The following is a 115,343-nucleotide window of genomic DNA, read 5'->3' on the forward strand; positions in this document are numbered from 1 at the left end:
TTGAGCTCACCGAAACGGTTTTATTGTCGCAAAGTGGCCGCGAACAGATGGTTCTGAACTCACTTCGTTATCTCGGATTTAAAGTTGCACTGGATGATTTCGGTACCGGTTATTCTAGTTTGAACTACATCCATAACTACCCTATCGACAGCATTAAAATTGATGCCACCTTTGTGAGAAATATGTTGGCGAACACTACGTCAGAACAAGTGGTACTGCTCATTGCCCAATTAGCACAGTTGTTAGAAGTCGATTTGATTGCGGAAGGGGTTGAAGACGACAGAGCCTTACAGAAACTGATAGAGATGGGTTGTCATCACATTCAAGGCTACTTCTATTCGAGGCCACAAAACGTCAATGAACTGATAAGTATCATCAACGAAAAACAAATGAAAAGCGCATAAAAAAGACCAAACAATGTTTGGTCTTTTTTGTATTCTATAAAACTGCTTTTTCTTTTTCTTTCAGCAGCTTGTCCATCTCGTCTCGGTTAGCAATAAAGCTCGCCATTTCCTTCTTCGGCACTGAACTCGCCATAGGAATATTGGCACGCATTGCGTTCACCGGACGACCGTATTCGATCAACTCGTAGTGAAGGTGCGGACCTGTCACACGCCCTGTCTTACCAGATAGACCAATACGCTGACCACGAGAAACCTTTTGGCCTTTCTTCACAAGGATTTTGCTAAGGTGCAGGTAACGTGTTTTGTACTTACTGCCGTGCTCAATCACCACGTAGTTGCCCGCATATGGGTGTTTACGCGTCATGATAACAGTACCGTCACCGGTCGCTTCTACTGGTGTACCAATAGGCACAGCCCAGTCTGTACCGTTGTGCGGTGCAACACGACCAGTTACAGGGTGAAGACGTGTCGGATTAAAGCCAGAGCTGATACGCCAGCTACGACTGACAGGATAACGTTGGAAGGCACGCTGTAGGCTCTCGCCTTTCGCGTTATAGAATTGACCATCGGTATGAAGGTAAGCGGTAACTTCACGACCACGGTTATAAATTTTGATTGCTTCTATTTCGTTCTTGCCAGTGGGTACGCCATCAATGCTTTGAGATCGGCGAACCACTTCAAATCGGTCACCAGCACGTAAATCTTTACCAAAGTTCACTTGCTCTTTTAGCAGGTTAACCACTTGGCTGATTTCAGCTGAGCTCAAGCCTAAGCGATTTGCGGATGACGAGAAACTGCCTCGAATCACACCAACCAATGGCTCTTGCTGCCACACACCTGGGATTGAGATGTCTGAGAAATCGTAGCTGCCATCGTCATTACGGTGGTAAACCACTTTATCGGCAATGGAGAACTGAAGCTCCATCTTTTGTAGCTCGCCTGTCGATTCATCACGCCAGAAACGCAATGTATTGCCAGGTTTCAGGGTATCAAGAGCAAGGAAGTTCAAATCCGTTTCCATCACTTTCATCAACGAGCTGTAGCCGAAGCCCAGTTGGCTGAAAATGGTACTCAGGTTATCGCCTGCTTGGATTTGGTATTCAAAATTGGGTGGAGTGACAACTTCTGCTATTGTCGCATCAAGAATATTTTCGACAACCTGCGATTCTGGCAGGTTCAATGCGATGGTTTTGGTAAGGGAAGACTCTTTGAGAGAGTTGGAAACACCAATCGCAACTAATACTGGCAAGGAGTACAACAGTAGCGCTTTACGACTTGTCAGATTCGGCAACCGTCTTGTTGTAATTTCATTTGTAGACACGGGAATTACTATCTCCTTTATAATAAGGCTCATAGCTTAAGCATTCTCGCTTAAGAAATCATTAGCAAATAGCGAGATCTAGCGCAGAAAATGCTTAATTTTTACAGAAGACAAAAAAAGTCATTACTGTTGCATATGTAGGTTATTACCTACACGTTTAAGCGTCGTTGAATTCAATTGATTTGGTTGTTCTGCCATCGCTTGATCTTCGCCATGTTGAAGATAAGAAAGCGAAATTTGCGTATCACTCTCCCACTTCAAAGAAGACATCTGAATTCGGTCACCAATGAAAACACTGTTCAATAGCACAACTCGGCTTGGCACTGCATCAAATTTAAACAAACCGATGTAATAAAACGCCCCTGAGCCTTGTGTGGTAACAATCACTGGCGCGACAATCCAAGGGGTTTCATTGATGTCGCGTTGAGCAATAAACTCGGTAGGAACCAGCACTTCACCTCTGGTGCCACCAGCGTCATATTGACCTTTTAGGAAGCCGTTCTCTTTATCCCAATCTTCTAGAAACGTTACCGCACCTTGCTCAGGAACTTGAACCGTCCACGGATTTCGTGACTGAATCCCCAGAACTTCGGCCACGATAGGATTAGATTGTGCCTGCGCTTGAGGAAACTTCGCCATAATTTCTTCATCGGACAGACTAAATCGATAAATGCCCGCAATGATCACCACGGCTAACAGGACGATTGGGATCAGTAGAATGAGAGGGATTGGTAGGATTCTCTTACGAGCCATGAAGACTTCCTTGTGTTCTTGTTCTCTTAATTATGTTCGGAGTATATACCAATTCACCCGTGAAGACCTCAACGCCTACTCGTTGGATTTAACTCAAGTGTTTCAAAATTAAACTAAACTGTTTGGTGGGCAACCAATAGGTAATAACGATGACAAAAATCACCCACACATGCGAGTGTGCCTGTGGCTTAGTCCAACTGCGTTGCACGGCGGAGCCCATTCGCACTTCTATCTGTCACTGCTTCGAATGCCAAAAGCGAACTGGCAGCGTGTTCGGCGTTCAAGCTCGATTCAACAAAGACCAAGTCATCCTCGATGGTGAGGTCACCAGTTACATTCGAATTGCTGATTCAGGCAATCAAGTTCAATACGAGTTTTGCCCTGCGTGCGGCACGACCATGCGCTTACTCTTGTCGGACGCACCAGATTACGCCGTGATTCCGATGGGTTTGTTTAACAATAAAGAATTTGCAGAACCAACGGTCTCTATTTACGAACAACGAAAACACGGCTGGGTGAGCTTTGATTGCACCATGGAACACATTGGTTAAGCACAAACAGCCCCAATCAGAACAATGACACAGTACTCGTCTATTTACTTTCGATACGCTTATTAACTCTCGATACGGACAGGTCATTCAACAAAAGTTGAGACTTTATTGAGAATGATCAACCGGGTAATAGCAGAAGTACTTTCGTTCCGCGCCATGAGCGCTATAATCTGCTCCTAACATTTGGTGAGGTTTTATTGTGATTTCCAGACTTCCTCGTTGGGTGGAATATGGCGCGTTTTTGCTTGCTCTTCTCGCAGGCTGCGTCAATGCCGTGGGTCTTCTCGGCTTTCAACATCAAGCGATAACGCATCTTTCCGGAACCGTAACTCAGCTAGGGAACAGCTTATTAACAGGTGTGGACTCAACCATCCACCTGCTCTTTATTGTATTCAGCTTTTTAATAGGCTCTGCGTTTAGCGGATTCTTTATTGAAAGTAGTGCCCTCAAACTTGGCCGCCGTTACGGTGTTGCACTTTGTATTGAAGGCAGCTTGCTACTGCTGAGCTTAGGCTTTTTGGTACAAGGCAATGTATATGGTCAGTACCTCGCCTCTGCTGCATGTGGTTTGCAGAACGCGATGATCACGACCTTCAGTGGCGCTGTGGTACGAACAACACACATGACCGGCATCATTACCGACCTAGGTATTATGATTGGAGAGAGCTTACGTGGCCGTCAATTTGACCGACGTAAAGCCAAACTGTTCATCTTTATCTTTTTAGGTTTCTTGTTAGGTGGTACTGCTGGCGCGGCATTGTTTAACGTTTATGAACTGTATGCGTTGGCCTTCCCTGCGCTTCTGGCATTTGTTATTGCCATCGCATATTGGTGCTACTTGTACCTACTCAATCGTAATCAAACTGCCTAAATGTAATATGACGGTTTAAGCATTCGACTTAAGCCGTCACTCTTTTACTCTCTCACCTATCTCTTTCTGCTTTAAACGAATCTCTTCGATTGCTCTGATTCAGCTATTTGTTCTTTAATCCCTTAAAAGTTGTGCCACTACTGGGAGAAAACACCGCTTTCGCCTTGAGATCCGAATCACATTTGCTAGGCTTTTTATTGCTTTGGTCACACTGTGCCGTTTAACAAGCTGCTCAGAGGGGCTTGCGTGCTACAATTTTCTAACACGAGCAACAAATTCATATACAAGATTCTGGTTTTGATTCAATTGACCGAAAAAACGGCTGAATAACTAGATGTATTTAATGAATAGTATTGCAAAGGATACAGTTTGCGGGTAATCTCCGCACACTGTGATTAAATACGGATGTTTAGTGAATATTTATGTCATGGAATATGGCGAGTATTGACTAGTAGTAACACGAGACAAAAAATGCATAACAACACCAATGCTGCTGAAGCGCCTAAGGGCAACTTTTGGATGTTCTTCATCCCATCCCTGATCGGTCTTCTACTTTTCATGGCTCCAATCTCTTACGATGGCGGCCTGACAATCCCTGTTGCGGTAATGGCAAAAGTCATTCCTGCGGTTCTTGGCGATACTTTAATTGCGATCGTTACCGCTATTGTTGCTTTCATGGCTATAGCTTCTGTTCTGTGCAAAATTTTCAAGCCAGCAGCAATCCTACGTAATGGTTTCTTGAACGGCCTATTTAATCCTTCTCCACTTTGGCTAATGGTTCGCCTAATTGGTGGCGCAGCTGTACTGATGACTTTCTTCCAAGTGGGTCCAAAAGCGATTTGGGAAGAAAACACTGGTGGCCTTGTGCTTACTGGTCTTCTACCAACCCTGTTTGCGGTATTCATTTTTGCAGGTCTATTACTGCCTCTACTGCTTAACTTCGGTCTACTAGAACTGTTCGGTGCACTTCTAAGTAAAGTAATGCGCCCTGTATTCAACCTTCCTGGCCGTAGTGCTATCGACTGTATGGCTTCTTGGTTGGGCGATGGTAGTGTCGGTATCCTGCTAACCAGTAAACAGTACGAAAACAACTTCTACACCCAGCGTGAAGCAGCGGTTGTAGGCACGACGTTCTCTGCGGTATCTATTACGTTCAGCTTGGTGGTACTTGCTCAGGTTCAATTAGAGCACCTATTCCTGCCTTTCTACGGCGCAATCTGTTTGGCAGGTGTTATCGCAGCGATCATTATTCCTCGCCTTCCACCATTGAGCTTAAAGAAAGACCGCTACATGGACGGCAGTGAACCTAAGAAAGACGCAGACGCCGTACCTGCAGGTCACACAACTTTCTCTTGGGGTATGGATCTCGCACTAAAACGTGCTGGTCAAGTCACTTCAGTACGCTCAGTATTTAAAGAAGGCGTACACAACGCAATCGACATGGTCTTTGGCGTACTGCCAGTGGTTATGGGTCTTGGTACTGTTGCGCTGGTCATTGCTGAATACACATCGGTATTCGAAATCCTAGGTCAGCCATTTATCCCTTACCTAGAATTGCTACAAATCCCTGAAGCAGCGGCAGCATCTCAAACTATCGTAGTTGGCTTTGCGGACATGTTCATCCCAGCGATCCTAGCGGCATCAATCGACAACGAGATGACTCGCTTCGTGATTGCAGCTATGTCAGTTACTCAGCTTATCTACATGTCAGAAGTGGGCGCACTGCTTCTAGGTAGTAAGATTCCAGTTAACATCGTAGAACTGTTCGTTATCTTCATTCTACGTACGCTGATTACGCTACCAGTTATTGCCGGTATAGCTCATTTGATTTTCTAAAATCATGCATCTTACAAAGGCTCCGCTCTGTCGGGCAATGTAGTTCACTTAAGCGGAGTTGCTTTGCGATTAACAGGATATCGGGTCTTTGATATTTTTACCGCCCTAGGCCGATTAGGCTTAGGGCGTTTGTCTATAAAGAGGATGGATAAATCTCCCCTGAGACTCTTTAAACGCTTAGGTGTATTGCCTGGCGATATCGCTTTACTCATCACCTTCAGTTGGCTCGCTATAAACTGACAAGCATATTTAAAGCTAATTTCATTCGGCATTCTTCCATGCTCAACCGCGGCCTGACTCGCTTCACGTCTTACTAAGTTATAACCAAGCAACAGCCCCCAGAGTTCTTGATAAACAAGGTCTACTGTTTTGCTGCGTAATACTAAGGTATTGTGTTGCATTGAGCTTTTGATATCACGATAACCCAATTCGATTTCCCAACGCTCGTGGTAGAGTTTGGCTACTGCCTTCGCGTCGTAGTTTGTTCTAGGAAGGGAGGTAAAAACGGTTTTCTGCTTACCTTGTACTTCGTAGGTCACCGCTCTGACTTGCCATTTCTCAGGTAAGCTAGGGTTCTTTTTGCGAGCTTGCGGAGAGACTTTCATTTCTATGAGCATGTCATTACTTTCTTCTTCATCTAGAAGTGTGTATTTCAGCCCCTTCCTTGCTGGTATCAACCAATGCCTATTGATACCGCTATTTTGAAGAGAGAGAAGTAAGTCTGCACCGTAAAACCCTTTATCCAGTAACGTCACAGAGTTATCTGGCAAGGAGTCGATGAAGGGCATAGCAAGCGGGATTTCACCACGCCGATAGGGGCTTATAGCGGCGTCAACGATGACATGAGAGCGGACATTCATGATAGTCACAACTCTTAGCACTGGATGCGGTGTCTGTCTGTTGCTGGAGGTATTACCCGAGCCAAAGTGCTCTCTAAGTTCGGGGGTATCTGCGGTTCGAAAAAGAGCACCGTCTACAGCAAAAACTTGTAATCCTTGCCACGTATCATCACGGTATCGTTCAAGACCCCACGTCCGCCCACATTGTTTAAACAAACACTCTGGTGCAGCTCTACCTAAACGTTGTCTTGCCTGAGTTAAAGCACTTTTTGCTAATAACTCTTCATCGACTAAGCCATCCGCACAGACATTCATTCTTCGTGCAACTTCGGCAATAGGTTCATTACGGAAGAAGGCCATGCCGACAATTAACCACAAGACCATGTCACTTGGTAGCCGACGTCGGCGAATAGTCGCCTTATCAGAAAGACTAGCTGCCTTAACAACCCATTCATCTGGGATATGTTCAGAGAAAGTGGTGAGTTGAGCTACATCAACAGGATTTTCTTCGAGGAAATCGGCAAAACAGTTTTGGATAGACATAAAAAATCGGAAGCCTAGAAACAGGCTTCCGATTATCTCTCAGCAGAAGGATCGGTCAACCGATCCTTATCTGATCTACATTGCGCTCTGTCGGGGCCTTTTTTGTATCTGCTGACTCGTTTTGCAATTTCCCGCCTGTTTTGTCACATCTCCCCTTATTTATTCAGCTTTCGAACAGCCTCACTTTAAACACATAAGTTATAAATATAACTTTAAATTCATTGATTTAAATTGCAGAAAACCAACAACTCAGACTTGTTTCTATAAGGCTCAATGATACTATTCTTATGTTTTTAACAGTTTGATGACGAAGTTCAACAAATTAGATCAATCTCACAACTTTATAAAACAAGCGGCTTTTTGTTCTCGTTTCGCCAACAAAAGTCGTAATTAGCCTTCAGGTTTCTGATAAATCTGTCGATAACAAAAATAACAAACACAATAATGTGTTCACTTCTGCCGAATGTGCCCGACAAATAAGAGGCGCAAGCAGAGTAAACCAGCCGGGAGACTCGAGAGGGAAAAGTATGAAATTCAGACATAAGGTTGTCACCGCCTCTTCTATTTTATTGCTTGTGACTGTGGCATTGCTGTCGACACAACAAGTGATGACCATTCGTTCACAGATCGAAGAAAACATCGACACCAGCGTGAGTGAGATCCTATCCAGTGTGGGGAACACGGTAGAATCCGAAATGAACGCTAAAAAAGAACTCGCTCAATCCATGACCGAGATTCTGGAAATTAACCCAAGCGACCACGATTACGTGAAAGAAGTGCTAGAGAAGCCAATGCCAAAATCAAGCTTCTTGGCCATCGGTTATGCTTACGACAGCAACGGATTCGTGATTGAAAACGATGACGGTTGGGAAGCGGGCCCTGATTACGATCCTCGTGTTCGCCCTTGGTTTGTATCAGCAAAAGCAGAAAACAAACTTGTTGTCACCGATCCTTACGTGGATGTTTCTTCTAAGAAAGTGATCATCTCTATCGGTACACCAGTGCGTGAAGCTGGCCAGTTTTTGGCTGCCATGTTCTACGATATGGAGCTAACCACCCTTTCTGACTTGGTCAACCAAGTAAACCTATTTGATGCTGGCTACTTGTTCCTAGTGACTGCGGATGGCACAACCATTGCGCACCCAGAAGCAAAATACAACGGCGAGAAGCTATCAAGCTACCTACCGCAAGTATCACTAACGTCTGGTGCTCAGCACATCGAGATGAATGGCGACAAATATATGGTCAGCTTGACGCACATCGCGAGCGAGAACTGGTATGTGGGCGCGGTTGTGGACGAGAGCATTGCCTATGCTGCAGTAGGTAAGCTGCGTAATAGCGCAATCATCTACTCATTGATTGCTGTTATTGCCTCTATCATCGCGCTGACTATCCTTATCCGTACCTTGATGCGCCCTCTTGATGAGCTAAACACAGCGATCCAAGCTGTAGCATCAGGCAAAGGCGATTTGACGCAGCGTTTGGACACCAATACCGATCAAGAATTCTCTGAGCTAGCAAAAGGTTTCAATACCTTTATGGAGAACTTGCAGCATCAAATCATCGAATCGAAGAGCATTTCTGATCAGATCCTAAGTGGTACGCAAATCACCGCTGAAGGCGCTCGTGATTCGGCTTCTGCGATTCAAACTCAGCTGCAAGAACTTGAACAACTCGCAACCGCAATGCACGAGATGTCAGTGACTGCGACAGAAGTTGCGAACAACGCACAAGGCGCAGCAAGTGCAGCGAAAGAAGCAGACGATGCAACGGTGCAAGGTTCTTCTATCGTGAATGAGTCTACAGAGACGATTAACCTGCTTTCAGACAGCATCGATCAAGCAGTTGAGGAAGTGCAAGGTCTTGAGTCAGCGACGGCAAATATCGAAACGATTCTAAAAGTAATCAACGACATCGCAGACCAAACCAACCTACTGGCGTTGAACGCAGCAATAGAGGCAGCACGTGCTGGTGAGTCTGGTCGCGGCTTTGCAGTCGTAGCGGATGAAGTTCGTACTCTGGCGCAACGTACTCAAGAATCCACGACCGAAATCCGTAGCATGATTGAACAGCTTCAATCTGGTGCCTCTTCTGTGGCTAGCGCTATGCACCAAAGCAAAGGCAGTGCAGTAGAAGCAGTAGAGAAAGCAGAACACGCCAATGACGCGCTACAACGTATTCGCGATGCGATCCAACGTATCTCTGACATGAACTTGCAGATTGCGTCAGCAGCAGAAGAACAAAGCTTGGTAGCGGAAGAAATCAACAACAACACGGTTAACATTAAAGATCTGTCGACCCAAGTTGCTGATTCAGCGAACCGCACCAATGATGCAATGCAAGCACAGCATGAAGACGTTCGTAAGCAAGACGAGATCCTAAACCGCTTTACGGTCTAACTTCTCCTCTTTAACCCAGAACAAACTTCATCAACCAACAAGCAAAACAGCGAGCCAAAGTGCTCGCTGTTTTTTTGTTTGCTTACAAGACCACATGTATATAGCGATCTTTTGAGCGCTTGTAATAAAAGTCATCCACTTTTAGGTAGGTAAAATTGCCAATCTGAATATAGGTGCTACGTGGTGGAATGTGTTTGTAATGGTAGTAGTGATGCTTCGGTCGCTTGTGCTTCACCACCACAACCTTTTTGTGTTTATGCTTATGTTTGTGTTTGTGCTTATGATGATGGTGGTGATGCCCATGATGATGTCCGTGTTTGTGGTGATGTTTAGGGTGTGCCATTGCTTCAGCACTGAACATCCCCAAAGAAAGCATCATTCCAACGACTGTGAAAGAAAATCGCTTCGACACTCGGTTCCCCTTTACTTTATAACTTGTTAGTCATCATAAAGAGAGTGGTCGCAAGCCATGTCAGCCTGTGGCGAGACAGTTTCACCTCAAGGTCAAATATCATCACGATTTATCAGGCAACGGTCAGGCCATACACGCCGCTGATGCAGTCCTCACAATTCTGCACAAAAAAGCCGCTTGCCCAGTTTTGGACAAGCGGCTCTCTAGATTCAATTTGTGTGTTCGTAGAGTCGATTTATACCGCTTGAGCGAACAGCAAGAAACAACCGAATAGGAAGATCATGCTCATACCCATCGCACCACCACCAGCTTCGTACACACTGTTGTCTTCTACAGGTACACGACGCACTTTCATGGTCATCGATAGTGGAACAAACACCGCTAGGAATACAAGGATGATACCTGCGTAGCTAAGGATCGCTAAGAAGTGCTCTGGAGCAAATACCGCGCCAAGCAACGGCAGAATAAACGTCGTCACGAATACCACTGGCTTACTTGCTTTTAGAAGGTCTGCATTTTGGTCGTAAAGCGCCATTGCCACACCCAAGAAAGACGTCAGCAGTGCCAAACCAGTAAACATAGACAGAATGAACTCGAGACCTGTGTACTGTTGACCAAGAACAGAGATCAACTCAGACACGTTTGAGAACTGGATAAGTTCGTGTGGTGGCAAGTTACCCACGACTGCAAACAACCACAGTAGGTAACATACAAGAGGAATCGTCGAGCCAACAATGATCATGTTGCGCAGTTGGGTTTTGCTCGCTTCTTTGTTATAAGTCACCAAAGAAGGAATCACGACCATGAAGCCAAAGCTTGTGAACAGAACTGAGCTTTGTTTTATCAGTGCCATTTTGTCTGCGTTTACGACTTCACTTAGACCTTCAAACGACACGTTTGGCGCAAGAGAGAATAGCGTAAGAACAAGTGCGACAATCATACCGATGAATAAACCACGGTTTAGCTTATCAACCACACCGGTACCCGCCGATACGATTAGACCAACCAAAACGGTAAAGCCAACTTGGCTAGAAATAGTAGAAAGTGGTAGGCCCATTGACGCCGTCACTTTTTGTACCAAGTCACCAGCACCGATGATGTACGCCATCAAAAGACAAACAAGCAGCGCGTACAAAAGACCGTTAGTAACAAACTGACCGCCTTTGCCAAGAGTTTCACGAGCAATCGCGTTCATGCTAACGCCACCACCTACTTTACAGCTTGCTTCCAATAGAAGAAGTGCAGCGTAAGTTGTACCCGCCCAGATGAACAGCATAAGAAGAGTGCCCCAAAGGAGGCCGAATTGAGCAAGCACCATTGGTATAGCAAGCATACCAGCGCCAAGAGCAGTACCTGCAACGATCAGGGAGCTGCCGACAAGTTTTAGGTTCACGGTTAATACCTCTAAATTTAATCCGTTTTGTTTTGACTTATCGTGCTTTTGGTTCGAAGCACGATCTACGGAAACGCCCTACTTTGCAGCCAATGAATTCGATGCTAAACAGCAATTCAGGATGCAAGAAGCCTAGACTCAAGACGGATCTATCCTGTCTGAGTACATTGGGGATGTAGGGAATCATTTCCGGGCAGAGTTCGATTAACGGAATGTCTCACTTTGGGTTCGAAGCAAAATCAGCGCATCCATTTTCGTCAATCCCATTCTCTGCTGAATGGATTTGGTTCGAAAGGATTGTAAGGCATAAATAGGACGATTGAAAAGCAAAAGCTCCATCTTATAGCCATATATTTTAACAACTATCAGTTGATGCAACAGATATGTTGTAAAACCGCCGATTATTTAGCCTTTTGTTGTTATAAAGCTTAAGAAGTGAGCTTTGGCGCTCAATTTTTGAGGTGTACATGAAAATGTACACTTTGTTGAGAGGTGTTAGAAACCCGGAACATAGCCTAGATTCAGCAATATCGTTATTATTCGCTCCGTACCGACACGTTTCGGTTCACATACCTCTAAACACTGATTTACGGTTCGAAAATATAGGTAAATGAGTGTTCCGAATGCTGGGTTTGGTTCCCCAGCATTTGCATCCTTTCTTTAAATTCTTTCAGTGCTTTTATTTGACACAATTGGCTTTGTGGGATTTCGCTCGTTCCTGTTTTTACAGTTGTCCATGCTTTACAACGAGCATCGCTTTCAACCAATTACATTTCCTTGTCTAGTGCGTCAATGATATAAGTGAGTGCTGCAACACCCATATCTGCCACTGCTCGCTCTATCAGGCTCAAATTCTCATAGGTTTGATTCAGCTCAGTCTGGTCAAGATCGCATCGATGCAAAAACAGCTCTTTATACTTCATCAACCTTTTCTGTGATTCTCTGGTTAACCATGTCATATCCAAGCGACTATCACGGCTGCGATTGCGAATTTCATCAAGCAATTGTTCTAAAACGCGTTGCATTTTGCGAATACTTACTTCACCAGAAATTGATTTATAAAGCTGATATTTTTCCATTTTCTGAAACTGACTGAAATTTAGTAATTTTTTTGTGGAACGTCATTCTTATCGCTATATCAACTTGGGTAAATACGAGGTGGTTAAACTGGTCCGGATATTGCGTGCTTCAGGACAAAACTGTCCTTTAAGGAGCGCCTATGCATGTAGACCCACTGATTGAAGTACTGATTGCTCGACGCAAAGAGAGAGGTATGTCGCGTGAGCAAATGGCAAAAGTCGCAGGGATGAGCGAAAAGACTTATCAAAGAATTGAGAGAGGCGAATCGGATTTAAAGCTCTCCCAATATCGCTCCATTCTGCGGGCTCTCAACCTAACAGATTTGGATGTCGCCCTCGATGCTAGAGGGGTCGGTAACATCTCTGCAAGCGATGTAGCCTCAGCAGCGAGATTACTGTCACCAGAGGCACAATCCATGCTGACTAAGCTGATCTTCTTGGTGTTAGAACAGACAGCCAACGAAAGCAAAAGCTCAACGAGAACATAAAGTCGTGCCCTAGACTCCTCAGTCAAACAAAGTTATGGTGAGCTAAACTTAAAGATTAGAGCTTCGGTACTCCAACCATGGGGGAATGCATTATGAGAAGCATCTGGGTCATGATCACCGCCATTCTCTGCTTGCTAGGGGCAACAAGCCTGTCTGCACAGCCGCAAGTGAAGCCCGCGGTAAAGCCGATCACGCAACCGGGTAACAAACACGATTTGCGCCCTGTGAATCGCCCTCATAGGCCAATCAAGCCGCCCCACTATAATCGGCCACCTTATTACCGTCCGCCCTACTACAGACCACCCTATTACCATCGACCGCCATATGTCGTTAGGCCACCGCGTTACCATTCCTCGTTTATCTATGTGAGACCGGGTTATTGGTATCCACCCTATCGTGGACGTTATTACTATTATCATAGCGATCTCGTTGGCATAGCGACTTTCGCCATTTTTGCAGGCATCACCTATGCCATCGTTCAAGACTCGTATTACCGTAGGAATGGAGACCGCTATGATTACGTCCGTTACCCACCAAGCGGTAACTACACGATTGTGAATGGAAACACCATCACGACGTCTTCTTCAACGTCGTCAAACTATGCGCCATCGTCGTCAGGGCAAGTAGTATCTTCTTCGCCAAGTTCGAACACGCCGCGAGTCACCCACGTTGTTCCGGCGACAAAACCTCAACCTAGCCCTTACAAACTCGGAGAGATCGTAGATTCACTGCCTCACACGAAAGAAACAGTCGTCGTCGACGGACAGAGCTATTTCAAATACAAGAATACTTGGTTTGCGCCACTCAGAGCCGAACGTAAGTTTGTTGTGGTGGAATCCCCGTTGTAGCGCTTTATGTATCACCCTAAACGAACTAAACCCGCACGCTGCGGGTTTATGTTTGTTTGTAGATAGCCGTTTGAGTTACTCGCTTTTCAATAGAGTGCTTCGAACTCTGGAATCCTCGCTTTACCTCTCAGTAATAAGAAGTTCAAGAATCTGCTTGTCGACGTAGTGAGTATCTTCTCTTCATCCACATTGTGTTTCTCCAGCAAAGCAATTGCCAAGTCTAACTTGGAGATCTCTTCACAGAAGTGAGCATCCGACCCTGTACTGAAGTAAACGCCAATCTCTTTGCCGAGCTCGACAATGCGATCACAACGGGAATCACTGCCCTTGCGGCTTTTGCCTGTCAAAGATGTATTGTTAACTTCAATTGCGACATTGTGTTCTTTGGCACAGCGCAACACTTGCTCCATATCAAATGAGTAATTTGGGTTACCTAAGTGACCAAGAACATCCACTCTGCCGCTTTTAATCGCATTTATCAGGGCAGCGGTATGTTCAGCTTCAGTCGCGGGTTTGAATACGGGTTCATGGAAACTCGCAATCACCCAGTCAAGATGTTGGTCAGAGGACGCTGGTAAGTCTATCTCCCCTTTAACATTCAGCGTGTTGGCTTCTACGCCACGGAGAATACCTACATCGTGTAAAAAGCGGGGCAAAATTCTTTGATTGTTGAAATACCAGTAGTGAGGGGCTCCTGGCATCTCGGGAGCATGATCGGTGGTACAAAGAAGTTTTAGCCCCTTATTCTTAGCAGACAATGCGTTCTCTAAAATGGTGCTGTAAGCGTGTCCACTGGCAATAGTATGGGTGTGGCTATCAATCACGATATCCATGGTGACCTCCTGAGATTGTGGACGAACTATCGAATTTCGAACGAACCGTTTTGATTGAGGAACAACGATAAGTCTGCAGGAATTGAGTGGTTCAACACTTTATCAACGTTAACCGCATCAGAACGTAAGTAGAACTCTAAGGCGGCTTCTGGGTCTGTGCCACCACGAATCTTACGATTGACTAAACGCTCTTGTAGAAACTCCGCTTGAGTATCAATAAACACCGTAAAATCGGCCAAGCGATGCAGCTCTTTCCATACTGGTTCATCTAGCAACAACCAGTTGCCCTCGACGACGACAATATTGCGGTTAACCTGAATGGCATCATCAACCGGATCATGCAGGTTACGGTCGTAGTAAGGCCATTTGCTGTCTTTCACTTTAAGCTGTTTCAGCTTGTCGATAAGCTCGGTGAGATTGAACGTCTCGTAAGAGCCTTTAATGCTGCGCAGAGGGACAATTTCACCATTACGCTCAATGGTGTTGCTGTCTAGGATTTCGTTCGGGTAGTGAAAACCATCAAAAGGCAGAACCTGAAGTGGCTCTTGGTTTTCATCTTGTACAGAAAGGTATTCCCAAAACGCAGCAAGGGTCGACTTACCGCTGCCCGGAGGGGCACATAAGAACACGACAATGCGCTCCTGCTTCTCATGATATAAACGGGTAAATTTTTCGATAAGAGGTTGATGGATTCGCTTTACGTCGGCATCGGGAAAGGTAGCTTCGGTTTCAAAACCACTGACGTTTAAATTCACTTTCATGGTGAACCCTTATTGATTGATCTCCCCTTCGATTCTTTCTATCAACATTTCACACGACAGCTTCAACACTGTTTTGATGAGAGATTCGTATCTCATTTGCGAAAAGGACTCAAACGAAGAGAACTTAAGCTGATTGATCGACTCAAGATAAAAGCTGTCTTGCTGAGAAGAGAGTACCGCTTGGTTTTTGATGAAGTCGTAAATCACGTCATCCGCAAATTCGACTTTCTCCGGTTGGCTAACCACGTACTCCAAGACCTGATCGTACAATCCGATATCGGCGTAAGTTTCCAAAGAGATTTTGCCCATCGCAAACATCAGCTTCGATACCACATCGGTCGTCACCAACGGACCGTCTTCTTTCAATAAAGGATCCACAGCATACTCCTTCACGAGATCGTCTTGGACGAACACACTCGGAAGTAATGCTTTTAACTTGAGGTTAATTATTTTGTTAGAAACCTGAAGAAACGCAGTCGCATTTTCGCACTCGTCCAGTTTCTCCAGTAATTCGTCTTCACGTGACAACGTATTATGACCTCTCCATTATGTGGCAGCGCAAAGGCTACCACACAAATTCGTTGCAACTAAACCGTTAAGCTCACGTCATAAAACTCAAGTAACGCTTTTTCTGCATGTGCGTTCCACACATAGTTATTCGCGTTCAAAATTGCGTCTAATTCGGCGAAGAACGGGTCTTGGTCTGCCAACGATAAGAAATCATCAATCGCGGTCAACGGCAGGTCAATGTGTGGGTAAATCAACTTCTTACCACCCGGGATATCCAGCTGATTCAGAATCGTATGTGGCGCAGCTTGCAGACCACCAACGTGGGTGATCATGAACGATGGATTGATCTTACCTTGTGAAGACAAGTCGATAGATTCCACCATGTCACCGGTCGAGCCACCAGATGTGCCAACAATGTGCGTTGATTCGTAATGCACGTTGTAGAAGTTAAACGGTACCTTAAATTTTTTATCGGTAGGGCCTGCGAAGAAGTTCAAGCAGCCATCGTTACCCAACAACTCATCGGCTTGTTCTAGCACTTGCGATACCGCTGCATACACCATCACGTCGTCGTAGCCTTTGCCATCGTTCAGCGCTTTCAGATAAGTCACAGGATCATCAACTTGAGCGGTGTTCACGTAATGCAGTTCAACGCCTTGTTCTTTTGCTTTTTCAACCGGGATTAAGCACTCTGCTCGGTCTAAGCGTGCAGCGTCGATGTCTGTCACCACAATTAGTTTTGGCTTCACAGGTCCGTTAATCGCGTAGTCAATCGCGCCAATCCCCATAGGGCCAGCACACGCTAATAGCGCTAACGCTCCCCCCTCTTTGATGCCCATATCATGCTCATACACGTATTGCGTAGTGTGGTAACTCGCATGGTAAGCACCGATGATGCATGACATTGGCTCAGCCAAAGACGCATCTGCAAAGTAGTCACCGTGGTAAGGCAGTACACAGCCTAAGTCGATAGCGATTTTAGGAATGATGGAATACGTTGCGTTGCCACCAAAGGTTTCGTAGCTGTAACCCGCAGAGTAACCAGTAGGCAAACCCATTGCTGGTTGTAGAACAAAGTAATCGCCTGCTTTGTATTGATCTTTTAGGTTCTCACCGACTTCAACAATCACACCTGCGTATTCATGACCCGTCATCACTGGCACTTCATCGATGTTCTCAGGTACGCGTTTGTGTTTGCTACCCAACAATGCTGCTTTGTAAGTGGACAGGCAAATGCTGTTTGAAATGTTTTTAACCAGAAGTTCATCGGCTGAAATGCTTGGCAAATCAAAGGTTCTTAGTTGAACGTCTTTCTCGCCACAGATAACCGCTGCCGTTGTTTGTACCATGATTTCTCTCCTAAATGGGGTGGTAGGTGCCACCCCATACTGCATTGTTAGGCTGGTTGCTCAGTCGCGACCGCTTGTTGCTTAATCGTATCCATCAGCTCATTGAGCGCTGGGTCGTTGAGGAAGTTCTTAATCGTTACCACTGGCAAGCCTGTTGCTTTGATGGCTCGACTTTCTAAGCTTTCGTGTGTCACGACGATGTCGGCTTCACTTGGGACTTTTTCGATGGCGAAGTTCTTCACTTCAATATCAATCCCGGCTTGAACTAACTTGCGTTTGAAGGTTGAAGCGCCCATCGCACTTGAGCCCATACCCGCATCACAAGCAAATGCGACAAATGAAATTGGTTTGTTTACTTCTTGTGTTGCTGCAGCAACTGGTTTGATTGCGCCTTCCGCTTTCATGTCTTTCATATCAGAGACAGACTGTTCAAACTCGTCTTCCTTGTCTTCTGCTTTGCTCATCTTCAGAATCGCACTTGCAACAAGGAACGAAACAATCGTTGCAGTTGTGACACCTGCGATGGTCGCTAGGAAGCTGCCTTTCGGAGTCAATGCTAGGTAAGAGAAGATTGAACCTGGACTTGGACCTGCTACCAAACCTGCATCAAGTAGGTTGAAGGTTGCGATACCTGTCGCTGCACCCGCAATCATCGCCAAGATCATGATTGGCTTCATTAGCACGTACGGGAAGTAGAGCTCATGAATACCGCCGAAGAAGTGAATGATGATGGCACTTGGCGCAGAACGTTTAGACAGACCTTGACCAAACTTCGCGTAAGCCAGCAGCATACCAAGACCTGGACCTGGGTTAGATGCCACCATAAAGAAGATAGATTTACCTGTTTCAGCGGCCGCCTGCAGACCTAGTGGGTAGTAAATACCTTGGTCGATAGCGTTGTTTAGGAACAGCACTTTCGCAGGCTCGTTGATGATAGCGAGCAGAGGAAGGAATCCCGTTGCCACCAAGGCTTCGATGCCTGATTTTACAAACAAGTTTGCCGCTGTTACTGCAGGGCCAACAATCTCGTAGGCGAACAGGCACAGGATCATGCCCACAATACCTAATGAGAAGTTGTTCACCACCATCTCAAAGCCAGAAGGAATACGGTGTTGGATTCGCTTATCCATTTGTACCACAACCCAAGCACTGAGTGGGCCCATGATCATCGCGCCAACGAACATTGGGATGTCCGCACCAACGATAACACCCATGGTACCAATGGCACCGGCTACCGCGCCGCGTTTATCACCAACAATCTGACCGCCAGTATAACCGATCAACAGTGGTAATAAGTAAGTTATCATTGGACCAACGAGTTCCCCAAACGCTTCGTTTGGCATCCAACCTGTTGGGATAAAGAGTGCAGTAATAAAGCCCCAAGCGATGAAGGCTCCGATATTTGGCAGCACCATGGCGGTCAAATGACCCCCGAAGGCTTGCACATTGGCTCGCATGTTTGCTTTCACGTTATGTTCCTTTTAGTATGCTTTTATTATGTCTAGCACTTGTTCCTTAGATGAAGCTTGTGCCAGTTTTGCAATGTTCTCTTCGTCCACAAACATCTCGCTCAGCGCTTGAATCACCTCAATGTGGGTATCAGAGTCTTTTGCAGCTAGGGTAATAAGAATGTTGGCAGGACCAAGGTCCGAACCAAAATCAACTGGTGAAGGGAAAATATGAATGCCCAAGCCCGTTTTTAGGACACCGGTTTCTGGGCGAGCATGTGGCATCGCCAGTCCAGGGCACAACACATAGTAAGGACCATTTTCTTCGGTCGATTGGATGATGGCATCCGCGTATTGCTGAGAAACGTAACCTTTGTCTTCTAGGTATTGCGTTGTCTTTTTAACTGCGTCTTGCCATTGGTAAGCGCGGTCATTAATAACATCTACTAGTTCGTGGTCGATTAATTCATACAGCATTTTTAAACCCTATCAACAGTTCGGTATCGATGGGTTAATTATCAATAAGAGTAGTAGAACCGCGCAAGCACGCCTCTTTTGTGCAACAAATCACAATTAAATGGCTGTCAATTTGTTTTAATGAACGTAGCTCAAAAATAGACAAAGAAAGTTAGCAACAAATTTTCTTTCAGCAACATGTCAATAGGCATAATTTGAACCTCCGCACCTATCCAAACATTTCTAGAAATTCGCAATAATTTATATCGATCACATTACAACTCTTGACTCGCTATTTATCGTGATTAAATTCAAACTTCATTTTCCACTAATTCGGCGCTAGTGAGTTTCAAACAGGGATAATCATCACACTTGTTTGCTAAGAGAAATCGAAACGTTGCTTAGTTTCAGCATAGAGCGAACAGAAGGTCGGAAGAGAAAAGGCACAAAAAACCCGCCGAGTGGCTGTCTCTTGATCACAAGTCTAGTGATCAAGAGACATTGCGAGTTCGTAGCCTTCAAGGATGGTTTGTAGTTTAAACCATCCTTCCCAAAGTGCCTTTATTGAAGCTCTGCCCGTCCTCTTGGTATCTTTCCAACCGCCTAATTTAGCGAGATTCTTGTACGCCCAGCCCATATCCGGCGTTTCTTTAGGTAACGTCTTACTTTCTAGTTTCAACCACAGCAGCTTCCAAGCTTTTTTGCCCAAGACCTTTTCACAACTTTCTGTTGATAGCTCATCAACCTCTTTAATGAAGCGTAACGCCAATAAACGTGTCGCAACAAAGGCATAGATGACACTTAACCTCTCTAAGTTACCTTTACTTTGGAGTCTTAGTGACTCCACATCCGTACCTTCACTTTTCCAGACTTTATGGAAGTCTTCAATCAGCCATCGACGCTCGTAATAACCGATAATTCTCATGGCGTCTTCAGCGTTGTTTACTGGCTCCGACGTCAAGAGGTGCCATGCTAACTTGTCTTTTGATGTCCCTTGCTCAAGGCAACCAACATAATAAACAGGTATGCCTGCGTGCTCCTTTTTGTTTGCTGGAGCCTTTAATGTCACCTGACCATATTTAACATCAAGATTTACATCTCTCGCTTTTCTTCCTCCTTTTTGGGGGATGGTAAGCTCTTTTGTCTGGACGCTTGGTAACGCTTGCGCATAGTCGTAAAGCTTTTGAGCGTGCTCTTCTAGACAGCGGCTTTGCATTGAACGAACGACAAAACGCTGCTGATGTTGACGTTTATAAGTTAAGTATTCGAATAGGTCAGCTTCTCGGTCACAGACCGAGATAACATCTAACATCTTATCCCCTAGGCGCTCAACGACACGGCGAGAAGCTTGCTCCCATTTGTAACTCTCTTTCTCCTCGTAAGGACGAGTCGCGTGTTGGTGCTTTTGCCCACGCTTAGTAATATCTCGGCTCCATCGTTGTTGCTCTATAAGACCAACAATGGTCTGACTTTGTGGTGCAAAAAGTAACGTCGAATGTACATGGAGAGCTCGAATTCTGTCGCCTTGATTCGTGTGCCCGAGTTCATCTTTTATACTTCGATGAGGAAAACAGAGCGTTGTTGTATCTTCAAGCGCGAGTAATTCCTCATGCTCGTTAGCTCGAGATACCGTTGATTGAAAACCTGCTTCAGCGATGTCTTTTGCATCGATGTTTTCATTGCGGATAAAGCGATATGCCCCTTCCATATCGGCGGGAGAAAAAGGAAGTTTAGCCACGGAGACTCCTGGTTGATTAGCAATGGAAGTCGCTAAACTGATGAGGCGTTGTGTTCTTCGAGGGTCTTTAAGTTGTGCTTGTCCAAATTGTTCTTGTGCCCAAAGTTTAGCGTCTGAGTGTGTCATCTTAGTGTTTCAGTAAGGATTCTTAAGTGATCAGAGCGCACACATGTTAAAGAGTTCAAAAAAAATCCCCAAGCTATAAGCTTGGGGATTTGTGTATAAGAGACAGCCCACTGGGAGGTTTTTTATTGCCGGTGAAAAGCAGAGCTACATAAGATCACTCATCAATGTCTCATACTCTTCGTTCGCCTCATCAACTAAATGCGACAGTTCTAATGCGTCGGTTTTCGCTAGATTGAACTGCCACGGAACGGTGTCTTCTTTCCCGCAAATACGCGTTTGAGAGCCACTACTTTCAAAAGAAAGATCATCAAACTCGGTGATGTGGTGTTCATGAAGCTCGATAATTTCAACTTCCAATTTACCGACGGGATTGACTTCAACATGGGCGTGTAAATCTGGGCTATTCGATAAACAATACTCTCGATGAACTGCAATCATGGCTGCCTCCTTGGTCTGCCAACTGACAACTCATCAAACAGTGTAGACGAGACATTTTGAACGTGGGGTGAAATAATAATGAAGATTGATCCTGAATAAAAATTCATCAACTTTAATTCTAAACCGACTCTGAATGTTCGCCCCGATAACCGTCAGTTTTTACATAAAATGACTTCATCAATGCGCGATTCAATCGCCTTTATTGCTATTGTCACTGCCATCGGCACATGAGCTTGGTAGGGATGCAATACATAAATAGGGTTCACCTTTGACGCTTTCACACCGGGAACCGGTTCAAGAAGTAAGTTCGACTCCAGCATAAAATCAGGCAAAATCCCAACGCCTAACCCCATTTCTAACAGACTAGCCACATCAAAGACGGTATTCGCTCGGTGCTTCACTGGATATTGAATTTGATGTTCCGGCTCCTTGGAGGCAAACACATGGACCACAGGTTCAAGCTGCCAATGTTGAGCAATATAAGGCGCACTTTCAAAATCAGTATGCGCGCCTTGCGCACGACACAAGACGTCACAAAACTGCCCTACTTTGCGCTGCTTAATGTTTGAATCGCCAGAAGCCCCTACTCGTATGGCAAGATCGATATCCTGTTGAACGATATCCACATGCTTATCATCACTGATCAAATTTAACTGCACATCAGAGTAATCAGCAAAAGCACTCGTTAAAGCAGGCAACACTATCGAGCGCATTAGTGCCTGTGGCGCAGTGACGGTAAGCCTTCCCGTTGGCACTTGCTTTAACTCTGTGGCTTCTAACCACGCGGCTTCTGCTTGTTTTGTCATTTGCGCGCACTGCTCGTAAAAGCGCTCACCTGTCGAGGTCAGAGTTTGCTTTCTGGTCGTACGTTTGAGTAAGCAAGTATCCAGCTCTTGCTCTAGTTGCTTCAAAGCAGAGCTCAACACTGACTTAGAAAGCTCTAACTTATCGGCAGCTTTGGAGATTGAACCACACTCGACAATATGAACGAACAGAGACATCAAACGCAGCTTATTCATCGCTCTTCCTTATTGTTCTTTTTTACAGAACATTCAATTCTTATTACTTTGTTTTTCTATCTCAATTCTAACCCTATGATTGCTACATAAACAAACACCAATCACAGGATATTCAGGATGACTCAATCAGTTTTAGAACGCGCTCAAGCAGGCATCTCAGCATGGCAAATCGCTTTCAACAATCAAGACGCTGCGGGCTGTGCAGCGCAATACGCTGAAGATGCAATTATGATTGCAAAACCATTTGGCACCTTTGAGGGACGTGAAGCGATCCAAGCATTCTGGCAAAACATCATGGACCAAGGTTTTAACAGCGTGGACTACACCAACACTAAGTGGGAAAAAGACAGTGAAAATGGCTACATTCTTACTTCAGATTGGACGATGAACAAGGCGTTTGGTGTCGTGCACAAAGAGTTATGGGAAATTCAAGAAGATGGTTTGTCTCGCCTAACTTACGATGAGTTTGAAGTGCTTGGTGAGCGTTAAGCTTTAAGTCTTTCAGAATAAAAAAATCCCCAAGCCGAAACTTGGGGATTTTTGTTTTTCAGTTTACTTAACTAAATTAAGCAAAGATGAAGGTGTATAGGTAACCTGCGCCCATTGCCATCGTTAAGATAACGAATAGGAAGGCTGCAATCATTTGGTTCTTAAAGATTGATTTCAACAAAATCACTTCTGTAAGACTTGCGCCTGCGCTACCAATGATAAGTGCCATTACTGAACCCAGTGCCATACCTTTTTGTACTAGCGCCGCACTTAGTGGAATAACTGCCTCTGCACGGATGTACAATGGAATACCAATAATTGCTGCTACTGGAATCGCGTACCACTTCGCTTCACCTGCGTACTCCGCAATAAGATCCGTTGGGATGAAGCCGTAGATGAATGAACCAATCGCAATACCCATCATTAGGTAAGGGAACACTTGTTTAAAGTCTTTCCAAGTTGAATGCCAAATACGTACCCAGCGGCTAGGCTCTTTTTCTTCCACGATTGTCGCTGTTGCACTACCGTCTGATGAACAGCAAGACACTTCTACTTTAGGTTCTGCTTTTGGTGCGCTATCACCACAACAAGATGTTTTCGCTACCACAGGCGCTGGCTCACTACAGCATGATGTTTTTGCTGCAACTGGTGCAGGTTCACCACAAGTGCTAGTACCACAGCTTGATGCTGGTTTTGCTTGTTCTTTTTTCTTGCTTGAATCACCGCAAGATGTACCACATGAAGAGGTGCCTGCTGCTTCGTACGCTTCTGGTTTTACGTAACGTTCAAAGCCTAGCTTTTCAAGTACATAGCCTGCAACCACAGACACTGTCATCGCAATAGCAAAGTAGAATACCGCTACTTTCCAACCAAAGGTCACTACAAACAAACCAATGATCACTGGGTTAAGCAGTGGACTAGCAAATAGGAACACCATCATAGGTCCAAAACCTGCTCTTGCACGCAATAGACCTTTCAAGAAAGGAATGGTCGAACACGAACAGAAAGGCGTAATCGAACCTAATAGCGCAGCAATGAAGTAACCTTTACCCTTTTTTGAACTCAGGATAGATTGAATTTTTTCTGGCGTTAGAAAATCTTGCAACACACCCACGATGTAGCTAATCGCTAGGAATAGGATGATAAGTTCGGTTGCTAGAAACGCAAACATATCAAGCGCTTCCTTAGCCATGGTCATGATTTCTGGATTCATATTGATTCTCCTACTGATGTCACATCAGTAACTGTAAATTTCCTAATGAAGCTGAACTCTTCATTTCTATTTTTCTCGAATTATAGAATTAAAAATCGACGCGTCAACTATTATATTTCGATAAATATCGAAATATAATTTAAAGTCTTAATAATCAATTGATTAACTAGGTAATTTTTCTTGTTTGCTATTCACCCACACTTTCACTATCATCGAAATGTATTTATCGTCTGTCATTCCAAGAGGTCAGTATGGAACTCGAAGCTGTAGCAAAAGCGCTCAAAGAGCTAGGACACCCTACCCGTTTATGTATCTATAAAGAGGTGGTCAAAGCAGGCTATGAAGGAATCGCGGTTGGTGGCGTACAAGATAAACTTGGTATTCCAGCCTCTACCCTTTCTCATCACATTTCGAGCCTAGCCTCAGCCGGCTTAATCAGTCAGCGTCGTGAAGGTCGTACTTTATATTGTGTTGCTGAGTATGAATGCTTGGATACGGTTATTGGTTTCTTGCGTGACGAGTGTTGCATCAATGAAAACTGCTAATCTCGAATCAATTTGGAGCGAATACGAACACGCTATTCATGCGTTCTTGCGCTCTAAAGTCAGCAATGAAGATGATGTAGACGACTTAAAACAAGAGATTTTACTTAAGACTTATCAAAACCTTGCGGATATTCGTGATGTATCAAGCGTCAAATCTTGGCTCTTCCAAATAGCGAATAACGCCATCATCGATTTCTACCGTAAACGCGCTCGAAATCAGCGTGATAATGACCTCGTTGCTGACGATCTTTGGTTTGAAGAGCAAGAATCAAACCTGAAACAAGAACTGTCAAAGTGCATTGCGCCGTTTGTGCAAGCATTACCAGATGAGCAATCGCAACTGCTCTCTTCTATTGAGCTTGAAGGTATGAGCCAGAAGAAGTTGGCCGAAGAGCAAGGCATCAGCTACTCAACCCTCAAGTCGCGCGTACAGAAAGGACGTGTCGAATTGAAAAAGCTATTTGAAGAATGTTGCAGTTTCTCGTTCGACAAACAAGGTCGTATGACAGATTGCAACCAAAACGGTGCTTCTTGCGATAAATGTTAATCCCTCGCTGAATGCACACCTCACAATGAATACCGATAGCTTGGCGGCTCGTCATCGAGTCGCCTATCCATGACCTCAATCACAGCTTTATCTCTTCGTCAGCTCTCTCATTTGCTATCTTGCTGAATAGTAAGCTTTACTTCTTCCACTTTAAGGAAGAAGGAAACTCATTTTTATGATCTCACTAAGAGAGCTCACCAAAGAAAACTATCTAGATTGTATTCGTCTCAATCTTCACCCAGAACAAGAAGAAAACCTTGCCTCCAACGCGATTACGATTGCTCAGTCACGGTTTGAAACCGACTACCGATTGAAAGTGATTTATGAACAAGAGACGATGATCGGTTTGCTTGCGTTTTGTCATGAAGACGAGCCGCTTGATTACTCCATTTACTGGCTGTTCCGCTTTATGATCGACAAAGATCACCAGAACAAAGGGTATGGAAAGCAAGTACTTAGCTTGCTCGTTGAAGAAGTGAAACAACTCGGCGGGAAAACCTTATTCACGATGCATAAACCCTCCAATCAGCAGGCAGGTAAGCTTTATCGTGCGTTCGGATTTCAAGAGGATGGCATCCTCGATGATGGTGATATATCACTACGATTAGAGCTTTCTTAATCCAGTACAAATCCAAAGCGGGAAGTTTTGGCTTTTACACCTGTTTATCAAACCATTCGGTCACCAGCGCCACCAGCTTTTGATGAACAGGGCTTAACGTATTGCCTCGCTTTAGTAACACATAGCCTGCACGACCTTCGTTCGCCATGAAATCGATGTTTAACGGGACAAATTCGCCTTTCTCATCATGAGCCTGCACTAAATGATGAGGAAGCAAAGCAAAGCCATCATTTTTCAATAATCGCATCAACACATCGATGTTACTGATTCGAGAAATGTTTGGTGACATCACCTGTTGATTACCAAGTGCGCTGGTGCTGAAATTCTCTGCAATGTATTGATGATGTGACGCGAGATCCTGCAGAGTCACCACAGGTTTCTGCGCTATAGGACTTTTCTGATGTGCATAGAAGGTAAACCTTGGGTAGCCCAAGTTGATGAACGACATCCCTTCGGTTGGGAACGCTTTGCCGCTGTTAAGTACCACCGCAAAATCCGCTTGTTTCGCCATGAGCATTTCTAACGCTTCATCTCGGCTGCGATGTAACCAATGAATCGCGGTACTCTTGTATTGCTTACGCAAAGAAAGATCGATGTCCGCTATGGCATCACACGGTACCGACATGTCGTGGCAAATCGTTATCTCCGGAACATCCCCTTGAGAGTAGCTATCACAAGAAAGCTCTAAAGACTGCATTTGGTAAAGGATGTGCTTGGCTTGAGTAAGTAACGTCACCCCTACTTCCGTCAAGGCTGGTGTTCTTCCTTTGCGTTCAAACAAGGTCACATCCCAATCAATTTCTAGATCGCTGACTTGGTGGTGTAGCGTCGCTCTGTCTTTCCCGATTACCCTTGCGGCTTGGCTAAACGATCCATGCTCCGCGACAGCAACAAATGCAGTAAGTTGATCAAAACTGGCTCTGGGCATTGGAAGATCCTCAAACAATAAACCCGTTTATCTTAGCTCAATCCAAACCACCTTGTTGCAAAATCTGCAACATAACTGAGATTACATGGTGAATACGAAACGTAATAATGACCTCGTATTGAAACGTTACGAGGGCAATTCAATGAAAGGTTTTAGCAAAAAAGTTCTTCTAGCAGCATCTGTTGCAATGGCAGTTGGCAGCATCTCTACAGCAGCAAATGCGTGTTCACGCTTGGTTTGGGAGACTCAAGACCACGGTGTATTTGTCTCTCGTACCATGGATTGGATGGAAGCCAATCAGCCAACCATTGATGTTCGTCACGCAGGCCAAACCTACCGCGGCTACGATAAAGACGATGCGCTTACGTGGACATCGAGATACGCTTCTATCGGTGTAAGTATTTACGGCGTAGGCATTATTGATGGCTTTAACGAGAAAGGCTTTGCGGCGAATGCCCTGTTCTTGGATGAAGAAAACCCAGGGGCACCACAAGCTGGCAAACAACAAATCGAAAACTCGCGCTTTGTCGCCTATTTGATTGATAGCTTTGCATCTGTTGATGAAGCATTGAAGAATCTAGATTCAATCCAAATCCAACAGTTCAGCCACAATGGCATCGAAATGAAGGGACATTATTCATTAGAAGACGCAAGTGGTGACTCTGCTGTGTTGGAATACATCGACGGCGCTTGGCAAGTTCATCATGGAAAACAATATGACGTGATGACTAACAGCCCAGAGTACGCGCAACACTTGAAAAACTGGCAAGAAGCACAACCAAAAGCGAAGAGTGATGTGAATGGTGAGTTCCCTATCCCGGGTAACATTAATTCTGCTCAACGCTTTATCTGGAACAGCTACATGAAGGACCAACTTAAAGAGCCGAGCAGCTACACCAATGGCATTGCGAAGCTGGATAGTGTGACCTACAAAATCCCATTGGATGCGGCAAACCGCCCAGTGAATGGCGAAATGCGTGGCTACGCAACCATCTATGGTTTGGTGTACAACCTAGACCAAAAAGTGATGAACGTGCGTTACCAGTATGACGACAGTTACACTCAGTACTCAGTGGACTTTAACAAGTTGAATGACGGTCATAACTACACCATCAAAGCCGATTTACCAGATCTGTTTGGTGACATTTCATCTCGCTTACAAAAAGGCGATGGCGTCATGGGTCAACACTTAGTGAAATAACTCAAATTACGTAAAAAACAGAACTTGAAAGGTGTGTGGACAAAAGCACCATTCAAAAAAAGCGCCGACATGTTCGGCGCTTTTCCTTTCTATTCGTGTTGTGCTTAATGACACTGGTCTCGATAATGCCCGGGAGATATTCCCTTCCAAGCGCTGTAAGCTCGAATAAATGAGTTCGCTTCTTGAAATCCCAGTAGGAAGGAGATTTCACCCAGTGACATTTGAGACTTCTCTAAATAGTGATCGGCAAGCTCCGCCCGTACCATTTGCAGCACGGATTGATAACTTTCAGCTTCTGCGGTGAGCTTGCGCTGCAATGTACGTTTACTCATTGCCAGTTTGTCCGCGACCATTTCAATCGCACTGTTCCCCGCGGGTAATGACTCGACCAAGACTGCTCGAACACGTTCTACTGTTGAGGCACTGGCATCAAGATCTTTTAGCTTTTGGTTCAGCCCTTGTTCGAAAAAGCCCCACATTTGCGCATTTGAAGTCACGAACGGATGCACTGCATCTTCCGCTTTAAATCGCACCTCTACGCCATCACCTTTGACCAACGGGCAACCAAAGTAAGCTTGGTATTCCTCAAGGTTGTTGGGAAGCTCAGGTAAAGTAACTTGTAGCGGTTGAATCCGCTTTCTCGTCGCTAAACGTGCTAACTGGGTAAAGAACACCACTTCTGTCAAAGCCAAAGATTTAGGTAAAGCTTGTCGTTGGCCATAGCAACTGATGCTGAGTTTTGTTTCTTTTCCGGAAACGTCTAACGTCATTACCATAGGCCCAATCAGCGGCTTATATTGCTGAATCCGTTTGAGTGCGGTGTTCAAGTTCGGACTGCAAATAGCGGCAAAAATTGGGGCGTCAAACCCCTCAACCGACATATGTTCAGCAAGGAGCAACGGCATCTCGCGCTCACCAGACGCTTGTTCAACTCCGACCCAAAGCTGAAAGTACTCATTTGGGCTAAGCGTTGCCTTTTCTCGATTGAACAGATCCGCAGGTAACTTGGCGTATGCCAGCACCAATTGCGGATCGATATCCATATCGTTAAGCAGCACTTTCCAACTCTGAGGCACCGTGAATTGACTCGCTCACTTGATCATATTTGATTCCTAAGCACTTTTTTCCATAGTTTGACGCGATATTTTTAGCACCAATTTTCTTGGTAGGAAAGGCACAATCCATTCAAGCATGAACTTCAAACCACCTTCGTTGAATGCCACCAACTTACCCTGTTCCATCGCATTGTAACCACACTCTGCAACAGAACGAGGAGACTTGGCATTTTTAAACACTTCCACACCTTGCAAATCCCCGGCAGCAACAAAACCCGTCGCTACGGCACCCGGACACAACGCTGTCGCCGTTACATTGGTGTCTCTAAGCTCTTCCGCTATCGCTTGAGTAAACGAAGTAACATAAGCCTTGGTTGCGTAGTACACCGCCTGTAATGGACCCGGCATAAACGACGCCGTTGATGACACATTTAAAATCTTACCGCGATTGCGTGCCACCATGCCTTGCAGGTACAAGTGCGTCAGATTGGTTAACGTCACCATATTAAGTTGCATCATGGCTTGGTCCGCCACCAGTTCGCGTTCATGGAACTTTCCGTGTCCACCAAAGCCTGCATTGTTAATCAGCACATCAATTTGCAAGCCTTGCGCTTCAGTTTGCTCAAACACACGTGCAGCAGAATCAGCCTGAGTCAAATCCTCTGTAATCACAGCAACCTGAACCTTGTGTTTATCGCGAAGCTCTGATGCCAGTGCTTCTAGCTTGTCTTTAGAGCGGGCAACAAGCACTAAGTCTCCCCCCTTTTCGGCGTGTATACGCGCTAATTCTTCACCGATACCACCTGATGCGCCTGTAATTAATGCTGTATTTGTCATGTGCTTGTCCTCTTAGTATGAGCTAACGTCGTTGTTGGTATGGATAAAGTTTATGCAATCCAATCGCGCCACACACTGGCAAAAGATGACATCTTACTTGCCGATCGTGCCACCCTGATTAAAGACCGTTGATTACATAAATTTATTACAATGAGAACAAATGATAATTTTTGGATAAAGATTGAACTAGCTAATATGCTTTGAACAGGATGAACACACAGAAGAGGCAAAGGTTATGTCTATCCCATATCCAAGAACGTTTTCTCACATTGGTATTTCCGTACCCGATTTAGAAGCAGCCGTAAAATTCTATACCGAAGTTCTGGGTTGGTACCTGATTATGGAACCAACTGAAATCGTCGAAGACGACAGTGCGATCGGTGAAATGTGTACTGATGTCTTTGGCGCAGGCTGGGAGCGTTTTCGTATCGCTCACTTATCTACAGGGGATCGAATTGGTGTTGAACTGTTCCAATTCAAGAACCAAGAAAATCCTGAAGATAACTTTGAATACTGGAAAACTGGGATTTTCCATTTCTGCGTCCAAGATCCTGATGTCGAAGGTCTAGCTGAAAAGATCGTTGCGGCAGGTGGTAAGAAGCGCATGAAAGAACCCCGTTACTACTACCCAGGCGAAAAACCTTATCGCATGATCTACATGGAAGACCCGTTCGGCAACATCCTAGAAATCTACAGCCACAGCTACGAGTTAACATACTCGGCAGGCGCATACCAATAAATCATCAAAACTATCCAACGGTGATTGCGCCGTTGGATTTTTATTTTTCGGGCAAGTGCCCTTTGGGGAAAAGAATGAAAGCGATCACTTACCAAAAAGATCTAGATACCTTCACCTATACCGACATCGACACGCCAGCGATTGCGAGTGGGTTAGATGTGTTAGTAAAAGTTCATGCCGTTGGGCTCAACCCTGTCGATGCGAAAGTGAACCTTTGGCACGAGATGGTCGATGGTATGGACGATACTTTCGTTGGTGGCCTCGATGTTTCGGGGGAAATCGTTGCCATCGGTGACAAGGTATCGGGTTGGCAGGTAGGTGATCGCATTCTCTATCATGGTAACATGCGTCGAATGAGCGGTGGTTTCGCCGAATACGCAATTCAAGACTCACGTACGTTAGTTGCACACCCTGATGTCGCTCCAGAAGTCGCAGCCGCTTCACCTTGTGCGGGCTGGACCGCCTATCGAGCGCTCTTGATAAACTGAACATTTCTACACGTAAGAGCATTTTTATTGCTGGTGGTTCTGGTGGCGTGGGTAGTTTTGCCATTCAGCTCGCTCGCTTCTTCTGTGTAGAAACCATCATCACTACAAGCTCTGCAGCAAACCACGAGTTTGTACGTTCGTTGGGTGCAACACACGTCATTGACTACAAACAAGAAGATATACGTGAACAAATCATGGCTATCACTGAAGGCTTAGGCGTAGAGGTGTCTTTGGACTGCGTTGGCGGCGACAACGACATTCTGTGTGCTTCTGTGCTTGGTTTTGAAGGTGAAATGGTGGAGCTAGTAAGAACAACACGTGCAACCGAATACCCAGGAGCCTTTTTGCAAGGGCTCACCTTCCACCAGCTGAGCTTAGGCTCTGGTCATGTTCATGGCGAAAAAGGCTTTGCTTCTATCGTTAACGCTGGGGTCGAATTCTCCCACATGCTAGAACGTGGTGAAGTCATGGTGCCTAAATTGGAAGTCGTCGCATTAAAAGACGTCGCTCAAGCTCTAGTGTCTATTCGTCAGCAACGAACGGTCGGAAAGATCGTCGCTAAACTCGTCGACTAAATCCCAAGCGACAAATAAGGAAAAAAGAAGCGCAAACTCCAAAGCTATTTGCGCTTCTAAGGGGTATTACTTTTCTACAAGCAGCATTGCTGATTTCGCCGCCACTTTAATCTCTTCACCGCTAGGCACTTGTTCTCCGGTCATCATATCAACCAGAGCCTTGTTCACTGTCAGTTGCAGTGATTGCGCTCGCGCAGATTTGTTGAGTACCAAGATGCCCTTCTCACCACGCTTAAGTACCAACATATCGTCGTTACCTTCTAGTACCGTCATTGGCTCGCCATGAACAAGATTATGGAATGCCACCATCTTTGCCATGCGTGCGTCCTTCCACGCATTTTGCCATCTTGGTTTACCATCCACGCCCTTAATACCACTGGTATCCAAATCCGTGTAGATAAGCGGAACACCACCATCGCGTCCCAGAATGTAGGCATACGCTAGCCATTCGTTCTCTTCATCCATGACCAAATCCAAGAACACATCATTGTTTGGAATATCATGAGTGATCGCAAAAGTGATGGCTCGACGGTTAGATAAAGCCTGACCAAAACAGTACGGGTCGATTAAAGACTTAAAACTACCCTTCTTCGAGAACGCCTTAAAGATGGTTGAGAACAACGGAAAATCATATGCACCTAACCGTGTTTCTTTCAAATACGGTTCTAGGAACAGCTCATATTCTTCTTCTGTCGCGCCACCATCTGTGATGATTTCACCAAAGATATGAACGTCTTGAGTAATGTCTTCGGTCCAAACCAACTTTAGGTGTTCTAGCGTCATGTGTTTTGCGGCATCAATACGGAAACCTTTCACGCCCAGAGCCTTAAGCGCTTTCAGGTACGTACGTTGCTGCTCAACAACATGCTTACACACTCGTAAAGTCGGCAACCCAGGATCGGTTGGACCGCCCGAGATTCGACCATTTTGAACTTCCCACTTGTCTTTCCAATCTTTAATGCCAAAAGCTTCAACGAAGTCATTCTCATCAAACAGCGGCTCTGACAAGTCACCGAATAGAATGAGATCTTGATACTTGCTTGCATTCTGCTGGTAATCATCCATCACGGCTTGGCGCGGATACTGTAAATCCGAGCGCAGGTGGGCTTCGTTCGCCATGTGATTAAAGACGACATCGGCGTAAACCAATACACCTACACGGTCGAGTGCTTCAACCATGTTTTTAAAATCTGTGGTATTACCGAGCGCATTGTCGATAACACGATAATCTTGAGGTTGGTAACGCTGCCACCAGCGTTCATCTTGTGCGCTTTTCATCGGCGGAGAAACCAATACCGAGCCATAACCTAGCTCGCTGATTTCCGCTGCGCGTTGGGCAATGTCAGCATACTTCCAATCAAAAGCGTGCAAGATAACATTTGCACCTGTTGATTGTGTTTCCTGTAAGCCACTCATGTTTCTCTCCTCGTCGCGTTCGCTCACCCATTGTTACTCGTATTCTTCGTGAGCGAATCCAATAGCCAAAATTATAAGAACTATTAGCGAACCTCCCTCACCCCTTTTGCGTTTCTGCTAGGTGGAAAAACAAGGCGTAGCTCATCCCCAGTTAAGGTTTAAACGTCCGTTTAAAAGTATTCAAACGCCCAAACCAAAACAAAGATCGCAAGGATACCGATTTAAACACCTGTTTTATAAGCATTTTGCAGATAAACCATTCTGATCGCGCCTACTCTCACTATTACGCCTTTTCTCAGTAAGAATGTGAATATGGGACAATAATTCGATATGTAACAAATATTTAAGAAAGCGAAACTGCTGCTCACGTCACAGTTGGTGCGGTTTATAAATTGATAGGAAAGGAGAGGAAGAGTCGAAATGATGACGACAGGTGCGCGAATAAAGAACGCTAGATACAAAAATAGCGCGATAAACGCGCTATTTTTTAAGTGCGGTATAACACCTTCACAACGTGCCAACCGAATTTGGTTTTGACTAGGTGTGGAGTAAGAACCTCACCAGAAAAACAAACTTTGTCGAACTGTGGCACCATTTGACCGCGGCGAAACTCACCTAGGTCGCCACCACGTTTACCAGATGGACAAGTCGAGTATTTCTTTGCCAATGTCTGGAATTTAGCACCTTTTTTAAGCTGCTGGATGATGTCTTCAGCTTGTTCTTTATGCTTTACAAGAATGTGTAAAGCGGCTGCTGTATTTGCCATGTGTCTGTCTCTCACTGTTCGGGTGGCGCAAGTTTACCGAATCGCTTCAATATCGCAATAACTTCTCTAATGCAGTCCTTATCTTCATCTTTTGATATTCAGTGCTATCTAACAATCTGATGAAAACTTGGTCGCTCACCGATTCAATTTCACCTTTAATTTGCGCTATTTCCTAAAAAGCTCACTTTTCCACGCTCTACGGTTGAAGCGGTCGCCTTATAAGATTAGATTAGTTACATAAATCAGTGATATTGATAAGGTTATTTTCATGGCAAAAGTCGCGAGTAAAGCGAACCAATCTCAAGGCATGTTGGTGTTTAAACTCACCCTGCAACAGAACTTCGCAATTGGCACACTTAAAGTCCGTGAAATTGTTCCTTATATGCCTACCACCAAAATTCCCTATTCGCACCATCATGTAATTGGCACTGTGACAATTCGTGATTTGACGGTGCCAGTCATTGATATGGCGGCAGCAATTGGGTTCCGTCCTATCCAAGAGGAAGAATACAAGAATTGCTATTTGATCGTGACCGATTGCCTACGTACTGTGGTGGCATTTATGGTGCGAAGTATCGAGAAAATCATTGAATGTGATTGGAAATCTATCGAAACACCGCCATCAAGTGCGGGTCATAATATCTTTGTAACGGGTATTACTCGCTATGAAGAGAAGATCGTACAAATGTTGGATGTGGAACTTCTACTATCGAAGATCTACCCGCAATACGAGAATACCAAGATTCCAATGCTTACAGACATCGAGCGTGAGCGTTTGAAAGCCTTGAATATCCTTTTGGTGGACGACTCATCTATCGCTCGGAAGCAATTGAGCGACGCGCTAGATCGCATCAACATTCCGTATCAAATCTGTAAAAACGGCTCAGACGCACTCGACTTAATGAAGCGAGATGCAGAAGCAAACCGCCCAATTGACCTTTTAGTGAGTGACATTGAAATGCCAGGGCTGGATGGTTATGAACTTGCGTTTGAAGTTCAAAATGATTCTGCGCTGAACAACTCCTACCGTATTCTTCACACGTCTCTATCAAGCGAGATTTGTGTTGACCGAGCTCACCAAGTTGGCGCTCACGAGGCATTAGAGAAATTCAACGCTGGGGAATTGATTGAAGCGATGCTGCGCGGTGCAAAAGAGCTGGAAGCAAAAGCGATGGCTTCTTAATCATATCTAATAAGTTTGCTTGATCTGGTATACATCAATAACTTTTTCGGCAGTGAACAAACTCGTGATACTTGCTACCGAACATGAAAACAGTGCAACAAAGACGAACATTTTGATGTAACTATTGAGCAATAGCCCTCCGCCGAAGAAATACAGTCCTATCGCGATAACCGTTGGCATAATCAATGCTGGGCGACACACCAATTCCATTGCAAGGGAGAAAAAGTAAACCTCCTCCCTTTTCGCAATCGAATACCAGTTGTAGAAAATAATAGAAGCTGTCGCCCCCACCGCTAACGCTATAGCAATTAGAACACTCGAAAAATGCTGCCCTGCAAACAACACAAACCCCGCCCTGATAGACAATACCGCGCAAAACAGCCAGACCAATAAAGGCCCCCCAACAACTAAACCCATCGTTTCTTTCCTCTGAATCAATTTTAATCGTTATTCAAACAAAGGCAGAAAGATGGGTAAAGGTAATCAAAGCACTCGAATGAGAACTCTGCGACGGCTAGCTTAAAGTCATTAAATTCAGACTATTAGGTGATATTTTGCCTATTTACTTGGCATTGTGTAGCTGCGAGACACGAATTCAGTTTCTTCGACTTGATAAATGTGGTTGATGTAAGACGCAAGACTGTAGAGCACATTCGCGAGCAGGTTTGCATAGCGGAACAAAATCGGAGCGGGTTGTTTCTTACCTGAATGCTCAACGGCAACCAATGCACGAACCACCTTTTTTGCTTGGCAACGACACAAATGCAGTTGGCTTGACGTTGGGTGGCCGCCAGGAAGCACAAACCCTTTAAAGCCGCCATCGATACGAGCCTTGATTGCATCGTAATCGGCTTTTAGCTCATCGACTTCCGCTTCTGTAATCGCGAGTTTTCCGCGGATAGAGCCATTTACATGATATACGTTGGGCTGCATTCGAGTCAGTATGTCACGGCTAAAGTCATCGAGTTCCATCGATAGAACCAACCCAATTCGGCTACACAACTCATCAGCGGTGATTTCAAAGTCACATACTGGGCTGTCTTCATAGATGAATGGGTAACAAATCTCGCCAAGTTCCTTGCTTACTGGTCTCATGCTCTTTCTCTGTGCTTTTGTTCTAATAAAAAAGGGAGTCAGTATAACCTAACTCCCTTTGGGTATTTACATCCGTTTAGACGATCATAAGTTAGAAAATCGGCCTATGCGTTTTCGATTTTCTTATGACCTTCTTGAAGGTGAACGAAATCAACCAGATCATCGCCTGATACTTGGTAAGCTTGACCAAAGCCTTTTACGAATAGACCTTGCTCTGCTTTTAGATTGAACAGAACGAAGTCTTCTAGTTGGCTCAGACCATCGATGATCTCACCAAAACGATCTTTCATTTGACCAACAACTTGTTGCCACATTTCAGTATCACGCTCAACAACGGTTGCAACCGCATCAAACGTTAGACGCTTACGAGCGAACAACTGCTTCGACGAGTCTTCGTCTTCAATCATCATCAAAGATACGTTTGGATTCTCTAGTAGGTTGCGTGCGTGACGAGCAATCTGAGAAATAAGAACGAAGTAACCTTCCTGGTTTTGAACGTATGGTGCGTAACTTACGTTTGGACGGCCTTCCGCATCAACTGTTGCTAATTGAATGGTACGACGCTCCTGACGAAATTCCTTGATTTCTGGTCCTAGACGACCTTGTAAACGCTCTTGTTTAACTTGCTGATCCATTTTGATACCTAACTTTACTTGTTTGTTGTTCCGAGTTTTAACTCGGTTATTCTTTAATAAAATGACACTGCGCTAACGAATTAGTGCAGTGTCATGCTCATTCGAGACTACTTGTTGAACTCTGCTTGCATTGCACGGAATGCTGTTACTTGATCTTCGATTAGCTCACGCTTCTCGTTGCGGCCTAGGTAAATCTTAAAGATGTTGCTGCCACACTCAGAGAAGAAACCAAAGTAATGGCTCTCACGTCCCATAAACGGTTTACTTACTAAGGCAATGTTTTTCACGTTATCCAGTTTTAGGTGGCCATGAAGCTCACCTTCTTTGCCCATAAGGTTGTAGTAACCACGAGCAACTTTACCTTTCGGGAACGGCGCTTTTACTTCAAAGATAGAACCAAAAGAATGAACGATAGTTGTTACTGGGCCAAAACCAACAAGGCCTTCTAAAATGCTTTGTGCTTGCTCACCAGGAGCTACTGCAACCATCTCTTGAGGAAGTGCAGCTACCACTTCAAACTCTGATACACCAAGGCGCTCAGCCATTGCTGCTGGAAGTAGTTGCGGCTCTTGTTCTAGTAGGGCTTCGACCTGTTGCTTAATTGATTCCATTGTTTTTTCCATTTCTTTCAGATTAATTGTTAGATACTTTTGGTACGTTTTCGTTCATTTCAGAAGTCAGTACTTGAATACATGCCTGAGCCAGAGACACAGCCCAGAAGCTACCTGCTAACGTCAGAACTAAACTGCGCTCTTGTAACTCGACCAAACCTTTGTCATGCCAAACTTTGAATAGTGGCATCAGGAAACTGAAGGTGTCTTCGCCCATAAATGCTGGCAGCTTGCTCGCCTGAACAATGCCTCGATCAAAGCCGGACTTCAGTGCTGCGAATAGCGGCTCAAGTGGGCTTTGCTTCATCATCATTGCGATGGTGCTCTGCCCTTCATTTACAGCTTTAACGTAAGTGTCTAGCGTGCGGTGCTGCATCATGCCGTAACCACCGATGTTACCGCCCGCGCCACAACCGACAGGCAGCACTTCTGCATAGGTCTTCGCTAAGCTGTTGTATAAGCTGCGTTCACGGTTATCGATCGCCCAGTGATTCACGCTAAGCTGCTTCATGTGGTGCTCTGCCATAAACTTGGCGCCAAGCTCGTACATGCCCGCTTTTTCCGGTGTCGTTGCAGGTGGCGGCATTTTGCCTTTTTCAACCAAATTGAGCATTGGCGCTGTACCGCCAACCACTAACTGATAAAGGTCCAAACCATGAGCGCCTGTAGACATGAAGTCCTTAAGATCTTGCTCTAAAACGTCTTTTGTTTGGTAAGGCAGGCCGTAAAGTAAATCGATGATGACAGGGATCTTGTCTTCTTTTGCCAACTCACTAACGCGATTCAATACGTCTTCGCGATCATCCAAACGCTTAGCACTGCGACGAACTTTGGTATTAAAGCTCTGCACACCAAATGAGAAACGATTGAATCCACCGTCGAGCGCACCTTGATACAACTCGTCTGAGAATCGGTTGATACGACCTTCAAGTGTAATTTCGCAGTCAGCTGCTAGAGGGAAGTAGTCGTGAATGGCCTGACCAAGAATACGAACTTGTTCTGGTGCCAGATCCGTTGGCGTGCCACCGCCGATGTAAACCGCATGGAAAATGCCACTTTGCGTCCACGGCATCGCCGCTTTCTCTTTTAGCTCTTTCATCAGAGCATCAAAGTATTCATCGACTAACTTACGGCTGGCAGCATTTTGGAAGAAGTTACAGAAAGTACAGCGCACTCGACAGAATGGAACATGAATATATAAGCAGCGCTTATTGTTCTTAGTCGTCGTTTCCGAGGTGATTCTCGATAAGATGTCACCTTGTTGTGGCGGTGGCACTGGCATGCTACTGCCTCCCGCATGCGCAGAGTGTTTTTTCACAAAAGCAAAGCGTAACGGATCGGGGCTATCACTCCCAAGGATTGATTCGTCAAATTTATAAATATCGACGGTCATATTTACTCACTTAAAGCCCACCACACAAAGGATTGAGGCTCATTTCAAAAAAACTGCAAAGATCATAATTTGGCCGTAATGATAATGCAATTGATAATTGATCTTATTTCTTTTGTAAGTGATAATCAGTCCAAGTTGATAATGATTAGCAATACCGAGATTTACCCGTGAACGTAAAAAGATATGTCATTGCCGGAGGCGCCTCTTTAGTGGTGCACGCTGCACTGCTTTTTGTCTCCCAAGAGACGAAGGTGTTTGCAATGCCTGCCGGGAATCCTACTAGCTCGGTTAGCCTCAATTTAGTCTCGGCTCCCAAACCAGTCCAAGCTGAACCGACACCACAAGAAGTGGTAGAAGAGAAGCTACCAGAGCCACAAAAAAAGCCTCAACCAAAGCCAGAGCCTAAACCGGTTAAAAAGACGGTAGAAAAGCCGATCGTGAAGAAAGAAGCGATCAAAAAGAAACCTGTCGAGAAAAAACCGAAGCCAGTTAAGAAGCCACAAACATCTAAGCCTGTTGCCAAGAAAGATCCACAGCCAAAAGAAAAAGTGGAAAAGAAAGTGGCAAAAGAGCCTGTACCGCGACAAAAAGCAGCGCCGACTGAACAGTCAAAAGGCGCAACGTCTCAGCCTGTGATGATTGACCAACCTGCTTTTGTTTCCCAGCCTGTTCAGCCTCGTTACCCTCGTTCAGCTCGTAAACGTGGTATCGAAGGCGTGGCACTTTATGAGGTTTGGTTGGACGAAAATGGCAACCAAGTAAAACAAGTACTTATCGAATCTTCCGGTGCAGAAATGCTCGACGTTTCAGCACTACGTGCCATCAAACAATGGCAATTCTCACCACATATTTCTGGCGGGCAAAAAGTTGCTCACCGAGTTCAAATCCCAGTTCGTTTTAAGTTGGATGGATAATGGAACAGCTACAACATTTACAAAACCAATTTGGTCTTATGACTTGGCCTTTAGTTATTTGCTCTGCACTTACAGTCATGATCATTGCGGAAAGACTCTTTCAAGTATTCATCAGTCTAGGCGTAGGCAAACGCGCAATTCGTCAAAAACTGAATAATATTGATCCGACCAACAACAAAGATATCGAAGCGCTAGCGGATGAACTTTCTGGCAAACGCCCTCTTCTTTATCGTGGTGTTGCAATGTTGCTAGCGCATCACTCGTTTTCTAAATCTTTGCGAGAAGATGCGGCAGGGATTTGGCTACAAGAAAAGCGCCATCAATTGCACTCAGGTCTTCGTTTATTGACTCTGATTGGCGTGATCAGCCCGCTTATCGGCTTATTAGGTACGGTACTTGGCCTGATCGATATGTTTAAAGGCATTGCGTCTTCTACAGGTAACATCACACCAAACGATTTGGCTGATGGTCTTGGTCTCGCGATGCGCACGACCGCAGCAGGTTTGATCATTGCATTGCCCGCAATTTCTGGCGCACAACTGATTGGTCTTTGGGCTGATCGTGTTATCGCTAAGCTTGAGCACACACTGAACTACGTAAACCTTTGGTTAGAAGGCATTTCTTTGCAACACGTTTCTCCAGAAAACAACAAAGAAATCGCAACGGTTGCTGATCATGTTGAAGCGAGAAGCTCATGATTAAAGCACCTCAAGACAATAGCAGCCATGGTTTAACACCGGACCTAACCCCGTTACTGGATATTATCTTTATTGTAATGGTGTTCTTGATGTTGACTGCGGCGGTCAAGCTCGACTCTTTGGATGTCAACCTTCCAAGCACTGATTCCCAAGCCGTTGCTGAAGTTGATAAACAATCAATTACGGTCAACATCCTTAAAGACGAGCCGCACTGGGCAATCAATGGTAAGTCTTACATCGATTGGGAAAACTTCACGATTGCTCTGCTAGAAGAAAGTAAATCAACAGATAAACCGATTGTGATTGGCGCTGAAAAAACCGCCGATATTCAGTCACTGGTTAAGCTTCTTGGCTTTTTACAAGAAAACGGAATTCAAGCGACTCAATTGCTCACTGAAGAGTCGCAATAAAAGAACATAAGATTGAGAACATCCTAATGAATAAAACACTATCTCCAGTTCGCACCGCCTTAACAGCAGCTGTCACTATGCTGGCAAGTGCGAGTCTTTTTGCCAATGAAGCCCCATCTTCTGAACGTGTTGTTAGCGCGGGTAGCGCTGTTACCGAACTGCTTATCGCGCTTGATGCAAAAGACAGCCTTGTTGCTGTGGATGTCACCAGCCAACTGCCAAAAGAAATGGAATTGCCAAAAGTAGGTTACCACCGTCGCCTGTCTGCTGAAGGTTTGCTAGCACTTAGCCCAACTAAGGTGATTGGTTCTGATGAAATGGGCCCGAGCACAACACTTGAGCAACTAAAGTCTGCTGGTGTAGATATAGAGATCGTAAACACAGAAGCAAATGTTGAAGGCCTTGTGGATCGCATAGACCAAATTGCCAACATCATGCATCGTGAAACTCAAGCAAGTGCGCTAAAAGCAGAAGTTGAAACGCAAGTAAAAGCACTAGAGAGCAACCAACCAGCAAAAGCTGACAAAAAGAAAGTCCTCTTCCTTCTTATTCATGAAGGCCGTCCTGCAAACGTCGCAGGTTCAGAAACCACGCCAGATGCCATCATTCAGCTTGCGGGTGGTGAAAACCCAGCGGCAGGTCAGCTATCGTCATACAAACCTTTATCTACAGAGGCCATGGTTGAAATGCAGCCTGATGTAATCCTAGTAAGTGGCCGCAGTTACCAAACAATGGGTGGTGCAGATGCCATTTTGAAAGCCATGCCACTGCTTGCTGCTACGCCAGCCGGAATGAACAAAAACATCGTGACGATTGATGGCCACGCACTCGTAGGTGGTTTGGGACTAAAGAGCCTTTCTGAAGCGAAGCGCCTGAATGAGCTGCTATACCCGTAGAGAGATTCAATGCTATTAAGACGTCCCCCTTTACCTACTATTCTGCTTGCTTTATCCGGCATCTTAGCCTTTATCGCAGTTGCTTCAATTACGGTAGGTCCAATGAATATCAGCTTCGCAGACAGCCTGCGAAGCTTAACAGGATCAAGCTCTGACCTTGCTCCTCACATCCAACTCGTTATCAACGAAATACGACTTCCTCGCACTGTTCTTTGCATGTTTATCGGTGCTATTTTAGCGATCTGTGGTGTCGTCATGCAGGGCTTGTTCCGAAACCCACTCGCCGAGCCTGGCATCATCGGTGTCTCTGCTGGTGCGGCGCTAGGTGGTGCATTTGCTATCGTTGTTTTCGCTGATTTCAGCCAAAACTACCCAACATTAATGAACCTAGCAGCGCTGCCTTTTTTTGCTTTCTTGGGCGGCGCAATCACTGCTGTCTTAGTTTACTGGCTAGGTACAAGCAAGTTTGGTACATCCGTTACCATCATGCTTCTCGCTGGTGTTGCTATCAGTGCATTATCAGGGGCCGCAATTGGCTTCATGAACTTCATCGCAGACGATCAAATGCTGCGTGACTTAACGCTGTGGTCTATGGGATCACTAGCTGGTGCGAATTGGTCTGGTATTGGCTTGGCGGCTGTGACATTGGTATTGCTGATGTTCTGGTTCCAGAAAAAAGCGATGTCGCTAAACGCCCTCCTATTGGGAGAGTCTGAAGCAAGGCATTTGGGCGTTCCCGTTCAAAAGCTAAAACGACAGCTCATTTTGTTATCTGCGGTAGGTGTGGGTATTACCGTGAGTATCTGTGGCGCTATTGGCTTTATCGGCCTTGTTATTCCTCACTTAGGTCGTATGCTCGCAGGGCCTGACCATCGAACTCTGCTTCCTATTTCGGCTTTGATGGGCGCATTACTTCTTACGGCAGCAGATATGTTTGCACGTGTCGCAGTTGCACCAGCAGAATTACCAGTAGGTATCGTTACTGCACTGATTGGTGCCCCATTCTTTATCTACTTACTGTTCCAACAAAAAGGGAAAATCCTGTAATGAATAACACCGTTTTGTCGGGCAGAAATATTTCGATGCGATACGGAAGCCGTGTCGTTCTGGACGACATCAGTATTGAGATTCGAGCTGGAGAAGTCACAGCATTACTTGGTCCGAACGGAGCCGGTAAGAGTACTTTACTAAAGCTGCTATGTGGCGAAATTCCATCTCAAAACGATATAGAATTCTTTGGTACCCAAAAGAATGATTGGGAGCCTGCAGAAAGTGCAAAACACGTCGCTATGTTGCCGCAACACAGCACATTGACGTTTCCTTTCTTAGCGAGAGAAGTGGTAGAGCTCGGAGCAATCCCTCTTTCCATCTCCAATAAGGAAACCAGTGAACTTGCGTTGCATTACATGCAACAAACTGATGTTTTGCATTTAGCTGATAGCCTCTACCCTGCCCTATCTGGTGGCGAAAAGCAGCGTTTGCATTTAGCACGTGTTCTCACTCAGCTTCATCAGTCTGGCGATAAGAAAATCTTGATGTTAGATGAGCCAACCTCCGCTTTGGATTTGGCTCACCAGCACAACACCTTAAAAATTGCTCGCGCAGCAGCCAAAGAGAATAATGCTGCCGTCGTGATTGTGTTGCATGATTTGAACTTAGCTTCTCAGTATGCAGACCGCTTAGTTCTGCTGCATGATGGTAAGTTAGTATGTGATGACACGCCTTGGAACGCACTAACTCCAGAACGCATTGAGCAAGTCTATGGCTACCGCTCAATCGTGACTAAGCACCCAACCTTGGATTTCCCTCAAGTGCACGCAGCAGCTTAATCAGCGCGTTTTAAGCCCATATTTGTCCATTCCAAATGATAGGCATACAAAAAAGCCCCGCAACGTTGCGGGGCTTTTTGTTTTGGGGTTATTTGCTCATTTGAATCAACGAACGACCAATCAACCATTCTAGCTCTTTGTCGCTACCTGCACCAAATTGGCTTTCTGCCATCTTGTACAAACGGTCGATGCCATTTGCAGCAAACTCATGTGCGCTTTCTGAAGTAACAATATGGTGGAACAATAGACGCAAGATCGCTAAGAATTCAGTATCTTCTAGAGCCTTAATCCAGCTCTTAGAGAACGCATCCAGACCTTTATCAAATTCTAGATGTTCTACGAACATTTTGAAGATACGACCGTCTAACGCGGCGGTAAAGTCCGTTTTCTTAGGGAAATGGTGGCTAATACCTGTACGCGATACACCTGTTTGTTGACTTAACGTGGTGTAAGACATTTTGTCATAACCAAGTCTTAGAAGCTGATCAACAACGGCATCCATGATTTTCTGGATAGTGATTTCGGTATCTTCTTTACTACGCTTTGGCATATTTTAAGCTCTTCTCTTTGTAAATCCATCTAACTCACAATTAAATGAGGCCAGAATGAAAATCATCCTCAGCATTATGTACTGTATGCCTCTAACAACAAATCAGAGGACCAATCATAACTAAAGTGCACTGCGTAACGTGCAATTTACAGTGATATTTCTGTCAATACATGTGACTCAAAATATGGCGAAAAGTCCACTCCATCAAAACCTTGCACCAAATCATTCATCGAAACTATTCTCAGGCTAAGAATGATAATTATGTAAAAATAATTAATCCGGAAATAGTCTTATAAATTGAACCCCAGTTCAACTCACCTGACAAAAATCTCACCAATATCTAGGTTAATTGATTTTAAATATTGATACATATCACATTAATTTTATTAAGGAAGTTCTAATGAAATTAATTAACGCACTGTTAACAACATAACATACCGTGCCTTTTTTATCCAAAATCATTCATTTTTGTAGATAGAGATCAAATACCTGATAGAATACCCACAGTATTTACAAGAGGATTCGTTATGAGTGTCGAATTAGAAGAAAACCAAGTATGTGAAGCTTGCGGTTGCGCTGGTGAAATGGGTTTTATCATCAAAGAAGGTGACGATGTTGCCGACGTAACGATTTTCGCAGAGACTAAAGCAGCACTAGAAGCTGAGTTGGCGAAATACATCGAACTAGCAACACAAGTTTGTGCTGACGTTGAATACAACGTTTCAGAACTGACAGAAGAATCTAAAGAGCTAACGGCTCGATTCAAGTTTGAAGTAAGTGCTGAAAAGCTTATCTTTGAACTTAAGACACGCTCTCTAGCGCGTTAATCATCGATACAACATCGACATATAGATAAAAGCGAGCTCTTAGCTCGCTTTTTTAATGCTTGATTGGCTTGTTACTGGTTGCCCTTCTGAAACACAACCCACTTCAGGGACCCGTTGGTTTCAAAGTCATTCTCATCGGTACACACGAGCAATACGCCATCTATGTTTAGCACTGCCCCAGAGGTGTATACCTTATCGTCGTAGTAACAAACCCGCTGTCCTAGCTTCCCGTCTGCCACTACTAGAGCCTTTGTATCTGGTGTACTGTAAGATTTTGCTAATACAACGCCTGAGAAGGCCATAGCAGTACTCGCCACCAGCATAGAAATCTTTCTTAAGTTCATGAATATCCCCTCAATGAAGACCACATAAGTTAACAAAGAAACGTTTCACGTTCTTGGCAGCATCTCATATTCTTGAGACATTGAACTGTAGCGGCCTACAGTGCTTTACGTTATCCTTTTCGACTTATCATCAATACTGTATCGGTTATGCGCGCTTTACTTCTCTTACTCGCTCTGACGGCTTTTTCCAGCTCATCCATTGCTTATGAGCTCGATTACTATGCCAAATTTGGCCATACCGATAACTATGGCAACATTGACCTTCGTAATAAGCCCTATACCACGATACCTGATGGGTTAGTTGTTAAAGGCAATCTAAACATTTCACAAACACCAATCACCAAATTGCCGAGAGGATTGGATGTTCAAGGAAGCCTAGAAGCCACCAACAGCGCATTAAAAACGATAAGACCAGGGGTGAAAGTTAAGGGTTACGCGAACTTACTCGGTAGTAAGATTGAACGTTGGCCACGCGGTGTCAAATTAGGCGGCTATTTAAACTTAACCGATAACCCGTTAACCAGTTTGCCCGCAAGATTAAGAGTGAAAGGCGATCTAAGCGTCATTCGAACGCCGCTTACCGAACTGCCGGAAGGTTTAATCGTGGATGGTAACCTGTACATAGGTGGTTCTAAACTGACAAAATTTCCAGACACCATGACAGTGAAAGGCAATATCTTTTTGGGCGGAAATCGAGTTACGAAATGGCCAACGAATTTGACCCTAGGTGGCGCAGTTGCACCATAGGAAAGGCTTAGATGAGAGCTCCTTCCTAAAACCAAGTTCTCAGTGCTTTATTGCAAAGCACTGAGCGAAGTTTAAATCATTCTTGGTTGTTTACTGGGTTAGCGTAACTTGCCACCAAGTAACTGTGAGCACCGTTAGGCAGTTGCTCCAACTTCTCTTGTAGCTGAGATTTCACCGACTCCGTAATCGATTCATCTTCACGACCCGCAGCAAGCAGGTTGATTGGGAACACACGGTAGTTATTGTGAATCTGACGATCGATTTCATTCGCAAGCTCATCCGGAGTCTCAAACTCTTGATCGATCACATCACCAAATGAAACGTGCACTTTACCTTTGTAGCCAACGATACCTTGAATGATGCTTTCGATATCTTCGAATTCGCCTTTCTCGTAACTACCATTCTCTGCTTTCTCATACAGCTCTTTGGCTTTTGCAATGTCACAAGGGTCATTCTGGTAAGAGATCGAAACAGGAACAATTTTCAATGAGCGCGTGTATTCACCAAAACTTACTTTTTGCTTACGCCCTTCAACATGAAACATCTTTAAGATGGCAGGATCAGTAAAGTCATTACCGTCTTTGGCACGACCTTCTTTTTGCGCAATCCAAATCGAGTTGCCGGTATCAAGAGAGTGCTTGATGTAGCTTGATAGCAAGCCTAACGCTTTCATCATTTCACGCGGCGCTTTCGCCGAGCGTTTAACGATAAAGCTTTTATTCAGTCTCATTAGCTCAGTCGCACAAGGCTTCTTAAGCAGGTTATCACCAATCGCAATACGCACTGTACGATGATCCGTTTGGTGCAAACCGTAGTTTACGAGAGCAGGATCCATCGCGATATCACGGTGGTTAGAAACAAATAAGTAAGACGTATTCTTGTCCAGTTGGTCAAGGCCAGAAAACGTCACGCCGTCAGTGGTGCGATTGAGCGTATCTTGAAGATACTTCTTCACTTCCAGCTGAATTGCCTCTACAGAATCCAATTTGCTCCACTTCGCCTTTAAGTAGACACGGATAATCGGACTCATGAGAGTTTTGAACCACGCCGCTTTGTTTGCAAAACGGTGGTTTAAAATCGCGCTGATAAACTCATCGTCTTTGATCAGGCGGTCCAGCGCTGCTGGGATTTCTTCGTCGTTGTATGGACGAATTTCAATATAAGGATCGGTATTGGCAGTCATTATTCAATTCATTTCAAAAAGAGCTGGCACATTTTACGCATTGTTTTGCCAACCCGCAGCAATTCAGACCATACTTTTAACATGGTCATACCAGTACCATTACAATTTCTATTCACAAAAAAATCTGTTATCCGGTTGGCAATTTAGGGGTTTAGCGTTACCCTTAGCGCCCCAAAAACTCTGGTATTCACAATGAACTACGCAATTGAATTTCACGACGCTAATTACCCTTTTCTTAATGTTGCTGCGCGTAAAAAAGCGCTAAAACACAGCTTACTATCAGTAGTAGAAGGTTTGGCGATCATTAAATTGGGTAAACATGAGTATGCCATTGAACCGGGTCAGTATTTCTGGATTCCTCAGGGATGTTTGAGCTCCCTCACCTTTTTACCTAACACGCGAGTAACTCGCTGTGACTTTTCTGTGCGCTTAACTGACGCATTTGCTCAACAAGCAGGTTACGTGAAGCCATCTGCTCTATTGTCAGCGTTGATTGAAAAGTTGGTGACAACAAAAGCACGTAGCGAACACCAGATGGATTTACTGGCAGTTGTTAGGCATGAAGTTCTGACACTAAAGCCGATGTTGACCAGCTCTCCACTGACAGACTCGATTAATAAATGGAAGCCGGGTTGTGATTCTTCGATTTCGATAGAGCTTTGTCTTGTCTTGACCTTAAGAGAAGCGCGTAAGATGAAGTTGTCAGGCAAAAAGCAAGCGGACATCGTCGCGAAATTGTTCAACAACAACGACGAAGAGTATGAACAGTTGTGTTTTTTAGTGTTTGGGGAAGCACTATAAAAAACTAACGAAGACAAGAATGAAAAAAAGGACGTACTCAGTACGTCCTTTTTGTTTTGAATTCGGTTAAAACGGCACTTCTATTTGCATCATCCAATCGGCATCGTAGTATTCGTGCCAACGGTAATCAAAACGCATTCTTGGTTCATCGCCGCTCTTATCACCAAAACCAACGCTGAACATCAAACCATGGCTTTTTAGCCACTCTTCTGTGCTCATCTTCGCCTCTTCATCCCTCAGCTCTTCTGGCATCCAAAGCCCAAGACCAAAGTAATTACTTTCTAGATTCTGAGTAAGAATTGGCGTGTCTTCCGATTTGATTGCCCACTGATCCCAATAGCTCTCTGTAGGCCCCTCAATCGACTTTTCAGCAATGTACCAGTTGATCGTGTCCATACTTAACACACCCACACTATCAAAAATATCTTCACAGATAGGCATGGTGTTATCAGCAAACACGACGGAACGATCAGATAAATAGTTACAAGCAGAGCTAGCCTGTGTTGCCACAAGCAGCGCGCATGCACTAAGTACCACAACTCTGACCATGAAAATCTGACCTCTTCGTTTTCAGATTACGATTGTTTGTATAAGCCTTCGCTTAGTAATAGTTCATTGACCGTTGGTGTCGTGAATGCACTGATGTCTTCACCCTCTAACAATGCATTACGAATGTCCGTGCTTCTGATTTTCACTTTTTCAGGACACGCCATCACAGTCCAACGTTCGGTTATTTCTTCTGCTCTGTAAAATTTAGCAAATTTGAAAAAATTATCAGGGCCTATGACAAAAGTTATATCGGCTTGCGTGTGGATTTCTTGAATTTTTTCTAATAACGCAAAAGTCGTCACACTTTGTCCAGGCTGGTACAAAGCTTGCTCAAGGTCAGAGCGTTGAACATTAGAAAGCCCCATGTCCTTAATGAAGGCATCAACCAGTTTGCACCGAATTGGGTAATCCAACATATTTTTGCCCCAAGCGTGTGCAATGCTTGGCTCAAGTAGCACGAGATCAAAGTGGCTCAGTGACTCGATCACGCTCTTGTGACCTAAGCTTGGCGGGTTAAATGCGCTGCCAAAAACGGCGATTTTTTTCATATCCGGTGATTACCTGGTTGAAGAGAGTTTTCTAATCCGATGATTTCGGTATGATACTACTAATCTTTAGAGCTTTTTGACACTAAAGCGACGTTTATGAATATCAACTGCATGGTTTCTCACCATTTGTGAACTATAAACGCCTGCCGCAGTATGAATTTATTCACACTCATTTGGTGTCGTACATATTTGCAGGAAAAGGAACCCTAAATGGAACAATCCATCCGCGATGAAATGCGAGTACTCCCTTCTATCGATCCGCATTTCGAAATTGAACGCCGTGTCGCTTTTATCAAGCGTAAATTGCAAGAAGCAGGCTGTAAGTCTCTTGTTCTTGGCATCAGCGGTGGCGTTGACTCAACGACATGTGGTCGTTTGGCTCAATTGGCTGTAGACCAACTGAACGAAGAAGCTGGTGACAATAGCTACCAGTTTATCGCCGTTCGTTTGCCTTACGGTGAGCAAAAGGATGAAGACGAAGCACAACTTGCTCTTGCTTTTATCCAACCAACGCACTCTGTATCGGTAAACATCAAAGCAGGCGTAGATGGTCTTCACGCTGCTTCTCACGTTGCATTAGAAGGTACTGGTCTTCTTCCAACAGAAGCAGCAAAAGTAGATTTCGTGAAAGGTAACGTAAAAGCGCGTGCTCGCATGGTTGCTCAATACGAGATCGCTGGTTACGTTGGCGGCCTAGTGCTTGGTACTGACCACTCAGCGGAAAACATCACTGGTTTTTACACCAAGTTCGGTGATGGTGCGTGCGACATGGCGCCACTGTTTGGTTTGAGCAAACGTCAAGTTCGTGAAGTGGCTGCAACATTAGGTGCACCTGAGCAACTAGTGAAGAAAGTCCCGACGGCAGACCTAGAAGAACTGGCGCCACAAAAAGCAGATGAAGATGCTTTGAGCCTGACATACGAGCAGATCGATGACTTCCTAGAAGGCAAGCCTGTATCGCAAGAAGTGAGTGATCGTCTTGTAGCAATCTACAAAATGACTCAGCACAAACGTCAGCCGATCCCAACGATCTACGACTAAATGACGATTGTATCCCTGAGCGATTTGTTTCTGAAACCGCTCTGAGATAAATAGAAAAACGCCGCTAAATTAGCCTGTCTCTTATACACAAATCCCTAAGCTTGTAGCTTAGGGATTTTTTTTTGAACTCTTTCAAGTGTGTGCGATCTGATCACTTAAGAATCCTTACTGAAACACTAAGATGACACACTCAGACGCTAAACTTTGGGCGCAAGAACAATTTGGACAAGCACAACTTAAAGATCCTCGAAGAACACAACGCCTCATCAGTTTAGCGACTTCCATTGCTAATCAACCAGGAGTCTCCGTGGCTAAACTTCCTTTTTCTCCCGCCGATATGGAAGGGGCATATCGCTTTATCCGCAATGAAAACATCGATGCAAAAGACATCGCTGAAGCAGGTTTTCAATCAACGGTATCTCGAGCTAACGAGCATGAGGAATTACTCGCGCTTGAAGATACAACAACGCTCTGTTTTCCTCATCGAAGTATAAAAGATGAACTCGGGCACACGAATCAAGGCGACAGAATTCGAGCTCTCCATGTACATTCGACGTTACTTTTTGCACCACAAAGTCAGACCATTGTTGGTCTTATAGAGCAACAACGATGGAGCCGAGATATTACTAAGCGTGGGCAAAAGCACCAACACGCGACTCGTCCTTACGAGGAGAAAGAGAGTTACAAATGGGAGCAAGCTTCTCGCCGTGTCGTTGAGCGCCTAGGGGATAAGATGTTAGATGTTATCTCGGTCTGTGACCGAGAAGCAGACCTATTCGAATACTTAACTTATAAACGTCAACATCAGCAGCGCTTTGTCGTTCGCTCAATGCAAAGTCGTTGTCTAGAAGAACACGCTCAAAAGCTTTACGACTATGCGCAAGCGTTACCAAGTGTCGAGACAAAGGAGCTTACCATCCCCCAAAAAGGAGGGAGAAAAGCGAGAGATGTAAAGCTTGACGTTAAATATGGTCAGGTGACATTAAAGGCTCCGGCAAACAAAAAAGAGCACGCAGGCATACCTGTTTATTATGTTGGTTGCCTTGAGCAAGGGGCATCAAAAGACAAGTTAGCATGGCACCTCTTGACGTCGGAGCCAATAAACAACGTTGAAGACGCCATGAGAATTATCGGTTATTACGAGCGTCGATGGCTGATTGAAGACTTCCATAAAGTCTGGAAAAGTGAAGGTACGGATGTGGAGTCACTAAGACTCCAAAGTAAAGGTAACTTAGAGAGGTTAAGTGTCATCTATGCCTTTGTTGCGACTCGTTTATTGGCGTTACGTTTCATTAAAGAAGTTGATGAGCTATCAACAGAAAGTTGTGAAAAGGCCTTGGGCACAAAAGCTTGGAAGCTGCTGTGGTTGAAACTAGAAAGCAAGACATTACCTAAAGAAGTACCCGATATGAGCTGGGCGTACAGAAATCTTGCTAAATTAGGCGGTTGGAAAGATACCAAGAGGACGGGCAGAGCTTCAATAAAGGCACTATGGGAAGGATGGTTTAAACTGCAAACCATCCTTGAAGGCTACGAGCTCGCAATGTCTCTTGATCACTAGACTTGTGATCAAGAGACAGGCTAAATTAGCGGCGTTTTTGTTTGTTACGGTTTATCTTTAAGGCGTTCAGTCTACGAGTGTCACGTCCGTTTGCGGAATAGCACAACATGCCAATACTTTGCCCATCGCACGTTCCTCTGTGCTGATAGCAGGTACATCTGGGTGATCGACCAGCCCTGATTCTAATTGAACCTTACAAGCGCCACACAAGCCCGCTCGACAGCTGTTGCTAATGTTTTTGCCTGCATTCTCTACTTGCTCAAGTAGCGTTTGTTGGTTGTTGCCCATCAACTTAAAGCCGTTGAATTCAATCTCAACACTTTTCTCTGGTTTGGCTGTAGTAGTCGCAACGCCAAATGCTTCTTGATGATAGTTATCTTCTGGTAGCCCTTTCTTGAGTAGAAGGTTTTTCGCCTTTTGCATAAAACCATCTGGACCACAAACGAACACTTGGCGTTGTTCAACATCTTTGATCTGCTTAATATGAGACAGACTGATTCTTCCTTTCAAACCAAACCAATCCACCGCAGGTTGAGTTAAGCAAATCTTCACATCTAATCCCGGATGCTGACGTTTCAGTTCATCGAGCTCATCTTTACATGGGATATCAATCTCGCTACTGCACTGATGATAGAACACCACATCATCAAGTTGGTTGTGATCAGCTAAGTAACGAACCATCGACAGCATAGGGGTTACGCCGCTTCCTGCAGACAGTAAAAGCAGAGGCTGAACAGAATGCTCTTTTAGATGAAATTGACCATCTGGCGATTCCGCTTCCAGTACATCCCCTACTTGCAGATTATCAAGCAGTGAATTAGACACACGCCCACCAGAAACGCGCTTAACCGAAATCGCGTAGCGCCCCGGGCGAGATGGGCTCGAGGACAAGGTGTAACGACGCCCTACTTTTTTACCTTCTATATCCACTTCAATAGGTAAATGTTGACCCGGTAAGTACGTTGGTAACTGACCTTTGCTTGGCTCAAGCCATAAGGTGACAAAGTCGCGTGCAATCTCTTCTCGTTCGACACAAGTTAGCGTCATTCGATTAGGAGAGTTATCTGGATAGAACTCTGGCTCTTTGTATTCCAGTACTTCAACTTTGTCACCAGAACGAATAATGCCTTCATTCAGAGCAACAAGGTTTTGACCAAAGAACACTCCGCCACGCTCATTCGCACGAAACTCTTGCAGTGTTTTAAGCGGTTCTTTGCTTTCTCGGAATGTACCGCGCTGGGTATTAACGGTGGTTAGAATGCAACGCTCACAAGGTTTTACAGATTCAAATTCGACTTCACCAATGCGGATACGCTTCCATGAATCTTCTTCAAATGGCTTGGTATCAGATACCACTAGGTTGGTTCGAAATTGATCCATTGAGTGCTGTTCAGAGCTTCTGCGATTTAGCTCTTCCAGCGATGCTTCACTGATAACAAGCACTGGATAACCATCAGCAAAGCTGACGTTGTGGCCCAACTTCTCTCTTACACGATTAGATTGCTCACCAGTAAAAAGTAACTCAACACGAAGACCTAACACTTTACTAAACCAATCATCCGCTTCGTCAGTGGTGGTATATGCCGTAAAACTGTCTTTCCAAACCGTTGCGGGTGCTTCCTGCATTTTGAAATCTTGATAACGGATCTTTAGTGGCTCTTCGCCAAGACTGGTAAACACCACTCCGTCTGGCAACAGCGCGGACTTGATGGTCACCATTTGAGGGAATTTTCGAGCGGTCACCATTGAGCCATCTGACGTCGCAATCATAAATCGACGATCAAAACTCAATCCTTGTTTTTCTACCCAAGCGGAAGATAAGGCAACACCTCCGACGGATTTGACTGGAAAAACATTAATTTGGGACAAAACTGATTGCGACATAGCCTTCTTCCTACAGGTACTTTCTCATTATTGGACTATCATATCCTCATAAGAGTAATGACCCAAGTGCCTATAAAAACTCAATTTTTATAAGGTATCTTCCCAAGGTGATTGACGTTGTCTCTCTTTAACGTTCTTTTTTGTCTCACTTTATGAACAGAGTTCCATAAATTTGCACAGTATTGACGAAATAAGGATTGCCAAAACGTGACTTCGCACACATAATTCGCCAACTTTTTGACACTATACATAACCTATCCGGAGCATAGACCATGGATACTAATAAACTGATTCTAATTCTACTTTGTATCTTCCTTCCACCAGTGGCGGTTTACATGGAAAAAGGTCTAGAGAAAGACTTCTTCATCAACCTGATCCTAACGTTCTTCTTCTTCCTACCAGGCACCATTCACGCGCTTTGGTTGACGATGAAGTAACCAACTGAGCTCCTGCCAAAAAGAAATGTGAAAAATGGGATGAAATGAAAGTGCAATTCCACTATCATCCTGTCGCCTAAGCGCAAGCGTTTGCTCTTGAGGTAAATGCAGCGTTTAGGCTCCAAACATAACTTTTTAATGGTGGGAGCAATTAATGACAACACTGACTATTACTCGTCCTGACGATTGGCACGTTCATTTACGCGATGGTGAAGTTCTAAAAGATACCGTTCGCGATATTAGCCGTTATAACGGCCGCGCACTGATCATGCCAAACACCGTCCCACCAGTGACTAATACTGAAATGGCGCTAGCCTACCGTGATCGCATCCTTGCTGAACAACACGGTGAGCAATTCGAACCTCTTATGGCGCTGTACCTAACAGACAACACCACGCCAGACGAAATCCGCAAAGCCAAAGCAACAGGCAAAATCGTTGCAGCAAAGCTTTACCCAGCAGGCGCAACCACCAACTCTGACTCTGGCGTAACCGATGCAAAGAACATCTACCACGTTTTTGAAGCGATGGAAGAAGTTGGCATGCTGCTTTTGGTTCATGGTGAAGTCACTCACAACCACGTTGATATTTTTGACCGTGAGAAAGAATTCCTAGACACGGTTCTTGCTCCTATCGTCAACGACTTCCCTAACCTAAAAATCGTTCTTGAGCACATCACGACTGCGGATGCGGCTAATTTCGTCAACAACGCTTCTGATAACGTTGCAGCAACTATCACCGCTCACCACCTTCTGTTCAACCGTAACCACATGCTAGTTGGCGGCATTAAGCCACACTTCTACTGCCTACCAATTCTTAAGCGCAATACCCACCAACAAGCGCTTATCGAAGCAGCAACAAGCGGCAGCAAGAAATTCTTCCTAGGTACGGATTCAGCGCCACACGCAAAAGGCGCAAAAGAATCGGCTTGTGGTTGTGCTGGGTCTTACACTGCACACGCAGCGCTAGAGCTTTACGCTGAAGTCTTTGAGAACGAAGGCAAGCTAGAAAACCTAGAAGCATTCGCAAGCTTGAATGGCCCTGATTTTTACGGCATTGCTCGTAACACAGATACAGTCACGCTAGAAAAAGCAGCGTGGGATGTACCAGAAACGATGCCATTTGGCAGCGACATCGTTGTGCCAATCCGCGCAAATGAAAAAATTGAGTGGGAAGTGAAATAATCGCCCTCAAGAAATGAAAAAGGGTCATGCCACCATATTCGATATGGAAAAGCATGACCCTTTTCTTTTAGCTTCAATACAGCCTTACAGACTCAACTCGCGCTTATTTACCGCGAACCTTTTCAACCACAGTCCAAGCAGCAACCACAGTCCAAGCAGCAACCACAATCAAACCAGCAATGACACCAATCACACCGTTAAGCAGTGTCGGTACAATCGCAGTAGCAATGGTGTGACCACGGATAGGTTCAATCAGATGATGAATTGCAGGGACGTTATGAACAACAATACCGCCGCCAACCAAGAACATCGCAGCAGTACCAACAATCGCAAGCATCTTCATTAATTTCGGTGCGAACGCCACTAACGCCCCACCGAGTTTGGCTTTGAGACCTTCGCCATTGGATTTACGCTCTAGATAGAAGCCCAAATCATCGAGCTTAACAATGCCAGCCACTAAACCGTAGACACCAATAGTCATCAAGATCGCAATCAGGCTTACTACCAAAACCTGCGTCACGATACTTGTTCCTGTGACGGTGCCTAACGCAATCACGATGATTTCAGCTGACAAAATAAAGTCAGTACGGATCGCGCCCGCCACTTTTCTCTTCTCATACTCTTCCACGGATTCACCCGCATCTGAGGACTCTTCCGCGTTATCTTCATGCTGATGAGCGTGAGGGAATAGTTTCTCTAAGATCTTCTCTGCGCCTTCAAAGCAGAGAAACAAACCGCCAATCAAGAGCAATGGCATGATCAACCAAGGAATAAACGCACTAATGAGCAGCGCCGCAGGCACAAGTATCAACTTGTTTTTAAATGAACCTTTCGCGACCGCCCATACCACTGGAATTTCTCGTTCGGCAGCAACACCCGATACTTGCTGCGCGTTTAGCGCCAAATCGTCGCCCAATACTCCAGCGGTCTTTTTCGCCGCTACCTTCGACATCAATGCGACGTCATCCAATACAGCTGCAATGTCATCCAACAGTGTTAGTAAACTTGCTCCAGCCATTTATTTATCTCTTTTATGGAATTGAATAAGTAACAAAATGTAACACCATTAAATCACTCAGCAAAGTTATGATTCTGCAAAGAATAAGGTCACAAATTGTGTTTTGTGTTGATGTGGCTTTGAGACAGGACTAGTCTTGTCTTACCTTTCAAGCACACAAAAGAAAAGTATAGATGAAAAGCGGATACACTTACCCAATCGGTACCCCTGGTCAGCCATGGGGCGAAGCAGAACGCAAAGCTTGGTGTGAGCAACGTGACGTAAAACGTAGCTACCAAGAAGAAGTCGTGACCAAAATTGATGCCCTTCGCGAGCGTTTTGATGTTGAGCAATACGGCGCACTTTCTTACGACGAGGCACGCTTCCCTCTGTTTTGTATCAAGACTCGTAACTGGGATGCAGCAAAACCTGTTGTGTTGGTCACTGGCGGCGTACACGGCTACGAGACAAGTGGTGTGCACGGCGCACTGAAGTTTGTTGATACACAAGCTGAACGTTATGCAGAACACTTCAACATTGTCGTTGCGCCATGTGTTAGCCCTTGGGGTTACGAAGTGATTAACCGCTGGAACCCAAATGCGATCGACCCAAACCGCTCTTTCTATGCAGATAGCCCTGCGGAAGAGTCAGCAAACTTGATTAAGCTGGTTGTGACCTTGGGTGATGTTCTAATGCACATCGACCTGCACGAAACCACCGATTCTGATGAAACCGAATTCCGCCCTGCACTTGCGGCGCGTGATGGCCTTGAATATATCGAAGGCATGATCCCAGATGGTTTCTACACGGTCGGTGATACAGAAAACCCGCAACCAGAGTTCCAAAAAGCAGTCATCGAGTCAGTAGCGAAGGTAACGCACATTGCACCTGCTGACGATAAAGGCGAAATTATTGGCTCGCCAGTGGTGCAATTTGGTGTGATTAATTACCCAATGGTAAAACTGGGGTTGTGTGGCGGCGTAACCAACTGCACTTACGGCACCACAACAGAAGTTTACCCAGACAGCCCGAAAGTGACTGATGAAGAGTGTAACGATGCTCAAGTTGCAGCAGTTGTAGGCAGTTTAGACTACGTTCTCGCTCAGCTATAACAAGCGGTTCTTATATTGCTCCGGTGTAATGCCGGAGTATTTCTTGAACATGGCAATAAACGGACTGGCTTGGTTATAGCCTAACGTCAACGCCACCTCTTTTACCGTTTGCCCTTTTCTTAACAGCTCCATTGAATGCAGATAACGAACTCGCAATCGCCATTCAGTAAAGCTCATCCCTAACTCACTTTGGCAATGGCGAGCTAACGTACGTTCGGTGGTATGCACCTTTTCCGCCCACTCTCCCAAACTAATCTCATCCGTTGGCGCTTCTTCGACGGCTTTTAGGATGGGTTCCAGATATTTGTTGTCTGTGGTTGGCAAGAAGTGATGCTCAACCTCTTGCTTCGCTAACTGATCAAGCAGTACCTGTACGATGCGTTTGTCTTCTTCACTCTTTGCCACGTTAATGTCGCGCTGACGGAAATCTTCCACGATTGCAGACACTATTGGCGTTACCTTGATCAGACTGGTTTTAGAAGGGAAGTGCTGCGTTAGCTCTGGTGCGATATTTAAAGAACAGTATTCCAATGGCTTACGGTTATAGCTGGTATGACGAATTCCGGCAGGCACCCAAATAGCCAGATGTGGTGGTGCTAAAAAGCGTGTGTCTTCTGCATCCATTTCTAGAATGCCGCCACTTATCAACTGCACTTGTCCCCAAGGGTGACTATGAATCCGAGTCTCAGTATTCGACAGAAAGGCTTCAAAATTCATAAACACATCTGATGGTGCCTGTTCAATTGATAATGAAGGATGAAGATTCCTAGTGGTCTTTTTCAAAATTGTCTTCCTATCGCTTACGATGTCTTTCCAGAGATACTTTTCATTATAAAGACCTGTCAGACTAGCGCCATTAATTATTGTGCGATGAGGTTCTCATGGTTTATTTGCTTCCGTTTTTTACTGTCATGATTTGGGGTGGGAATTCCATCGTAAATAAAATGGCAGCAAGTGCCATCGAACCGAGTGCAATGAGTTTCTACCGTTGGTTTGTCGCTATGGTGCTTCTGACGCCATTTTGCTTACCTGCCGTAATCCGCCAACGTCACGTCATTCGCCCTTACTTGCCAAAACTCGCGTGCCTTGCGCTGCTTGGTATGGTGCTAAACCAATCGTTGGGCTACTACGCAGGTTTGACGACGACAGCATCGAATATGGCACTGATCACTTCTCTTGTTCCTCTTATCAGTGTTTTTCTGAGCGTACCCTTGCTAGGTAAGTCAATTTCTATGTTGAGCGTGGCGGGCGGCGTGATTTCGCTTGGCGGCTTGGCATTTATGCTTGGTCATGGCGATATTACCTACTTCCTACATCAAGATATGACACAAGGTGACAGCTTGATGCTTCTTGCTGCACTTTGTTACGCGATTTACTGCGTGTTACTTAAGCGCTGGAAGATGCCATTCAACAGCATGACTCTGGTTTACATGCAGGGCTTTTTCTCATTAGTCATGCTTGCTCCGTTATGGTTGAGCAGTGATCAACTTCTGCCAAGCCAAAGCGCATTACCTTTAATTGCTTACGCGGGTATTGCGGCGTCTATCTTTGCCCCATTGATGTGGGTGAAAGCAATTGATTTGATTGGCGCGGATTCTAGTGCCATGTTCATGAACCTGATGCCTGTGGTTTCGGTAGCCCTCGCTTCAACTATGCTCGGCGAAGAAGTGCATGTTTACCACATCATTGGCGGCATGCTGGTTATCTCTGGCGTTATCTTGTCGCAAATTAAGCTTCGCAAGAAGATACAATCGCCAAGCCCAGATTTACCACCAGCGACATCGTAATTCAATCTCACAAGCCACGGTCATTAGCGTGGCTTTTTTGTATCTCATGGTTTTATCTGAAACGTTGATAGAAAAGTTAATATATTGTTGCATTAGCTATTCCAGTATCGATTCCTTATTGATACATTGAAGTGAGTAACAACGCACAAAGGAATGACAGATGAGCAGTGGTCAAAGAGATATTACCCTTCGTTTTCTTGCTGAACCGGGAGACGTAAACTTCGGTGGTAAAGTGCACGGTGGCGCCGTGATGAAATGGATCGACTTGGCCGCTTACGCGTGCAGCGCGGCTTGGAGTGGCAAGTACTGCATCACAGCGTATGCGGGTGGTATTCGCTTTGTTGCGCCGATTCATGTCGGTAACTTAGTCGAAGTCAGCGCGAAGGTCATTTACACAGGTCGTAGCTCAATGCATATCGCGATTGATGTGCAAGCTAGCGATCCAAAAGAGTTAAAAAACCGCCTAACGACGCATTGTATCGTCATCATGGTTGCGGTCGATGAAGACGGAAAACCAACCGACGTACCGAAGTGGATTCCTAAGTCGGATGAAGACAAAGCACTAGAGCAATCGGCTATTCGCTTGATGAACATGCGTAAGCAAATTGGCGAAGAGATGGAAGCGCACGTCAAATATCTCAAATAGCTCAAACCGTTCAAATAACTTGCCCCCAAGGCCCCAAATTGATTACCAAGTAATCGTTTGCTCCCTATATGTGTGAAGTAATGTCATGGTTCTGTCATTCACTTCACACTAGATTCAAATTGTCATAAATCTTTCACTTTGATTTGATTAAATCCACGCACAATTTTAGTGTTGGATAGAGTTTGGATCTTGAGATTAAAAGAGACCACATTAAGTGAAAAGACATTGACCAATTTAAAGGCGGTCGAGTACCAGTGGGTGCGCACCATGTATGTGGAAGGTTATAACGAAGACGAAATTAACCACTACATCCAGACCTGCTTTGGTGGCGATACCACATTTGCCGATCTTTTCCGTCGTGTCGCATTGCAACAGGAGAGTTTGTACACACTGCTGCAATATGTAGGCTGTGCGCCATCTAGCCGCGAGTTTTAAAGCCCTCCCCTGAGTACACCACCGTTTCCTTTCGAATACCCCTACACTAATTATGTGAAGTGATACGCACGGCATTCGGATGCCACTGTGTAATGCATTGCAAACTGGTTAGTCTGTGTCTGTTATAAAGACAAAGTGAATCTATAGGCATAAAAAAACCTGAGTCTAAACTCAGGCTATGGTTACAAGAAACTGTTAGTGATTAAAGCGTAAGGAACTAAGCTAACAGCCAGCTATGCGTAACGCCAATTAAAGCGAGATATTACTGATCGGCGGCCAAACCAAAAGCGTAATATCGATGCTAAATATAAGGGCGACCTAATGGTCGCCCTTTTCTAGTTATTCTTTTGTATCTTAGTGACCAACCAAGATTAACCTTTCACACCACCAGCCGTTAGACCACCAACAAGCCAGCGTTGCGCCAGTAAGAATACTGCTGTGATTGGTACAGCTGAAAGTACTGCTGCTGCCGCAAAGTCGCCCCACAAGTAGTTCTGAGGGTACAAGTACTGCTGCATACCAACCGCAAGAGTGTACGAGTTTACATCAGATAGCAGTAGTGATGCTACCGGAACTTCGCCTATCACCATGATAAATGACAAGATAAACACTACCGCTAAAATTGGCACTGACAGTGGAAGTAGTACCAGACGGAATGCTTGCCAAGGCGTTGCACCATCAAGCGCTGCTGCTTCTTCTAATGAAGAGTCGATACTTTCAAAGTAGCCTTTGATTGTCCATACGTGAAGCGCAATACCACCTAAGTAAGCGAAGATCAAACCACCGTGCGTGTTCAAACCTAGGAACGGAATGTACTGACCTAGCTTGTCAAACAATGCGTATAGGGCAACCAATGCCAATACTGCAGGGAACATTTGGAAGATCATCATCGCTTTCAGGATAGTGTTCTTGCCTTTGAACTTCATACGAGCAAACGCATAAGCTGATGTTGTCGATAGCGCCACAATCAAGATAGCTGAGATTCCGCCAACTTTTACTGAGTTCCATAACCAAGTCATGACTGGGAATGGAGGTGGTGTAATTGAACCATCTGCGTTTGTTATTGATATACCAAGCGCCAGTTTCCAGTGGTCTAGCGTTGGATTGTCTGGGATAAGGCTACCCGTTGCAAAGTTACCTTCACGGAATGAGATCGCAATGATCATCAACAGTGGGAAGATAATCAGCGCTAGGAACGCCCACATTGCGATATGCGTAGCCCAAACACGATATTTTAATGACTTGCCTTGTACCATTGCCATTGTTCTGTCTCCTTAATCCTGAGCTACTTTAGTAACACGTAGGTTCAATAGTGCTAGTGCGCCAACCAATAGGAAGATAAGCGTTGCAACTGCACTTGCTAGACCGAAGTCTTGACCACCAGCACCTTCAAATGCGATGCGGTACGTGTAGCTTACAAGTAAGTCCGTGTAACCTGCAGGCTCTGATGTGCCAATCATGTTTGGACCACCACCCGTCAATAGCTGGATAAGTACAAAGTTGTTGAAGTTAAACGCGAAGCTAGCAATCAGCAGTGGCGTTAATGGTTTCAGCATCATCGGCAATGTAATGCGAGTGAAGTTAGTGATGAAGTTTGCGCCATCAATAGCCGATGCTTCGTACAGATCTTCAGGAATAGCTTTCAGTAACCCCATACAAAGAATCATCATGTAAGGGAAACCCAACCAAGTGTTGACCACTAGGATCATGGTTTTCGCCATGAATGGGTCTGAGAACCACGCAGGGCTAATACCAAACAGCCCTTCCAACAACATGTTGATCTCACCAAAGCTCTGGTTGAAGAGACCCTTAAAGATCAAGATAGAGATAAACGCTGGTACCGCATACGGAAGAATAAGCAGTAATCGGTAAACAGAGCGGCCTTTCAAGGCTTCCCACTGAACGACACTTGCAAGTACCAAACCGATAACTAGTGTACAAACAACGGTCAACGCAGAGAAAACAATCGTCCAGATAAAGATGCTGATGAACGGTTCTTTAATGCCATCATCTTTCCAAACACGTTCAAAGTTGTGCGTACCGATGGTTACCACGAAACCTGGAGAAACCGTGTTACCAACAAACTGACCATTTTCGTCTACTGGTTGGTAGTAGCCCACATCCATATTAGGACGTAGTGTCTCTTGAGTACGATTGTTGTATAGCGTCTCACCATCGTCTTGCAGCGTGTAAAGAGGAACAACTGCCGCAAACTTACGAAGACCGCTCATACGGATGTCATCGCCGTTCGGCATGTGTAAATCAACGCCACTCAGAGCACTGCGGTTTTTAACGATCGTTTTAATCGGTTCTTTATCGCCTGTCGCTTCTGTGATTGGTGTTAAGTCTAAATCCGTTGCAGAGAAACCTTGCAATTCAAAGGTTGGTGTTGCTAAAAGCGCTTCACCTTTCTTCACTACAATTTGGTGACCCTGCTCAGTTTTGTACAGAGTGAACGGGTAGCTGTCGCCACTTTGGTACGTTCTGTCCATCAAAACGGTCTGCGCACGGTCAAAAGAGAGTTGGTTTTTTGCGCTGTAGTTAGTGAATGCAAGACCTATGGTATAAGCCAAAGGGAAAAGGATGAATAAGATCATCCCCGCAATACCTGGGTAGATATAGCGATGAGCGTAGGTCTTTTTACTACCAAAAATAAATAGCGCTAAAGCGGTAAGAATGAGCGTAAGGAGTGCAAACGCAATCTCACCACGAGAATACATAAGGATTGTTGCGTAGCCATTGATAATGCCGACTGTGCCCAATAGTGCCCACTTGATAAACACTTTTTTGCTGCTCGGAAGGCTGGCGTCTGGTGCTGTCATAGCATTTGTACCTTGAACTGACTGCATAGGGAACCTGCTAGCGAATATAGGATAAAAATAGAAAAGTAAGGAGGAGTTGCCCCCTCCTTAAAAAGGGTATTACCGAATTATTTAGTCATTTGTTTTTCTGCATCTGCTAGTGCAGCATCTACAGTTTGACGACCGTCAACAACGTTGATGATAGCGTTCTTAGCAGCACCCCAGAATGCGTTCATTTGTGGGATGTTTGGCATGATTTCGCCGTTCATCGCATTGTCCATTGTTGCAGCAATACGAGTATCTGAATCTAGCTCTTTTTGGAATGAGTTTAGAGCAACCGCACCAAGTGGCTTATCGTTGTTAACCATACGTAGACCGTCGTTAGTTAGTAGGTAGTTCTCGATGAACTCTACTGCTAGGTCTTTGTTAGGTGATGCAGTGCTGATACCAGCAGTTAGAACACCAACGAATGGCTTAGAAGATTGACCTTGGAACTTAGGTAGCGTTGTTACGCCGTAGTTCACACCAGACTTCTCGATGTTGCCCCATGACCATGGGCCGTTGATAGTCATCGCCGCAGTGCCTTGGTTGAACGCAGACTCAGATACTGAGTAGTCCATATCTGCAGAGATAACGCCTTTGTCTACAAGACCTTTCACGAAGTTCATTGCGTCTTTCACGCCTTCGTTCGCGATACCAGCATCTTTAACATCGTAGCCAGTTGAAGTGTACTTGAATGCGTAACCACCATCAGCAGCCATTAATGGCCATGTGAAGTACGGTTCTTTTAGGTTCCACATAATTGCAGACTTACCGTCTTTCTTAAGTTTTGCGTCTAGCGCAGCAACTTCTTCCCAAGTCTTAGGTGGGTTTGGAACTAGATCTTTGTTGTAGATAAGAGATAGAGACTCAACCGCTACAGGGTAGCCGATCAATTTGCCGTCGTAACGTACTGCATCCCAAGCGAAATCAACGATACCTTCTTGAACCTCTTTAGAAGGTTTGATTTCAGCAAGTAGACCAGCTTCTGCATAACCACCGAAACGGTCGTGTGCCCAGAATACGATATCAGGACCATCACCTGTCGCTGCAGTTTGAGGGAACTTATCTTGTAGGCCGTCTGGGTGAGCCACTGTTACTTTGATACCAGTGTCTTCTTCAAACTTCTTACCAACCTCTGCAAGACCGTTGTAGCCTTTATCACCGTTGATCCAGATAGTAAGTTGTCCTTCTTCGATGGCAGCGTTTGCACCGAAAGAGCCCAGAGCAACAAGAGTACCTAGTGCTGCAGCGCTTAATTTTTTCATGTTCGTATCCTTTTTATATTTTTGATGTAGGGCTAGTCCATTGAGGTTCAGCCGTATTTCGACATATATCATCTGAAATAATCCCATATGTCTCATCCTCCTAATCCCTACGCCCTTGCAATTATGACGTATTTTCGTGATCTGAATCGCCAAGGGTTAGAGACTCAAATCACAAAACGAATACTTCCTGTGATCGAATTCAACTTTAGGTCGCGCAATAATGTGACTTCCGCCCAACTCCACCTCTACTACTACTTTTTGCCTCCTCCCTGCCTACTCCCCCTACAATTATTTCGATTAGGAGGATGTAGCAGTGAACACAATCTTAGAAACTGCAGTCATCCAAGAGTGGATGGTAAGAACCCTTTCCCAGCAGTACCTACCCTATAGGTAAAAAAGATTTGCTGGTTTTTCATTGCCATACGAGTGGAATGTCATTATTGGTGTTGTTTGTGGTAATTATTTCACGGGGGAGACAACACGAATAATGTGGGGGAGAGAAACTCGTATTTGGCTATGGTGGGTAGTGCTCCAGTTCAGGACATTTGGAGTACTACCCTGTTTTTCTTACCAATCACAATAACTTACCGATTCCTACTGTTACTGCTCGCTAGATAATTCATATAATGATGAGCGGTGAATAATAAAAATTGATCGAGGACGAGCTACATGGCGAGTGTCACGTTAAAAAATGTTTGTAAAGCGTATGGCGACGTACTGATTTCTAAGAACGTAGATCTGGAAATCCACGAAGGTGAATTCGTGGTTTTCGTAGGGCCATCAGGTTGTGGTAAATCTACCCTGCTACGTTGTATTGCCGGTCTTGAAGACATTACTTCAGGTGATTTGTATATTGGTGACCAGCGCATGAACGACGTAGAACCATCCAAACGTGGTGTTGGTATGGTATTCCAGTCTTACGCTCTTTACCCACACCTAAACCTATATGACAACATGTCATTTGGTCTGAAACTAGCAAAAGCAGACAAAGCAGAAATGGACAAGCGCGTAGAACACGCTGCTGAAATCCTACAGCTTGGTCACCTACTGGACCGTCAACCAAAAGCACTTTCTGGCGGTCAGCGTCAACGTGTTGCTATCGGTCGTACGCTAGTGTCTCAGCCAGACGTATTCCTTCTTGATGAACCACTATCAAACTTGGATGCAGCACTGCGTGTAAACATGCGTGCTCAAATCACGAAACTTCAGCGCCAACTTGGTTGTACCATGATCTACGTAACGCACGATCAGGTTGAAGCAATGACCATGGCAGACAAAATCGTTGTTCTAGACGGCGGTTACGTTTCGCAAGTTGGTAAGCCTCTTGAGCTTTACCACTACCCACAAAACCGTTTCGTAGCTGGTTTCATCGGTTCTCCAAAAATGAACTTCATGAGTGTATTCATTGAAGAAGTCGAAGCAGAGCGCGTAAAAGTACAACTTTCTAACGGTGTGTCGTTCTGGATTCCAGTCGATGGCACAACAGTTAACCGTGGTGACCGTATGTCACTAGGTATTCGCCCTGAGCACTTAGTTCAAGCGGTTGAAGCTGACGCGACGATTCACGGTGAAGTGATGATCGTTGAAAAACTAGGTAACGAAACTCAGGTTTACCTAAACCTAGAAGGCGCAGACGCTGACGTTATCTACCGTCAACCAGACACACTACCAGTTGAAACTGGTGACAAACTTGAAATTGGTATCCCTGCGTACCGTTGTCATCTATTCCACAGCGATGGCCGTGCATGCCGCCGACTACACAAAGAAAACGGCGTAGATTTCGAGTAAAAACTCTTTCACCTTTGCTTGCTACCAATCCCTCTCATTCGAGAGGGATTTTTTTATCCCGCCACTAACGTATTATTTTTATTGAAGAGAAATAATACATTCGATAAGCCTCCACATAAGCCTAAATTTTTATGGAAAATCCATCCATATAATACTTTTTCTCATTCCTACAGCCTAAGTACCAACTTTGTCTTAAACCTCCAAAGTCAGCCCAACCTCTAAATTTCATTCTTATTTCCACTTACCGAAATAACGTGAGTTTTTAAACTTATCTCGAAAATTATAAGAGCCTGAGTTTATAACGTCGGAAGCAAGTCGCCTGAGTACTTCTCTGTCTATTCAAACACTAAATCAACACTATCGAGTTCGGTCGCTGAGGAAAGGTAACGTACCGAAAAGGAAATTAGGATATGAAACATAAAGGACTTATTCGTTCTCATGAGGTGGAATTTGCATTTCTCTATCGCCTCACCGACCTTGCAGTCATCGTCTCATTCATGCTGTTTTTAATTCTGAATGACGCCAACACGTCGATTGAAAAGGACTACGTTATTCTGTCTTTCGTCAGCAGCGTGACTTTCTTCATCATTGCTGAAAGTGGCAAGCTCTACCGCTCTTGGCGTACCAGCTTATTCAAAGACCAAGTCTTCATCGTTTGTGTCTCATGGCTTGTGACTTGCGCATTCTTATTTATGGTTCTCTATTTCTCGCACGTCCATACTCTATTTGAACGTTATATTCTTGCGACTTGGCTATTGATTACGCCTGTACTTCTCCTCTCATGGCGCACACTCTTTCGAGTCGCGCTGGCTTACATGAGAAAGCTCGGATACAACACACGTACCGCAATCATCATAGGTCAAACACCTCATGGTCTCACCCTTGCCAACGAATTAAAGAACCATGCAGAGCATGGCGTGTTGTTTGATGGTTTCTATGATGAGCGATCGAAAGAGCGTTTACCTGAGTCGGAGTACCCAATCAAAGGCAACGTTGGGCTAGCACTTGAAAGAGCAAAGCGTGGCGAAGTCGATTACGTTTACATCGCGATGCCAATGCACGCTAATGAACGTATTGCACTGTTTCTGAATCAGTTTTCGGATACCACTGCTAATACCTATCTCATCCCTGATTTCTTCACTTACAACTTACTGCATTCGCGCTGGGATCAAATCGGCCAAGTTCAAACCTTGAGTGTATTTGATACGCCATTTGCAGGTATCTCATCATGGGTAAAAAGATTAGAAGACATCATCTTATCTAGCATCATCTTGCTACTTATTTCCCCAATTTTGCTCGCCATTTCTATCGGCATAAAAGCGACGTCTAAAGGTCCGGTGATCTTCAAACAATTCCGCTACGGTTTGGATGGAAGAAAAATCGAGGTCTGGAAATTTCGCTCAATGACCACGATGGAACAAGGTAGTGACGTAAAACAAGCCACCAAGAATGACCCACGTATCACGCCTTTCGGTGGGTTTCTTCGCCGAACTTCTCTTGATGAGTTACCGCAGTTTATCAACGTTCTTCAAGGCACGATGTCCATCGTAGGCCCACGTCCTCATGCGGTTTCGCACAACGAAGAGTACCGTCAGATTGTCGACCGATACATGCTTCGCCACAAAGTAAAACCGGGCATCACTGGCTGGGCGCAAATCAACGGCTATCGTGGTGAAACAGACACGCTCGACAAGATGGAAAAACGCGTCGAGTTCGACTTGGACTACATCCACCACTGGTCGGTTTGGTTGGATATCAAGATCATCTTCCTTACAATTTTCAAAGGGTTTACTGGTTCCAATGCGTACTAAGTTCATCAACATGACAAAAGCGGCCGGTTTTGTGTCGATTGCTTTGGCTTCGCTTTCTGCGAACGCTGACCCAATGGCGTATAAAACGGATTCTGGGATTGAGTTCATCCCGACCTTAGGCGTGTTCTACGAAGGTGATGACAACATCAACAAAGCCGATCGTGGAGAGAACATCGAATCGGTCAACATTTGGGGAGTAGAGCCTGCCCTGCTGGCTAAAATTGAACGTAATCAATATCGAGCAAATATATTGTACAAGCTGAGTGCCGGTTTCTCTTCCGATGAGCAGAATGATTACGACGACCACACCTTTCAATTTACCAACTTTTTCGAGTTCAACCACCGCAATCGTCTAGTGGTTGACTATCAGTTTCGGGCGCAGCATGAAGAAAAAGGGGAAGACTTTACCGAAGGGCAAGGCAGCTTATTAAACGAACCTGTTGAGTTTCATCGCAACGACTTGAAAACAAACTATGTGTTTGGCTCTGAAGGCTCAAAAGGTAGGCTTGAATTGGGTGTTGGCTATCGAGACAAAACTTACCAAAACTACCGTGATGGCTTACCGGGAAAACCTGACGCCAAGACCAAATACAACGACTTTCGCGCCCCAAACGCGCACCTAGAGTTTTATCTTCGAGCAACACCAAGAACATATTGGTTGGTTGGTACTCAACAAATGAGCACCGATTACCTTTCAGACAATCCTTCAGTGCCATCAAAAGACAGTTACTCTGGTTTCTACTACACCGGCGCACAGTGGGAAGTCACAGGGAAAACCAAAGGTATCGCCCGTTTAGGTTATCAAATTAAAGACTTTGACAGCCATCAACGCGAGACCTTTAACGGCTTCAGTTGGGACATCGGTTTAGAGTGGCTACCTCAAGAGCACTCGTTGATTACGCTCAAAACCACTCAAGCCGCAGTGAGCCCAGATCAAGATGGTGATTACGACTTACAAACTCGCTATCAGTTAAACCTCAAGCACGATTGGAATAGTTATCTCACGACACGCTTAGGTGCGCTTTATCAAGAGGATGACTACACCGGTGTCACTCGTAAAGAAGACCGCTATGCCCTCTCTGCCGGGCTCGATTACCAAATCAAACGATGGGTTTTACTTCAAGCAGATTGGCGCTACCAAGATAAGACCTCCAACTGGCAAGGCTACAGCTTTGACCAAAACGTTTGGTCTCTTAGTGCTCGATTCTCTTTGTAACAAGGAATGTGAATGAACTTACTAGCAACGTTATTTGGCTTAGTACTTGTGCTTCTTAGCACACCTTCTTTTGCCAGTACCAATGAGCAAGATTACTTACTCGACACTGGTGACACCATCTCGGTTCAAGTCTACGGTGAGGAAGATCTTTCTATAAAGAACATTCTGATCACTTCAGACGGCTATTTTGATTACCCATACCTTGGACGCATCAAGGCCATCAACAAAACCCCTAAACAGCTTAAATACGAAATAGAAACGGGGTTAAAAGGCGACTATCTGATTAACCCAAAGGTAATGGTAACCATCAATAGCTTTCGACTTTTCTACGTTAATGGCGAAGTGAGAAAGCCTGGTGGATTTGAATATCAACCCGGTTTAACCATAGAGAAAGCTATCGCCCTTGCGGGTGGCTTAACCGATAGAGCCTCTCGCAAAAGCATTAACCTAACCCAACACAACACGGGTAAAACCGTGGAAAGCGTCAGCATGCAGCGCTCTGTAGAACCTGGCGACATTGTATTTATCGATCAGAGCTTCTTCTAATGACAGGCAATTCAATGAACGGAACTCATTCTACTCACCCTTCTTCGAATCACGTCGAGTTGATTCGTTTTGGGCATCACTTTAGAACACTCAAAAAAAACTGGCTGAGCATTCTCGCTTTCACCATCATTTTTTCTTTGACCTGTACTTGGTATATCTATTCTAAGAAGTCGGTATACCAAGCCACGGCAACCCTTCTTATCCAAGACGAACAAAAAAGCGCCCTTTCGATAGAGGAAGTTTACGGTGTAGATACGACCAAAAAAGAGTACTTCCAAACTCAAATTGCGATCCTGAAATCAAACCATATCGCTGACAAAGTGATCACACAGTTAAACTTGACCAAGCACCCGGAGTTTACCAGTGCCAGCGGCTTGAAGCAGAAGATAGATGAAGTAAAAGCCATCCCATTTGTACAGGACTTACTTCATGTTGCACCGAATCCAAAGGAAACCTCGCAACACAGTAAGCCTTATTATCAAGCACTCCAAACCTTCAAGAGAAAACTTGAGATTGAGCCAGTACGCAATACGCAGTTGGTGAGAATTCGTTTCCGCTCGACTGACCCTCAATTAGCGACAACCATCGCAAACGCCGTTGGTCAGGCTTATATCGACGCTAACTTCGAAGCAAAGCTCGTTGTGACACAAAATGCAGCGACTTGGCTAACCAATAACTCACAGAAGCTCGAAGAACGGTTAAGAGCTTCTGAACAAGCTTTACAAGACTTCTTGATGCAGGAAGGACTCATCGATATTAATGGCATTGATGATATTTACGCTAACGAACTCGAAGAGCTCAACCGTAAATTGAACGCCGCAGTCAATAAACGTATCGAAGCCCAAACTCTGATTGAATTGCTAAAACGTAAGTCATCTCAAGACTTAGATAGCCTATTGTCGATCGACGAATTTGCCAACCAAGCACAGATTCGTGATTTAAAGCTTTCAGAAGCCCAAGCGGCCAAAAACGTCTCTGAACTCTCTCAACGATACGGTCCAAAACACGATCGTATGATCCAAGCGAAAGCACAGTTAGCTTCGATTCAAGCAAGAACGCAACGACTGATTCGCGAAATTTCCTTTAGTAAACAACAAGACTTACTCGCTGCTAAGTCACAAGAAGATTTGTTACGAGCAGAACTAGACAGCAAGAAGTCTGACTTCCAAATGTTGGGCTCACAAAAAGCACGCTACGAGCAACTCAAGCGCGAAGTGGAATCAAACAAAGACTTGTACGAAGCATTCTTAAACCGCGAAAAAGAGACGAACGCAACCAGCGATTACAAAAACGTTACGGCGCGATTTACCGATCCTGCAATCGTGCCACTCTTCCCTATTGCGCCTCAACGCATGAAGTTAGTCCTGATTGCAACCCTCTTTGGTTTCGCTATCGCGTGTGCGCTTGTGATCATCTTGGAAACATTACGAGAAGTGATTCGCACCTCATCGGATGTACAAGACAAACTTGGAGTCACTTGTCTTGGCACTATTCCAAAGGTTAAAAAACGCAACTTAAGACAAGGCGGAGTGACCTATTCGGCATACTTAGATCAGGATGAAAAGCTATTTAGTGAAGCTTGTCGCTCGGTTCGAACCTCACTATTACTGAGACTGACCAACACGAAACAAAAAGTATTGCCCTTTACCTCTGCTATACCGGAAGAAGGCAAAACATCCACGAGCATCAATATGGCCGTTTCTTTCTCGACGATGGAGAAGGTGCTACTTATTGATTGCGACTTACGCAGACCATCATTGGCTAAGCGATTCAATCTTCCTGAATCAAACCCGGGACTGACTAATATTCTTACCATGGATACGCCTTTAAGTGAGTGTATTGTTCGTAGTGACGAGGCGAACTTGGATGTGTTGCCAGCAGGCATTATTCCACCCAACCCGCAAGAATTATTAGCTTCCGAGCGGTTCGAAAAACTCCTTGAGTACCTCAAGAGTAAATACGACCGCATCATCATCGATACCCCGCCACTGCTCTCGGTGAGCGACGCGTTAATCCTTGGGCAAAAAGCCAACGGACTGATTACGGTCATTCGATCTGAATCCACCAAAGCATCACTGGTTAATGTGGCGTTATCCAAACAAATTCAACATTCAATACCATCACTTGGCGTTCTGATCACTCAAGCAAAATCTAAGGAAGGAGAAGCGCTTTATGTCCAAAAATACGCCTACTAATCAAAGTATGCAGTGGTATCAGCTTCTCAAAAGCCAAGCAGAACCTGTACTCATTTATCAAATGGGCAAAGTGGGCTCTAGCGCACTGGAAAAGTCGATCCCAAATTCGCTTCACCTGCACGATTTGATGTCGATTGAAGCTGGTAAACAGATTTCACCCGTTCGAGCTCAGCTGCATAAACCCATCACTAACCATGTGAAACGCATTTTGAAGCGAGCCATCATGGTCAATATGCTTAAGCGTAAGCAACAAGTACGTATTATCTCCCTAGTTAGAGAGCCGGTGGGTCGAAACATCTCCATGTTCTTTCAGTCATTACCGTTTTGGATGGCGGATAAGTACCTGAAAGACGACAGTGCAGTGCGTTCCGAACGCCCTCAATTGCTTCATGAAGCGTTTGAAGAACACGTAAACCACCAATATCCGCTCCAGTGGTTTGATAATGAAATCAAAGCGCTGACAGGCATCGATGTTTTCGCTCAGCCTTTCGATCAAGAGCTTGGTTATCAAACCTATCAAAATCGTAACTTCTCACTCATGGTGATTCGTATCGATAAGCTCGATCAATCACAACAGGCCATTAGTGAATTCCTGCAACAAGACGTCACTGTCGTTCACGAAAACCAAGCCGACAACAATGGTATTCGCCATTGATTAAAGAGTTTAAAAGCTCATATCAGCCAAAATCCGAGTTTGTTGAAGAAATGCTTTCGTCAACGCTGACTAGGCATTTCTTTACCGCGCCTGAAATTGAAAAGTTCAAACAAAAGTATCTAGCGGCCAAGTCATGAAAACTAAAATACTTCACATTATCAATGACCTATCCAAGAACGGCGGCGCTCAAAAGTTTCTCGTTGATTTGGTTATGGAGCACACATCTGAGTATGAGATCAAAGTTCTCGTACTCTGTGATGACAACGATTATTTAGAGCAGCTCACTTCCAAGAACATTGAATGCTTTAACTGGCAAACCCTCTCTCTCAAAGAGAAATGGACTTTGTTGCGCTGGCCAGATCTCGTGCATGGGCATTTATACCCATCAATCTACCTCGCATTACTCGCTGTGGGTAAAAAGCGAATTCAGACCGAGCATTGCTCATACAATCGCCGTCGTGACTATCCATTGTTTAAGTTTATGGAATTCCTTCTGTATCGCGGCCATAACCTTACAGTGAGCATCAGTGAAAAAGTACAAGAAGAGCTGGTAAAGTTCATGCCGCATTTTGAACATAAATACCGTGTCGTGCATAACGGTGTGGATTTAGCTCGCTTTCCTCTTACGGTAAAATCAGGCAGTCAACTTATGGGCAAATCGACGATCAACATCGGAATGGTGGGCCGTCTGCATGAACACAAAGATCATGAGACGCTGATTCGCGCCACTGCCCAACTCCCCTCACACTATCATCTCCACTTAGCGGGGGATGGCGTTAAGCGAAGTGAACTCGAATCTCTAAGCCAAGAGCTCAATATTACTCAGCGCGTTCACTTCCATGGTGTTGTCTCGGACATTCCCGCCTTCTTGTCTGATATGGACGTATATGTTCAGTCTTCACATGTGGAAGGCTTCGGTTTAGCCGCGGTTGAAGCCATGGCTGCTGGTTTGCCTGTTCTCTCTTCTGATGTGCCTGGGCTAGATGAAGTCATGGGTAGCGATACTTACCTATTTAAAGTCGGCCAACCAGACCAACTAGCCGAGAAACTCACGCAGCTGTGTAACACCGCAGAGCTTTACCAACAAGCAAGCGAATATTCAGTGAATCGCGCCAAGCTCTACACTATCGACAAGTTCCGAGATGGATACTATGGTATTTACCAACAACTTTGCGCCAGCAAGTAACCGTGTCGCTCTACTGGCGGCGATAACTCTGGCTCTTTTCTTTGTTCCAGTAAAAGTTAGAGCCGGTGGAGTTGCATTAGCACCGTCTGATATTGCGAGTTTGCTGTCATTAGGATTAGCAGCGCTTGTGGTGATTGAAGGTAAGGCGCATAAGCTGTTTCACCCTTGTATCGGCTTCTTACTGCTGTTTACCAGCTACGTATTTATCAATGGCCTTCTCAACCGTGTACCTCTACTACCGTTGATTACCGAGACGGTACAGTGGATAGCGATCCTCAGTTTATTAGGTGTGTTGTTCGCCTATAGAGTATTTGATGATGAACGGGTGATGGTATACCTCACTTATTGTCTTGTGCTGATTTGCTCTCTGGTGGCAGCATGGCACTTCGCGCAAGGTTACCACAGCGGTTTTAAGCTACTTGGCGTAAGTAAGTATGCTTTCGGCGTACTCTGTTCCCTACTCTATTTGTATCGCGACCGAATTAGAGCATTCCCTTTCTTAATGCTGTTTGCTTTTGCTCTACTTCTACTCTCACAAGAGAGAAAAGCACTGCTCGGTTTCTGTTTATTAGTCTTTGTTGATCAATTGCTTATTAAACGGCTGATACGCCAGACTATTAGCGAGACTTATACATGGACAGTATTAATCGCGAGCACCTTAATTGTATTGGCAACCGTGTCTACCACGCTTTATTTTGGCTTTGATCAATTCGCAGACAAGCTTGAAATAACCCAAGAAGACATCCTGTTTGCGAATCAAAGTGAAGCTCGTTGGGTCTCCAATTTACACCGTAAATTGCTGCTAGCAAATGGCTTAGACATCTTACTTCAACACCCTATTTTAGGCGTTGGGGCAAAGATGCTACCTAACTATATGATCAACTACTTCAATTACGATGAGCTCGCGATTTACACCCACAACTTCATTCTCGACACTTCAATCGAATATGGCTTGCTTGGTATCGCTTTGCTGTTTGGTGGTTATTTCTTATTTATGAAGTTTTGCTTCAACACATTGAAAGACAACAGAAAAAGCCTATTACTTTCCATCTATGCACTGATTATGGTGTTTTTCGTTGCCGTTAACACCACCATCATTTTAATACTTTTACTACCCGTCATGATGAGCAAAAAACGGCATCATAGTCTTCAGACAGAACAGCAAAAACAAACTGATCATCACCATCAATCTGAATTACCGATTCCGCCAATAACAAACAATCAATAAACGCCGCGGAACAACGAATTTATAGTTATCAAGGATAGGATAAATGAAATATTCAATCTCTCGACAATTTGAAAAAAACCGAGAACTTCAAGCCGACAATTTCGTATTGGTTTATCAAATGGGCAAAGTCGGCTCTTCGTCTATTGAGCACACGTTAGGTGAAAGAAAAATACCAAGTTACCACATCCATACCTTTGATGATCATGAAGAATTTCACATGTATCACAACAAAAAGGATGTAAGTAAGTTCTTTGATTTTAAAAATCGCACCATGTATCGCTTAGTCTTAAACAAGCGTAAACGCATCTTACAAAAACGCGAACGCATTAAAATCGTTACACTCGTTCGTGATCCTATCGCGACCGTTTTCTCTCGCTTTTTCCAAGACTTACATCTTCAGTTTATTGAAGGTAAGAAAAATGACGCGATTCATCGCGATATGGATGTGACCTACAAACACTTGGAGCATTGCTTCGATAACTACATCAACCTGAATTACTTCGCTAACTGGTTTGATAACGAACTTAAGCGCAACTTCAACATTGATGTGTTACGCCAAGAACTGGATAACACACAACCTTTCTATACGTTTAACAACGATCAAGCGAGCGTTATCTTGATCAAATGTGAGCAACTGAGCTCGCTCGATCAAGAGATTGGTGAGTTTCTTCAACTTGATGACTTCATACTTAAAAACAGTAATGAAGCAAAGAACAAGTGGTATTCCAACATCCACCAGTACTTCAAAGAACACTACGACTTTTCCAAGCTCTTTTACATGTATGACCTCCCTCTTTATCGCCATGTTTACTCAGAACAAGAGCGTGAAGCTTTCAAAAATAAGTGGAAGCAAACACCAGGGACGAAGTCAGCATGAAAAAAGTATTACACATTACCGAAGCCTTTGGTGGCGGGGTCCAAACCGCACTTTATAGCTACGTCCATTCGTCACGTTCTGAACCTTTTGAACACTCATTGCTCGCCCGTGCACGCTCAAATGACATGACGAACGAGTCCAATAATCATGTTTTCCAACATACGAAATGGGTCGAAGGTGGCTTATTGCAATTTATGAAAGATGCGAACGCGTTCATCAGTGAATTAAAGCCAGATATTGTTCATTTGCATTCTAGTAAAGCGGGCTTCTTAGGGCGCTTTTTAAAGATCGGCCATGCCCGTTTAATCTACACACCACATTGTTATGCGTTTGAGCGTGAAGATATCTCCGGTTTTGCTCGCTACGTATATAAGACGTTAGAAAAAGTCCAAATGAACAAGATTGATGTTGTCGCAGGTTGCAGTCAGCGTGAGTGCGATTTGGCTGTCAGCATTGGTGCAAAACGAGCAGAGTTGCTCAATAACTACGTCACTTATGAGAGTAACGAACGACCAAAAAGCGAAACGCTATCCAGCTTAAAACTTGTAGTGCTTGGCCGAGTCGCCCCACAAAAAGATCCGCAATTCCTGCTCGACACGTTAAGTCATATCAAACAATCCGACCTAACACGCGAGTTCGATATCACTTGGATTGGCGGAGGTGATACAGACCTCGAAGATCAGTTGCGTAGTCATGGGATAACAGTAACAGGGATGATTCCACGTAATGAAGTCGTGAGCTTACTGAAAAACTCAGATTTGTATTTGCATACCGCCGCTTGGGAAGGAATGCCACTCACCATCCTTGAAGCCGCAAAAATGCATTTACCTATGGTTATTCGTTCTATCGGCGCAACGAAAGACCTGAATTATCCGTTCTTAGCACAAAGTCCTCATGACATGGCGAAGCAGTTGACTCATTGCATCAACCATTACCATGAAATTGACTTTCATCCATACACGATTGGGCTCAACGAAGCGTTCAGTGAAGAGAAACAACGTTTAGCGTTAAACAGCATCTATAACTAAGGTTTTCTATGCTTCAATCTATTAGTCAAAAGCTCCAAAACTTACCAAGTGAAAAGAAGCAGTTCTTCTCACTCGGTGCCGCGACCGGGATAGTAAAAGCCCTCGCCGCTTTCTTCGCTTTCTTGCTCACCCTAGTAGTATCAAGATACTCTGACGCCAACACCGCGGGTCAGTTCTTTTATCTGTTTAACCTTGTTTCCTTAGTCGCCATTATTGCTCAATTGGGCTTCAACATTTCTCTGGTTAAGTTCAATGCCATTGCGTTTAAAAGCCAAAACAGGATCGAGCAAAGTAACAATTATCGGATTGCTTTAGTGCGCAGCCTTTTGTTCAGCTTTCTCGCATGTGCTCTTATTTACTTGGCGTTTATCACCTTCCCAAGCCAACTCAACACCACTAACGTATCTGATTTCTCACTTATATTCGCGCTTGCGGCTATTCCTCTTCTCGTGATCGGTCAAACCAACAGTCGAGTGCTACAAGCAAGCAAGAGAATGATTTCATCTCTTATCGCACTGCAATTGGGCGTCAGCTTTCTTATGGTGCTGTTGATTGTTGCTGCAAGGCCATCATTGTTGATCACCACAGATACATTGATGACGTTACTCTTAATTGCGGCAGCGATTGTTGCGTTACAGTCGACGCTTCAATGGGTTCGTTCTGGCGAATATCAGCATGGAAAAACGGGTGCAAACAGCGAACTCTCCTATTCAGCCAAACAAGTCTGGATTGGAAGTATCTTCACCAATCTAGTCCAGTGGGGAAGCTTAGTCATTGCAGGGTTCTTCATCTCAACTTCTGACCTTGGCTTACTTGCCGCAGCACAGAGGACATCATTGCTCATTGGCTTTGTCCTCATCACCATCAACTTCGTTGTCGCGCCTATGTTTGCCTCACTCTACAAAGAGGGCAAGATGGATCGATTACGTAATCTTAGCCGTCTTGCGTGCCGTGCAAATGTCGCAGCCGCAACCATTCCGGTGATTGTTTGTGTCTTGTTCCCTGAGTTTGTGATGCAGTTATTTGGCAAAGAGTTTGTCGCTGCTGCCCCACTCCTTATCGCACTATCTTTAGGGCAATTAATCAACGTGGCAACAGGCTCGGTTGGTTTCCTATTACTCATGAGCGGGCACGAAAAAACGATGAAGTACATCACTATCGTGTCTGGAGTTGTTTCTATCTTGCTGCTAATTGCTCTATCTCAATTCTATGGCGTTCTGGGTGCAGCTTGGGCCATCGCGATTGGCTTAGCGATTCAAAATCTAGCCGCGCTGTATTTTGTAAAACGTTACTTAGGCTTCTTTCCTGTGGGGTAAACATGACAAATACGATTGCAAGAGTGAGCTTTATTAGCGTACTGCTACTGACCGTGTCTCTATCACTTTGGAAGAGCTCAAACATCGACCATCACATGTATCAAAGCATGGAGAACTACGTCGGTGGTTCGAGCACGTTACACTTCACCTTTAGCCTATTGATTGGGTTTCTTTCGGTGTTTAATTTCCCTAAATGGGTGAAGGCAACAAAAGCAGATATGTTTGGCATTCGCCTGCTGATTATTCTGCTGTGTATTGTTTCTCTTGAAGAGTTTAGTCAGCTGTTTATCGAAACTCGCTCATTCAGTTTTGATGATTTAAGCACCAACTGGATAGGTATCATTTTGGGCTATTTCTGTGCCAGACTTATAAAACTCTTTGCTAATCAGTGATTTTTCCGGCGTACACACCGCTCTAAATCGACAAACTACACGCCTGTTCTCCACAGGCGTTATACTCTCTCTATCCTTTCTCCATTCTGTACAGCGCCTTGATTTTAAAAAGAACACTTTCTCGAATTGCATTCAAATCCGCTATTGCCTTAGTGGCTACGCTCTCGTGCCTAACACAAGTACAAGCACAGGAAGACAAACTCATCGTCATCAACAGTTATATCGACGATCTCTTCACATACAACAAAGCCATGGGCAGCTTCACTATTTTGGATAAAGGTAACGTGGTGTTGGACAAACAAACTGGTTACTCAAACCGTAAAGTTGGTTTATTAGCCAGCCGTGGTTATGTTCCTGCAGACAGCTCGAGCCCATACAAAGTGGCATCTATCTCCAAAACCATGACGGCTACCATGGTGATGCAGCTAATTGAAGCAAATAAGCTTAGTTTAGACACCAAACTGAACGACTTCTTTCCTGAGATTAGCAACGCTAAGAACATCAGTATCAGAGATTTGCTCCAACACCGCTCTGGGTTGGTGAACTTTATTGATGAACCCGACTTTCTGAGTTACTACACAAAACCTCAAACGCAAGCACAAATGATGGCGAGATTGGCAGCGCTACCCTCTAACTTTCCACCAGGAAGTCAATATGAATACTCAAACGCAAATTACCTTTTGCTAGGCTACATCATTGAAAAAGTCACGGGAAAGAGCTTTGACGAGGTACTCCGCGCTCAAATCACGCAACCATTGAACTTAACGCACACTCAGTATTGTCTTGATCTCAAGGCGTGCGATATTCACATTACTTCGTTTTATTACTGGAACAACGCATGGGTGGCAATCACACCACACTGGTCGCCAACTGTAACAGGTGCAGCGGCGAGTATTACGTCAACAACACTCGACGTTTCTCGGTTTATTCGGGCACTGTTCCAAGGTGAGTTGCTCCCGAAAGAAACAGTGCAAATGATGACGAAGGAGTATTTTGGTATTTACAGCCCTGAATACTCGCAACTGGAACGCTATGGACACGATGGCATCTTGGAAGGTTATCGCTCGTCAATGCTGTACTTCCCCAAACAAGATGTTGCGATAGTCATCTCAATCAACGGACTTCATGAAACCTATGACGATATTGTGAGAAACATTGTCAGTTTATACTTTGATGAGAAGGTTGAATTGCCAGATTATGACCGCCCAAACATGACAATGAATGAAGGGCAACTTAAGGCCTTCACTGGAACATACAAAGCCTTGAATGGCAAAAAGGTAGTAGAGGTGTTCATTGATGATGGGGCATTAAAAGCTCAGATGGTAGGTCAACCTTCATTTACTTTCATTCCAATGACGGAAAACGAGTTCGAGAACAAAGCTTTCGGCATCATTTTAACCTTCAGCCCTGTCAAAAATGAACAGGGAAAGACCAATAACGTTAAAGCGAAAAGTGGCAATCATACTGAGACCTACTACCGACTGCGCTCCTCGAAATAGCGACTCAGTGCAGGTTTCCTCGGTTAGCACTTTTTTGGATATTTTTCTTAGAGGGCGAGATATACTCTCGCCCTATTACATTAATATGAGCATTGGTTATGTCTTCACATCCAACTAAAATCACCTTCTTTGAATTCCTAACACCACTTATCACTGCGGGTAAAAAGACGATCACGATTCGTGATGAATCAGAGAGCCACTACGTGCCAAACACTGAAGTGGAAGTGTTCACCCTAGAAACAGACCGCAAGGTGTGTGACATCAAAATCCTATCAGTTGCACCACTGAAGTTTGATGACATCAACGAGTTCCACGCAGAACAAGAAGCGATTGAACTGCCAAAACTGAAAGAGCTTATACGCGAGATCTATCCGAATATCGATGAGCTGTATGTGATTGAATACGAACTGATCAAGTAAGAACCACAATTTACTAGACGACTGGTCTAATCGCTTTTATAGTATTGCTCATGAACGCAAAAACGAACGATACACGCCAACACATTCTCGATGTCGGCTACCAATTGGTAGTGACCAAAGGTTTTACGAGCGTTGGGCTCTCAGAACTTTTAAAGGTAGCGGATGTGCCTAAAGGCTCTTTCTACCATTACTTTAAGTCGAAAGAACAATTTGGTGAGGCATTGATTGAAGATTACTTCTCTCGCTACCTTAAGCTGATCACCGCCCACTTTACTGAAAGTGAAGGCTCTGGTTGCGACCGCCTTTTGAGCTATTTCGAACGCTGGATGGCGATTGAAAATGGCCAATGTAACGCCAACAAATGCTTAGTCGTGAAGTTGAGTGCTGAAGTCTCTGATCTTTCAGAAGCAATGCGCGTAAAACTGGCTTCGGGTGCTACTCAAGTGGTAAAAGCCATCGAAGATTGTGTCCAAGCGGGCATTGAAGACGGCTCTATCCAAGTTGAGTCAGCAGAACAAACCGCCCACTTGATTTACCATCAATGGATTGGCGCAAGCTTACTCAACAAACTGTATCAGGATCGTTCCGGTTTAATGCGTAGCTTTGAGAGCACTCAAAGTATGCTAAAAGGCAAATAACGAACCACACTTAATCCGCCTTATCTTTACCCAAAAAGTACGGCGGATTTTTTAGGAATCAAAACTAGACGACTGGTCTAATAATTAATATAGGAACTTACCATGACCCAAACGCTCAACCGTCAAATCGTATTGGCTAACCGTCCAAAAGGTTCGCCAGTCCCAGAGAACTTCCGTTTAGAACAGGCTGCCATCCCTACCCCGAGTGAAGGTGAAGTGCTTTTACGTAGCGTGTACCTGTCTCTTGACCCATATATGCGCGGTCGTATGAATGAAGGCAAATCCTACGCTGATCCGGTAGAGCTAAACGATGTGATGGTTGGCGGAACCGTTTGTCAGGTGGTGGAATCGAAGAACTCTGACTTCCAAACTGGCGAATGGGTGGTAGCTTACACAGGCTGGCAAGATTACGCGCTATCTAACGGCGAAGGTCTGTTTAAATTAGGCAGCGAGCCGACGCATCCGTCTTATGCGCTTGGTGTTCTTGGTATGCCTGGCTTTACCGCTTATGTGGGTTTATTGGAAATTGGTCAGCCTAAAGCTGGCGATACCCTAGTTGTCGCAGCTGCAACTGGTGCGGTGGGCTCTATGGTTGGTCAAATCGGTAAGCTAAAAGGTTGTCGTGTAATCGGTGTCGCAGGCGGTGCAGAGAAGTGTCAGTACGCAAAAGAGACCCTAGGCTTTGATGAATGTCTTGACCACACCGCAGATGACTTTGCACAGCAACTAGCAGCAACATGCGACAAAGGTATCGATGTCTACTTTGAAAACGTAGGCGGTAAAGTCTTTGACGCGGTATTGCCTCTGCTTAATGTCGGCGCTCGCGTACCACTTTGTGGTTTGATTTCTCAATACAACGCGACAGCGTTACCAGAAGGTCCAGATCGTATGTCGATGCTGATGGGTAACATTCTGGTTAAACGCATCAAGATGCAAGGCTTCATCATTTTTGACCACTACGAGCAAAGCTACACAAACTTCGTCAAAGATGTAAGCCAATGGCTAGCAGAAGGCAAAATCCACTATCGCGAACATCTAGTAGAAGGTTTAGAAAACGCGCCAGAGGCATTCATCGGTCTACTGGAAGGCAAAAACTTCGGCAAACTTGTTATTCAAACCAATCAACCTGTATAAGAAAGGATTCTTCTATGATTAAACTGCATCATTTAAATCAGTCTCGCTCAAAACGCATCATTTGGTTGTTAGAAGAATTGGGAGTGGACTACGAGATCGTGCCCTACCTTCGTGACAGCGTCACTTTTCTTGCGCCACCTGAGCTCAAGAGCATTCATCCACTCGGCAAGTCGCCTGTATTGGAGGATGGCGATGAGATCGTTACCGAGTCTGGTGCTATCACTGAATACTTAATTGAAAAGTATGCAGATGGACGTTTTGCACCAGTGCGTGGCAGCAAAGCTTACACGCAGTACATTCAATGGCTGCATTTTGCAGAGAGCTCAGCCATGGTTCCCCTGCTGCTCAAAATGTTTGTTGCTAAAGATGGCGCACAGACCAATTTCCTTGCGGACTACGCCGATGCGGAAACCATGAAAGTCATGGGCTACGTTGATCAAAGCCTAGAAGGGAAAACCTACTTTGTAGAAGAGCGACTAACAGGCGCGGATTTCATGATGTCTTTTGTCGTCGATGTCCTAAACAAGTTTGGCGTCATTGAGCGCTTCCCAAACATCCAACGTTATGGTGCACAGCTCGCGACTCATCCTGCGTTTACTAAAGCAGAAGAACTTGAAGTGAAATTCAGTTAATCGAGTTGAGACCTTCTCAAACCGTTGAGAATTTCTGTCTATTTCGGGAATCTTTGAAATAGACAGAAATCATTCACACCAAACATGCCTGAATACCATTTACAATCCATACGACAAATAATGTTAATTGACATAAAGCCATTAATTAACAAGCACTTAAAGCATAGGTGATACCTATCACACTGATTGCTAATAACAGTTTTTTTCTTCTCAATTGCAGCGTTATTCTCCTCGCATAACTTTCGGATTCATCCAAAAGACAAGATTTATTATCACTATTGCAAGGAAATTCAAATGAGCAAGAAATTGACTACAGCAGCAGGTTGCCCTGTCGCACATAACCAAAACGTTATGACTGCAGGTCCTCGTGGCCCTCAACTATTACAAGACGTTTGGTTCCTTGAAAAATTGGCACACTTTGACCGCGAAGTGATCCCAGAGCGTCGTATGCACGCAAAAGGTTCTGGTGCTTACGGTACGTTCACAGTAACGCACGACATCACAAAATACACTCGTGCTAAGATCTTCTCTGACATCGGCAAAAAAACAGAACTATTCGCTCGCTTCACTACTGTAGCTGGTGAGCGTGGTGCAGCAGACGCAGAACGCGACATCCGTGGTTTCGCACTAAAATTCTACACTGAAGAAGGTAACTGGGACTTGGTTGGTAACAACACACCAGTATTTTTCCTACGTGACCCACTAAAATTCCCAGACCTAAACCACGCAGTAAAACGCGACCCTCGCACTAACATGCGTAGCTCTACCAACAACTGGGATTTCTGGACATCACTACCAGAAGCCTTCCACCAAGTGACTATCGTAATGAGTGACCGTGGTATTCCAGCTTCTTACCGTCATATGCATGGTTTTGGTAGCCACACATTCAGCTTCATCAACGCAGAAAACGAGCGTTACTGGGTGAAATTCCACTTCAAAACTCAGCAAGGCATCAAAAACCTAACTGACCAAGAAGCAGAAGCAATCGTAGGTAAAGACCGCGAAAGCCACCACCGTGACCTTTACGAAGCGATTGAGCGTCAAGACTTCCCTAAATGGAAAATGTACGTACAGATCATGCCTGAGTTAGAAGCGGATGAAGTCAACTTCAACCCATTCGACCTAACACGTGTATGGTCTCAAAAAGACTACCCACTGATCCCAGTTGGTGAGTTCGAACTGAACCGTAACCCAGAAAACTTCTACGCAGAAGTTGAGCAATCAGCGTTCAACCCAGCAGCAGTAGTACCTGGTATCGGCTTCTCTCCAGATAAGATGCTACAAGGTCGTCTGTTCGCTTACGGCGATGCTCAGCGTTACCGTCTAGGTGTGAACCATCATCAAATCCCAGTGAACGCGCCTCGTTGCCCTGTTCACAGCTACCACCGCGATGGTGCTATGCGCGTTGATGGCAACTTTGGTTCAACACTAGGTTACGAGCCAAACTACAAGCAAGAATGGGCAGAGCAACCAGATTACTCTGAGCCACCTCTACGCATCAATGGCAACGCTGATCACTACGATCACCGTGTAGACGAAGACTACTTCAGCCAAGCGGGTGACCTATTCCGTCTGATGAACGAAGAGCAACGTCAAACTCTGTTCGACAACACAGCTCGCGCAATGGACGGTGTGCCAGAGTTCATCCAACAGCGCCACGTTCAACACGCATACCAAGCGGACGAAGCGTACGGCAAAGGTCTTGAGATTGCGCTAGGCTTAAACAAGTAAGCGAACGCGGTAATCATCACACTGTGTGATTAAAAGACATAAAAAAGGAGGTGCTCTACAGCACCTCCTGATTTCAAATCACTAATCCTTAATTACTAGCCACAAACCATGCTCAAGGAGATTCATTATGATTAACTTAGATTTCTTTAAGCTCTTTGATACCAAAGAACTGTTTATCTATTACTGATTTATCAACTACTGATTTTTAGCGACCGCTTTGATCAGTACTGATGTATCCATGCGACCTAAACCATCACGTTGAAGGTCTGCGTATTGCTCATCCACTTTCTTAGTCAGTGGAAGCTCTAGACCCACTCGCTCTGCTTCTTGCAGGCAGAAACCCAAGTCTTTGCGCATCCAATCAATAGCGAAGCCAAAATCGAACTTATCTTCCGCCATGGTATTTGCGCGGTTTTCCATCTGCCATGAACCTGCAGCGCCATGCTTCAGCGTTTCTACAACTTGAGCGATGTCCAAGCCTGATTTTTGTGCCAGCAACAAAGCTTCACTCAGCCCTTGTAAAACGCCACCAATACAGATTTGGTTTACCATCTTACAGCGTTGACCCTGACCGTTTTCACCCAGTAGTGTCATCTGCTTCGCGTACACATCCATCGCTGGAGACACACGATCAAAAATGCTTTGTTCACCACCACACATGATGGTTAGAACACCATTTTCTGCGCCCGCTTGACCACCAGAAACTGGCGCATCAATGAAGTGATTGCCGTACTTAACACACGCTTCAGCCAGCTCAACAGCTAGGTCTGCAGAAGTCGTCGTGTGGTCCACTAGCACTGCATCCGCTTTCAAGCCAACCAGAATGCCTTCTTCACCGTAAACAACGCTACGGACGTCATCATCATTACCCACACAGGTAAAAACAATGTCACAGCCTTCTGCCGATTCACGTGGTGTTTCACAAGCCACGCCTTGGTATTCTTCAGCCCATTTGTCGGCTTTAGCTTTTGTGCGGTTGTATACTTTGGTTTCAAAGCCCGCTTTACTTAGGTAACCAGCCATTGGGTATCCCATCACACCCAGACCAATAAATGCTACTCTTAGTTTTTCCATTGCAAGCCTCCTTGAATTCGAAATAAGTGACGTTTTAAAACTATTACTATTTGAAACAGTTAATATTTGAAACATGTTACTAAAGATTTCAGAACATTACTTGCAATAATTTCGTCTTAAATAAGCGCAACAAACTCAATTAAAGGCGAAGCCACCAAAAGTGATAATAAAAGCGTCACAATGGAGGGAATCGCATCTTTCCAAGTATCAAAACGAAAATGGAAAAACATCGCACCAACTGAGGTGAAAACAATAAAACTTGCACCTATCGCACTTAACAAGTTGTTCGTCGATAACAAGCCAATTAACATCAAAATTGCACCCGTCACCTCAACCAGTCCAACCAGAAACATAGCGGCACGGTTCAGTCCATATTTATGAAAAAAAGCGAGCTGTGGCTCAAAAATCGGCTTCACCCAACCGATGATTTTGATCGAACTGGCAAACAAGAAAAACGCGATTAACAACCCTTGTATCAACACCATAATTTTAACTCCCGAACAGATGATGGAAGTATTAAAGCATTCCACTTGAAACTTAAGGAAGGTAATATTTAGCTACTTATCATTCCAAACAGGAATGCATCATGGATAAATTTGATTGTTTGAAAGTCTTTTCTCGTGTCGCTCAGTTAGGTTCATTTACTGCCGCGGCTAACGAACTCAATACCACTCAGAGTGCGGTAAGCAAGAAGATCGCTTGGCTTGAGAGTGAAGTCGGCATCACCTTGTTTCATCGTCATGCTCGCGCTATCAGCTTAACTTCTGGTGGAAAGCAATATCTCGAGCTGGCGCAGACACTCACAGAACAAATGGATTCCTTCGAGTCACAGCTTAGACAGGAGCAAGCGTCAGTCTCTGGCGAGCTCAGGCTTTCAGTGCCGAGTGCGTTTAGCGTTCGCTTGTTATCTGCGCCACTGAATGAGTTTCTCAACCAACATCCGGAGCTTAGCGTTGATGTGTCGGTTTCGGACAAGTTTGTCGATTTAGTTGAAGGCAATGTTGATATCGCGATTCGTGCCGCCTACCTAAAAGACTCGGGTTTAAAAGCGCGTTGGTTGATGGATAACGAATTAGTTTACTTCGCGTCTCCCAGCTACCTCGACAAGCATAAACCTATTCATACCGCTAACGATTTGAGCAAACATCTTTGCTTAACCTACTCACTCTCCAATCCGTCTAACTTGTGGCGTTTCAGCGATGGTGATGAAGCCATTAAAATCAAAGTGAAAGAGCAAGTTCGAAGTGATAGTCCTGAGATGTTGGTGCAAATGGCGAAGCTTGGGCAAGGTATCGCTGCAATGCCAAAATGGATGGTAGAACAAGAGCTTAATAACGGTGAGTTAATTCAAGTACTAACGCAATATCAATCAGTTAAGCTACCAATGTACTTGGTTTACAAAGATAGTGAGTACCAACCTCAGCGCATTCGCACTTTCATTGATTTCTTGGTTAAGCACTTTTCGCAGGGATAAAAAAAGCTCCATCAAAAATGATGGAGCTAACTAGCAGATAGCCTCAGTTAGGGGCTACATACTTAAGGGATTCTTTTCGCCTGCAACAGAGCCGCAGCATTGAGCATCGCGTCTTTAGTGCTGACATCCAGCACCTTCATTTTTCTGAATCGTTCTGGCTCTTTGATGGCGACATCGTGAGCGAAGATGACAAACCTCGCCTTGGCGATATCTTTGTCAGTGATTCGGTTAATGATGCCGTTCGCACCTTGCGTTTCGACCTTGATCTTAATGCCTAACGCACAGGCGGCTTTCTCTAATGACTTCGCCGCTAAGAAGGTATGTGCCACACCTGATGGACAAGATGTCACGGCAAGAATGTCTGCTTCGCCCTCGCCTTGCACAGACGTATAAGCTTGAGATTGTCCAATCGGACTGTCGTCTTCTGTGACGGTCTTCTTAAGCGCAATAACAATCAATGCTGTGGTAAACGAGCCTGCGATTGTGCCGACAATGTAGCCAATCTTGCCATCTACAACAGGCAGTACAATCCAACCGCCCCACGGAGCATGGTTAATCACATGGAACATAAAACCAATCACGTTACCGACTATGCCACCAGCAACAATCGCAGGCAGTACGCGAGCAGGGTCACCGGCAGCAAACGGAATCGCCCCTTCACTGATGCCAATCATGCCCATGATGCCCGCGGCTTTACCGGCCTCACGCTCATCACGTTTAAACTTACTTGGCGACAAGAAGGTCGCTAACGCCATGCCCAGAGGCGGGGTACAAATCGCGATACCGACGCCACCCATTAACCACGGCTGAGTATTCACTTGAGTCTGAGCAAACAAAGTCGCCACTTTGTTGATAGGGCCGCCCATGTCAAACGCAGTCATTGCGCCTAGTACGGTGCCCAACATCACTTTACCTGAGCCCGCCATACCCGTGAGCACATCGTTCATGGTCGTCATTGCGCTAGCGATAGGTGAACCAATCACCCACATCACTGCGCCACAGGTGACAAACGTACCAACCAGTGGGTAGATAAAGATCGAGCCGAGCGAACTCATGCTGTCCGGCAATTGAATCTTCTTCAGTAGCCAAACCACAAAGCCGGCGAAGAATCCGACCACAATCGCGCCCAAGAAGCCGGTGTTGTAGTGACTAACCGCAATCCATGAGCCAATCATACCCGGAGCCAGACCCGGTTTATCCGCTATCGAATAGGCAATGTAACCACCCAATACCGCGGTAAACAACGTCAAGCCAGCTATCCCCATCTCAGCGATATCTGCCAGAATCCCCTCTTCCGGAACACCGCCATGGCCTGAAATCATCACAGACAAAGACAACAACACGCCGCCCGCGACAATAAACGGAATCATATGAGAAGTGCCAAACAGCAAGTGTTCTTTCATTCTGCCGAGCTTCTGCGCCCAAGGGCTGAGTGGCTCAGACGCAAACTCTAAAGGATCGATACCAGAGTCATTCGCGTTTGATTGAATATCAGTAAGTAGCTCGCGCGCTTCCTCCACCGACTCCGCCGCTTTTAACTTATTGACGAAACCATCTTCAATGATTTTGGTGGAAATTTGTGCCAAGACTTCGATGTGGTGGTGGTCATCCCCATCCGGAGAAGCCAGCATAAAAAATACGTCAGACAGTTCGCCATCATCAGCGCCGTAATCAATCCCTTTTCGGCTGATGCCCACTGCGACTGCGGGTTTAGCGACTGCATTGCTTTTGGCGTGAGGAATGGCAATACCCTCGTCAAAGCCGGTATTGCCAATCTCTTCTCGTTTCCAAATGTCCGCCAAGAACTGACTTTTGCTAGTGAGCTTGCCCGCCGCGTCCAACAATTCGACGAGCTCTTTGAGCGCTTCATCTTTGGTTTGAGCCTGCAAATCCAAGCAAATGGTTTCCGGCTCAATAAGGTTTAATATGTCCATTGTTTGTACCTTGCAATGTTCACGCTCGTGAGTCATGAGTTATTTGTTCCATCTATGACTGTGTACAGAGTAACCAACACTTTCTGTTTTCAATACAGGATAAAAAGTGCATTAACTGGATTAATGTAACATAAGATTTAAACTGTGATAGAGCTCTTGCGATTATCTGCTTTAAATCCATCCTTTCGTCGACCACTATGCTAAAATCCACAAAAAATAAAATGGATAGAACATGAAAATCGTAGCGGTGACAGCGTGCCCTACAGGCATCGCTCATACTTATATGGCGGCAGATGCTCTAATGAAAGCTGCGCCTAAGCATAACGTACAAATTAAGGTCGAGACGCAAGGTGCGATGGGTATTGAGAATCAGCTCACTCCCCACGACATTGCACAAGCGGATCGTGTTTTAATTGTGTCCGATATTGAGATTGAACAGCCAGCCCGCTTTGAAGGCACCAACAAAGTCCAAATCCCAATTGAAGATGTGTTACTCAATGTCGATAAAGTGTTCCTAGTGCACTGTCGATGATACGCTGTGCTGATGAACGAATACCAAATCACCTTTTTGTCGACGATATTAATGCCAGTGCTCACGTAGCGCAGCCCCTCAATCGCGTCGCCAAAAAGTTCAAAAGCACGATACACATCATCAACATAACCCAAAACCGCATCGCTGAACTCACCAAGTCAGTCGCGGTTTTACAGGTCGGCTTGCAGCAAGGCGACCTGTGTCAAATCACTGCTATCGGTATTGATGCCGAGCTTGCCTGTTTCGTTATCAAAGACATCATTGCTGAGAACTTTACCGTTGTGGGTTCCCACATTAATTACGAGTTCTCAAGCCAACTTGCAGAGCGACTTCCCCAGATTTGCCCACCGTGTGAAATCCAATGGCATTACGCCAAAGCGCACACTGAGCTCACCAAATTTGAGTGCTTGAAAGGGCTAGCGCAGCTTATTCATCCGATTCACCCAGACGAACTCATTCTCGCCTTTATCAAACGCGAAGAACGATCTTCGACCGCAGTAACACCGGGCGTTGCCCTGCCCCATGTTATGTTCGAAGGTGTAGACCACATTTCTGTCGCGGTTATCGCTAACGAGATTCCGATGGATTGGGCATCCAAAATGGGTGAAGTGCATCTTGCTATAGCACTAGTAATGCCAGCGAAACCCACACGCGAGCACATCATCGCGGCAACCAACTTAACCCGTAACCTGCTGACCGACCAAATGGCTGAGCGTTTACTGCTAACAAAAAGCAGCGTCGACTTGCAGGCGCTTCTGATGTACGCCATGTCGAGGCTGCTTGCTTAGGGTCTGTTCTAGATTGAACCGCGATATTCCGTCGGCGTTCTGCCCGTGCGGTTCTTAAAGACTCGGCAGAAGTAGTTCACATCTTTAAATCCACAGCGCACCGATACCTCATTCAACTTAAAGTTGTATTTCTTGAGCATAAACTTCGCGCGATCTACTCGAACCCACGTAATGTAATCGGCTAGCGTCATATGACCTTGTTGACGGAACAAACGCGACAAATGGTTAGAAGAGATGCTGAACCTCGACGCAATACTGTCACGCGTAATTGGGCGGTGGAAGTTCTCTTGGATGTAGATACAAATGCCCTGATACAGATCTTGTACTCGGCTATGCGCCTGCGTCTCTATAGGTGCATCTAACATCGACTTAGCGTATTGCAACAAGGCTTGCAGCAACAACTCATCCATTGGCTTCTTATTACACTCACGAGCCAATGAACTCAGCGCTTCCAAGATATTATCAATCGCAAATCCAGAACGAGTTTGAATACTGTGTTTTTGAATATCGTAAAAGCTCGCTTCCCCTTTACGTTTGGACACGAGACTCAAACCCAATTGACGGCGACCAAAGAGAATACTTAATACCGAGCAATCTGTATCCCAGTCAGGTTTATTCCAACAGTTAGGCGGAATAAATATCGCATCACCAGTTTTCGCCACGATATGCGTCACTTTGCGATCATGACTTTCCATTTCATTAATATATTCACCAGACAAGACCAATTCTAATCGAGGGAAGTTAACCTGATAGCTAAATTCAGGTGGTGTATGAAAATCACCAGCAAACCATATATTGTGGAATGGTTCTCGCTCGTTTAATACTGATGAAATCAAATCATGAAAAATCATTTTACGTACTCTTAAACACGCATCCATGATGCTATACCTATAGATATACACCCTACTGGATTTTTGTGCTATTGAGCAAAATCACACTTCCATTTTAAGGTTACAAAAATCCAGTTAACGCATCAATTATCCAGTCTATCAAATCATCAACAAAGCCTTTAAACCCTTATATATGGGAGCAATAACACATTTTACTTATGGTTCACCGACTTCCACATAATGTCACAGATATGCAGTAAGTTTATCCAGTAGACGATCTGCATCACACTCTAGTCGGGCGGTTACAATCGTCCAGTAAATGCATTTTTTCTTCACTACTGTCTCTGCTTGGTTAATTTCAAAATACCCCTGAAATAAAAATTATATTTATAGGGGTTCGACAATGATCACCAAACTAATAAATGAAGACTTGATTAAGCTTGATCTTCATGCGACTTCAAAAGAAGACGTATTTAAAGAACTGGTTGCAGTTCTACACGCCCAAGGTCGTATTTCAGACCAAGAGCAATTTCTTGCAGATATAAAAGCACGTGAAGAATTAGGTAACACCGGATTTGAGGATGGCGTTGCTATCCCACACGCGAAAAGTGCCGCGGTTCTTGAACCAGCGGTTGTGATCGGCGTAAGCAAATCAGGTATCGAATACGGTGCGGAAGACGGTTTGCCTTCAAAACTGTTCTTCATGATCGCTTCTCCAGACGGTGGCGATAACCACCATATCGAAGTTCTTGCAGAGCTATCTTCAAAACTGATTGAAGATGGTTTCATTGATGCATTCTTAGGTGCAGCAAACAGCCAAGACGCACTGGCACTTCTACTTGCTAAAGAAGAGCCTCAAGCAGTGACAGACGCACCAGCAAACCAAGGCTTCATCATTGGTGTTACTGGTTGTCCTGCGGGCGTTGCGCACACTTACCTAGCGGCAGAAGCACTAGAGAAAGGTGCAGCGGCGATGGGTTACGAAATCAAGGTTGAAACGAACGGTTCAATCGGTGTGAAAAACAGCCCAACCGCAGAAGAAATCGAGCGTGCAGACGCAATCATCGTGGCATGTGACAAGCAAGTCGACATGAACCGCTTTGCTGGCAAACGCGTGGTAAAAACCAACGTAAAAGCCCCTATCCGCGATGCTCAAGGTCTAATTAACGAAGCGTTAAGCGCTCCAGAATACCAAGCAGAAGCAAGCAGCAATGCACAAGCGTCTGTTGCAAACAAAGCCTCTCAGGCTCGCTCTGACCTGTACCGCTACTTGATGAACGGCGTATCACACATGATCCCATTCGTTGTAACGGGTGGTCTGTTGATTGCACTTGCTCTTGCAGTCGGTGGTCAGCCAAGTGAAGCGGGTATGGCTATTCCTGAAGGCAGCATGTGGAACCAAATCCTCAACGTAGGTGTGGTTGCCTTTACGCTGATGATCCCAATCCTAGCTGGTTACATTGCTTACGCGATTGCTGACCGTCCTGCTCTAGCTCCTGGCTTGATCGGTGGTTGGATTGCAAACAACGGTTCTTTCTACGGCGCAGACGCTGGTACAGGCTTTATCGGTGCCATCATCGCTGGTCTGCTTGTGGGTTACTTCGTGAAGTGGATTACGTCGATTAACTACCACAAATTCATTCAACCTTTAGTGCCAATCATGATTGCGCCAATCACAGGTTCGCTATTCATCGCTGGTCTTTTCATCTTCGTTATCGGCGCGCCAATCGCAAGCCTAATGGACGGTCTGACTGCGCTACTAACAAGCATGAGTACAGGTAACGTCGTTCTACTAGGCATCGTACTTGGTGGTATGGCTGGCTTCGATATGGGTGGTCCATTCAACAAGGTCGCGTTCCTATTCTCTGTGGGCATGATTGCGAGTGGTCAAACTCAATTTATGGGTGCGATGGCGTGTGCAATTCCTGTTGCACCTCTAGGCATGGCACTGGCAACGGCGCTTGGTCGTAAGTTCGACCTGTTCGAAGAATCAGAAACTGAAGCGGGCAAAGCAGCAGGCGCTATGGGTCTGGTTGGTATCTCTGAAGGTGCGATTCCATTCGCAGCGCAAGATCCAATGTCAGTGATTCCAGCAAACGTACTTGGCTCAATGGTAGCAGCAGTAATGGCGTTCTCATTCGGCATTACCAATAGTGTTGCTCACGGCGGTCCAGTTGTCGCTCTACTTGGCGCGATGAACCACCCAGTACTTGCTCTGATTTGTATGGCAGCTGGCGCAGTGGTTACCGCAGTAACGTGTGTAACTCTGAAGAAAGTTCGCAAAGCAAAAATGATGCAAGCAGCCGCTTAATCACCCCTACCCCCAAATGGCTCCTATGGCTTGGGCAATGTCGCCCAAGCCATGATTTTCTCTCATGGTGACACTCTATGTCTGATTTAACGATGTCCGATACACAAACGATTCAAACTCAAGCTAAGCATCCGATGTTTTTCCTGATGAACAACGTGATTCAAAACTACGCTTGGGGCAGTACTACTTCTGTTAACCAACTGTTTGGCATTGAAAACCCAACGGGCGAACCACAAGCAGAAGTATGGATGGGCGCGCATCCAAACGGTTGCTCATTGGTGATGGTAAACGGTGAAGGGACCAAACTGTCTTCACTGATTGCTCAAGACATGAATGCCTTTCTGAGTGAAGAAGTCACAAACCGTTTTGGTGAACTTCCATACCTGTTTAAAGTGCTTGCCGCTGAGAAAGCACTGTCGATTCAGGTTCACCCAAACAAACAACAAGCAGAGCTAGGCTTTGCACTGGAAGAAAAACAAGGCATTCCCCTAACTGCTGCAAACCGTAACTACAAAGATCCAAACCACAAACCTGAGTTGGTTTACGCGCTAACCGAATACCAAGCGATGAATGGCTTCCGCCCAACAAGTGAAATCATCAGCTTCTTCTCTGAGCTGGCGATTCCTGAGCTGCAAGGCTTGGTGGATGATCTAATCGCAAACCAAACACCAACGGGCTTGGCGACGTTCTTCTCGGGTCTACTGTCACTAGAGGGCGAACAGAAAGAGATGGCGTTGACAGTGCTATTGGCTCAAGCTCGCATCACCGACTTACCTCTGTTCAACCTTATTCTTGAACTAGAGAAGCAATACCCTGGCGATATTGGTTTGTTTGCACCACTGATGCTTAATGTTATTACCCTACAACCGGGCGATGCCATGTTCTTAGATGCAGAAACGCCACACGCTTACTTGAAAGGTACAGGTCTTGAGATCATGGCGAACTCAGACAACGTACTACGCGCAGGTCTGACACCAAAATACATGGATGTGAAAGAGCTCGTTGCGTGTACACGCTTCAACGAGAAGCCATTCGATAGCCTATTGCTTGCACCGAATGAAATCGACGATATGTTGGAATACCCAATTCCTGTGGACGATTTCAAATTCGCTATCGTTAAGCAAGCTCACCAGCGTACTCTAGAAGTTCAAACCGCTGAGATCCTTATGCCTCTGGATACCAAACTTGTGCTCACTCACGCAAACGGCGAAACATGCGTAGTTGAAAAAGGACAATCCGTTTTCATTCCGGCTTACGCAAAACAGGTTACTTTGGATTGTGAAGGTCGTGTTGCGCGCGCTTACAGCTAATCGTTATTGTTAATAGTACGGCATTAAAAGCAACGCCTCGCCACTCGCGGGGCGTTTTGCTTTTAACCCTAGTAAAGCAATGGTTAATTAAGCACTATAGTCTTGATCCAAAACAGAAACATTTCCCTACAAAACCAAGAAACTGTGTAAGACTTATTGAGTAGCCCTGTTGATAAAGGTGGCAAGATGACTCATAGAAACGCTCGCTCTCTTCATGCCATTATCGGCGCACTCGTCGGTGATGCAGCATCTCTCGGATTTCATTGGCTTTACGATCAAGAACTCATCACGCAGTTTGGTTCTCCGCATCCCGAATTTCATCAACCTAACCGAACTGAATACCATGACAAAGGTTATTTTGCCCACGGTAGCAAGCAAGTCGGTGACCTCACCCACTATGGCGCGCAGCTTGTTGCCATGCTAGACGCTCTGGTTCAAACCGGACACTATGACGAGGCGCGTTACATTCGATCCTTTCGAGAATGGTTTGATTTTGGTGGTAAATGGCAGGGCTATACAGACAAACCGACAAAGCAAACACTGCTCAACATTCATGAGTTAGAAGCCAAAGAGCTACGCGTAACGCAATGTGGGGCTGACGACACGCAAAACCCTGCATTATCTAAGCTTCCGCCTTTGGTGGCTTTTCATTCCGATGATGACAAACTCGCTAAACTGGTCGATTCCGCCGTGCGGGTTACCAATAACAACGACACCGCAGTTATGTATGCCCAAGCTGTCGCAGTGATGATTCAGATGGCATTGCAAGGCGCTGCGCCCAAAGCGTGTGTAATGGCAGCTCAGACGGTTTCTCCAAAGATTGCTAACGATATTCAACGTGCAGAAGCGATGAGCGGCAGAACCGCCACCAGCGTTGCGGAGTCCGTTGGAATGCATTGCGGTTTAGACGCTTCGTTTGTGGTGATTTGTCATTTGTTGATGAACTCAGAAAGCTACGAAACTACCATGCGTGAGAACATTTACTGTGGCGGCGATTCAAGTGGACGAGCTATACCGCTAGGTGCCATTCTTGGGGCAAGTTACTACGACACACCAATGTCGATTCCAAATCACTGGATGGATAAAACCGCGCTTCCTCGTCGTTTATTGCAGTGTTTATAAAAGAAGGGGATGTTGCAGGTTCAGGGCAAAAAAAAGAGGCCCATGAGAGCCTCTTGCTATGCATTACTCGGTGGGTACTGCCACTGAGCGGAACTTGAAAAGCTTCTTAGGTGCTTTGGTTAACAAAATGCCAAACATAAGAGGTAGCATTAAGATAATCGACTGCTCTGAAAGCATTTCTCCATTAATAAACGCGGATAGGAATAACGCTACCAAAGGGAAAATCAGAAAACAAATCGAAGCTTGAAACGGTGTCGAAACCTGACCAAGTTTAAAGTAAGCCACAATACCGCCAACACTTGCCACAAAGCCAAGATAAACCACCGCTAGGACTGAGTCGTAAGTAAATGCCGCGACATCAACTTGCTCACATACTGCCGATAAAGCGAATAGTAGCAGAGACGCAATAAAGCAAGGCACCGCGTTATAGGTCAACACCTGAATGTCCTTGCAGTACTTTTGAACTAACACATACATTACCGCATGCATCGCCACCGCAAGCGCTAACGACAGCGTACCTAGTAAGTAATCTTCCCCACCCAGTTGCATCTCGTTGCCCAAAATTAGACAAAGACTTACCACTGCCGTCAACAAGCCAAACACTTGGTGACGCGCCAAACGCAGCCCCAAAAACAGGCCAGACATTAGCATCACCACAACCGGCATGTTGGCAAAAATAATCGATGCAAGACCCGACGAGATGTATTGCTCTCCGTAAATCATCAGCGTAAACGGCATCGCAAAGTACAAAACAGCCACGATAAAAATCCAATGACGTTTACCCTTTGGGAACATCAAAGGTTGTTTGAATGCTTTTGCCATCACAAACAGCAAAGGTGCAGCAAGGAAAAAACGCATACCTGTGGCAAGAACAGGAGGAATAGAGTGCAATGCGACTTCCATTGCGAACCATGTGGTTCCCCAGATCAAACACACAGACAAAAAGAGCAAAAATATAAAAGACTTTGAATTCATGACGACGACTTACTTAAATTATTTAATATTCACTGGCTTGTATCACCAGATTTACGTGTCACATTCTAAAGTCTTCCCTCGAGAAACATTTTGCTATTTGTAGGGTTCTTTACCTGCCAACTAAAATAATTTTCCACACATAAAATAAAATGCAGAAATAATTTCTACAATATAAAGACATGGCAATATCATTATTTTGTTTGTGGTTTTTTATCTCGTTTAAAATATGGGGGTGAGCACGGCACGAAAGAGCACTTGAGCCAAAGACGTACACTTTTTGGCGACCGTACTAACCATTCCATCACCCTAAAGGTTTAGTTGTGTGATGGCAGATAGCGAATATAAAACCAATTGTATATATAGTAACTCCTGCAATCCTTAACGCTCTGACTGAGCTTCGCCCTAGCCTGAGCCAATGCAGGCTAGGGTATTTTTTTAGGGTTCGCACAGACAAACAAAGCTGCCAGAGAGTCTCAGCAAAGTTAAAAATGCACCAGTCATCAACTGGTGCATAAAGCGAAAGGTTGAATACTGACTAATCTAAAAGACTATAGAGATTCAAAGCCAACACTAGCTTCCGTGTAGCCTTTTCTTTCAGAGTTGTAGTCGATAGCAACATTCAGGTGACCTGATAGTTCACCTTCTGCGGCATAAACTGGGCAAGTCGCAACATGCGAAAGGTACGTTGCCTCTGTCGGCTTCATAAAGTAGTAAATCTGTTGCAAGTCACACTCACCAACGCTCTTACCAGATGACTGAAGGCTTGCTCTTTGCTGATGAAAGTTAGGAGCAGCGTCTAGAAGGTAGCTCGGTGTTAGCGTGTAGATATGAGTCTGATAGATATCGGTAAACTCATTGCCCGCTTTGTACATTTGGCTGCTCATATCGTAAACGACGTTTAAGTGCCAATAAGCAATTTCGGATTCATCCGTAACTTGCGCACCAGGTTTTGAGTACATACAAGTAATCTGGCTGTGTGGGGTTTCCATATCTTGATCAGCCATGTGGCCTTTCTTGATAGACTGGATACCACAACGATGCAGCGTAAAACCAGACGACGCCATGCGATCACGGACTTGATGAGCAGATTCAAACTTTGTATGCACTCCCTCAGGCGTGCTACTGGTGATATCAACTGAGTTGTTGGCATGAGCTTGTAGGCTAATACCAGCGATGAAGACGACTGCAACTTTTATATTTTTCATAGTAATGTTCTATTCTCCTCGTTAGATTCGAGAGGGAAACTAACTCACCAAACAAATATGAAACAAATTTAATATAGAAATTTGTGATATTAGATCCATATATCAGGGTTAAACTCACCTAAAAAACGGATAAAATCCTTTTTATTCATATAATTAACAGCAAATCAACTCAGTAAAAGCCTGTTTTATTCCCCCTTCTAGAACGAACGCTTGCCAAATGAGCTTAAACTTTATTTTGTTTTCATAGTCTGCTTCGAATGTAAAACAACCAAAGAAGAGAGTGCCTATGGACCTTAACTTGTTAAAAACGTTTGATGCAGTAATGAAGTCAAAAAGTGTCAATGATGCCGCAACCGCTTTAAACATCACCGCACCAGCGGTAAGTCACGCGCTCAACAAGTTAAGAGATCAATACCAAGATCCCCTCTTTGTTCGTCAAGGCAGAGGTATCGTCCCGACGAATTTTGCGATTGAGTTACACGCGGAAATCAAAGAGCCTTTGAGTCTATTGATCAACGGTTCAAAATCTCGTCAAGAGTTCACGCCAGAAACCAGCCAACGCACGTTTCGAATCTCTAGCCATAAAGATATCGATTTGATGCTCGTACCGGCCTTGGCGAAATATAAATCCCAACATGCACCATTGGTGTCTATCGAAGCGGATGTGGAACACTTAAATGAGCAAGATCGCCATGATGATTTAAGACGCCGACGCGTAGATGTAATACTGGCCACCGTACCTCTTAACGACCATGGCTACCACAACGAATTGCTGTTTGAGCAAGAGCTCATGGTGGCAGTAAGCCAATCGCACCCCCGAATTAAAAGCCCCCTAACCTATGACGACTTTATGCGTGAAGCCCATGTAACTTGGCGAACGCAGCGATTAAATACCAACGCCTTAGATTCTTTGATCATCGAAGACACCTTGCCACCAAGACAAGTCGCCTACTCCACAGGCTCCAGCATGACAGCGCTTCAATTGGTGTCACAAACCGATTGGATATGCGTCACATCACGTTGGTTTGCAGATAACTTAGCAATCAAACTCGGCTTGAATGCTTATCCTCTCCCGTTTGAAGCTAACAAGGTGCCAATTTATATGACTTGGCACCAATCACAAAGAAACGACAAAGGGCATGAATGGCTTAGAAATGCACTGAGACAAGCAGTCGCTCAATCGATTAAATAACGGATGACCAATAAAAAATACCAATAGCAAAAGGGCAAAGCGTGTTGCTCTGCCCTTGTTGTCATTAGCCTTCAAATAACCAGTTTTGCCAGCTTTGCATTCTCAGAATCACTTTTCGTACAATGCTGAACATTTCCCATTTCGGTGAGTAGACGGCAACGTGCGCATCGGTACCAGATGGCAGCGGCATGTCTTTTACCAAATCGGGATTATCCAACGCCACTTTGACCAAGATTCGCCCACCCGCAGGGATCTGCTCTGGGTATTTCATGTTACCCGATGGCGATACCGCGCCTTGTGCAAAAATATCGTTCACTTGTGTCACGTGCGCTTTATATGCATGGCCGGGAATCGTATTGAAGGTGACTTCTGCCGGATACCCCACTTTCACATAACGTGCTGGCGCTTGTTTAAATGCTGCAAACAACTGCTTGTCTTCCTTGTGAACGAAGGTCAGGTTACCTTGGAAAGGAACAATGCGACTCTTCATTCCTGGACGCAAAGCCACTTGAGTGACATAACCATCCGTCGGAGCAGTTACCGTGGTTTTACTCAAATCAAACTGCGCAATCTCAAGCTCTGATTGGTATTTGCTTTGATTGGCTTTTTGCTCCAACAATTGGCTCTCAATGTTGTCTATTTTCTCTTGAGAGGAATAACCCTTGCTGCCGAGTTTTTTGTATCTCGTTAATTCAGCTTGGTAAAAATCAATCGCTGATTCAGTACGTTTAATATCCCCTTGAATGCGGTTCACTTTGTCTTTAAACGGCGTATCGTCAATTTGGTAAAGTGGGTCACCCGCTTTCACTTGCTGATTGCCTTGCACAAATACGTGAGTAACCATGCCCTCCACTTGAGAAGTGATCGGCGTAGTCACGCTATACAGACGCGCCATTCGAGAAACTGGTTGATACATCGCCATATAGAGAAAAATCCAACCCACAATGAACATACCAATGACCGACGCAGTGGTGAGTGTCCATTTGGTTTTAGGCACGCGAAAGACTCGAAATACAACCACGCACAGCGCGACGTAACTTAAGATGATCAGTGTTTCCATTATTCGCCCTCTCTCGCTTGTTCAAGTTGATTTATACGGGCCAACAACTTCTCGTAATCTTGTTGCGATACTGATGGCTTTGCTCCTAGCCAGTTCTGCTTTTCTCCGTCGTACATGGTCGCCCATATCCAAAGGAACGGCCACATCACATGAAGGAAGAACAAACTCACCCAACCCGCGACATGAATGGCATCGGCATGAGGGTGGTTCCGCTTTTTTGCAATTTCATAAGGAATATCGTGCAGGGCAATCAATCCAAAAATCAGAATCAACAGCACTATAAATAAGATCGCCAGAGAGGCGTAATCCAAGGTTAAATTCATTGTGGAAGCTCCTAGTTTAAGACGTTCTAGGCATTTAAAAATTCTAGGTGATGCTAAAACGTAACTGAGTGATGACTTTCCTTAAGCTTGTCGCTCCGTCGCAATGAAGAAATAGTAGGATGAGGCTTCCATCAGGACTATTGATTCCTGTTTAAATGACAGTTTAGTGATATTTAATTGTCTATAAAATCATCAAGTTAGACTTAGATACTCATTCAAGATTTGAATAGGTAGACAGAAAAAAAGCGATACCAAGATTGATATCGCTTTGGAAAAGGTTGCAAGACCAGTAAATATTCCGAAAAAATCGATTGGCCCCCTCCATCTCTCTAAACGGGTATTAATCGCCCGGCACGAGCAACAAACCTAAAATCACTTTTATTCTTTCGCTGGTACCAGCAGTCCGCATACAAAGACATAAGCGGTATTAACTAGCCGAGCAGAAATAATGTTATAACATAACACTTATTGAGTTAACAGGTAGGAATTGCTTCGTGACTAGAATCACAGAATAAACCCATGAAGGACTTAAAGCCCCTCTCTCGAAATCAAAAAAGAGCAGAGACGGATCTCTGCTCTTCTGTCTATTTTAATAGATTGTCGTAAACGCTTCTTCCCGACAAATTAGCGCAATATCGATTTCAGTATTAAATTATTTTTTCGTATGGAACAGCGCTTGCCCACTTTTGTCTTTATTCGACCAAAAGTTGATATTGAACTGCGCATCATCGCTCATTTCAACACGGTGCCAGTATTGAGGAGGACTTGTCGCAAACTGACCGGCATTGATTACCACTACCACTTCTGGCTCTGTGGCATTTTCATCAGCAAAGCCATAGTAAGTCACTTGCCCTTCCATCACACAAATCTGTCCAAACACGCCCTCTGCTGTGTTGTGATGAGTTAATAGTGCCGCTGGTACATTATCTTTAGTGAAGAAAGGCGTTGAACGTTGAATCGTCCACTCTTTTGGAATACGTAAATGTGACATATTAATACCCTCTTTAATTACAAATTCTTTTGGTTCAATTCGGTTAAGCCTGAGCGGCTTGAGACAACTCTCTAAGTAGCGGGAATGCTTGCGTAACTTGTTCTCCCGTCACAACGAAGCCTATGAGTCGGTTGTTTTCATCTTCTGCTTTCGCGGCAATGCCGGTTTGTGAAATCCTTACACTCCAATTAACGACCGAACTAAAGTCGCCTGCCAGCTGAATTGGGTAGCTCGGTGTTTTCACCTTTATCATCATTGGCGGTAGCTTCAACTCTGCTTCTTGTCCCAGTAATTGCTTACCCAACACATTAGCACTAAGCACGATCGGTTGGAGATACGGCATCATTCGACCTTGGATCTCGGCGCAATCGCCTAATGCAAATACATTGGCAGCTGATGTCTGTAATCGAGCATCCACCTCAATGCCTTTATTCACGCTCACCCCACAAGCTTTCGCTAACCAAGTGTTAGCACGTAAACCCGCCGCTGAAATCACTACATCAGCTTCGATTGCTTCACCTTTGCTCAAGCTTGCCACCAGCGAATCATCTGAGTGATTGATCGCAACAACCCCAGTCTCCAACACAAGTTGAATACCTTGCTGCTTGAGTTGGTTTTCAAGCGGCAATGCGACGAATTCAGGAATCAAGTTAGCGAGCAAACGGGGATTTGGCTCAACCACCGTAACGGCTTTACCACTGGTTGCGAGATCCATGGCGATCTCGACGCCGATCAAACCACCACCCATTACTAGAATTCGTTTCGCACGGCTAATTTGCTCTTCCGCTAATTGATATTCTTGTAGCGAGTTTAGCGTTATCACCTCAGGTGCTGCATCGCCAGATATTGGCGGCACAAAGGCTTTCGCGCCTGTCGCAAACACCAGCTTGGAGTAAGGATAGACTTGGCCATTGGCGACCACTTGCTGAGCTTGCACGTCGACATGCTCAATCATGGTATGGGCGAGCAGTTCGATGTTGTGTTCCTGTGCAAACGCCTCACCACTTTTAACTACCAAGTCTTGGGCGGTTTGCTTGTTGCTGAATACATGACTCAAATCAGGCTTGTTGTATTCCGCGCCATCATCAGCAGTAAACACTTGCAGCGGAATATGTGCGTCCATTCGACGCACTGTTTTCACCAATTGGTAAGCCGCAAAGCCGCTACCAATAATCACAATAGGTGCTTGCATATTCGCCCCCTTACCCGTTGTATTCGACAAAGACGTCTTTACCCAAGTGACATTCTGGGCACAAGAAGTAATCTGGCACTTCAGACCATGCCGTACCTGGTTCAACGCCTTGATTAGGCTCGCCTTTAGCTGGGTCGTATACCCAATTACAAACGGTGCAAACCATGCATTGGCAATCTGCAGGATGCGCCTCGGCGCTAGGGTTGCTAGGAGCAGCATCTACTACCGCTTGTGTTGCTACTTGTGCAGCGGGTTGTGATTGAACTTGTGGTGCAGACGCAGCAATCGCCGGAGAAATAACAGGACTTGTCAGGTCATGCTTCGCCCACAACTTCGCGATGTTCTGACCATGTTCGCGACATTCACGCATCGCTTTACCATCTGGTCGCCATTTGGTTTTCAAACTCACTGCGGTTTCAAAGCCTGCGTCGGTCAATCGAGCATGGATACGGTCTACCGCACCACCGTTCCAACCGTAGCTACCGAACGCAGCGGCTTTCTTCGCCTTAAAGCGCAGACCGGTAATTTCTTCTAGCATGCCTGCGATCTTCGGCATCATGACGTTATTCATGGTAGAAGAACCAACCAAGATGCCTTTTGAGCGGAATACGTTGGCGAGAATTTCATTCTTATCATGCTTAGAGACATTAAAGACTTTGACCGCCACGCCAGGATCGACATCGTGAATGCCTTGCGCGATTGCATCGGCCATCATTCGAGTGTTGTTTGACATTGAATCGTAGAAAATCGTAATGCGATCTTCCTGATAATTGTCTGCCCATGCTAAGTATTGCTCGATGATTTGAACCGGATTATCGCGCCATACAATACCGTGTGACGTGGCGATCATGTCGACAGGCAAATTGAAGCTCAGCACTTCTTTGATTTTTGCGGTTACCAAGCTGCTGAATGGCGTTAAGATATTTGAGTAGTAACGCAAACACTGTTCCATCAACTCATTTTGATCCACTTCATCATTGAACAGACGTTCATCGCAATAGTGCTGACCAAATGCGTCATTGCTGAATAACACTGCATCGCCCGTTAGGTAAGTCATCATGCTGTCTGGCCAATGCAGCATCGGTGCTTCCACGAAGACTAATTGCTTACCGTTACCAATATCGATACTGTCGCCCGTTTTTACGGTTTTGAAGTTCCACTCAGGATGGTGGTGATGACCCACAATCGAATCAATCGCCGCTTCTGTACAGTAAATTGGTGTGTTCGGAATTTTCTCCATTAATGCCGACAATGCGCCTGAGTGATCTTCCTCTGCATGGTTTACCACGATAAAGTCGATAGACTTAAGGTCGATTTCCATCTCTAAATTTTGGATGAATTGTTGACTGAATCGATGATCGACCGTATCAATCAATACGGTTTTCTCTTCACGAATTAGATAACTGTTGTAGCTGGTACCTTTTGTCATTTTGTATTCTGTACCGTGGAAGTCTTGAACTTCCCAATCGCGTTGACCTACCCAGTGAATGTTGTTTTTTACGTGAATTGTCATAATTACTACCTTGAATGACGGGATAAACAAAAATAATTTCTTCTTGTATTGCACTAGGCGTGCCAACCTTTAATTACTATATATTTCAACATCTTAATTAAAACTCAACTTTAACAAGTGTCATTTAGACACAGTTGAAAATTGTCATTAAGACACTACAATAGTCATATTGACACAATCGGTAATGGCTATGACTTCTTTAATCGCGCAATGGCTACACATCACGCAAGACCTTAACTCGGCGCTCACTCAACAGGCTCGCTTCGATACGTTATTAACCACGATTCGAGAGGTATTGAAGTGTGACTCTTCAGCCCTTCTTTTGTATGAAGACCAGCACTTTAAACCTTTAGCGATCAATGGATTGGCGAAAGAAGTGCTTGGACGCCGTTTCTCCATTGAGCAGCACCCAAGGTTAGAAGCCATTGCCCGAGCAGGCGACATCGCGCGCTTTCCCTCTGACAGCGACTTACCTGATCCATACGACGGCTTGATTCCAAACCACGATGACAAACTGCATGTCCATTCCTGCATTGGTTTACCTCTGCTGATCGACGATCAACTGATTGGTGCCATTACGATTGACGCCTTCGACCCCAACCAATTTGATGGGCTACGCAACCAAGAGTTACGTTTTGTCAGCGCGTTGGCAGCAGGTGGCCTACACACTGCACTTCTGCTAGAGCAACTAGAAACTCAAGCGAGCCTGCCACGTGATTCTTACGCCGAGAAGCGCACCTTAAGTAATGAAATCATTGGCAACTCTCAGGGTATGAAGAATCTTCAAGAGCAGATTGATGCAGTCGCCGATACGGAGTTGTCTGTATTGGTCATGGGAGAAACGGGCGTAGGTAAAGAGTTGGTTGCCAGCGCTATTCACCATCGTTCTAGCCGCTCGAACAATACTTTGGTTTACCTCAACTGTGCGGCGCTGCCAGAATCAGTCGCGGAAAGCGAGTTGTTCGGCCATATCAAAGGCGCATTCACAGGCGCAATCAGCAATCGTAAGGGTAAGTTTGAACAAGCCGATGGCGGCACACTGTTTTTAGATGAAGTCGGCGAACTGTCATTAGAACTGCAAGCTAAGTTACTTCGAGCTCTACAATACGGCGACATCCAACGTGTGGGTGATGATCGCCATATTCGAGTCAATACACGCATTGTCGCCGCCACCAATCGTATATTGCATGAAGAAGTGACTGCTGGTCGCTTCCGAGCCGACTTATATCACCGCCTAAGCGTCTTCCCGCTTCATGTTCCACCTCTTCGTGAACGTGAAGACGATATGGTGTTATTAGCGGGCTTTTTTGCCGAACGCTTAAGAAGCAAATTGGGATTAAACAGCATTCGTTTATCTCCCACTCTAGTGCAAGCACTCAAAGACTATTCATGGCCAGGCAACGTGCGAGAGCTTGAACATGTCATTAAACGTGCTGGTGTTTTGGCAAAAGCGCGTACCCACGCCATGGACATTGAGTTAGTTGAGCAAGATTTTGATATTCGAACGCCGAATCAGAACATCAAGAACGTTGGAGAAACGGAACAAAAATCTCGGTTTGAGCTACCAGAAGGCGGATTGAAGCCTGCCACAGATGCCTTCCAAAAAGCGATGATTGTTCGAGCTCTGGAAGAAAACCAAGGCAACTGGGCAGCAACGGCGCGTCAGCTTGAAATAGATAACGGCAACTTGCACCGATTAGCGAAACGCCTAGGGATAAAATAGGGATTGGGTAAAAAGCGTGTGAGATGGTGGAATTTCGCAGGAAAATCGATGTTGCTTGTGTCAAAATGCGCCATCTCAATCGACAAGTCATAAAGTAATGAATTATCAAGCAGCTATTTTCGACATGGATGGGTTACTCCTCGACACAGAACGCGTTTGTATGCGTATCTTCAAAGAGGCATGCGAAGCACAAAATCTTCCTTTCTTCGAAGAGGTTTACTTAACCATCATTGGCCGCAATGCCGCTGGCGTTGAAGCGATTTTTCGTAAGACCTACGGTGATGACTTAGACCGTCTGCACAATGAATGGCGTACTCGCTACGATGCGGTCGTGAAACATCAAGCCATTCCGGTAAAAGAAGGTGTGGTTGAACTGCTTGAATGGTTGAAAGAACAAGGCTTACCTATTGCGGTTGCTACTTCAACTGCAAAAGAAGTGGCACAGAAGAAGTTGGAACTGGCGGGCCTAAGCAAGTATTTCGACAACTTAACGACAGGCTGTGAAGTGTCACACGGCAAACCAGATCCAGAGATCTACCTGCTTGCAGCGACTCGTCTAAACGTAGATCCAACCAAATGTATTGCGTTTGAAGATTCCAACAATGGTGTACGCTCTGCGGTAGCAGCGAACATGGTCACTTTCCAAATCCCAGACCTTGTTGAACCTTGCGAAGAAGTTCGTGCCTTTGGCCATACGATTGTACCTTCCCTGCATCACGCATTAGCTGAGTTAAAACAGGCATAACCCGTTTCCTCTCATCTAACTGACTAAAAACGCTCCATCTTTTGGGGCGTTTTTCGTGGATAATATTTACCCAACTTTACACTGAGATGTGTAGTTCTATTCACAACATTGATGGATAATTGCTCGTATAACCACAAATAAAACGAGGATTAATTCATGCTCAACAAGAAGCCATTAACTTGGCAAACCATTACATTGCACTGGATAACGGGGCTTGCCTTTATCGGTGTATTCGCGCTTGGCCTCTACATGGTTGATTTGCCACGCAGTCCAGAAAAGTTTGAGTGGTATGGCATCCACAAATCACTAGGCGCTATCATTTTAGTTGTCGCTCTTATCCGTCTAGTGTGGCGCTTAAAAGAAGGCGCTCTGCCACCCGCTTCAGAAATGCCTGCATGGCAAGATAAAGCGGCCAAAGCAGTACACGGTATCCTTCTGCTCGCTACTTTGGCAATGCCTATCTCTGGCATCGCAATGAGCGCAGGTGGCGGCCGAGCGGTCGATATCTTCGGTTGGGTTATTATCGCTGAAGGCCCAGAAACCCCTTGGCTTCAGGAGATTGGCTCAACCATTCATCACTCTGCTGTTGAAATTCTGATTGCCGTGTTTGTTCTCCACGTTGCTGGTGCCATCAAACACCAAGTGGTCGACAAAGATGGCACCATTTCTCGAATGCTTGGTCGCTCATAGAATCCACATAGATACAAAAACGCACTCTCAATTGGGAGTGCGTTTTACTTTTAGCTCATCAACATCTCAGAAGAATCGAGCGGTTGAGGTTCTACCGCATGCTTCTTCTGCCAGCGGTCGATCACAAGCGTCGCAATCAAATCCCCTTCAACATTAACAGCAGTGCGGAAGGTATCTAACGGTCTTTCTATCACCAATAAAATCGCAATCGCTTCCAGCGGAATACCCGCAGCTAACAGCACTAACTGCATCCCCGACATGGAGCCCGAAGGCATGCCCGGTGCACCAACGGAAGAAACCATCGCCATGATGAAGATCATCACCAATCCAGTGGTACTCAAATCCACACCAAACAACTGTGCTAGGAAAATCGCGGCGACACCTTCAAATAACGCGGTGCCATCCATGTTCATTACAGAGCCGAGTGGTAACACCATGCTGCTGACTTCTGGCGCGACATCTAAATTATCTTCCGCACTTTGCTTTGCCAAAGGCAGCGCTGCCGCACTTGATGACGTTGCAAACGCCATCGCTAGAGGTGCTGAAATCGCTTTAAACAACGTAACTGGAGAAATCCCCGTCATTACCTTGGCAATCGTTGGTAACACGACTAACCCGTGCACCATAGTGAGGACAAACACCAGTAACGCAAACAAGGCGAGTTGCTGAATCAGATTCCCGCTTGAAGTCAGCGTGATATCAAACACGATCGCAAAAATGGCAATCGGAGACAGCTTAACGATGCCTCGAATCATGGTGTTGACGCTTTTGTTCAGCCCCGAAATCACCGCTAACAAGGGATGACCAGATGGAACAGAAAGCAAAATCGCAACGCCTGCCATAAAGGAGAAAACCACGATCGCCAGTAAGTTGCCATTCGCCAGTGCAGCAAACGGATTCACCATCGCCATCTTAACAAGATTAGTGAGTATGGCGGCACCACCAGCGCCTTGCTCGTCAATCAAATGGACATCACTACCCACAGAAACGCTTTGGCTAAGTGGCTCCCATGCAGGTAAGGCTAGCGACGCCCCAAGTCCTAAACTAATGGCAATTAAGGTGGTGAAACTGTAGAAGAGTAGTGTTCGCCCACCCAGAGCTTTAAGGCGAACGGTTGAACCAATATTGGTGATGCCTTCGACAAGAGAAAATAACACCATCAAGCCCACCACCATTTTCAGTAAGCCGAGATAGACCGTTTTGCCCAACATTAAAATTTGGTAGTAATCACTCGATAGTAAAAGCGATTTGTCTGCCAACCCATGGTCGACTAAAAGAAGGATGGCTTGAGCCCCACCCCACGCAAGTAGGGCAGAAATAAGAAGTTGAACGGGCAGAGAGAGTTGCAAATGACGCATAAAAAACACCTAGCGCCACAAATCCTGATGATTTGGGCGCTCGATAAAAATGAAAAAATGGAAGTGGAGAGCCTCGGCTTGGATTAAGACCAAGAGCCTTTGTAATATGGGTTCAATAAACCTTTTACGCGTTTGAGCACTACCAAAGCCGACACACGGAACCAACCGAAAATAACGCGCTGATGCAGCCTAAAGATCGTGTCGTACAAGCGGCGAACGTAGCGTCCACGCAATACGACTTTATCATTCATCAATGCGCCAACCGCGTAGTCATGTCCAAGAGCAACGACCATTCCGCCGTCTTTGAATACAAACGGTTTTAACTCTTTGCCTTTCACCAAGCGTTTAAATTGCTTCGCCAAATGTGCAGCAACTTGGTTGGCGGCTTGAGCTCGTGGTGGCACGATGCTTCCATCTTCTTGTGGGCATTCAGCACTATCACCAATAACAAACACGCTATCATCGAGAGTGGTTTGCAGTGTTGGCAACACTTTAAGCTGGTTAATGCGGTTGCTTTCAAGACCATCAAGATTCGCTAACCAATCCGGACATCGAATCCCTGCCGCCCAAATTTGTAGATCGGCAGGAATGACTTCATTTTCCGTCACGATACGGTCTGCTTCTGCACGCTGAACTTTAGTGTTTAAGCGAACGTTAACACCCTGCTTTTGTAGTTTCTTCAGCACCTTAGCAGACATGCACTCAGCACTGGCAGGTAACACACGATCCGCCGCTTCGATAAGCGTAATCGAAAGCTGAGTATTATCTTGATAGCGGTTTAGTTGCTTGCTGACTTTCGCCCACTCGGCCGCCAGCTCAACACCAGTTGCGCCAGCACCCACGATAGAAACACGATGTGAGCCGCCGTTCGCAAGCATTTGCTTCATCTGTTTCCACGCTTTTTCTGCTTGAGAAGCCGAATCTAAGAACAAGCAATGATCGCTTACGCCCGGAATTTTGAAATCGTTACTGATCGCGCCAACGGCAATCACGAGGTAATCGTATTTCAACGTTTGCTCCGGAGAGAACTCAGCGCTCACCGTAATGGTTTTATTTGCTCGGTCTAAACCTGACATGCGCGCTTGAACATATTGGTAACCGTGACAAGCGGCATGAAGACGAAACGCAACCGAATCGAGCTCATTATCAAACGTGCCCGCCGCAATCTCATGCAGTCTTGGTTTCCATAAGTGATGAGAAGATGGCTCAACCAAAGTAACGGTATGGTCAGATTTTCCTGCAAAACTGCTCGCTAAACGCGTGACCATTTCTAGACCCGCAGCACCACCACCGACAACAACAAAATTCGACATACTCCCCTCCCGGAAACCATCTATCGAAAGATAAAAATCAAAAACGCAGCAAATACGTTTGGAATGGCGGGCATTATATTGAGTTGCAAATAAATGATAATAAGCTGAAAAAGAAAATGACTATTACGAATTTGTAATAATTAAAACTAAGCATCTGAGCCAAATGCTAAAAACAAAAAAGCCACCACTTTTCAGTGATGGCTTTGCTTCATCGATGTTGCTTTGTCTTAATTAGCGAGGATCAAGACCTAGCTTTTGTAGTACCAGTTTGAAGTTCTCGCGGCGCTCTTTCACGTTGTGAACATCACCTGTCGAACACGTCAGATCCGGACAGCCACGGTTAACGATGCCTGAAACGTCATCGATAAATTGAGAACCTTGCAGACCACTGTCCACGTACTTCTTCAGTTCGTTGTGGTAGTTCCAATCCGCGTACTGACCGCCTTCATCGTTGTATGCCTGAACTGACGTTACCCAGTAGAACAGACCTGCGATCCACTTGATCTCTTTGTTCTCTTCCGAGCTACAAATCAGACCTGGGTTAGAACAGAAGTCCAGCTCAGCATAAAGTGGGTTCGCCGGTGGCGCTTCTACCGTTACGCCATCAATCGTCTTACCAATGGTTGATGGATCAACGTGCGAACGACCTAGGTAGTGGTTAAGAGTACCGAAGTTCTGACGACCTGTGGTTTGGATAACACCACGCCCCCACCAGCCACAACCTTCAACGCTTTCTTGGCTGCTGCCGTCCCAAATGAACTTACCTGCTTTCTGACCCACATAAGTCTTACATTCGTCGCGTTCCCACACTTGTTTAGACGTATCTACACTTTCTGGAACATCGTTACAGTGACCGTTGTTTGTCCAACGACCTGCTGCACCGTTTACCAATAGACCGCGTTCTTCAAGTACTGCATCAGGTGCAGCAAAGACTGGAGCTGGAGCGCCATACCATTTTGCATGAGTCAGAGCGCTGACTTCCATTTTGTCATCACGAGGACAAGAGTACGCGTGGTCCAAACCAGAAACTGGGTTTACGCCGTAATCTGCGTATTTCTGACCCAATTGACCACAACTTGCTGTCATTGGGTAATCCGCAGGCGCGCCGTATTTCACTTCAGACCAGTTGTTTTCATCACACGCGTTGTAGCGGATGGTCTCTTGCATACTTTGCGCAAGGAACGCAGCAATCGCGACTTTCGCGTATTTGATGTTGGTTGCGTCATCAACTTCATCGTTCATCAACCAGAACTTGTTGCCCGCGACACCAATGTTGTGCATTGCATTCAAGCCATCTAGGAAGTCGTTCCACTTGTAAACCGTTGACGGAACCCACTGAGATTGTGGTGTTTCGTATAGGAAGGCTTCGTTATCCATCACGCTTTCAGCATTTGCTAACTCTTGGTTTAGCGCTTCAATACGAGTCAATGAACCTTTCTCTAACTCTTCACCTACGTAGTACAGTGGCACTTTCGCCGTTTGGTAAAGCTCAATCTTGCTGGTTAGGGCTTGAGAGTCTTGATCAAACATCAATGCAAACACGTTGCTGTACGCTGCTTTACGGATTTGCTGATCGGTTTGCGTGTTACCCATGAAGTAGTTTGCGGTTTGCTCTGTCGGCATGTTCGCTAGCATTGCAGGCGCTTCAACGTAATCTGTTACCTGTTTTACGTACTCCAGTGCGTGGTGCCACTGCTCACTAGTTAGCGCAACGGTCGCGTTTGATTTAGTAAACGCCACAAAGTCAGCTTTGTTCGCAGCATCTGCTTTGTAAAGCTCGAAACTATCAAGTAGATCGGCCGTGAAAACGGACGCTTCATCCCATACAGACTGACGACCAGAGTGCGTATCGTAAGCAAACTCACCAATGCTTAGTGACCAACCAAATGTCGCTTGTGGCGCAAGGGTGGTGAAGATCAAGTTGTACGCATGCGCCCAGCCTTTCACGTCATCGCTCAGTGCGTTGATCGCATCGATATCAATACGGCTACCCGTGATATCAATAGCATTCGTCAGTGCTTGTTTAACCGCAACGGCACCAAACGATGCACCTTTGTCTTGCGTAGCGAGATCCAGAACATCCGATTGAATCACGATTGATGCTGTACCCGCGTTCTCTGCTTGTTCGATAGCCGACACAAACGAACGTGTCAGTTGCTCTAGGTCTGTTAGCGCATCACTGCTGCTTGCTGCAATAGTTAGCGTGCTTGGTGCTTGAGTGGATGGGCTAGCGACTACGAATGTATTTGGCCAACCTGCTACTTCTAGACGCACTGGGTCCATTGGGTTACGCAATGATAGCGCTGGCGCTGTACCCGGCTCAGTACCATCACAGTTTAGATGTAATGACCATGAGCTATCGCTGCCAGGAACAGATTGCGTCCAGTACACCGCTGAGTAAGCAATGTTCTTATGAACCATAATGTCACCGCCTGTCGCGTGATCACCACGAGTCCAGTCTGGGTACACATTAAAGTCAGCACACAATCCACCTGTTGGCGGAGGTGTCGGTGTTTCTACTTTTTCAACTGTGATGTTTACACGTGCTGTTGCCGTTAGGTTCTCAGCATCCGTCGCAATCGCTTCTAGCTCAACTGCACCAACTTCTGACGCCGTCCAGTTACAAGAGAACTGGTTTGTGGTTGCTGCGTTGAAATCACAGATTTGCTTGTTGTTTGCTTTCACGATAACGCGAGACAAATCGTCATCAGCATCCGTTGCACGAACAGAAATCGAAACCGCTTCGCCTTTTTCAAACTTCGAACCATTTGAAGGCGAAGAGAAGCTTACTTCTGGCTCAACAAAGCTTGGCGCTGCTTCAATAGCAACGGCGATACTGCGTTGTTCAACCATTTGGTTGTTCTGATCGAGAACCACCACTTTAAGTGTCGCATTGCCCACTTCATTTGGCGTCCAAGATTGAGAATACGTCGTTTGACCTGCAGCGATATTACGTTGACCTAGCTTGCGGTCATTTGCCCAGAACTCTAATTTAGAGATCAATTCACCATCAACACGCGCTTTAATAGTCGTTGCCTGACCCACCATCAATGTTTGACCTTGTGTAGGTGCGACAAACGTCAGCTCATGCACTTCTGGCTCCACAGGTGGTTCAACTGGCTTCTCTTTTACTGAAATGCTGACTGCTTGTTGCTGTGTAAGACCTGAGGTGTCTTCCACTACAGCTTTGATCGTGTGAGCGCCTGCACCAACAGAAGTCCAACTCGCTTGGAATGGAGCTTGTGTTACGCGAGCTACTTGTTTGTTGTCGACAAAGAAAGTCACCGCTTTAACGCTGGTATTAGTCGCCGTTACGTTTGCTAGCATGGCAACCGCTTGACCTTCTTCAAACTCAGCGCCGTTCACTGGCGAAGCCAATTGAAGAGATATTTCTGGTTCGCCTACTTCACCCTCATCGTCAGCAATCAGACGAATGGTATTTTGAAGAAGAGTCAGATCCAACACGCCGCTCACACCGAGCGTTAGCTCAATGCGTTCACCTGCCGGAAGTTGGGATTTCACCCAGCTACCGCTATCAAAAGCGAGCGCAAGCGTGTTCTTGAACAGGTTACCTTGGGCGTCGCTGGTGAACTTCATTCCTGGGTAGCTGATGCCAGTCGCAGACCAAGAGGGTGTCGACATTGATAGGTTTGAATCAAACGTCACTTTCGCATCACGCAGTTCAACTGGCTTTGAACCGTCGTTCGTTAGGATCACTTTGTAAGTGTTCCACCACTGGCTTTCTGAGCCGACGATAGTTGCGTCTGTGATCACTCCTGCGTGTGCAGCAGGCAACCCCATACCGATCGCCAGTGCTAAAACACTTGGCATGATCGCTAGCGTATTCTTTCTCATAATTAAGGACTTATACAAACAACAATAAAAAGGAACAGCATTATAGAGGGGGACTTTTTTCGCGCCGCAGCGGACAGATGTAACTAAATGTAACTCAACTTACAGGTGTAAAAGTGCCAAAAATAAAGCGTCTTTTTACGTCAATTTGACGACATTTCGCACGCAATCGATAAGCAAACATAAATCTGGGACTCTAGTTCAATTTTCTGAAAGTGTGCGCAAGATTAAACAAATCAATTTATCCGTTTCTACAAATAGTGGAATTTGTGTTTTTCGCACCTTTATGCATCAGAAAATCAATAAGTTACAGAATAAATACACTTGAAATACTTAGTTACATGTTAGCGAAAAAAGCACCAAAACTTGGCCGTTCTTAAGACATAAATGAAGCACCTAAAGCGGTTATCAAGATCGTCTTCACACTTCTTAATTGAAGCGCTAAAAATAAGGTATATGAATGATCATCCAGTGAAAACGATAAGTATAACTTTGCAACAAAACGTCAATATCCGGATTGAAGCACGGTTTCAGATTGAATATTCGATGATAATGAGATGCATTGGATCGGTTTGAATCCAAGTCAGCCCAAAATAAAATATGGAGAGTGTTATATGTCTTTACGTTTAGTAGCAGCAACCTTTGCACTAGTCGGAATGAGCTTTGGCGCACAAGCGAGCGCAGAGTGTGAAGTGTCTATCGATGCAAACGATATGATGCAGTTTTCGACCAAAACTTTAAGTGTTCCAGCAACGTGTAAAGAAGTAAAACTGACGCTGAACCACACAGGTAAGATGCCAGCACAGTCAATGGGGCACAACGTAGTCATTGCAGACACGGCTAACCTACAAGCAGTCGGTACAGAAGGCATGTCAGCAGGTCTTGAAAACAACTACGTGAAACCTAACGATGATCGCGTTTATGCCTTCACTAAAGTGATCGGCGGCGGTGAGAGCACGTCCATCACGTTCAGCACAGAGAAAATGACTCCAGGGGGCGACTACTCGTTCTTCTGTTCTTTCCCTGGTCACTGGGCAATCATGCAAGGTAAGTTTGAGTTCAAATAAGCGGTCACGCTAGAGCTTAAGCCTCTTAAAAAGGAAAGGGAAGCACAGTGGCTTCCCTTAGTTGTATCTGTAGTTCAAGAGTTAAAACGAGAAGTGATCGTACTCTGAACTGTCATCTGATTGGGTGTATTCGAGTTTCGTAATGTCATCAAACGGCATGGGTTTATAGAAGTAGAAGCCCTGAATCAAATCAATCCCCTGCTCTGCCATAAACTCTAACTCACGCTCCGTTTCGATGCCT

The 115,343-nt window shown here is 45.2% G+C and carries 111 protein-coding genes and 3 pseudogenes (2 of these 114 running past the window's edge); 61 read left to right on the forward strand and 53 right to left on the reverse strand.

Annotated features, from left to right (window positions below; all coding sequences use genetic code 11):
• Window positions 1-404, forward strand: the 3' end of a protein-coding gene (locus KJB05_RS25015) for a bifunctional diguanylate cyclase/phosphodiesterase (RefSeq protein ID WP_208444863.1). It extends 1,417 nt beyond the left edge of the window; 404 of the gene's 1,821 nt are visible here — the last part of the coding sequence; its start codon lies beyond the left edge, outside the window; its stop codon occupies window positions 402-404.
• A gap of 34 nt (window positions 405-438) precedes the next feature.
• Here KJB05_RS25015 and KJB05_RS25020 read toward each other — a convergent pair whose 3' ends face one another.
• Entirely contained in the window at window positions 439-1,725 is a 1,287-nt protein-coding gene (locus KJB05_RS25020; RefSeq protein WP_208444862.1) for a peptidoglycan DD-metalloendopeptidase family protein, read from the reverse strand.
• A 123-nt stretch (window positions 1,726-1,848) separates the two neighbouring features.
• Window positions 1,849-2,478: a hypothetical protein gene (locus KJB05_RS25025; protein WP_005435544.1), complete on the reverse strand. Its 630-nt coding sequence runs from the start codon at window positions 2,476-2,478 to the stop codon at window positions 1,849-1,851.
• A 149-nt stretch (window positions 2,479-2,627) separates the two neighbouring features.
• Here KJB05_RS25025 and KJB05_RS25030 point away from each other — a divergent pair, with 149 nt between their 5' ends.
• The 3 genes from KJB05_RS25030 (at window position 2,628) to KJB05_RS25040 (ending at window position 5,736) form a co-directional block, all read left to right on the forward strand.
• Window positions 2,628-3,029 (forward strand): GFA family protein, encoded by a 402-nt coding sequence (locus KJB05_RS25030; protein ID WP_005435541.1) that lies wholly within the window; start codon window positions 2,628-2,630, stop codon window positions 3,027-3,029.
• Window positions 3,030-3,228: 199 nt separating this feature from the next.
• Window positions 3,229-3,900: a YoaK family protein gene (locus KJB05_RS25035; protein WP_005435539.1), complete on the forward strand. Its 672-nt coding sequence runs from the start codon at window positions 3,229-3,231 to the stop codon at window positions 3,898-3,900.
• A 471-nt stretch (window positions 3,901-4,371) separates the two neighbouring features.
• Entirely contained in the window at window positions 4,372-5,736 is a 1,365-nt protein-coding gene (locus KJB05_RS25040; RefSeq protein WP_208444861.1) for a YjiH family protein, read from the forward strand.
• Between the two features lie 44 nt (window positions 5,737-5,780).
• Here the strand turns inward: KJB05_RS25040 and KJB05_RS25045 are convergent, their stop codons facing one another.
• Complete coding sequence (locus KJB05_RS25045) at window positions 5,781-7,118, reverse strand: IS4 family transposase (RefSeq protein ID WP_213053117.1); 1,338 nt, start codon at window positions 7,116-7,118, stop codon at window positions 5,781-5,783.
• Between the two features lie 527 nt (window positions 7,119-7,645).
• Here KJB05_RS25045 and KJB05_RS25050 point away from each other — a divergent pair.
• A complete protein-coding gene (locus tag KJB05_RS25050) occupies window positions 7,646-9,517 on the forward strand; it encodes a methyl-accepting chemotaxis protein (protein WP_005435536.1) in 1,872 nt (623 codons plus the stop codon).
• An 82-nt stretch (window positions 9,518-9,599) separates the two neighbouring features.
• Here the strand turns inward: KJB05_RS25050 and KJB05_RS25055 are convergent, their stop codons facing one another.
• The 4 genes from KJB05_RS25055 to KJB05_RS25070 form a co-directional block, all read right to left on the reverse strand.
• Window positions 9,600-9,929 (reverse strand): hypothetical protein, encoded by a 330-nt coding sequence (locus KJB05_RS25055; protein ID WP_180827055.1) that lies wholly within the window; start codon window positions 9,927-9,929, stop codon window positions 9,600-9,602.
• Window positions 9,930-10,164: 235 nt separating this feature from the next.
• Window positions 10,165-11,322, reverse strand: a complete 1,158-nt coding sequence (locus KJB05_RS25060; RefSeq protein ID WP_009706178.1) for an aromatic amino acid transport family protein — start codon at window positions 11,320-11,322, stop codon at window positions 10,165-10,167.
• A 587-nt stretch (window positions 11,323-11,909) separates the two neighbouring features.
• A complete protein-coding gene (locus tag KJB05_RS25065; protein WP_208446366.1) occupies window positions 11,910-12,089 on the reverse strand; it encodes a hypothetical protein in 180 nt (59 codons plus the stop codon).
• A complete protein-coding gene (locus KJB05_RS25070) occupies window positions 12,090-12,401 on the reverse strand; it encodes a hypothetical protein (RefSeq protein ID WP_208446367.1) in 312 nt (103 codons plus the stop codon).
• A gap of 140 nt (window positions 12,402-12,541) precedes the next feature.
• Here KJB05_RS25070 and KJB05_RS25075 point away from each other — a divergent pair, with 140 nt between their 5' ends.
• Both KJB05_RS25075 and KJB05_RS25080 read left to right on the forward strand, forming a co-directional pair.
• A complete protein-coding gene (locus KJB05_RS25075; RefSeq protein WP_208446368.1) occupies window positions 12,542-12,889 on the forward strand; it encodes a helix-turn-helix transcriptional regulator in 348 nt (115 codons plus the stop codon).
• A gap of 92 nt (window positions 12,890-12,981) precedes the next feature.
• Window positions 12,982-13,737 (forward strand): hypothetical protein, encoded by a 756-nt coding sequence (locus KJB05_RS25080; RefSeq protein WP_208446369.1) that lies wholly within the window; start codon window positions 12,982-12,984, stop codon window positions 13,735-13,737.
• Between the two features lie 86 nt (window positions 13,738-13,823).
• On the opposite strand, the gene KJB05_RS25085 is transcribed toward KJB05_RS25080, so the two are convergent.
• The 9 genes from KJB05_RS25085 to KJB05_RS25125 form a co-directional block, all read right to left on the reverse strand.
• A complete protein-coding gene (locus KJB05_RS25085; protein ID WP_208446370.1) occupies window positions 13,824-14,570 on the reverse strand; it encodes a phosphatase in 747 nt (248 codons plus the stop codon).
• A 26-nt stretch (window positions 14,571-14,596) separates the two neighbouring features.
• Window positions 14,597-15,331, reverse strand: coding sequence for a nucleoside/nucleotide kinase family protein (locus tag KJB05_RS25090; RefSeq protein ID WP_208446371.1), 735 nt, complete (start codon window positions 15,329-15,331; stop codon window positions 14,597-14,599).
• Between the two features lie 9 nt (window positions 15,332-15,340).
• Complete coding sequence (locus KJB05_RS25095; RefSeq protein ID WP_005435522.1) at window positions 15,341-15,859, reverse strand: MltR family transcriptional regulator; 519 nt, start codon at window positions 15,857-15,859, stop codon at window positions 15,341-15,343.
• Window positions 15,860-15,918: 59 nt separating this feature from the next.
• Window positions 15,919-17,190, reverse strand: coding sequence for a zinc-binding dehydrogenase (locus KJB05_RS25100; RefSeq protein ID WP_038875473.1), 1,272 nt, complete (start codon window positions 17,188-17,190; stop codon window positions 15,919-15,921).
• 47 nt (window positions 17,191-17,237) lie between these two features.
• Entirely contained in the window at window positions 17,238-18,659 is a 1,422-nt protein-coding gene (locus tag KJB05_RS25105) for a PTS mannitol transporter subunit IICB (protein ID WP_079855974.1), read from the reverse strand.
• A gap of 12 nt (window positions 18,660-18,671) precedes the next feature.
• Window positions 18,672-19,115: a PTS sugar transporter subunit IIA gene (locus KJB05_RS25110; RefSeq protein WP_005425097.1), complete on the reverse strand. Its 444-nt coding sequence runs from the start codon at window positions 19,113-19,115 to the stop codon at window positions 18,672-18,674.
• Between the two features lie 463 nt (window positions 19,116-19,578).
• Window positions 19,579-20,958, reverse strand: coding sequence for an IS4 family transposase (locus KJB05_RS25115; protein ID WP_213053097.1), 1,380 nt, complete (start codon window positions 20,956-20,958; stop codon window positions 19,579-19,581).
• Window positions 20,959-21,102: 144 nt separating this feature from the next.
• Window positions 21,103-21,396, reverse strand: a complete 294-nt coding sequence (locus KJB05_RS25120) for a hypothetical protein (protein ID WP_208446006.1) — start codon at window positions 21,394-21,396, stop codon at window positions 21,103-21,105.
• 152 nt (window positions 21,397-21,548) lie between these two features.
• A complete protein-coding gene (locus KJB05_RS25125; protein ID WP_208446007.1) occupies window positions 21,549-22,415 on the reverse strand; it encodes a LysR family transcriptional regulator in 867 nt (288 codons plus the stop codon).
• A gap of 117 nt (window positions 22,416-22,532) precedes the next feature.
• Here KJB05_RS25125 and KJB05_RS25130 point away from each other — a divergent pair, with 117 nt between their 5' ends.
• Entirely contained in the window at window positions 22,533-22,904 is a 372-nt protein-coding gene (locus tag KJB05_RS25130) for a nuclear transport factor 2 family protein (RefSeq protein ID WP_199458968.1), read from the forward strand.
• 76 nt (window positions 22,905-22,980) lie between these two features.
• On the opposite strand, the gene KJB05_RS25135 is transcribed toward KJB05_RS25130, so the two are convergent.
• Window positions 22,981-24,117: a permease gene (locus tag KJB05_RS25135; protein ID WP_009704827.1), complete on the reverse strand. Its 1,137-nt coding sequence runs from the start codon at window positions 24,115-24,117 to the stop codon at window positions 22,981-22,983.
• A gap of 251 nt (window positions 24,118-24,368) precedes the next feature.
• Here KJB05_RS25135 and KJB05_RS25140 point away from each other — a divergent pair, with 251 nt between their 5' ends.
• The 3 genes from KJB05_RS25140 to KJB05_RS25150 all read left to right on the forward strand — a co-directional run bounded on the left by KJB05_RS25140 (window position 24,369) and on the right by KJB05_RS25150 (window position 25,828).
• Window positions 24,369-24,662 (forward strand): metalloregulator ArsR/SmtB family transcription factor, encoded by a 294-nt coding sequence (locus tag KJB05_RS25140; protein ID WP_005433559.1) that lies wholly within the window; start codon window positions 24,369-24,371, stop codon window positions 24,660-24,662.
• Window positions 24,649-25,209, forward strand: a complete 561-nt coding sequence (gene sigZ / locus KJB05_RS25145) for an RNA polymerase sigma factor SigZ (protein WP_208446008.1) — start codon at window positions 24,649-24,651, stop codon at window positions 25,207-25,209. Before KJB05_RS25140 ends, sigZ begins: the two co-directional genes overlap by 14 nt.
• A 175-nt stretch (window positions 25,210-25,384) precedes the next feature.
• Window positions 25,385-25,828, forward strand: coding sequence for a GNAT family N-acetyltransferase (locus tag KJB05_RS25150; protein WP_208446009.1), 444 nt, complete (start codon window positions 25,385-25,387; stop codon window positions 25,826-25,828).
• Between the two features lie 34 nt (window positions 25,829-25,862).
• Here KJB05_RS25150 and KJB05_RS25155 read toward each other — a convergent pair whose 3' ends face one another.
• A complete protein-coding gene (locus KJB05_RS25155; RefSeq protein ID WP_208446010.1) occupies window positions 25,863-26,756 on the reverse strand; it encodes a LysR family transcriptional regulator in 894 nt (297 codons plus the stop codon).
• Between the two features lie 85 nt (window positions 26,757-26,841).
• Between KJB05_RS25155 and KJB05_RS25160 the strand changes: the two genes are divergently transcribed.
• Window positions 26,842-27,957: a linear amide C-N hydrolase gene (locus tag KJB05_RS25160; RefSeq protein ID WP_208446011.1), complete on the forward strand. Its 1,116-nt coding sequence runs from the start codon at window positions 26,842-26,844 to the stop codon at window positions 27,955-27,957.
• Window positions 27,958-28,061: 104 nt separating this feature from the next.
• Here KJB05_RS25160 and KJB05_RS25165 read toward each other — a convergent pair whose 3' ends face one another.
• Window positions 28,062-29,000: an AraC family transcriptional regulator gene (locus KJB05_RS25165; RefSeq protein WP_244142963.1), complete on the reverse strand. Its 939-nt coding sequence runs from the start codon at window positions 28,998-29,000 to the stop codon at window positions 28,062-28,064.
• Window positions 29,001-29,069: 69 nt separating this feature from the next.
• Window positions 29,070-29,849 (reverse strand): SDR family oxidoreductase, encoded by a 780-nt coding sequence (locus tag KJB05_RS25170; protein WP_208446012.1) that lies wholly within the window; start codon window positions 29,847-29,849, stop codon window positions 29,070-29,072.
• Window positions 29,850-30,084: 235 nt separating this feature from the next.
• On the opposite strand from KJB05_RS25170, the gene KJB05_RS25175 reads away from it, so the two are divergent.
• Both KJB05_RS25175 and KJB05_RS25180 read left to right on the forward strand, forming a co-directional pair.
• Entirely contained in the window at window positions 30,085-30,588 is a 504-nt protein-coding gene (locus KJB05_RS25175) for a lactoylglutathione lyase family protein (protein ID WP_005441115.1), read from the forward strand.
• Window positions 30,589-30,662: 74 nt separating this feature from the next.
• A pseudogene (locus tag KJB05_RS25180) lies at window positions 30,663-31,651 on the forward strand (zinc-binding dehydrogenase).
• A gap of 66 nt (window positions 31,652-31,717) precedes the next feature.
• Here the strand turns inward: KJB05_RS25180 and KJB05_RS25185 are convergent.
• Window positions 31,718-33,067, reverse strand: coding sequence for an alpha-amylase family protein (locus KJB05_RS25185; protein WP_208446013.1), 1,350 nt, complete (start codon window positions 33,065-33,067; stop codon window positions 31,718-31,720).
• 487 nt (window positions 33,068-33,554) lie between these two features.
• On the reverse strand, window positions 33,555-33,848 hold the full coding sequence (ppiC, locus tag KJB05_RS25190) for a peptidylprolyl isomerase PpiC (protein ID WP_223976268.1): 294 nt from the start codon (window positions 33,846-33,848) through the stop codon (window positions 33,555-33,557).
• 253 nt (window positions 33,849-34,101) lie between these two features.
• Between ppiC and KJB05_RS25195 the strand changes: the two genes are divergently transcribed.
• Window positions 34,102-35,016, forward strand: coding sequence for a chemotaxis protein (locus KJB05_RS25195; protein WP_005441118.1), 915 nt, complete (start codon window positions 34,102-34,104; stop codon window positions 35,014-35,016).
• Window positions 35,017-35,022: 6 nt separating this feature from the next.
• Here KJB05_RS25195 and KJB05_RS25200 read toward each other — a convergent pair whose 3' ends face one another.
• The 5 genes from KJB05_RS25200 to hutW form a co-directional block, all read right to left on the reverse strand.
• Window positions 35,023-35,433: a hypothetical protein gene (locus KJB05_RS25200; RefSeq protein WP_132699266.1), complete on the reverse strand. Its 411-nt coding sequence runs from the start codon at window positions 35,431-35,433 to the stop codon at window positions 35,023-35,025.
• Between the two features lie 141 nt (window positions 35,434-35,574).
• Window positions 35,575-36,111 (reverse strand): ATP:cob(I)alamin adenosyltransferase, encoded by a 537-nt coding sequence (locus KJB05_RS25205; RefSeq protein ID WP_208446014.1) that lies wholly within the window; start codon window positions 36,109-36,111, stop codon window positions 35,575-35,577.
• 104 nt (window positions 36,112-36,215) lie between these two features.
• On the reverse strand, window positions 36,216-36,746 hold the full coding sequence (gene hutZ, locus KJB05_RS25210) for a heme utilization protein HutZ (RefSeq protein ID WP_005441121.1): 531 nt from the start codon (window positions 36,744-36,746) through the stop codon (window positions 36,216-36,218).
• A gap of 107 nt (window positions 36,747-36,853) precedes the next feature.
• The gene (gene hutX, locus KJB05_RS25215) at window positions 36,854-37,357 is read right to left on the reverse strand and encodes a heme utilization cystosolic carrier protein HutX (RefSeq protein ID WP_020194073.1); all 504 of its coding nucleotides are present in this window, start codon (window positions 37,355-37,357) and stop codon (window positions 36,854-36,856) included.
• A 22-nt stretch (window positions 37,358-37,379) separates the two neighbouring features.
• Window positions 37,380-38,750, reverse strand: a complete 1,371-nt coding sequence (gene hutW, locus KJB05_RS25220; protein WP_005441123.1) for a heme anaerobic degradation radical SAM methyltransferase ChuW/HutW — start codon at window positions 38,748-38,750, stop codon at window positions 37,380-37,382.
• 167 nt (window positions 38,751-38,917) lie between these two features.
• On the opposite strand from hutW, the gene KJB05_RS25225 reads away from it, so the two are divergent.
• From KJB05_RS25225 to KJB05_RS25250, 6 genes are read left to right on the forward strand one after another with little or no spacing between them, the layout of a single operon-like run.
• Window positions 38,918-39,664 (forward strand): energy transducer TonB, encoded by a 747-nt coding sequence (locus KJB05_RS25225; protein WP_208446015.1) that lies wholly within the window; start codon window positions 38,918-38,920, stop codon window positions 39,662-39,664.
• Window positions 39,664-40,362: a MotA/TolQ/ExbB proton channel family protein gene (locus KJB05_RS25230; RefSeq protein ID WP_208446016.1), complete on the forward strand. Its 699-nt coding sequence runs from the start codon at window positions 39,664-39,666 to the stop codon at window positions 40,360-40,362. Before KJB05_RS25225 ends, KJB05_RS25230 begins: the two co-directional genes overlap by 1 nt.
• Entirely contained in the window at window positions 40,359-40,772 is a 414-nt protein-coding gene (locus tag KJB05_RS25235) for a biopolymer transporter ExbD (protein ID WP_005441127.1), read from the forward strand. Before KJB05_RS25230 ends, KJB05_RS25235 begins: the two co-directional genes overlap by 4 nt.
• 26 nt (window positions 40,773-40,798) lie before the next feature.
• Entirely contained in the window at window positions 40,799-41,668 is an 870-nt protein-coding gene (locus KJB05_RS25240) for a hemin ABC transporter substrate-binding protein (RefSeq protein WP_208446017.1), read from the forward strand.
• A 9-nt stretch (window positions 41,669-41,677) separates the two neighbouring features.
• Window positions 41,678-42,715, forward strand: coding sequence for an iron ABC transporter permease (locus KJB05_RS25245; RefSeq protein WP_208446018.1), 1,038 nt, complete (start codon window positions 41,678-41,680; stop codon window positions 42,713-42,715).
• Window positions 42,715-43,497 (forward strand): heme ABC transporter ATP-binding protein, encoded by a 783-nt coding sequence (locus KJB05_RS25250; protein WP_038877755.1) that lies wholly within the window; start codon window positions 42,715-42,717, stop codon window positions 43,495-43,497. The genes KJB05_RS25245 and KJB05_RS25250 overlap by 1 nt, the downstream gene beginning before the upstream one ends.
• A gap of 88 nt (window positions 43,498-43,585) precedes the next feature.
• On the opposite strand, the gene KJB05_RS25255 is transcribed toward KJB05_RS25250, so the two are convergent.
• The gene (locus tag KJB05_RS25255) at window positions 43,586-44,047 is read right to left on the reverse strand and encodes a TetR/AcrR family transcriptional regulator (RefSeq protein WP_005441131.1); all 462 of its coding nucleotides are present in this window, start codon (window positions 44,045-44,047) and stop codon (window positions 43,586-43,588) included.
• 527 nt (window positions 44,048-44,574) lie between these two features.
• On the opposite strand from KJB05_RS25255, the gene KJB05_RS25260 reads away from it, so the two are divergent.
• On the forward strand, window positions 44,575-44,874 hold the full coding sequence (locus tag KJB05_RS25260; protein ID WP_005441132.1) for a YfcZ/YiiS family protein: 300 nt from the start codon (window positions 44,575-44,577) through the stop codon (window positions 44,872-44,874).
• Between the two features lie 71 nt (window positions 44,875-44,945).
• Here KJB05_RS25260 and KJB05_RS25265 read toward each other — a convergent pair whose 3' ends face one another.
• Window positions 44,946-45,218, reverse strand: a complete 273-nt coding sequence (locus tag KJB05_RS25265; RefSeq protein ID WP_208446019.1) for a DUF1496 domain-containing protein — start codon at window positions 45,216-45,218, stop codon at window positions 44,946-44,948.
• Window positions 45,219-45,365: 147 nt separating this feature from the next.
• Here KJB05_RS25265 and KJB05_RS25270 point away from each other — a divergent pair, with 147 nt between their 5' ends.
• Window positions 45,366-45,965, forward strand: coding sequence for a hypothetical protein (locus KJB05_RS25270; RefSeq protein ID WP_208446020.1), 600 nt, complete (start codon window positions 45,366-45,368; stop codon window positions 45,963-45,965).
• 76 nt (window positions 45,966-46,041) lie between these two features.
• On the opposite strand, the gene KJB05_RS25275 is transcribed toward KJB05_RS25270, so the two are convergent.
• Window positions 46,042-47,148 carry a 1-acyl-sn-glycerol-3-phosphate acyltransferase gene (locus KJB05_RS25275; RefSeq protein WP_208446021.1) on the reverse strand — a complete coding sequence of 369 codons (1,107 nt, stop codon included), beginning with the start codon at window positions 47,146-47,148 and terminating at the stop codon, window positions 46,042-46,044.
• A gap of 192 nt (window positions 47,149-47,340) precedes the next feature.
• On the opposite strand from KJB05_RS25275, the gene KJB05_RS25280 reads away from it, so the two are divergent.
• The gene (locus KJB05_RS25280) at window positions 47,341-47,949 is read left to right on the forward strand and encodes a hypothetical protein (protein ID WP_054823708.1); all 609 of its coding nucleotides are present in this window, start codon (window positions 47,341-47,343) and stop codon (window positions 47,947-47,949) included.
• A gap of 66 nt (window positions 47,950-48,015) precedes the next feature.
• Here the strand turns inward: KJB05_RS25280 and KJB05_RS25285 are convergent, their stop codons facing one another.
• Together KJB05_RS25285 and KJB05_RS25290 are read right to left on the reverse strand one after the other, a co-directional pair.
• Window positions 48,016-48,498 (reverse strand): hypothetical protein, encoded by a 483-nt coding sequence (locus KJB05_RS25285; protein WP_005441137.1) that lies wholly within the window; start codon window positions 48,496-48,498, stop codon window positions 48,016-48,018.
• 26 nt (window positions 48,499-48,524) lie between these two features.
• Window positions 48,525-49,046, reverse strand: a complete 522-nt coding sequence (locus KJB05_RS25290; RefSeq protein ID WP_038877764.1) for a nicotinate-nicotinamide nucleotide adenylyltransferase — start codon at window positions 49,044-49,046, stop codon at window positions 48,525-48,527.
• Window positions 49,047-49,256: 210 nt separating this feature from the next.
• Between KJB05_RS25290 and nadE the strand changes: the two genes are divergently transcribed.
• Both nadE and KJB05_RS25300 read left to right on the forward strand, forming a co-directional pair.
• A complete protein-coding gene (nadE, locus tag KJB05_RS25295) occupies window positions 49,257-50,087 on the forward strand; it encodes an ammonia-dependent NAD(+) synthetase (protein ID WP_039839882.1) in 831 nt (276 codons plus the stop codon).
• Window positions 50,088-50,268: 181 nt separating this feature from the next.
• On the forward strand, window positions 50,269-51,648 hold the full coding sequence (locus KJB05_RS25300; RefSeq protein ID WP_213053078.1) for an IS4 family transposase: 1,380 nt from the start codon (window positions 50,269-50,271) through the stop codon (window positions 51,646-51,648).
• A 66-nt stretch (window positions 51,649-51,714) separates the two neighbouring features.
• Here KJB05_RS25300 and KJB05_RS25305 read toward each other — a convergent pair whose 3' ends face one another.
• A complete protein-coding gene (locus KJB05_RS25305; RefSeq protein ID WP_208444266.1) occupies window positions 51,715-53,532 on the reverse strand; it encodes a hybrid-cluster NAD(P)-dependent oxidoreductase in 1,818 nt (605 codons plus the stop codon).
• Between the two features lie 272 nt (window positions 53,533-53,804).
• Here KJB05_RS25305 and KJB05_RS25310 point away from each other — a divergent pair, with 272 nt between their 5' ends.
• Window positions 53,805-53,969 (forward strand): YqaE/Pmp3 family membrane protein, encoded by a 165-nt coding sequence (locus tag KJB05_RS25310; protein WP_005453437.1) that lies wholly within the window; start codon window positions 53,805-53,807, stop codon window positions 53,967-53,969.
• Between the two features lie 154 nt (window positions 53,970-54,123).
• Window positions 54,124-55,152, forward strand: a complete 1,029-nt coding sequence (gene pyrC, locus KJB05_RS25315) for a dihydroorotase (RefSeq protein WP_020194060.1) — start codon at window positions 54,124-54,126, stop codon at window positions 55,150-55,152.
• Between the two features lie 103 nt (window positions 55,153-55,255).
• On the opposite strand, the gene KJB05_RS25320 is transcribed toward pyrC, so the two are convergent.
• Entirely contained in the window at window positions 55,256-56,170 is a 915-nt protein-coding gene (locus tag KJB05_RS25320) for a DUF808 domain-containing protein (RefSeq protein WP_208444267.1), read from the reverse strand.
• 173 nt (window positions 56,171-56,343) lie between these two features.
• Here KJB05_RS25320 and KJB05_RS25325 point away from each other — a divergent pair, with 173 nt between their 5' ends.
• Complete coding sequence (locus KJB05_RS25325) at window positions 56,344-57,261, forward strand: M14 family metallocarboxypeptidase (protein WP_208444268.1); 918 nt, start codon at window positions 56,344-56,346, stop codon at window positions 57,259-57,261.
• Here the strand turns inward: KJB05_RS25325 and KJB05_RS25330 are convergent.
• Window positions 57,256-58,044 (reverse strand): helix-turn-helix transcriptional regulator, encoded by a 789-nt coding sequence (locus tag KJB05_RS25330; protein ID WP_005441149.1) that lies wholly within the window; start codon window positions 58,042-58,044, stop codon window positions 57,256-57,258. The genes KJB05_RS25325 and KJB05_RS25330 overlap by 6 nt on opposite strands.
• Window positions 58,045-58,142: 98 nt before the next feature.
• On the opposite strand from KJB05_RS25330, the gene KJB05_RS25335 reads away from it, so the two are divergent.
• The 3 genes from KJB05_RS25335 to KJB05_RS25345 all read left to right on the forward strand — a co-directional run bounded on the left by KJB05_RS25335 (window position 58,143) and on the right by KJB05_RS25345 (window position 60,129).
• A complete protein-coding gene (locus KJB05_RS25335; RefSeq protein WP_020194056.1) occupies window positions 58,143-59,048 on the forward strand; it encodes a DMT family transporter in 906 nt (301 codons plus the stop codon).
• A 160-nt stretch (window positions 59,049-59,208) separates the two neighbouring features.
• A complete protein-coding gene (locus tag KJB05_RS25340) occupies window positions 59,209-59,694 on the forward strand; it encodes an acyl-CoA thioesterase (protein ID WP_208444269.1) in 486 nt (161 codons plus the stop codon).
• Between the two features lie 189 nt (window positions 59,695-59,883).
• Window positions 59,884-60,129, forward strand: a complete 246-nt coding sequence (locus KJB05_RS25345; protein WP_027726536.1) for a hypothetical protein — start codon at window positions 59,884-59,886, stop codon at window positions 60,127-60,129.
• Window positions 60,130-60,500: 371 nt separating this feature from the next.
• Here the strand turns inward: KJB05_RS25345 and malG are convergent, their stop codons facing one another.
• The 3 genes from malG to malE form a co-directional block, all read right to left on the reverse strand.
• Entirely contained in the window at window positions 60,501-61,391 is an 891-nt protein-coding gene (gene malG / locus KJB05_RS25350; RefSeq protein WP_078609017.1) for a maltose ABC transporter permease MalG, read from the reverse strand.
• A 12-nt stretch (window positions 61,392-61,403) separates the two neighbouring features.
• Window positions 61,404-62,978: a maltose ABC transporter permease MalF gene (malF, locus tag KJB05_RS25355; RefSeq protein WP_208444270.1), complete on the reverse strand. Its 1,575-nt coding sequence runs from the start codon at window positions 62,976-62,978 to the stop codon at window positions 61,404-61,406.
• An 80-nt stretch (window positions 62,979-63,058) separates the two neighbouring features.
• Window positions 63,059-64,237 (reverse strand): maltose/maltodextrin ABC transporter substrate-binding protein MalE, encoded by a 1,179-nt coding sequence (malE, locus tag KJB05_RS25360; protein WP_033006399.1) that lies wholly within the window; start codon window positions 64,235-64,237, stop codon window positions 63,059-63,061.
• A gap of 669 nt (window positions 64,238-64,906) precedes the next feature.
• On the opposite strand from malE, the gene malK reads away from it, so the two are divergent.
• The 18 genes and pseudogenes from malK (at window position 64,907) to KJB05_RS25450 (ending at window position 84,528) form a co-directional block, all read left to right on the forward strand.
• Complete coding sequence (malK, locus tag KJB05_RS25365; protein ID WP_005441167.1) at window positions 64,907-66,025, forward strand: maltose/maltodextrin ABC transporter ATP-binding protein MalK; 1,119 nt, start codon at window positions 64,907-64,909, stop codon at window positions 66,023-66,025.
• A gap of 410 nt (window positions 66,026-66,435) precedes the next feature.
• Complete coding sequence (locus KJB05_RS25370) at window positions 66,436-67,836, forward strand: undecaprenyl-phosphate glucose phosphotransferase (RefSeq protein ID WP_208444271.1); 1,401 nt, start codon at window positions 66,436-66,438, stop codon at window positions 67,834-67,836.
• Window positions 67,826-69,052 carry an outer membrane beta-barrel protein gene (locus KJB05_RS25375; RefSeq protein WP_208444272.1) on the forward strand — a complete coding sequence of 409 codons (1,227 nt, stop codon included), beginning with the start codon at window positions 67,826-67,828 and terminating at the stop codon, window positions 69,050-69,052. Before KJB05_RS25370 ends, KJB05_RS25375 begins: the two co-directional genes overlap by 11 nt.
• 12 nt (window positions 69,053-69,064) lie before the next feature.
• Window positions 69,065-69,598, forward strand: a complete 534-nt coding sequence (locus KJB05_RS25380; protein WP_038893491.1) for a polysaccharide biosynthesis/export family protein — start codon at window positions 69,065-69,067, stop codon at window positions 69,596-69,598.
• The gene (locus KJB05_RS25385) at window positions 69,598-71,793 is read left to right on the forward strand and encodes a polysaccharide biosynthesis tyrosine autokinase (protein ID WP_208444273.1); all 2,196 of its coding nucleotides are present in this window, start codon (window positions 69,598-69,600) and stop codon (window positions 71,791-71,793) included. Before KJB05_RS25380 ends, KJB05_RS25385 begins: the two co-directional genes overlap by 1 nt.
• Window positions 71,771-72,585, forward strand: a pseudogene (locus KJB05_RS25390) (putative capsular polysaccharide synthesis family protein). Before KJB05_RS25385 ends, KJB05_RS25390 begins: the two are co-directional and overlap by 23 nt.
• Window positions 72,582-73,634 carry a glycosyltransferase gene (locus tag KJB05_RS25395; protein ID WP_199454736.1) on the forward strand — a complete coding sequence of 351 codons (1,053 nt, stop codon included), beginning with the start codon at window positions 72,582-72,584 and terminating at the stop codon, window positions 73,632-73,634. The pseudogene KJB05_RS25390 and the gene KJB05_RS25395 overlap by 4 nt, the downstream one beginning before the upstream one ends.
• Entirely contained in the window at window positions 73,600-74,862 is a 1,263-nt protein-coding gene (locus KJB05_RS25400; RefSeq protein WP_208444315.1) for an O-antigen ligase family protein, read from the forward strand. Before KJB05_RS25395 ends, KJB05_RS25400 begins: the two co-directional genes overlap by 35 nt.
• Before the next feature lie 43 nt (window positions 74,863-74,905).
• A complete protein-coding gene (locus tag KJB05_RS25405; protein ID WP_208444275.1) occupies window positions 74,906-75,739 on the forward strand; it encodes a putative capsular polysaccharide synthesis family protein in 834 nt (277 codons plus the stop codon).
• On the forward strand, window positions 75,736-76,767 hold the full coding sequence (locus KJB05_RS25410; RefSeq protein WP_208444276.1) for a glycosyltransferase: 1,032 nt from the start codon (window positions 75,736-75,738) through the stop codon (window positions 76,765-76,767). The genes KJB05_RS25405 and KJB05_RS25410 overlap by 4 nt, the downstream gene beginning before the upstream one ends.
• Before the next feature lie 8 nt (window positions 76,768-76,775).
• Window positions 76,776-78,083 carry a polysaccharide biosynthesis C-terminal domain-containing protein gene (locus tag KJB05_RS25415; protein ID WP_208444277.1) on the forward strand — a complete coding sequence of 436 codons (1,308 nt, stop codon included), beginning with the start codon at window positions 76,776-76,778 and terminating at the stop codon, window positions 78,081-78,083.
• Between the two features lie 2 nt (window positions 78,084-78,085).
• Window positions 78,086-78,475 carry a VanZ family protein gene (locus tag KJB05_RS25420; RefSeq protein ID WP_208444278.1) on the forward strand — a complete coding sequence of 130 codons (390 nt, stop codon included), beginning with the start codon at window positions 78,086-78,088 and terminating at the stop codon, window positions 78,473-78,475.
• A 98-nt stretch (window positions 78,476-78,573) separates the two neighbouring features.
• Window positions 78,574-79,974, forward strand: coding sequence for a serine hydrolase domain-containing protein (locus tag KJB05_RS25425; protein WP_208444279.1), 1,401 nt, complete (start codon window positions 78,574-78,576; stop codon window positions 79,972-79,974).
• 98 nt (window positions 79,975-80,072) lie between these two features.
• Window positions 80,073-80,393 (forward strand): N(4)-acetylcytidine aminohydrolase, encoded by a 321-nt coding sequence (gene yqfB / locus KJB05_RS25430; RefSeq protein ID WP_005432046.1) that lies wholly within the window; start codon window positions 80,073-80,075, stop codon window positions 80,391-80,393.
• Window positions 80,394-80,443: 50 nt separating this feature from the next.
• Window positions 80,444-81,031: a TetR/AcrR family transcriptional regulator gene (locus KJB05_RS25435; RefSeq protein WP_208444280.1), complete on the forward strand. Its 588-nt coding sequence runs from the start codon at window positions 80,444-80,446 to the stop codon at window positions 81,029-81,031.
• Between the two features lie 102 nt (window positions 81,032-81,133).
• Complete coding sequence (locus tag KJB05_RS25440; protein WP_208444281.1) at window positions 81,134-82,165, forward strand: NADP-dependent oxidoreductase; 1,032 nt, start codon at window positions 81,134-81,136, stop codon at window positions 82,163-82,165.
• Window positions 82,166-82,179: 14 nt separating this feature from the next.
• Window positions 82,180-82,797, forward strand: a complete 618-nt coding sequence (locus KJB05_RS25445; RefSeq protein ID WP_208444282.1) for a glutathione S-transferase family protein — start codon at window positions 82,180-82,182, stop codon at window positions 82,795-82,797.
• Between the two features lie 294 nt (window positions 82,798-83,091).
• Window positions 83,092-84,528, forward strand: a complete 1,437-nt coding sequence (locus KJB05_RS25450) for a catalase (protein ID WP_033006406.1) — start codon at window positions 83,092-83,094, stop codon at window positions 84,526-84,528.
• A 195-nt stretch (window positions 84,529-84,723) separates the two neighbouring features.
• Here the strand turns inward: KJB05_RS25450 and KJB05_RS25455 are convergent, their stop codons facing one another.
• On the reverse strand, window positions 84,724-85,602 hold the full coding sequence (locus KJB05_RS25455; RefSeq protein WP_208444283.1) for an NAD(P)-dependent oxidoreductase: 879 nt from the start codon (window positions 85,600-85,602) through the stop codon (window positions 84,724-84,726).
• Between the two features lie 116 nt (window positions 85,603-85,718).
• Window positions 85,719-86,087 carry a DoxX family protein gene (locus tag KJB05_RS25460; RefSeq protein ID WP_042600115.1) on the reverse strand — a complete coding sequence of 123 codons (369 nt, stop codon included), beginning with the start codon at window positions 86,085-86,087 and terminating at the stop codon, window positions 85,719-85,721.
• A 101-nt stretch (window positions 86,088-86,188) separates the two neighbouring features.
• Between KJB05_RS25460 and KJB05_RS25465 the strand changes: the two genes are divergently transcribed.
• Window positions 86,189-87,076, forward strand: a complete 888-nt coding sequence (locus KJB05_RS25465; RefSeq protein ID WP_208444284.1) for a LysR family transcriptional regulator — start codon at window positions 86,189-86,191, stop codon at window positions 87,074-87,076.
• A gap of 62 nt (window positions 87,077-87,138) precedes the next feature.
• On the opposite strand, the gene KJB05_RS25470 is transcribed toward KJB05_RS25465, so the two are convergent.
• Window positions 87,139-89,010 carry a fructose-specific PTS transporter subunit EIIC gene (locus KJB05_RS25470; RefSeq protein ID WP_208444285.1) on the reverse strand — a complete coding sequence of 624 codons (1,872 nt, stop codon included), beginning with the start codon at window positions 89,008-89,010 and terminating at the stop codon, window positions 87,139-87,141.
• A 232-nt stretch (window positions 89,011-89,242) separates the two neighbouring features.
• On the opposite strand from KJB05_RS25470, the gene KJB05_RS25475 reads away from it, so the two are divergent.
• Together KJB05_RS25475 and KJB05_RS25480 are read left to right on the forward strand one after the other, a co-directional pair.
• Window positions 89,243-89,542 (forward strand): PTS fructose transporter subunit IIB, encoded by a 300-nt coding sequence (locus tag KJB05_RS25475; RefSeq protein ID WP_005441202.1) that lies wholly within the window; start codon window positions 89,243-89,245, stop codon window positions 89,540-89,542.
• Window positions 89,543-89,554: 12 nt separating this feature from the next.
• A pseudogene (locus tag KJB05_RS25480) lies at window positions 89,555-90,330 on the forward strand (PTS sugar transporter subunit IIA).
• Between the two features lie 8 nt (window positions 90,331-90,338).
• On the opposite strand, the gene KJB05_RS25485 reads toward KJB05_RS25480, so the two are convergent.
• Window positions 90,339-91,181, reverse strand: a complete 843-nt coding sequence (locus KJB05_RS25485) for an AraC family transcriptional regulator (RefSeq protein WP_005451367.1) — start codon at window positions 91,179-91,181, stop codon at window positions 90,339-90,341.
• A gap of 382 nt (window positions 91,182-91,563) precedes the next feature.
• Between KJB05_RS25485 and KJB05_RS25490 the strand changes: the two genes are divergently transcribed.
• From KJB05_RS25490 to KJB05_RS25500, 3 genes are all read left to right on the forward strand, one after another.
• Window positions 91,564-93,471 (forward strand): fructose-specific PTS transporter subunit EIIC, encoded by a 1,908-nt coding sequence (locus KJB05_RS25490; RefSeq protein ID WP_208444286.1) that lies wholly within the window; start codon window positions 91,564-91,566, stop codon window positions 93,469-93,471.
• Window positions 93,472-93,548: 77 nt separating this feature from the next.
• The gene (manA, locus tag KJB05_RS25495; RefSeq protein WP_208444287.1) at window positions 93,549-94,781 is read left to right on the forward strand and encodes a mannose-6-phosphate isomerase, class I; all 1,233 of its coding nucleotides are present in this window, start codon (window positions 93,549-93,551) and stop codon (window positions 94,779-94,781) included.
• Between the two features lie 186 nt (window positions 94,782-94,967).
• Entirely contained in the window at window positions 94,968-95,903 is a 936-nt protein-coding gene (locus KJB05_RS25500; protein WP_208444288.1) for an ADP-ribosylglycohydrolase family protein, read from the forward strand.
• A 63-nt stretch (window positions 95,904-95,966) separates the two neighbouring features.
• Here the strand turns inward: KJB05_RS25500 and KJB05_RS25505 are convergent, their stop codons facing one another.
• Together KJB05_RS25505 and KJB05_RS25510 are read right to left on the reverse strand one after the other, a co-directional pair.
• Window positions 95,967-96,878 carry a DMT family transporter gene (locus KJB05_RS25505; protein ID WP_208444289.1) on the reverse strand — a complete coding sequence of 304 codons (912 nt, stop codon included), beginning with the start codon at window positions 96,876-96,878 and terminating at the stop codon, window positions 95,967-95,969.
• A gap of 548 nt (window positions 96,879-97,426) precedes the next feature.
• A complete protein-coding gene (locus KJB05_RS25510; protein WP_208444290.1) occupies window positions 97,427-98,083 on the reverse strand; it encodes a hypothetical protein in 657 nt (218 codons plus the stop codon).
• 286 nt (window positions 98,084-98,369) lie between these two features.
• On the opposite strand from KJB05_RS25510, the gene KJB05_RS25515 reads away from it, so the two are divergent.
• Window positions 98,370-99,275 carry a LysR family transcriptional regulator gene (locus tag KJB05_RS25515; protein WP_208444291.1) on the forward strand — a complete coding sequence of 302 codons (906 nt, stop codon included), beginning with the start codon at window positions 98,370-98,372 and terminating at the stop codon, window positions 99,273-99,275.
• Between the two features lie 64 nt (window positions 99,276-99,339).
• Here the strand turns inward: KJB05_RS25515 and KJB05_RS25520 are convergent, their stop codons facing one another.
• From KJB05_RS25520 to norV, 5 genes are all read right to left on the reverse strand, one after another.
• Window positions 99,340-100,335, reverse strand: a complete 996-nt coding sequence (locus tag KJB05_RS25520; RefSeq protein WP_050905618.1) for an efflux RND transporter periplasmic adaptor subunit — start codon at window positions 100,333-100,335, stop codon at window positions 99,340-99,342.
• Window positions 100,335-100,658: a DUF3302 domain-containing protein gene (locus KJB05_RS25525; protein WP_045370665.1), complete on the reverse strand. Its 324-nt coding sequence runs from the start codon at window positions 100,656-100,658 to the stop codon at window positions 100,335-100,337. Before KJB05_RS25525 ends, KJB05_RS25520 begins: the two co-directional genes overlap by 1 nt.
• 652 nt (window positions 100,659-101,310) lie before the next feature.
• Window positions 101,311-101,649, reverse strand: a complete 339-nt coding sequence (locus KJB05_RS25530; protein WP_038889122.1) for a DUF1971 domain-containing protein — start codon at window positions 101,647-101,649, stop codon at window positions 101,311-101,313.
• Between the two features lie 43 nt (window positions 101,650-101,692).
• Window positions 101,693-102,841: an NADH:flavorubredoxin reductase NorW gene (gene norW, locus KJB05_RS25535; RefSeq protein WP_208444292.1), complete on the reverse strand. Its 1,149-nt coding sequence runs from the start codon at window positions 102,839-102,841 to the stop codon at window positions 101,693-101,695.
• A gap of 10 nt (window positions 102,842-102,851) precedes the next feature.
• A complete protein-coding gene (gene norV, locus KJB05_RS25540) occupies window positions 102,852-104,354 on the reverse strand; it encodes an anaerobic nitric oxide reductase flavorubredoxin (protein ID WP_061008288.1) in 1,503 nt (500 codons plus the stop codon).
• A 190-nt stretch (window positions 104,355-104,544) separates the two neighbouring features.
• Here norV and norR point away from each other — a divergent pair, with 190 nt between their 5' ends.
• The 3 genes from norR to KJB05_RS25555 all read left to right on the forward strand — a co-directional run bounded on the left by norR (window position 104,545) and on the right by KJB05_RS25555 (window position 107,512).
• Window positions 104,545-106,077, forward strand: coding sequence for a nitric oxide reductase transcriptional regulator NorR (gene norR / locus KJB05_RS25545; protein WP_208444293.1), 1,533 nt, complete (start codon window positions 104,545-104,547; stop codon window positions 106,075-106,077).
• A gap of 97 nt (window positions 106,078-106,174) precedes the next feature.
• Entirely contained in the window at window positions 106,175-106,822 is a 648-nt protein-coding gene (locus KJB05_RS25550) for an HAD family phosphatase (protein WP_208444294.1), read from the forward strand.
• A gap of 156 nt (window positions 106,823-106,978) precedes the next feature.
• Window positions 106,979-107,512: a cytochrome b gene (locus KJB05_RS25555; protein WP_020197157.1), complete on the forward strand. Its 534-nt coding sequence runs from the start codon at window positions 106,979-106,981 to the stop codon at window positions 107,510-107,512.
• A 50-nt stretch (window positions 107,513-107,562) separates the two neighbouring features.
• Here KJB05_RS25555 and KJB05_RS25560 read toward each other — a convergent pair whose 3' ends face one another.
• The 3 genes from KJB05_RS25560 to KJB05_RS25570 all read right to left on the reverse strand — a co-directional run bounded on the left by KJB05_RS25560 (window position 107,563) and on the right by KJB05_RS25570 (window position 114,038).
• On the reverse strand, window positions 107,563-108,870 hold the full coding sequence (locus KJB05_RS25560; protein WP_208444295.1) for a dicarboxylate/amino acid:cation symporter: 1,308 nt from the start codon (window positions 108,868-108,870) through the stop codon (window positions 107,563-107,565).
• Between the two features lie 83 nt (window positions 108,871-108,953).
• A complete protein-coding gene (locus KJB05_RS25565) occupies window positions 108,954-110,183 on the reverse strand; it encodes an NAD(P)/FAD-dependent oxidoreductase (protein ID WP_208444296.1) in 1,230 nt (409 codons plus the stop codon).
• Window positions 110,184-110,414: 231 nt separating this feature from the next.
• On the reverse strand, window positions 110,415-114,038 hold the full coding sequence (locus KJB05_RS25570) for an Ig-like domain-containing protein (protein ID WP_208444297.1): 3,624 nt from the start codon (window positions 114,036-114,038) through the stop codon (window positions 110,415-110,417).
• Window positions 114,039-114,649: 611 nt separating this feature from the next.
• Here KJB05_RS25570 and azu point away from each other — a divergent pair.
• A complete protein-coding gene (azu, locus tag KJB05_RS25575; RefSeq protein WP_005441233.1) occupies window positions 114,650-115,102 on the forward strand; it encodes an azurin in 453 nt (150 codons plus the stop codon).
• Window positions 115,103-115,183: 81 nt separating this feature from the next.
• Here azu and KJB05_RS25580 read toward each other — a convergent pair whose 3' ends face one another.
• Window positions 115,184-115,343, reverse strand: the final stretch of a protein-coding gene (locus KJB05_RS25580) for an EAL domain-containing protein (RefSeq protein WP_208444298.1). The gene runs 1,907 nt beyond the window's last position; only the last 160 of its 2,067 coding nucleotides appear in the window; its start codon lies beyond the right edge, outside the window; the stop codon is at window positions 115,184-115,186.

The sequence above is a fragment of the Vibrio sp. B1ASS3 genome (assembly GCF_905175355.1).
GTDB classification, from domain to species: domain Bacteria; phylum Pseudomonadota; class Gammaproteobacteria; order Enterobacterales; family Vibrionaceae; genus Vibrio; species Vibrio owensii.

What these genes read in the sequence shown, in the direction of transcription:
- malE (WP_033006399.1), bottom strand. Translation starts at nt 64,237, where the DNA reads ATGAAAAAATTAAGCGCTGCAGCACTAGGTACTCTTGTTGCTCTGGGC.
- KJB05_RS25170 (WP_208446012.1), bottom strand. Translation starts at nt 29,849, where the DNA reads ATGACAAATACAGCATTAATTACAGGCGCATCAGGTGGTATCGGTGAA.
- KJB05_RS25400 (WP_208444315.1), top strand. Translation starts at nt 73,600, where the DNA reads ATGGTATTTACCAACAACTTTGCGCCAGCAAGTAACCGTGTCGCTCTA.
- KJB05_RS25420 (WP_208444278.1), top strand. Translation starts at nt 78,086, where the DNA reads ATGACAAATACGATTGCAAGAGTGAGCTTTATTAGCGTACTGCTACTG.
- KJB05_RS25560 (WP_208444295.1), bottom strand. Translation starts at nt 108,870, where the DNA reads ATGCGTCATTTGCAACTCTCTCTGCCCGTTCAACTTCTTATTTCTGCC.
- KJB05_RS25255 (WP_005441131.1), bottom strand. Translation starts at nt 44,047, where the DNA reads ATGCCAAAGCGTAGTAAAGAAGATACCGAAATCACTATCCAGAAAATC.
- KJB05_RS25285 (WP_005441137.1), bottom strand. Translation starts at nt 48,498, where the DNA reads ATGGTCAGAGTTGTGGTACTTAGTGCATGCGCGCTGCTTGTGGCAACA.
- KJB05_RS25300 (WP_213053078.1), top strand. Translation starts at nt 50,269, where the DNA reads ATGACACACTCAGACGCTAAACTTTGGGCGCAAGAACAATTTGGACAA.
- KJB05_RS25555 (WP_020197157.1), top strand. Translation starts at nt 106,979, where the DNA reads ATGCTCAACAAGAAGCCATTAACTTGGCAAACCATTACATTGCACTGG.
- KJB05_RS25435 (WP_208444280.1), top strand. Translation starts at nt 80,444, where the DNA reads ATGAACGCAAAAACGAACGATACACGCCAACACATTCTCGATGTCGGC.
- KJB05_RS25195 (WP_005441118.1), top strand. Translation starts at nt 34,102, where the DNA reads ATGGCAAAAGTCGCGAGTAAAGCGAACCAATCTCAAGGCATGTTGGTG.
- KJB05_RS25040 (WP_208444861.1), top strand. Translation starts at nt 4,372, where the DNA reads ATGCATAACAACACCAATGCTGCTGAAGCGCCTAAGGGCAACTTTTGG.
- norR (WP_208444293.1), top strand. Translation starts at nt 104,545, where the DNA reads ATGACTTCTTTAATCGCGCAATGGCTACACATCACGCAAGACCTTAAC.
- KJB05_RS25505 (WP_208444289.1), bottom strand. Translation starts at nt 96,878, where the DNA reads ATGAATTCAAAGTCTTTTATATTTTTGCTCTTTTTGTCTGTGTGTTTG.
- KJB05_RS25175 (WP_005441115.1), top strand. Translation starts at nt 30,085, where the DNA reads ATGTCTATCCCATATCCAAGAACGTTTTCTCACATTGGTATTTCCGTA.
- KJB05_RS25110 (WP_005425097.1), bottom strand. Translation starts at nt 19,115, where the DNA reads ATGCTGTATGAATTAATCGACCACGAACTAGTAGATGTTATTAATGAC.
- KJB05_RS25290 (WP_038877764.1), bottom strand. Translation starts at nt 49,046, where the DNA reads ATGAAAAAAATCGCCGTTTTTGGCAGCGCATTTAACCCGCCAAGCTTA.
- KJB05_RS25085 (WP_208446370.1), bottom strand. Translation starts at nt 14,570, where the DNA reads ATGGATATCGTGATTGATAGCCACACCCATACTATTGCCAGTGGACAC.
- KJB05_RS25185 (WP_208446013.1), bottom strand. Translation starts at nt 33,067, where the DNA reads ATGAGTGGCTTACAGGAAACACAATCAACAGGTGCAAATGTTATCTTG.
- KJB05_RS25140 (WP_005433559.1), top strand. Translation starts at nt 24,369, where the DNA reads ATGGAACTCGAAGCTGTAGCAAAAGCGCTCAAAGAGCTAGGACACCCT.
- KJB05_RS25490 (WP_208444286.1), top strand. Translation starts at nt 91,564, where the DNA reads ATGATCACCAAACTAATAAATGAAGACTTGATTAAGCTTGATCTTCAT.
- KJB05_RS25165 (WP_244142963.1), bottom strand. Translation starts at nt 29,000, where the DNA reads ATGGATATCGATCCGCAATTGGTGCTGGCATACGCCAAGTTACCTGCG.
- KJB05_RS25460 (WP_042600115.1), bottom strand. Translation starts at nt 86,087, where the DNA reads ATGGTGTTGATACAAGGGTTGTTAATCGCGTTTTTCTTGTTTGCCAGT.
- KJB05_RS25570 (WP_208444297.1), bottom strand. Translation starts at nt 114,038, where the DNA reads ATGAGAAAGAATACGCTAGCGATCATGCCAAGTGTTTTAGCACTGGCG.
- nadE (WP_039839882.1), top strand. Translation starts at nt 49,257, where the DNA reads ATGGAACAATCCATCCGCGATGAAATGCGAGTACTCCCTTCTATCGAT.
- sigZ (WP_208446008.1), top strand. Translation starts at nt 24,649, where the DNA reads ATGAAAACTGCTAATCTCGAATCAATTTGGAGCGAATACGAACACGCT.
- KJB05_RS25030 (WP_005435541.1), top strand. Translation starts at nt 2,628, where the DNA reads ATGACAAAAATCACCCACACATGCGAGTGTGCCTGTGGCTTAGTCCAA.
- KJB05_RS25510 (WP_208444290.1), bottom strand. Translation starts at nt 98,083, where the DNA reads ATGAAAAATATAAAAGTTGCAGTCGTCTTCATCGCTGGTATTAGCCTA.
- KJB05_RS25200 (WP_132699266.1), bottom strand. Translation starts at nt 35,433, where the DNA reads ATGGGTTTAGTTGTTGGGGGGCCTTTATTGGTCTGGCTGTTTTGCGCG.
- KJB05_RS25370 (WP_208444271.1), top strand. Translation starts at nt 66,436, where the DNA reads ATGAAACATAAAGGACTTATTCGTTCTCATGAGGTGGAATTTGCATTT.
- KJB05_RS25415 (WP_208444277.1), top strand. Translation starts at nt 76,776, where the DNA reads ATGCTTCAATCTATTAGTCAAAAGCTCCAAAACTTACCAAGTGAAAAG.
- KJB05_RS25260 (WP_005441132.1), top strand. Translation starts at nt 44,575, where the DNA reads ATGAGTGTCGAATTAGAAGAAAACCAAGTATGTGAAGCTTGCGGTTGC.
- KJB05_RS25475 (WP_005441202.1), top strand. Translation starts at nt 89,243, where the DNA reads ATGAAAATCGTAGCGGTGACAGCGTGCCCTACAGGCATCGCTCATACT.
- KJB05_RS25080 (WP_208446369.1), top strand. Translation starts at nt 12,982, where the DNA reads ATGAGAAGCATCTGGGTCATGATCACCGCCATTCTCTGCTTGCTAGGG.
- malG (WP_078609017.1), bottom strand. Translation starts at nt 61,391, where the DNA reads ATGGCAATGGTACAAGGCAAGTCATTAAAATATCGTGTTTGGGCTACG.
- KJB05_RS25090 (WP_208446371.1), bottom strand. Translation starts at nt 15,331, where the DNA reads ATGAAAGTGAATTTAAACGTCAGTGGTTTTGAAACCGAAGCTACCTTT.
- KJB05_RS25410 (WP_208444276.1), top strand. Translation starts at nt 75,736, where the DNA reads ATGAAAAAAGTATTACACATTACCGAAGCCTTTGGTGGCGGGGTCCAA.
- KJB05_RS25135 (WP_009704827.1), bottom strand. Translation starts at nt 24,117, where the DNA reads ATGAATCCAGAAATCATGACCATGGCTAAGGAAGCGCTTGATATGTTT.
- KJB05_RS25265 (WP_208446019.1), bottom strand. Translation starts at nt 45,218, where the DNA reads ATGAACTTAAGAAAGATTTCTATGCTGGTGGCGAGTACTGCTATGGCC.
- KJB05_RS25100 (WP_038875473.1), bottom strand. Translation starts at nt 17,190, where the DNA reads ATGGTACAAACAACGGCAGCGGTTATCTGTGGCGAGAAAGACGTTCAA.
- manA (WP_208444287.1), top strand. Translation starts at nt 93,549, where the DNA reads ATGTCTGATTTAACGATGTCCGATACACAAACGATTCAAACTCAAGCT.
- KJB05_RS25205 (WP_208446014.1), bottom strand. Translation starts at nt 36,111, where the DNA reads ATGAGACCAGTAAGCAAGGAACTTGGCGAGATTTGTTACCCATTCATC.
- KJB05_RS25160 (WP_208446011.1), top strand. Translation starts at nt 26,842, where the DNA reads ATGGTGAATACGAAACGTAATAATGACCTCGTATTGAAACGTTACGAG.
- KJB05_RS25050 (WP_005435536.1), top strand. Translation starts at nt 7,646, where the DNA reads ATGAAATTCAGACATAAGGTTGTCACCGCCTCTTCTATTTTATTGCTT.
- KJB05_RS25405 (WP_208444275.1), top strand. Translation starts at nt 74,906, where the DNA reads ATGAAATATTCAATCTCTCGACAATTTGAAAAAAACCGAGAACTTCAA.
- norW (WP_208444292.1), bottom strand. Translation starts at nt 102,841, where the DNA reads ATGCAAGCACCTATTGTGATTATTGGTAGCGGCTTTGCGGCTTACCAA.
- KJB05_RS25150 (WP_208446009.1), top strand. Translation starts at nt 25,385, where the DNA reads ATGATCTCACTAAGAGAGCTCACCAAAGAAAACTATCTAGATTGTATT.
- KJB05_RS25115 (WP_213053097.1), bottom strand. Translation starts at nt 20,958, where the DNA reads ATGACACACTCAGACGCTAAACTTTGGGCACAAGAACAATTTGGACAA.
- KJB05_RS25120 (WP_208446006.1), bottom strand. Translation starts at nt 21,396, where the DNA reads ATGATTGCAGTTCATCGAGAGTATTGTTTATCGAATAGCCCAGATTTA.
- KJB05_RS25335 (WP_020194056.1), top strand. Translation starts at nt 58,143, where the DNA reads ATGGTTTATTTGCTTCCGTTTTTTACTGTCATGATTTGGGGTGGGAAT.
- KJB05_RS25280 (WP_054823708.1), top strand. Translation starts at nt 47,341, where the DNA reads ATGAACTACGCAATTGAATTTCACGACGCTAATTACCCTTTTCTTAAT.
- KJB05_RS25530 (WP_038889122.1), bottom strand. Translation starts at nt 101,649, where the DNA reads ATGTCACATTTACGTATTCCAAAAGAGTGGACGATTCAACGTTCAACG.
- pyrC (WP_020194060.1), top strand. Translation starts at nt 54,124, where the DNA reads ATGACAACACTGACTATTACTCGTCCTGACGATTGGCACGTTCATTTA.
- KJB05_RS25125 (WP_208446007.1), bottom strand. Translation starts at nt 22,415, where the DNA reads ATGAATAAGCTGCGTTTGATGTCTCTGTTCGTTCATATTGTCGAGTGT.
- KJB05_RS25395 (WP_199454736.1), top strand. Translation starts at nt 72,582, where the DNA reads ATGAAAACTAAAATACTTCACATTATCAATGACCTATCCAAGAACGGC.
- KJB05_RS25440 (WP_208444281.1), top strand. Translation starts at nt 81,134, where the DNA reads ATGACCCAAACGCTCAACCGTCAAATCGTATTGGCTAACCGTCCAAAA.
- malK (WP_005441167.1), top strand. Translation starts at nt 64,907, where the DNA reads ATGGCGAGTGTCACGTTAAAAAATGTTTGTAAAGCGTATGGCGACGTA.
- KJB05_RS25250 (WP_038877755.1), top strand. Translation starts at nt 42,715, where the DNA reads ATGAATAACACCGTTTTGTCGGGCAGAAATATTTCGATGCGATACGGA.
- KJB05_RS25240 (WP_208446017.1), top strand. Translation starts at nt 40,799, where the DNA reads ATGAATAAAACACTATCTCCAGTTCGCACCGCCTTAACAGCAGCTGTC.
- yqfB (WP_005432046.1), top strand. Translation starts at nt 80,073, where the DNA reads ATGTCTTCACATCCAACTAAAATCACCTTCTTTGAATTCCTAACACCA.
- KJB05_RS25385 (WP_208444273.1), top strand. Translation starts at nt 69,598, where the DNA reads ATGACAGGCAATTCAATGAACGGAACTCATTCTACTCACCCTTCTTCG.
- KJB05_RS25565 (WP_208444296.1), bottom strand. Translation starts at nt 110,183, where the DNA reads ATGTCGAATTTTGTTGTTGTCGGTGGTGGTGCTGCGGGTCTAGAAATG.
- norV (WP_061008288.1), bottom strand. Translation starts at nt 104,354, where the DNA reads ATGACAATTCACGTAAAAAACAACATTCACTGGGTAGGTCAACGCGAT.
- KJB05_RS25045 (WP_213053117.1), bottom strand. Translation starts at nt 7,118, where the DNA reads ATGTCTATCCAAAACTGTTTTGCCGATTTCCTCGAAGAAAATCCTGTT.
- hutZ (WP_005441121.1), bottom strand. Translation starts at nt 36,746, where the DNA reads ATGGATCAGCAAGTTAAACAAGAGCGTTTACAAGGTCGTCTAGGACCA.
- hutX (WP_020194073.1), bottom strand. Translation starts at nt 37,357, where the DNA reads ATGGAATCAATTAAGCAACAGGTCGAAGCCCTACTAGAACAAGAGCCG.
- KJB05_RS25245 (WP_208446018.1), top strand. Translation starts at nt 41,678, where the DNA reads ATGCTATTAAGACGTCCCCCTTTACCTACTATTCTGCTTGCTTTATCC.
- KJB05_RS25470 (WP_208444285.1), bottom strand. Translation starts at nt 89,010, where the DNA reads ATGGACATATTAAACCTTATTGAGCCGGAAACCATTTGCTTGGATTTG.
- KJB05_RS25500 (WP_208444288.1), top strand. Translation starts at nt 94,968, where the DNA reads ATGACTCATAGAAACGCTCGCTCTCTTCATGCCATTATCGGCGCACTC.
- KJB05_RS25275 (WP_208446021.1), bottom strand. Translation starts at nt 47,148, where the DNA reads ATGACTGCCAATACCGATCCTTATATTGAAATTCGTCCATACAACGAC.
- KJB05_RS25515 (WP_208444291.1), top strand. Translation starts at nt 98,370, where the DNA reads ATGGACCTTAACTTGTTAAAAACGTTTGATGCAGTAATGAAGTCAAAA.
- KJB05_RS25310 (WP_005453437.1), top strand. Translation starts at nt 53,805, where the DNA reads ATGGATACTAATAAACTGATTCTAATTCTACTTTGTATCTTCCTTCCA.
- KJB05_RS25155 (WP_208446010.1), bottom strand. Translation starts at nt 26,756, where the DNA reads ATGCCCAGAGCCAGTTTTGATCAACTTACTGCATTTGTTGCTGTCGCG.
- azu (WP_005441233.1), top strand. Translation starts at nt 114,650, where the DNA reads ATGTCTTTACGTTTAGTAGCAGCAACCTTTGCACTAGTCGGAATGAGC.
- KJB05_RS25075 (WP_208446368.1), top strand. Translation starts at nt 12,542, where the DNA reads ATGCATGTAGACCCACTGATTGAAGTACTGATTGCTCGACGCAAAGAG.
- KJB05_RS25270 (WP_208446020.1), top strand. Translation starts at nt 45,366, where the DNA reads ATGCGCGCTTTACTTCTCTTACTCGCTCTGACGGCTTTTTCCAGCTCA.
- KJB05_RS25520 (WP_050905618.1), bottom strand. Translation starts at nt 100,335, where the DNA reads ATGGAAACACTGATCATCTTAAGTTACGTCGCGCTGTGCGTGGTTGTA.
- KJB05_RS25320 (WP_208444267.1), bottom strand. Translation starts at nt 56,170, where the DNA reads ATGGCTGGAGCAAGTTTACTAACACTGTTGGATGACATTGCAGCTGTA.
- KJB05_RS25325 (WP_208444268.1), top strand. Translation starts at nt 56,344, where the DNA reads ATGAAAAGCGGATACACTTACCCAATCGGTACCCCTGGTCAGCCATGG.
- KJB05_RS25235 (WP_005441127.1), top strand. Translation starts at nt 40,359, where the DNA reads ATGATTAAAGCACCTCAAGACAATAGCAGCCATGGTTTAACACCGGAC.
- malF (WP_208444270.1), bottom strand. Translation starts at nt 62,978, where the DNA reads ATGCAGTCAGTTCAAGGTACAAATGCTATGACAGCACCAGACGCCAGC.
- KJB05_RS25525 (WP_045370665.1), bottom strand. Translation starts at nt 100,658, where the DNA reads ATGAATTTAACCTTGGATTACGCCTCTCTGGCGATCTTATTTATAGTG.
- KJB05_RS25340 (WP_208444269.1), top strand. Translation starts at nt 59,209, where the DNA reads ATGAGCAGTGGTCAAAGAGATATTACCCTTCGTTTTCTTGCTGAACCG.
- KJB05_RS25230 (WP_208446016.1), top strand. Translation starts at nt 39,664, where the DNA reads ATGGAACAGCTACAACATTTACAAAACCAATTTGGTCTTATGACTTGG.
- KJB05_RS25025 (WP_005435544.1), bottom strand. Translation starts at nt 2,478, where the DNA reads ATGGCTCGTAAGAGAATCCTACCAATCCCTCTCATTCTACTGATCCCA.
- KJB05_RS25445 (WP_208444282.1), top strand. Translation starts at nt 82,180, where the DNA reads ATGATTAAACTGCATCATTTAAATCAGTCTCGCTCAAAACGCATCATT.
- KJB05_RS25305 (WP_208444266.1), bottom strand. Translation starts at nt 53,532, where the DNA reads ATGTCGCAATCAGTTTTGTCCCAAATTAATGTTTTTCCAGTCAAATCC.
- KJB05_RS25450 (WP_033006406.1), top strand. Translation starts at nt 83,092, where the DNA reads ATGAGCAAGAAATTGACTACAGCAGCAGGTTGCCCTGTCGCACATAAC.
- KJB05_RS25130 (WP_199458968.1), top strand. Translation starts at nt 22,533, where the DNA reads ATGACTCAATCAGTTTTAGAACGCGCTCAAGCAGGCATCTCAGCATGG.
- KJB05_RS25375 (WP_208444272.1), top strand. Translation starts at nt 67,826, where the DNA reads ATGCGTACTAAGTTCATCAACATGACAAAAGCGGCCGGTTTTGTGTCG.
- hutW (WP_005441123.1), bottom strand. Translation starts at nt 38,750, where the DNA reads ATGACCGTCGATATTTATAAATTTGACGAATCAATCCTTGGGAGTGAT.
- KJB05_RS25465 (WP_208444284.1), top strand. Translation starts at nt 86,189, where the DNA reads ATGGATAAATTTGATTGTTTGAAAGTCTTTTCTCGTGTCGCTCAGTTA.
- KJB05_RS25485 (WP_005451367.1), bottom strand. Translation starts at nt 91,181, where the DNA reads ATGATTTTTCATGATTTGATTTCATCAGTATTAAACGAGCGAGAACCA.
- KJB05_RS25550 (WP_208444294.1), top strand. Translation starts at nt 106,175, where the DNA reads ATGAATTATCAAGCAGCTATTTTCGACATGGATGGGTTACTCCTCGAC.
- KJB05_RS25070 (WP_208446367.1), bottom strand. Translation starts at nt 12,401, where the DNA reads ATGGAAAAATATCAGCTTTATAAATCAATTTCTGGTGAAGTAAGTATT.
- KJB05_RS25455 (WP_208444283.1), bottom strand. Translation starts at nt 85,602, where the DNA reads ATGGAAAAACTAAGAGTAGCATTTATTGGTCTGGGTGTGATGGGATAC.
- KJB05_RS25380 (WP_038893491.1), top strand. Translation starts at nt 69,065, where the DNA reads ATGAACTTACTAGCAACGTTATTTGGCTTAGTACTTGTGCTTCTTAGC.